General features: G+C 68.0%; 96 protein-coding genes and 1 other RNA gene. 41 read left to right on the forward strand and 56 right to left on the reverse strand.

Going from position 1 to position 90,849, the window contains the following annotated elements:
* Positions 1-260: 260 nt before the first annotated feature.
* Positions 261-3,122 (reverse strand): bifunctional diguanylate cyclase/phosphodiesterase, encoded by a 2,862-nt coding sequence (locus ACO6VK_RS14860; RefSeq protein WP_422508409.1) that lies wholly within the window; start codon positions 3,120-3,122, stop codon positions 261-263.
* 141 nt (positions 3,123-3,263) lie between these two features.
* On the opposite strand from ACO6VK_RS14860, the gene ACO6VK_RS14865 reads away from it, so the two are divergent.
* The 5 genes from ACO6VK_RS14865 to ACO6VK_RS14885 all read left to right on the forward strand — a co-directional run bounded on the left by ACO6VK_RS14865 (position 3,264) and on the right by ACO6VK_RS14885 (position 7,487).
* Positions 3,264-3,887, forward strand: coding sequence for an RNA polymerase sigma factor (locus ACO6VK_RS14865; protein ID WP_422508411.1), 624 nt, complete (start codon positions 3,264-3,266; stop codon positions 3,885-3,887).
* Positions 3,884-4,813 carry a hypothetical protein gene (locus tag ACO6VK_RS14870; protein ID WP_422508413.1) on the forward strand — a complete coding sequence of 310 codons (930 nt, stop codon included), beginning with the start codon at positions 3,884-3,886 and terminating at the stop codon, positions 4,811-4,813. Before ACO6VK_RS14865 ends, ACO6VK_RS14870 begins: the two co-directional genes overlap by 4 nt.
* Positions 4,814-4,854: 41 nt before the next feature.
* Complete coding sequence (locus ACO6VK_RS14875; RefSeq protein ID WP_422508415.1) at positions 4,855-5,463, forward strand: IMPACT family protein; 609 nt, start codon at positions 4,855-4,857, stop codon at positions 5,461-5,463.
* Entirely contained in the window at positions 5,456-7,222 is a 1,767-nt protein-coding gene (locus ACO6VK_RS14880) for an ABC transporter transmembrane domain-containing protein (protein WP_422508417.1), read from the forward strand. Before ACO6VK_RS14875 ends, ACO6VK_RS14880 begins: the two co-directional genes overlap by 8 nt.
* 70 nt (positions 7,223-7,292) lie before the next feature.
* On the forward strand, positions 7,293-7,487 hold the full coding sequence (locus tag ACO6VK_RS14885) for a hypothetical protein (RefSeq protein WP_422508419.1): 195 nt from the start codon (positions 7,293-7,295) through the stop codon (positions 7,485-7,487).
* Between the two features lie 125 nt (positions 7,488-7,612).
* On the opposite strand, the gene ACO6VK_RS14890 is transcribed toward ACO6VK_RS14885, so the two are convergent.
* The 7 genes from ACO6VK_RS14890 to hrcA form a co-directional block, all read right to left on the reverse strand.
* Positions 7,613-8,725, reverse strand: coding sequence for a prephenate dehydrogenase (locus ACO6VK_RS14890; protein WP_422508421.1), 1,113 nt, complete (start codon positions 8,723-8,725; stop codon positions 7,613-7,615).
* Complete coding sequence (pdxY, locus tag ACO6VK_RS14895) at positions 8,722-9,630, reverse strand: pyridoxal kinase (protein WP_422508423.1); 909 nt, start codon at positions 9,628-9,630, stop codon at positions 8,722-8,724. Before pdxY ends, ACO6VK_RS14890 begins: the two co-directional genes overlap by 4 nt.
* Positions 9,631-9,694: 64 nt before the next feature.
* The gene (locus ACO6VK_RS14900) at positions 9,695-10,543 is read right to left on the reverse strand and encodes a hypothetical protein (protein ID WP_422508576.1); all 849 of its coding nucleotides are present in this window, start codon (positions 10,541-10,543) and stop codon (positions 9,695-9,697) included.
* Positions 10,544-10,769: 226 nt separating this feature from the next.
* Positions 10,770-11,897, reverse strand: a complete 1,128-nt coding sequence (gene dnaJ, locus ACO6VK_RS14905; RefSeq protein WP_422508425.1) for a molecular chaperone DnaJ — start codon at positions 11,895-11,897, stop codon at positions 10,770-10,772.
* 161 nt (positions 11,898-12,058) lie between these two features.
* Positions 12,059-13,993 carry a molecular chaperone DnaK gene (dnaK, locus tag ACO6VK_RS14910; RefSeq protein WP_422508427.1) on the reverse strand — a complete coding sequence of 645 codons (1,935 nt, stop codon included), beginning with the start codon at positions 13,991-13,993 and terminating at the stop codon, positions 12,059-12,061.
* A 145-nt stretch (positions 13,994-14,138) separates the two neighbouring features.
* Positions 14,139-14,654: a nucleotide exchange factor GrpE gene (grpE, locus tag ACO6VK_RS14915; RefSeq protein WP_422508429.1), complete on the reverse strand. Its 516-nt coding sequence runs from the start codon at positions 14,652-14,654 to the stop codon at positions 14,139-14,141.
* 82 nt (positions 14,655-14,736) lie between these two features.
* Positions 14,737-15,804: a heat-inducible transcriptional repressor HrcA gene (gene hrcA, locus ACO6VK_RS14920; protein WP_422508431.1), complete on the reverse strand. Its 1,068-nt coding sequence runs from the start codon at positions 15,802-15,804 to the stop codon at positions 14,737-14,739.
* A 111-nt stretch (positions 15,805-15,915) separates the two neighbouring features.
* Here hrcA and recN point away from each other — a divergent pair, with 111 nt between their 5' ends.
* Positions 15,916-17,577, forward strand: coding sequence for a DNA repair protein RecN (gene recN / locus ACO6VK_RS14925; RefSeq protein ID WP_422508433.1), 1,662 nt, complete (start codon positions 15,916-15,918; stop codon positions 17,575-17,577).
* Between the two features lie 81 nt (positions 17,578-17,658).
* On the opposite strand, the gene fur is transcribed toward recN, so the two are convergent.
* Complete coding sequence (gene fur / locus ACO6VK_RS14930) at positions 17,659-18,066, reverse strand: ferric iron uptake transcriptional regulator (RefSeq protein ID WP_005409235.1); 408 nt, start codon at positions 18,064-18,066, stop codon at positions 17,659-17,661.
* 103 nt (positions 18,067-18,169) lie between these two features.
* Between fur and ACO6VK_RS14935 the strand changes: the two genes are divergently transcribed.
* Positions 18,170-18,565 carry an outer membrane protein assembly factor BamE gene (locus ACO6VK_RS14935; RefSeq protein WP_411850715.1) on the forward strand — a complete coding sequence of 132 codons (396 nt, stop codon included), beginning with the start codon at positions 18,170-18,172 and terminating at the stop codon, positions 18,563-18,565.
* 18 nt (positions 18,566-18,583) lie between these two features.
* Here the strand turns inward: ACO6VK_RS14935 and ACO6VK_RS14940 are convergent, their stop codons facing one another.
* On the reverse strand, positions 18,584-18,844 hold the full coding sequence (locus ACO6VK_RS14940; RefSeq protein WP_422508442.1) for an RnfH family protein: 261 nt from the start codon (positions 18,842-18,844) through the stop codon (positions 18,584-18,586).
* Between the two features lie 3 nt (positions 18,845-18,847).
* Entirely contained in the window at positions 18,848-19,276 is a 429-nt protein-coding gene (locus ACO6VK_RS14945) for a type II toxin-antitoxin system RatA family toxin (RefSeq protein ID WP_411852792.1), read from the reverse strand.
* A 61-nt stretch (positions 19,277-19,337) separates the two neighbouring features.
* On the opposite strand from ACO6VK_RS14945, the gene smpB reads away from it, so the two are divergent.
* Positions 19,338-19,841, forward strand: coding sequence for an SsrA-binding protein SmpB (gene smpB, locus ACO6VK_RS14950; RefSeq protein WP_411850713.1), 504 nt, complete (start codon positions 19,338-19,340; stop codon positions 19,839-19,841).
* Between the two features lie 56 nt (positions 19,842-19,897).
* On the opposite strand, the gene ACO6VK_RS14955 is transcribed toward smpB, so the two are convergent.
* A complete protein-coding gene (locus ACO6VK_RS14955; protein ID WP_422508445.1) occupies positions 19,898-20,236 on the reverse strand; it encodes an ArsR/SmtB family transcription factor in 339 nt (112 codons plus the stop codon).
* A 113-nt stretch (positions 20,237-20,349) separates the two neighbouring features.
* Here ACO6VK_RS14955 and ACO6VK_RS14960 point away from each other — a divergent pair, with 113 nt between their 5' ends.
* From ACO6VK_RS14960 to ACO6VK_RS14970, 3 genes are all read left to right on the forward strand, one after another.
* Positions 20,350-20,775 (forward strand): YeeE/YedE family protein, encoded by a 426-nt coding sequence (locus ACO6VK_RS14960; RefSeq protein ID WP_422508578.1) that lies wholly within the window; start codon positions 20,350-20,352, stop codon positions 20,773-20,775.
* Complete coding sequence (locus ACO6VK_RS14965; RefSeq protein WP_422508447.1) at positions 20,772-21,188, forward strand: DUF6691 family protein; 417 nt, start codon at positions 20,772-20,774, stop codon at positions 21,186-21,188. Before ACO6VK_RS14960 ends, ACO6VK_RS14965 begins: the two co-directional genes overlap by 4 nt.
* 80 nt (positions 21,189-21,268) lie before the next feature.
* Complete coding sequence (locus tag ACO6VK_RS14970; RefSeq protein ID WP_422508449.1) at positions 21,269-21,628, forward strand: hypothetical protein; 360 nt, start codon at positions 21,269-21,271, stop codon at positions 21,626-21,628.
* A gap of 71 nt (positions 21,629-21,699) precedes the next feature.
* Here ACO6VK_RS14970 and ACO6VK_RS14975 read toward each other — a convergent pair whose 3' ends face one another.
* The gene (locus tag ACO6VK_RS14975) at positions 21,700-22,380 is read right to left on the reverse strand and encodes an isochorismatase family protein (protein WP_422508451.1); all 681 of its coding nucleotides are present in this window, start codon (positions 22,378-22,380) and stop codon (positions 21,700-21,702) included.
* A 106-nt stretch (positions 22,381-22,486) separates the two neighbouring features.
* Here ACO6VK_RS14975 and ACO6VK_RS14980 point away from each other — a divergent pair, with 106 nt between their 5' ends.
* Positions 22,487-23,398: a LysR family transcriptional regulator gene (locus ACO6VK_RS14980; RefSeq protein WP_422508453.1), complete on the forward strand. Its 912-nt coding sequence runs from the start codon at positions 22,487-22,489 to the stop codon at positions 23,396-23,398.
* Between the two features lie 9 nt (positions 23,399-23,407).
* Here the strand turns inward: ACO6VK_RS14980 and ACO6VK_RS14985 are convergent, their stop codons facing one another.
* Together ACO6VK_RS14985 and ACO6VK_RS14990 are read right to left on the reverse strand one after the other, a co-directional pair.
* Positions 23,408-23,818 carry a hypothetical protein gene (locus ACO6VK_RS14985; RefSeq protein WP_422508455.1) on the reverse strand — a complete coding sequence of 137 codons (411 nt, stop codon included), beginning with the start codon at positions 23,816-23,818 and terminating at the stop codon, positions 23,408-23,410.
* Between the two features lie 98 nt (positions 23,819-23,916).
* Complete coding sequence (locus tag ACO6VK_RS14990) at positions 23,917-24,321, reverse strand: hypothetical protein (protein ID WP_422508457.1); 405 nt, start codon at positions 24,319-24,321, stop codon at positions 23,917-23,919.
* Between the two features lie 159 nt (positions 24,322-24,480).
* Between ACO6VK_RS14990 and ssrA the strand changes: the two genes are divergently transcribed.
* Positions 24,481-24,883, forward strand: a transfer-messenger RNA (tmRNA) gene (gene ssrA / locus ACO6VK_RS14995).
* 110 nt (positions 24,884-24,993) lie between these two features.
* On the opposite strand, the gene ACO6VK_RS15000 is transcribed toward ssrA, so the two are convergent.
* The gene (locus tag ACO6VK_RS15000; RefSeq protein WP_422508459.1) at positions 24,994-25,611 is read right to left on the reverse strand and encodes a hypothetical protein; all 618 of its coding nucleotides are present in this window, start codon (positions 25,609-25,611) and stop codon (positions 24,994-24,996) included.
* A 191-nt stretch (positions 25,612-25,802) separates the two neighbouring features.
* Here ACO6VK_RS15000 and ACO6VK_RS15005 point away from each other — a divergent pair, with 191 nt between their 5' ends.
* Positions 25,803-26,003: a hypothetical protein gene (locus tag ACO6VK_RS15005; protein ID WP_422508461.1), complete on the forward strand. Its 201-nt coding sequence runs from the start codon at positions 25,803-25,805 to the stop codon at positions 26,001-26,003.
* 34 nt (positions 26,004-26,037) lie between these two features.
* On the opposite strand, the gene ACO6VK_RS15010 is transcribed toward ACO6VK_RS15005, so the two are convergent.
* Positions 26,038-26,349, reverse strand: a complete 312-nt coding sequence (locus tag ACO6VK_RS15010) for a hypothetical protein (protein ID WP_422508463.1) — start codon at positions 26,347-26,349, stop codon at positions 26,038-26,040.
* Between the two features lie 225 nt (positions 26,350-26,574).
* Between ACO6VK_RS15010 and ACO6VK_RS15015 the strand changes: the two genes are divergently transcribed.
* Positions 26,575-27,117: a hypothetical protein gene (locus ACO6VK_RS15015; protein WP_422508465.1), complete on the forward strand. Its 543-nt coding sequence runs from the start codon at positions 26,575-26,577 to the stop codon at positions 27,115-27,117.
* Between the two features lie 144 nt (positions 27,118-27,261).
* Positions 27,262-28,827 carry an EAL domain-containing protein gene (locus ACO6VK_RS15020; RefSeq protein ID WP_422508467.1) on the forward strand — a complete coding sequence of 522 codons (1,566 nt, stop codon included), beginning with the start codon at positions 27,262-27,264 and terminating at the stop codon, positions 28,825-28,827.
* A gap of 42 nt (positions 28,828-28,869) precedes the next feature.
* On the opposite strand, the gene ACO6VK_RS15025 is transcribed toward ACO6VK_RS15020, so the two are convergent.
* Both ACO6VK_RS15025 and ACO6VK_RS15030 read right to left on the reverse strand, forming a co-directional pair.
* Positions 28,870-29,031: a GNAT family N-acetyltransferase gene (locus ACO6VK_RS15025; protein ID WP_422508469.1), complete on the reverse strand. Its 162-nt coding sequence runs from the start codon at positions 29,029-29,031 to the stop codon at positions 28,870-28,872.
* A 39-nt stretch (positions 29,032-29,070) separates the two neighbouring features.
* Positions 29,071-29,427: a GNAT family N-acetyltransferase gene (locus ACO6VK_RS15030; protein WP_422508471.1), complete on the reverse strand. Its 357-nt coding sequence runs from the start codon at positions 29,425-29,427 to the stop codon at positions 29,071-29,073.
* A gap of 105 nt (positions 29,428-29,532) precedes the next feature.
* Between ACO6VK_RS15030 and ACO6VK_RS15035 the strand changes: the two genes are divergently transcribed.
* From ACO6VK_RS15035 to ACO6VK_RS15045, 3 genes are all read left to right on the forward strand, one after another.
* A complete protein-coding gene (locus ACO6VK_RS15035; protein ID WP_422508473.1) occupies positions 29,533-30,255 on the forward strand; it encodes a hypothetical protein in 723 nt (240 codons plus the stop codon).
* Between the two features lie 80 nt (positions 30,256-30,335).
* A complete protein-coding gene (locus ACO6VK_RS15040; protein WP_422508475.1) occupies positions 30,336-31,199 on the forward strand; it encodes an endonuclease/exonuclease/phosphatase family protein in 864 nt (287 codons plus the stop codon).
* A 77-nt stretch (positions 31,200-31,276) separates the two neighbouring features.
* Complete coding sequence (locus ACO6VK_RS15045; RefSeq protein ID WP_422508477.1) at positions 31,277-31,660, forward strand: VOC family protein; 384 nt, start codon at positions 31,277-31,279, stop codon at positions 31,658-31,660.
* 3 nt (positions 31,661-31,663) lie between these two features.
* On the opposite strand, the gene ACO6VK_RS15050 is transcribed toward ACO6VK_RS15045, so the two are convergent.
* The 7 genes from ACO6VK_RS15050 to ACO6VK_RS15080 form a co-directional block, all read right to left on the reverse strand.
* The gene (locus tag ACO6VK_RS15050; protein ID WP_422508479.1) at positions 31,664-31,930 is read right to left on the reverse strand and encodes a hypothetical protein; all 267 of its coding nucleotides are present in this window, start codon (positions 31,928-31,930) and stop codon (positions 31,664-31,666) included.
* A gap of 169 nt (positions 31,931-32,099) precedes the next feature.
* Positions 32,100-33,530: an efflux transporter outer membrane subunit gene (locus ACO6VK_RS15055; RefSeq protein ID WP_422508481.1), complete on the reverse strand. Its 1,431-nt coding sequence runs from the start codon at positions 33,528-33,530 to the stop codon at positions 32,100-32,102.
* Positions 33,524-34,261, reverse strand: a complete 738-nt coding sequence (locus ACO6VK_RS15060; RefSeq protein ID WP_422508483.1) for an SDR family oxidoreductase — start codon at positions 34,259-34,261, stop codon at positions 33,524-33,526. Before ACO6VK_RS15060 ends, ACO6VK_RS15055 begins: the two co-directional genes overlap by 7 nt.
* Before the next feature lie 25 nt (positions 34,262-34,286).
* The gene (locus ACO6VK_RS15065; RefSeq protein ID WP_422508485.1) at positions 34,287-37,457 is read right to left on the reverse strand and encodes an efflux RND transporter permease subunit; all 3,171 of its coding nucleotides are present in this window, start codon (positions 37,455-37,457) and stop codon (positions 34,287-34,289) included.
* Positions 37,458-37,619: 162 nt separating this feature from the next.
* Positions 37,620-38,840: an efflux RND transporter periplasmic adaptor subunit gene (locus tag ACO6VK_RS15070; protein ID WP_422508487.1), complete on the reverse strand. Its 1,221-nt coding sequence runs from the start codon at positions 38,838-38,840 to the stop codon at positions 37,620-37,622.
* Between the two features lie 87 nt (positions 38,841-38,927).
* Entirely contained in the window at positions 38,928-39,698 is a 771-nt protein-coding gene (locus ACO6VK_RS15075) for an SDR family NAD(P)-dependent oxidoreductase (protein WP_422508489.1), read from the reverse strand.
* The gene (locus tag ACO6VK_RS15080; protein WP_422508491.1) at positions 39,695-39,922 is read right to left on the reverse strand and encodes a hypothetical protein; all 228 of its coding nucleotides are present in this window, start codon (positions 39,920-39,922) and stop codon (positions 39,695-39,697) included. The genes ACO6VK_RS15075 and ACO6VK_RS15080 overlap by 4 nt, the downstream gene beginning before the upstream one ends.
* A gap of 140 nt (positions 39,923-40,062) precedes the next feature.
* Here ACO6VK_RS15080 and ACO6VK_RS15085 point away from each other — a divergent pair, with 140 nt between their 5' ends.
* On the forward strand, positions 40,063-41,085 hold the full coding sequence (locus tag ACO6VK_RS15085) for a LysR family transcriptional regulator (protein WP_017356099.1): 1,023 nt from the start codon (positions 40,063-40,065) through the stop codon (positions 41,083-41,085).
* Positions 41,086-41,263: 178 nt separating this feature from the next.
* Here the strand turns inward: ACO6VK_RS15085 and ACO6VK_RS15090 are convergent, their stop codons facing one another.
* Positions 41,264-41,959 carry an OmpA family protein gene (locus ACO6VK_RS15090; RefSeq protein WP_422508493.1) on the reverse strand — a complete coding sequence of 232 codons (696 nt, stop codon included), beginning with the start codon at positions 41,957-41,959 and terminating at the stop codon, positions 41,264-41,266.
* Positions 41,960-42,085: 126 nt separating this feature from the next.
* Positions 42,086-43,495: a cryptochrome/photolyase family protein gene (locus ACO6VK_RS15095; protein WP_422508580.1), complete on the reverse strand. Its 1,410-nt coding sequence runs from the start codon at positions 43,493-43,495 to the stop codon at positions 42,086-42,088.
* A gap of 58 nt (positions 43,496-43,553) precedes the next feature.
* On the opposite strand from ACO6VK_RS15095, the gene ACO6VK_RS15100 reads away from it, so the two are divergent.
* Positions 43,554-43,685 (forward strand): hypothetical protein, encoded by a 132-nt coding sequence (locus ACO6VK_RS15100; RefSeq protein WP_422508495.1) that lies wholly within the window; start codon positions 43,554-43,556, stop codon positions 43,683-43,685.
* Positions 43,686-43,714: 29 nt separating this feature from the next.
* On the opposite strand, the gene ACO6VK_RS15105 is transcribed toward ACO6VK_RS15100, so the two are convergent.
* On the reverse strand, positions 43,715-44,041 hold the full coding sequence (locus tag ACO6VK_RS15105; protein ID WP_422508497.1) for a hypothetical protein: 327 nt from the start codon (positions 44,039-44,041) through the stop codon (positions 43,715-43,717).
* A 110-nt stretch (positions 44,042-44,151) separates the two neighbouring features.
* Here ACO6VK_RS15105 and ACO6VK_RS15110 point away from each other — a divergent pair, with 110 nt between their 5' ends.
* The 3 genes from ACO6VK_RS15110 to ACO6VK_RS15120 all read left to right on the forward strand — a co-directional run bounded on the left by ACO6VK_RS15110 (position 44,152) and on the right by ACO6VK_RS15120 (position 45,846).
* On the forward strand, positions 44,152-44,751 hold the full coding sequence (locus tag ACO6VK_RS15110) for an RNA polymerase sigma factor (RefSeq protein WP_422508499.1): 600 nt from the start codon (positions 44,152-44,154) through the stop codon (positions 44,749-44,751).
* Complete coding sequence (locus ACO6VK_RS15115; RefSeq protein WP_422508501.1) at positions 44,748-45,176, forward strand: hypothetical protein; 429 nt, start codon at positions 44,748-44,750, stop codon at positions 45,174-45,176. The genes ACO6VK_RS15110 and ACO6VK_RS15115 overlap by 4 nt, the downstream gene beginning before the upstream one ends.
* Before the next feature lie 205 nt (positions 45,177-45,381).
* Positions 45,382-45,846, forward strand: coding sequence for a GNAT family N-acetyltransferase (locus tag ACO6VK_RS15120; RefSeq protein ID WP_422508503.1), 465 nt, complete (start codon positions 45,382-45,384; stop codon positions 45,844-45,846).
* A gap of 45 nt (positions 45,847-45,891) precedes the next feature.
* Here ACO6VK_RS15120 and ACO6VK_RS15125 read toward each other — a convergent pair whose 3' ends face one another.
* Entirely contained in the window at positions 45,892-50,652 is a 4,761-nt protein-coding gene (locus tag ACO6VK_RS15125) for a DUF3320 domain-containing protein (protein ID WP_422508505.1), read from the reverse strand.
* 187 nt (positions 50,653-50,839) lie between these two features.
* Between ACO6VK_RS15125 and ACO6VK_RS15130 the strand changes: the two genes are divergently transcribed.
* From ACO6VK_RS15130 to ACO6VK_RS15140, 3 genes are read left to right on the forward strand one after another with little or no spacing between them, the layout of a single operon-like run.
* Positions 50,840-51,472: a superoxide dismutase gene (locus tag ACO6VK_RS15130; protein WP_422508507.1), complete on the forward strand. Its 633-nt coding sequence runs from the start codon at positions 50,840-50,842 to the stop codon at positions 51,470-51,472.
* On the forward strand, positions 51,472-52,026 hold the full coding sequence (locus ACO6VK_RS15135) for a flavin reductase family protein (protein WP_422508509.1): 555 nt from the start codon (positions 51,472-51,474) through the stop codon (positions 52,024-52,026). The genes ACO6VK_RS15130 and ACO6VK_RS15135 overlap by 1 nt, the downstream gene beginning before the upstream one ends.
* Entirely contained in the window at positions 52,026-52,352 is a 327-nt protein-coding gene (locus ACO6VK_RS15140; RefSeq protein WP_422508511.1) for a tetratricopeptide repeat protein, read from the forward strand. Before ACO6VK_RS15135 ends, ACO6VK_RS15140 begins: the two co-directional genes overlap by 1 nt.
* Before the next feature lie 13 nt (positions 52,353-52,365).
* Here ACO6VK_RS15140 and ACO6VK_RS15145 read toward each other — a convergent pair whose 3' ends face one another.
* The 5 genes from ACO6VK_RS15145 to ACO6VK_RS15165 all read right to left on the reverse strand — a co-directional run bounded on the left by ACO6VK_RS15145 (position 52,366) and on the right by ACO6VK_RS15165 (position 58,359).
* Positions 52,366-52,605 carry a hypothetical protein gene (locus tag ACO6VK_RS15145; RefSeq protein ID WP_422508513.1) on the reverse strand — a complete coding sequence of 80 codons (240 nt, stop codon included), beginning with the start codon at positions 52,603-52,605 and terminating at the stop codon, positions 52,366-52,368.
* A gap of 91 nt (positions 52,606-52,696) precedes the next feature.
* Entirely contained in the window at positions 52,697-53,326 is a 630-nt protein-coding gene (locus tag ACO6VK_RS15150) for an inorganic diphosphatase (RefSeq protein WP_422508515.1), read from the reverse strand.
* Positions 53,327-53,381: 55 nt separating this feature from the next.
* Positions 53,382-54,761 carry a metallophosphoesterase gene (locus ACO6VK_RS15155; protein WP_422508517.1) on the reverse strand — a complete coding sequence of 460 codons (1,380 nt, stop codon included), beginning with the start codon at positions 54,759-54,761 and terminating at the stop codon, positions 53,382-53,384.
* Positions 54,758-55,855, reverse strand: coding sequence for a phytase (locus tag ACO6VK_RS15160; RefSeq protein ID WP_422508519.1), 1,098 nt, complete (start codon positions 55,853-55,855; stop codon positions 54,758-54,760). Before ACO6VK_RS15160 ends, ACO6VK_RS15155 begins: the two co-directional genes overlap by 4 nt.
* On the reverse strand, positions 55,855-58,359 hold the full coding sequence (locus ACO6VK_RS15165; protein ID WP_422508582.1) for a TonB-dependent receptor: 2,505 nt from the start codon (positions 58,357-58,359) through the stop codon (positions 55,855-55,857). Before ACO6VK_RS15165 ends, ACO6VK_RS15160 begins: the two co-directional genes overlap by 1 nt.
* Before the next feature lie 214 nt (positions 58,360-58,573).
* On the opposite strand from ACO6VK_RS15165, the gene upp reads away from it, so the two are divergent.
* On the forward strand, positions 58,574-59,209 hold the full coding sequence (upp, locus tag ACO6VK_RS15170; RefSeq protein ID WP_422508521.1) for a uracil phosphoribosyltransferase: 636 nt from the start codon (positions 58,574-58,576) through the stop codon (positions 59,207-59,209).
* 106 nt (positions 59,210-59,315) lie between these two features.
* Complete coding sequence (locus tag ACO6VK_RS15175) at positions 59,316-59,600, forward strand: PsiF family protein (protein ID WP_422508523.1); 285 nt, start codon at positions 59,316-59,318, stop codon at positions 59,598-59,600.
* A gap of 195 nt (positions 59,601-59,795) precedes the next feature.
* Here ACO6VK_RS15175 and ACO6VK_RS15180 read toward each other — a convergent pair whose 3' ends face one another.
* The 6 genes from ACO6VK_RS15180 to rsmD all read right to left on the reverse strand — a co-directional run bounded on the left by ACO6VK_RS15180 (position 59,796) and on the right by rsmD (position 64,591).
* Positions 59,796-60,683 (reverse strand): MBL fold metallo-hydrolase, encoded by an 888-nt coding sequence (locus ACO6VK_RS15180; protein ID WP_422508525.1) that lies wholly within the window; start codon positions 60,681-60,683, stop codon positions 59,796-59,798.
* A 105-nt stretch (positions 60,684-60,788) separates the two neighbouring features.
* Positions 60,789-62,525, reverse strand: coding sequence for a gamma-glutamyltransferase (ggt, locus tag ACO6VK_RS15185; protein ID WP_422508527.1), 1,737 nt, complete (start codon positions 62,523-62,525; stop codon positions 60,789-60,791).
* Positions 62,522-62,806, reverse strand: a complete 285-nt coding sequence (locus tag ACO6VK_RS15190; RefSeq protein ID WP_411850662.1) for a YfhL family 4Fe-4S dicluster ferredoxin — start codon at positions 62,804-62,806, stop codon at positions 62,522-62,524. The genes ggt and ACO6VK_RS15190 overlap by 4 nt, the downstream gene beginning before the upstream one ends.
* A 124-nt stretch (positions 62,807-62,930) precedes the next feature.
* Positions 62,931-63,422 carry a hypothetical protein gene (locus ACO6VK_RS15195; RefSeq protein WP_136005870.1) on the reverse strand — a complete coding sequence of 164 codons (492 nt, stop codon included), beginning with the start codon at positions 63,420-63,422 and terminating at the stop codon, positions 62,931-62,933.
* A gap of 43 nt (positions 63,423-63,465) precedes the next feature.
* On the reverse strand, positions 63,466-63,978 hold the full coding sequence (gene coaD / locus ACO6VK_RS15200) for a pantetheine-phosphate adenylyltransferase (protein WP_017357527.1): 513 nt from the start codon (positions 63,976-63,978) through the stop codon (positions 63,466-63,468).
* 7 nt (positions 63,979-63,985) lie between these two features.
* Positions 63,986-64,591 carry a 16S rRNA (guanine(966)-N(2))-methyltransferase RsmD gene (gene rsmD, locus ACO6VK_RS15205; RefSeq protein WP_411850660.1) on the reverse strand — a complete coding sequence of 202 codons (606 nt, stop codon included), beginning with the start codon at positions 64,589-64,591 and terminating at the stop codon, positions 63,986-63,988.
* 269 nt (positions 64,592-64,860) lie between these two features.
* Here rsmD and htpG point away from each other — a divergent pair, with 269 nt between their 5' ends.
* Entirely contained in the window at positions 64,861-66,786 is a 1,926-nt protein-coding gene (gene htpG / locus ACO6VK_RS15210; protein WP_422508530.1) for a molecular chaperone HtpG, read from the forward strand.
* Positions 66,787-66,960: 174 nt separating this feature from the next.
* Here the strand turns inward: htpG and ACO6VK_RS15215 are convergent, their stop codons facing one another.
* The gene (locus ACO6VK_RS15215; protein WP_422508532.1) at positions 66,961-67,260 is read right to left on the reverse strand and encodes a flagellar basal body protein; all 300 of its coding nucleotides are present in this window, start codon (positions 67,258-67,260) and stop codon (positions 66,961-66,963) included.
* Between the two features lie 131 nt (positions 67,261-67,391).
* On the opposite strand from ACO6VK_RS15215, the gene ftsY reads away from it, so the two are divergent.
* From ftsY to ACO6VK_RS15230, 3 genes are read left to right on the forward strand one after another with little or no spacing between them, the layout of a single operon-like run.
* Positions 67,392-68,765: a signal recognition particle-docking protein FtsY gene (gene ftsY, locus ACO6VK_RS15220; protein ID WP_422508534.1), complete on the forward strand. Its 1,374-nt coding sequence runs from the start codon at positions 67,392-67,394 to the stop codon at positions 68,763-68,765.
* Entirely contained in the window at positions 68,765-69,886 is a 1,122-nt protein-coding gene (gene mutY / locus ACO6VK_RS15225; RefSeq protein ID WP_422508536.1) for an A/G-specific adenine glycosylase, read from the forward strand. The genes ftsY and mutY overlap by 1 nt, the downstream gene beginning before the upstream one ends.
* 3 nt (positions 69,887-69,889) lie before the next feature.
* Positions 69,890-70,162, forward strand: a complete 273-nt coding sequence (locus ACO6VK_RS15230) for an oxidative damage protection protein (protein WP_411850654.1) — start codon at positions 69,890-69,892, stop codon at positions 70,160-70,162.
* Between the two features lie 36 nt (positions 70,163-70,198).
* Here ACO6VK_RS15230 and ACO6VK_RS15235 read toward each other — a convergent pair whose 3' ends face one another.
* The 10 genes from ACO6VK_RS15235 to ACO6VK_RS15280 all read right to left on the reverse strand — a co-directional run bounded on the left by ACO6VK_RS15235 (position 70,199) and on the right by ACO6VK_RS15280 (position 77,267).
* Positions 70,199-70,636: a DUF6491 family protein gene (locus ACO6VK_RS15235; protein WP_422508539.1), complete on the reverse strand. Its 438-nt coding sequence runs from the start codon at positions 70,634-70,636 to the stop codon at positions 70,199-70,201.
* A gap of 96 nt (positions 70,637-70,732) precedes the next feature.
* Positions 70,733-71,461 (reverse strand): lipoprotein-releasing ABC transporter ATP-binding protein LolD, encoded by a 729-nt coding sequence (lolD, locus tag ACO6VK_RS15240; protein WP_422508541.1) that lies wholly within the window; start codon positions 71,459-71,461, stop codon positions 70,733-70,735.
* The gene (locus ACO6VK_RS15245) at positions 71,454-72,695 is read right to left on the reverse strand and encodes a lipoprotein-releasing ABC transporter permease subunit (RefSeq protein ID WP_422508543.1); all 1,242 of its coding nucleotides are present in this window, start codon (positions 72,693-72,695) and stop codon (positions 71,454-71,456) included. Before ACO6VK_RS15245 ends, lolD begins: the two co-directional genes overlap by 8 nt.
* Positions 72,696-72,718: 23 nt before the next feature.
* Positions 72,719-73,072, reverse strand: a complete 354-nt coding sequence (locus ACO6VK_RS15250; protein ID WP_422508545.1) for a hypothetical protein — start codon at positions 73,070-73,072, stop codon at positions 72,719-72,721.
* A gap of 46 nt (positions 73,073-73,118) precedes the next feature.
* Complete coding sequence (locus ACO6VK_RS15255; protein WP_422508547.1) at positions 73,119-73,367, reverse strand: succinate dehydrogenase assembly factor 2; 249 nt, start codon at positions 73,365-73,367, stop codon at positions 73,119-73,121.
* A gap of 123 nt (positions 73,368-73,490) precedes the next feature.
* Complete coding sequence (locus tag ACO6VK_RS15260; protein ID WP_017355967.1) at positions 73,491-74,276, reverse strand: succinate dehydrogenase iron-sulfur subunit; 786 nt, start codon at positions 74,274-74,276, stop codon at positions 73,491-73,493.
* Positions 74,277-74,439: 163 nt separating this feature from the next.
* On the reverse strand, positions 74,440-76,230 hold the full coding sequence (gene sdhA, locus ACO6VK_RS15265) for a succinate dehydrogenase flavoprotein subunit (protein ID WP_422508549.1): 1,791 nt from the start codon (positions 76,228-76,230) through the stop codon (positions 74,440-74,442).
* 31 nt (positions 76,231-76,261) lie between these two features.
* Positions 76,262-76,648: a succinate dehydrogenase, hydrophobic membrane anchor protein gene (gene sdhD / locus ACO6VK_RS15270; RefSeq protein WP_136005859.1), complete on the reverse strand. Its 387-nt coding sequence runs from the start codon at positions 76,646-76,648 to the stop codon at positions 76,262-76,264.
* Positions 76,645-77,037, reverse strand: coding sequence for a succinate dehydrogenase, cytochrome b556 subunit (gene sdhC, locus ACO6VK_RS15275; RefSeq protein ID WP_422508552.1), 393 nt, complete (start codon positions 77,035-77,037; stop codon positions 76,645-76,647). Before sdhC ends, sdhD begins: the two co-directional genes overlap by 4 nt.
* A gap of 56 nt (positions 77,038-77,093) precedes the next feature.
* Positions 77,094-77,267, reverse strand: a complete 174-nt coding sequence (locus tag ACO6VK_RS15280) for a DUF1674 domain-containing protein (protein WP_082316384.1) — start codon at positions 77,265-77,267, stop codon at positions 77,094-77,096.
* Positions 77,268-77,306: 39 nt separating this feature from the next.
* Here ACO6VK_RS15280 and ACO6VK_RS15285 point away from each other — a divergent pair, with 39 nt between their 5' ends.
* Positions 77,307-78,170 (forward strand): YgfZ/GcvT domain-containing protein, encoded by an 864-nt coding sequence (locus ACO6VK_RS15285; RefSeq protein ID WP_422508554.1) that lies wholly within the window; start codon positions 77,307-77,309, stop codon positions 78,168-78,170.
* A gap of 79 nt (positions 78,171-78,249) precedes the next feature.
* Here the strand turns inward: ACO6VK_RS15285 and ACO6VK_RS15290 are convergent, their stop codons facing one another.
* Positions 78,250-79,344 carry an ABC transporter ATP-binding protein gene (locus ACO6VK_RS15290; protein ID WP_422508556.1) on the reverse strand — a complete coding sequence of 365 codons (1,095 nt, stop codon included), beginning with the start codon at positions 79,342-79,344 and terminating at the stop codon, positions 78,250-78,252.
* A gap of 353 nt (positions 79,345-79,697) precedes the next feature.
* On the opposite strand from ACO6VK_RS15290, the gene zwf reads away from it, so the two are divergent.
* The 5 genes from zwf (at position 79,698) to ACO6VK_RS15315 (ending at position 85,806) form a co-directional block, all read left to right on the forward strand.
* Positions 79,698-81,134: a glucose-6-phosphate dehydrogenase gene (zwf, locus tag ACO6VK_RS15295; RefSeq protein WP_422508558.1), complete on the forward strand. Its 1,437-nt coding sequence runs from the start codon at positions 79,698-79,700 to the stop codon at positions 81,132-81,134.
* Positions 81,131-82,138 (forward strand): glucokinase, encoded by a 1,008-nt coding sequence (gene glk / locus ACO6VK_RS15300; RefSeq protein WP_422508560.1) that lies wholly within the window; start codon positions 81,131-81,133, stop codon positions 82,136-82,138. The genes zwf and glk overlap by 4 nt, the downstream gene beginning before the upstream one ends.
* Entirely contained in the window at positions 82,135-82,857 is a 723-nt protein-coding gene (pgl, locus tag ACO6VK_RS15305) for a 6-phosphogluconolactonase (RefSeq protein WP_422508562.1), read from the forward strand. Before glk ends, pgl begins: the two co-directional genes overlap by 4 nt.
* Before the next feature lie 46 nt (positions 82,858-82,903).
* A complete protein-coding gene (gene edd / locus ACO6VK_RS15310; protein ID WP_422508564.1) occupies positions 82,904-84,820 on the forward strand; it encodes a phosphogluconate dehydratase in 1,917 nt (638 codons plus the stop codon).
* A gap of 326 nt (positions 84,821-85,146) precedes the next feature.
* On the forward strand, positions 85,147-85,806 hold the full coding sequence (locus tag ACO6VK_RS15315) for a bifunctional 4-hydroxy-2-oxoglutarate aldolase/2-dehydro-3-deoxy-phosphogluconate aldolase (RefSeq protein ID WP_422508566.1): 660 nt from the start codon (positions 85,147-85,149) through the stop codon (positions 85,804-85,806).
* 48 nt (positions 85,807-85,854) lie between these two features.
* On the opposite strand, the gene ACO6VK_RS15320 is transcribed toward ACO6VK_RS15315, so the two are convergent.
* From ACO6VK_RS15320 to ispG, 3 genes are all read right to left on the reverse strand, one after another.
* On the reverse strand, positions 85,855-86,502 hold the full coding sequence (locus ACO6VK_RS15320; RefSeq protein WP_411850639.1) for a response regulator: 648 nt from the start codon (positions 86,500-86,502) through the stop codon (positions 85,855-85,857).
* Between the two features lie 244 nt (positions 86,503-86,746).
* A complete protein-coding gene (locus tag ACO6VK_RS15325; RefSeq protein WP_422508568.1) occupies positions 86,747-87,454 on the reverse strand; it encodes a phosphatase PAP2 family protein in 708 nt (235 codons plus the stop codon).
* Positions 87,435-88,700, reverse strand: a complete 1,266-nt coding sequence (ispG, locus tag ACO6VK_RS15330; RefSeq protein ID WP_422508570.1) for a flavodoxin-dependent (E)-4-hydroxy-3-methylbut-2-enyl-diphosphate synthase — start codon at positions 88,698-88,700, stop codon at positions 87,435-87,437. Before ispG ends, ACO6VK_RS15325 begins: the two co-directional genes overlap by 20 nt.
* A gap of 132 nt (positions 88,701-88,832) precedes the next feature.
* Here ispG and ACO6VK_RS15335 point away from each other — a divergent pair, with 132 nt between their 5' ends.
* Together ACO6VK_RS15335 and ACO6VK_RS15340 are read left to right on the forward strand one after the other, a co-directional pair.
* Positions 88,833-90,059, forward strand: a complete 1,227-nt coding sequence (locus ACO6VK_RS15335; RefSeq protein ID WP_422508572.1) for an ATP-binding protein — start codon at positions 88,833-88,835, stop codon at positions 90,057-90,059.
* The gene (locus ACO6VK_RS15340) at positions 90,056-90,646 is read left to right on the forward strand and encodes a response regulator transcription factor (protein ID WP_422508574.1); all 591 of its coding nucleotides are present in this window, start codon (positions 90,056-90,058) and stop codon (positions 90,644-90,646) included. The genes ACO6VK_RS15335 and ACO6VK_RS15340 overlap by 4 nt, the downstream gene beginning before the upstream one ends.
* Positions 90,647-90,849: the final 203 nt, after the last annotated feature.

The following is a 90,849-nucleotide window of genomic DNA, read 5'->3' on the forward strand; positions in this document are numbered from 1 at the left end:
TGATCTGTTTCCATGGATGCAGGGCGTCCCAGCAGATAGTCGCTGACACCGTAGAGCGGGGCTCTGCCCCGCTGATCAACCGTGTCGCCGGGCGAACAGTGCCGGGTACAACCCGGCACTACGCCGTTTCCATCGGCGCAGGGCGGCCCAGCAGATAGCCGCTGACACCGTAGAGCGGGGCTCTGCCCCGCTGATCAACCGTGTCGCCTGGTCAACATTGCCGGTGTCGCCTGGTCAACATTGCCGGGTAGAACCCGGCACTACGCCGTTTCCATCGGTGCGGGGCGGCCCAGCAGATAGCCTTGGCCGTAATCGCAGCCCAGTTGCAGCAGCGTGTCGCGCTGGGCGGGGTTCTCGATGCCCTCGCCCACCGTTTCGATGCCCAGCGTGCGGGCCAGCGACAGCACGCCCTGGACCAGCGCGTAGGTGCTCTGCATGTCCTGGCCGTGCAGGCCGGCGATGAAGCTCTGATCGATCTTGAGCGTGGAGATCGGGAACCGGTGCAGGTAGGACAGCGCTGAAAACCCGGTCCCGAAATCGTCCAGCTGCACCAGCACACCCCGCTCCCGCAGCGTCTGCAGGATGCGCAGCGTGCGCGGGCCGTCGTCGAGCAGCGCCACCTCGGTGATCTCCAGCCGCAACCGGTGCGGATCGGCGCCGACCGCTTCAATCAGGCCAAACAGGCGCGAGCTGAAGTCCGCCGACCGGAAATGACGCGGCGAGACGTTGACCGACAGATAGCCGCGCCCGCCGCGCGCCAGCTGGCCGATCACCTGCTCGTACAGCAGCCAGTCAACCTGTTCGATCAGGCCACTCTCTTCGCCCAGGTCCAGAAACGCGCTCGGCAGCAGCAGGCCGCGACGCTCGTGCTGCCAGCGCAGCAGGGCCTCGTGCCCCACCACCTGCCCGTCGGACAGGCGCACGATCGGCTGGTAATAGGGAAGAAAATCGCGATTGATGATGGCCCGGCGCAGGTCCGCTTCCAGGTCCAGACTGCGCAGCGCCTCTTCGCGCATCGCCTCGTCGAACACCGCGCAGCGGTCCTTGCCCTGCGCCTTGGCGCGGTACATCGCCGCATCGGCGTCGCGCACCAGTTCCTCGCCATTGCGGTAACGCGGATGCCACATGGCGATGCCGAGGCTGCCGGACGGGAACAGCTCGCGCCCCTTGACCCACATCGACTCCTCCAGCGCCACCAGCATCCGCTGCGCGAACTCCACCGCCGAGGACAACCCGTGGCGGCACTGCAGCAGGATTGCAAATTCGTCGCCGCCCAGCCGCGCCACCACGTCCTCGCTGGAGACCATCGAGACGATCCGCTTGGCCACCTCGACCAGCATCTGGTCGCCGGCGGCGTGGCCGATGCTGTCGTTGACCAGCTTGAAGCGGTCCAGATCCAGGAACAGCACCGCAAAGGCCGACCCGTCGGGCTGGCGCGCCTGGGCGATCGCATCCTCCAGCCGGTCCAGCAGGTGCAGCCGGTTGGGCAGGCCGGTCAACGCGTCGTGCATGGCCTGGTGGGTCAGCCGCTGCTCCGCGCGCAGGCGCTCGCCAATCTGGCCGAGCAGTTTTTCGTTCACATCGGCCAGTTCACGGGTGCGCTCCTCCACCCGCAGTTCCAGCTCGGCGTGCGCGTTGCGCAGGCGTTCCTGGTCGCGCTGGCGGGCCAGGCCGTTGCCGATGTTCTGCGCCACGAAGGTCAGCAGGCGCTGGTCGTGGGCGGTGAAGCTCACGTCCGGCGAGTAGCTCTGCACCACGATCACGCCAACCACGTCGTCGTCGCTCAGCAACGGCACGCCCAGCCAGCAGTGCGACCGCGCACCGAATTCGCGCACCGCGCCGGCCGCGCGCAGTGCATCGATGTTGTCGCGCGTGGCCAGCAGCGGCTGGCGGTTGCGCACGATGTACTCGGTGAGGCCTTCGCTGAACGGTCGCGGTGCGCGCGAGGCGTTGTACTCGTCCACCGAGTAGACGAATTCCAGCCCGTCGCCACCTTCGTTGACCAGCGCGATATAGAAGTTGCGCGCATCCAGCAGCGTACCCACCACGCCATGCACCTGCACGTAGAACTCGGCCAGGCTGGAGGCGCTCATCGCCATCTCGGAGATGTTGAACAGCGCCAGCTGCAGCTTCTCGGCGCGGCGCCGCTCCACCACTTCGTCCTGCAGGCTGCGGTTGGCGCGCTGCAGTTCCAGCGTGCGCCGCTCCACCTGGCGCTCGAGCTGCACCTGCGCCTGACGGCGGTCCATCGCGGTCTGGATGTGCTGGGCCACGTAGCCCAGCAGTGCGCGGTCCGCCTCGCCGTAACGCGCGCGGTGCTCGTAGCTCTGCACCACGATGGCGCCACAGACGCGGCCTTCGCGCAGCATCGGTACGCCCAGCCAGTCCAGACTTTCCGGCCCCCGATCCGGATCGGGCTCGTCGTTGCCGGCCGCCAGCAGCTCGCGCGACGGGCCGCTCAACGGCTGGCCATGACGCAGCAGCGCGAAGGTCAGGCTGCGCGGCATCTCATGCTCTTCGTAGCTGCGGTCGGGATCGGCGACGAAGCTGTCCTGCTGGTCGGCGAAATACAGGAAGCGGACCCGGCGCCGCACATCGTCGTACTCGACGATGAAGCAGTTCTGCGCGTACATCAGCGAGTTCAGCACGCTGTGCACATGGCGCAGCATCTCCGACATCTCCAGATCCGCGCCGGCGAGGTCGGCGATTTCATACAGCGCCTGCTGCAGGCGTTTGGAGATTTCCAGCGAGTGGATCTCGCGGCGCTGGCGGGTCAGCGCAATGGCGTCCTGAACCGCACGCCGCGCCAGCCCCCACCACCCTGCATCCGGGGCCACCGGTTCGCCCTCGCCAAGCACCTGCAGCGCCAGCCGCGTGTCCCCAAACTGCCAGCGCTGCAGCTGCCCTGGCACGGGAAGCGCTGCGTCGAGCAGGTGCCCGGCGGTCATCGAGGGGTCGAAAGGTTCGGACTGCAGCCCGTCGCCGAGCACCGGGTCGCGCCAGGCCAGATGCAGGCCACTGCCAACGGGCAGCACCGCGCAGAGGGTGCGCGCCAGATCGGCGGACACCTGCGCGTCACGGTCCGGGTCCACTGAAGGCGTCACTACCTGACTGGACAGCATGTTCGTCTCTACTGGCACCGGATGCCCGGCACCTCCCCTGTCCGCCGAGCATAACGCGTGAACCGGGGGGCAATGGAAGGGTGGCAACCCCGATTGTTGCAGATGGACGTTACTGGAACGTCACCTGGAACCGGGCTCCCCATGTTGTCGGCCACTCCCCTGCCATCGCCACGCTTTGCGGACGCACCCGCACCGCTTACTCTGTGCGCCGTGGATGCCGTGGCCCTGCCAACCGATGAAGCGCTGATGCTGGCCTGGGCCGGCGGGGACCTGCCTGCGTTCGAGGTTCTGTACGGGCGCCATCGTGCCCGGCTGTACAGCTTCCTGCTGCGGCAGCTGCGCGATGCCGCGCTGGCCGATGAACTGTTCCAGGACGTCTGGCAGCGGGTGATCGCCGCCCGTGCCGGCTGGCAGCCCGAGGCCGCCTTCACCACCTGGCTGTTCCGGATCGCGCACAACCGGCTGAACGATCACTGGCGCGCCGCCCGGCATCGGCCGCCGCCGCCCGGCGACGCCGACGAGCGCGTGGCGCGCATGAGCGACAGCCGCACGCCGGAAACCCAGCTGTCCGACTTCGAGCAGCGCCGTCGCCTGCAACTGGCGATGGAACAGCTGCCGGCCGACCAGCGTGAAGTCCTGCAGCTGCGGCTGGAGCAGGAACTTAGCCTGGAGGAGATCGCCGAGATCACCGGCGTGGGCCGCGAGACCGTCAAGTCGCGGCTGCGCTATGCGATGGACAAGCTGCGCGCGGGGATGAACACATGAACGACCGCACGCCGCTGACACCCGAAGAACGCGAGCTGGCCCGCCTGTTGGGCCGGTCTGCGCCGACCCCGCCGCCGGCGTCGCTCGACGACGCCGTGCTCGCCGCCGCCCGCGCGGCGGTGCAGGTGCCCCCGGTCGCCCCTGCCGCTGCGGCCGTCGCGCACGCGCCACCGCGGCGTCGGCGCTCGCGCCTGCCTGCGGTGATGGGCGTCGCCGCCTCGGTCGTGTTCGCCGTCGGGATCGCCTGGCAGCTGCGGCTGCAGGACTCGCCCGTGCCTGTCCTCGAGATGCCGGCTGCCGATGCACCGGCCGCGGCGTCGGCAGCCGCCGACGCGGCGGATGTCCCAGCCAGCCCGGCGGCAGCGCCCGCTGCGGCCGAGCCAGCGGGTGCCATCGCGCCCACGGTCGCCCCGCCGCCCCAGGCACGCGCCGCCCCCGCACCGTCACCGGTGGTGGCGGAACCGGCGCCGGTCCCCGCGCCCAAGATGGCGCCGCCGGCTCCACCGGCACCCGCTGCCGCGCCGCAGGCCTTCTCAAGGGAATCGGCCGACAGCGCCGCCGCTGACGCCGCACCAGTGATGGCACCGGCACCGGCACCGGCATCGGCACCCGCGCAGAAGGCCGCCATCCGCGCGGAGCGGGCCAACGCGCCGCTCGCGGCACCCCGCCCGGCCCCGAGCGCCGCAGGCGTCATGCAGCGCCGCTCGGCGATGGCACCGTCCAGCGACGCAGTACTGTCGGCCAGCGCCGTCGATGCCGCGGTGGCCGCCGATGCCAGCCTGCCGCGCAAGCAGTGGCTCAAGCGCATCCGCGAGCGGCGCGACGCCGGTGATCTGGATACCGCACGCGCCAGCCTGGAGCGCTACCTGCAGCAGTACCCGGAAGTGCGCATCCCGCGCGACCTGCGCCAGCTGCTGGACACCTGAGGGGCAGTGACGACCAACGGTCGTCACCTACAATGGCGCGGATGCCCGATACGCTTGCCACCGCCGTCAGTCACAGCCTGGAGATCAAGCACAGCCGCTTCATCGCCCATGCCGCCCCCATCACCGATCCCGGCGCGGCGCTGCAGTTCCTGCAGCAGGTGGCCGTGCCCGATGCGACGCACAACTGCTGGGCCTATCGGCATGGCAACGATTACCGCTCCAGCGATGACGGCGAACCGGCCGGCACTGCGGGCAGGCCGATCCTGGCGGCGATCGACGGCCAGGGTTTCGATCGCGTCATGGTGGTGGTCATTCGCTGGTACGGCGGCATCAAGCTCGGTGCCGGCGGCCTGGTGCGGGCCTATGGCGGCACCGCTGCCGAATGCCTGCGGCTGGCGCCACGGCAGCCGTTGATCGCGCTGGCCGACCTGGACGTGCACGCCCCGTTCGAGGACCTGGGCACGCTGCATGCGGCACTGGCCGCCCACCTGGCCGAGAAACAGGCCGAAACCTTCACCCCGTCGGGCGTTTCGCTGCACCTTCGTCTACCGGCCGATCAGGTTGACCCGTTGAAAAACCGGCTGCGCGACGCCACCCGTGATCGTATCCGCGTGGAAACACGCACCGAACCAGGCCAACCGAATGACTGACACCCCTCCCGCGCCCGCCCCGGCGCTGCGCCGCCTCGGCAGCCTGCGCACGCTGTGGCCATTCGTGCGCCGCCATGCGGGACTGTTCAGCGCCTGGCTGGTGGCGCTGGCGGTGTCCTCGGTGGCCACGCTGAGCCTGCCGCCGGCGGTCAAGCTGATGATCGACCACGGCTTCAGCGACAACGGCCAGATCAACCGCGCCTTCGCACTGCTGTTCCTCGTCGCGGTGGTGCTGGCGCTGGCCACCGCCGCGCGCTTCTTCTTCGTGTCCCTGCTCGGCGAAAAGGTCGTCGCCGACCTGCGCAGCCGCCTGTACGCCCACCTGATCGCGCTGGGTGCCGGCTTCCACGACCGCAGCCGCAGCGGCGAGCTGGTCTCGCGCCTCACCGCCGACAGCGAACTGCTGCGCAGCGTGATCGGCTCGACGATGTCGGTGGCATTGCGCAGCAGCGTCACCGTGGTCGGCAGCCTGGTGATGCTGTTCGTCACCAGCCCCGGGTTGGCCGCCTGGTCGCTGGTCGGCATTCCGCTGGCGGTGCTGCCGATCATCATCGGCGCGCGTCGCCTGCGCCACATCTCGCGCGCCAGCCAGGACCGCATCGCCGACGCCAACAGCCTCGCCGCCGAGACCCTCGGCGCGGTACGCACCGTGCAGGCGCATGCGCGCGAGCCGTACGAGCGCAGCCGCTTCAACGCGGCGCTGGGCGAATCGATCAAGGCCGCGCGCCGGCGCATCGGCGCCCAGTCGATCGTCACCGCCACCGCCATCGTGCTGGTGTTCGGCGCGATCGTCGGGGTGCTGTGGCTGGGCGCGCACGATGTCATCGACGGCCGCATGAGCGCCGGCACCCTTGGCCAGTTCGTGCTGTACGCCCTGATCGGCGGCGGGTCGGTCGGCGCGCTCGCCGAAGTCTGGAACGAACTGCAGCGCGCCTCCGGCGGCATGGGCCGGATCGCCGAACTGCTGCAGGAAGACATCGAGATCACCAGCCCGGCCAATCCGCAGCCGCTGCCGCAGCCACTGCGCGGCGAGATCCGCTTCGACGACGTGGTGTTCCACTATCCGCAGCGCCCGGACACCGCCGCGCTGGACCATTTCGACCTGCACGTGCGCCCGGGCGAGACCGTCGCGCTGGTCGGCCCGTCCGGTGCCGGCAAGAGCACCGTGCTGTCGATGCTGCTGCGCTTCCATGATCCTGCCGCCGGCCGCATCCAGGTCGATGGCGTCGACGTGCGCCAGGTCGATCCGGCCCAGCTGCGTGCGCAGATGGCGCTGGTGCCGCAGCAACCCACCCTGTTTGCCAGCACCGCGCTGGACAACATCCGCTACGGGCGGCTGGAGGCCAGCGACGACGAGGTGCAGCGCGCCGCGGCCGCCGCCGAGGCCGATGAATTCCTGCAGGCCCTGCCGGACGGCTACCTGAGCGAGCTGGGTGAGCGCGGCGCGCGCCTGTCCGGCGGCCAGCAGCAGCGCATCGCCATCGCCCGCGCCCTGCTCAAGGACGCGCCGATCCTGCTGCTCGACGAGGCCACCAGCGCGCTGGACGCGCAGAGCGAACGCGCCGTGCAGCAGGCACTGGAGCGGTTGATGGCCGGCCGCACCACGCTGGTCATCGCGCATCGCCTGGCGACCGTGTTGAAGGCCGACCGCATTGTGGTCATGGACCACGGCCGGATCGTCGCCCAAGGCACGCACGCGCAGCTGCTGGCCGAAGGCGGCCTGTATGCGGAGCTGGCGAAGCTGCAGTTCATCGATTGACGACGCACGCCTAACGCGTCGCGGTGCATCGTGCACGGACCTTGGTCCGTGCCGCTGCAGGAGGTGTTTCATGTCGTTCCGACAGTTCCCCGCCACCGACGCCAATGGCGAAAACTACGTCATCATCGAGTTCAAGGAAGAGGCGGCCGGCGACACCGCGCCGGATACGCCCGCCGCACGTTACGAGCTCGCCGACGGCCGCCACCTGGTCCGCGACGGGCGCCAGTTCCGTACCTCCGGTGGCGAGCTGACGCTGACCACCTGATCGACTGGTCATTTTTTGGCCACCCATCTTGACAGCGTTCTGCCCCAAGGGCTGAACGCGGTTATCCACATGGTTGTCCGCAATTCATCCACACCCCCTGTGGATGAATGCGGCAGTGCAGCAGGTCAGCGCGACAGCACCCGGCCGATCCCGGACGCATCGATTTCCGCGGCCGCCTGCTGCAGCGCGCGGGCATCGCTGCCAGCAACGAAGCCGACACGGAAATGCACCTCGCCCCCCGGCGTGCGCGAAGAGTGGATCGACGCCAGGCTGACCGCGTGGCGCTCGAAGACATGCAGCAGTTCACGCAGCGAACCGGGGCGGTCTTCCGGCAGGTGCACGCTGATCGCGTTGCGCTCGGTCAGGTCGGCCAGCAGATAGCCAACCCGCTCGAAGGTGTAGTTGCCGTCGGCCAGCACCGTCTCACCCTGGCTGTCTCGATTGTCCAGCAGCAGCTGCTGGCGGAACGCCGCGCGCGCATCGTCGTCGCCCTGCCCGACCTGGGCACGCAGCGTCTGCAGGTGCGCAAGCAGGCGATCAAGCATCGGCGCGACGTGCGGATTGCCGAACTGGATGTCTTCATAGATGGCCGGGTTCAACGACAGGATGCGCGCGATGATTGCCGTATCCAGCTCGAACGATGCCGACCGGTAGGGCATCAGCGCCGGCAGCGCGCCGAGCAGCGGCGCGTAATCGCGCAGCACGCCGGCCTGCGCCAGGTGCGTGGCGTGCACCATCGCCTGCACCAGCGCCATCACCTGGTCGTGGTGCTCGGGCGTAGCGCGTACACACTCGGCTTCCAGCGCATCGCACAGACCCTGCACCCAGGGCTGCCACTGCGACAGGCGCGCCTCGCAGACCACCATGACCCGGCCTTTCAGGGTCGGCGCCTTCGGCGGCGCGGTCATCGGATGCAGGCCCACGACCTCGGCCTGTGAGGCCAGCATCGCCGCCACCGGCGCGGACTTCACCGAGGTGATGTCCAGCCACAGCCGCCCTGCCTCGCGCCCGGCCGAGCGGCTCACGTACTCGCCGATCAACGCCGGGGTATGCCGGATCGGTGCGGAGAAGATCAGCACTTCCGCGCGCGCGACCAGAACCTCGGGCGTGTCCGACTGCGGATCGGCCGGGTCGTGTCCCAGCACCTCCAGGCCCATCCGTTGTTCGAGGAACCGCCGCAGCCAGCGCCCGTAGGCGCCGGCACTGCCGACGATCCCGACCACCGGCGTGCGGGTCACGCCAGGCGCTCGGGCACGAAGCGATGCGGCAACGACAGGGCCGCCGGTGCGGCGGCCAGCACGTCGAACTCTTCATGGCCGTTGGCCAGCGTGGTCTCCAGCGCCACGTGCACACCGGCGATCGCGCGCGAGATGGCCTGCTCGAAGGCCTCGCCGCGCAGCAGGAAGGCCACCAGCAGCGACATCAGCACGTCGCCGGTACCGGCCACGTCCACCGGCAGGTGCGGCGAGGTCCAGCGCCAGATCGCATCGCGGCTCACCGCCAGCGTCACCAGCTGCCCCGGCTCGCCGCCCACGCTGTGCGCCAGCACCCATTCGGGCCCGCGTGCCAGCAGGGCCTGCGACGCGGCGATGGCCTCGTCCTGGGCCAGGCTCGGCATCCCGGTCAACCGCCCCAGCTCGAACGCATTGGGCGTCACCAGCCACGCGTGCGGCAGCAGGCGCTCGGCGAACACGGTTTCCAGGCCCGGCTCCACGTACGGGCCGGTGTGGGTATCGCCGATCACCGGGTCCAGGCAGTAACGCAGCTGCGGCGAAGCCGGCAGCACCTCGTCCAGCCAGTCGGCGAACGCGGTGCCGTTGCCGACGCTGCCGAAATAGCCCGAGACCAGCATGCGTGCACGCTGCGGCAGCCCGCGTTCGGCAGTGCCCAGCAGCAGGTCGGCGAACCAGTCCGACGGCAGCACGCGGCCACGCGTGGTGGCGTAGAACGGCGCGTTGCTGAGCAGCGTGGTCGGGATCTCCGCCACGCGCACGCCCAGCGCACGCAGCGGCGGTACCGCCGCGCTGTTGCCGGCATGGCCGTAGACGAGCTGGGACTGCACGGAGATGACATCGACCGGCGACGGACCGTCCGGGCGCTGGCGGCGGCCGTGGACGAGGTGGCTTTCGAGGGATTCGTTCATGGGATCGGCACGGTGGGGGCTCTATTGCCATTATCCCCCAACCGCTACGCCGCATCCCGCCCGTTTACTCTGCCAGAGCTGCCTGTTCCGGGATGTGGGGGTCACGCTGCAGGAGGAACTCCCAGGTATTGTTGAAGACCAATGGGTAATGCAGCGGTTGGCGGTCGGCGAACCGTTGCGCGTGGATGGGCTCCCCTTCCATGCGGCAGCCTCCCGGCGATTCGAAGGCCACCAGCTCTGTGACGATGACATCGCGGGAGTTGTCCTCTGCCGAGAGATAGGGGCCATACGACGGATGCGCGGTGATGCTGCGCTTGAGCACTACCCGCCCCAAGGCTGGCACGTACCAGCTGATGCTGCGCTCCAGCCCCTCGACGGCCTCTTGCCCCTGCCAGCGCATGTCGGTCATATCCGTCGACGTGGGGTTGGACTTTCGCCAGCGTGCGCTCCTCTCGATGCGGTACGCATGGACGTTGCCGACACCAAGTTTGACCGTCTCGATGCCCACCACATGACTGCTGCCCTTCTCTTCGTAGTCGTAGTGGTAGACCCCAATTGCCCTCCCAACTGCACCGGGTTCGGCAAATTCATCGGTCCACGTTGCACCCACCGCAAGCGGGAATCGCAGGAGTTCCTTTCGCCCCCGGCGAAGCGGATTGACGTCCGCATAGGTATCGGTGTGTTCAACGCGCTGCACACCGTGCCCCACCGTCAGTCGCGTCAGACCCTGCGTCATCCCATCGAGGCGAAGGGACGACACAGGATGGTCGGCACCCACCGAATACGTCCATCGCGTACCAGGCGCCAACTGCAGAGGACGCTCGATCGTCCCGTCAATCGCATCCAGCTTGCATGCATCCAATGTCTTGGCGGACACCGCTCCCGCAGTGAGCGAGCCAGCCACCAGGGCCACCGACAATGCGCGGCGTACAGCGGAAGGCAATGATCGAGGGGCGGCGTGGGCGATAAGGGGGAACCTGTTCATCCAGGCATGGTAGTAATCGCTGCAGGCACAGTCACGCACACCTGTCGCGATCAACACCGGAAGCAAACGGCCTGCACCGGACCGCGACGGCAACGACAAAAAAAAGCCCCCTGTCTCCAGGGGGCCTTCGGTACATGACGGAAACCAACGTCGCTTACGACGTCATCCGGTCCCAGAACCCCTTCACGCCATCGATGAACGTGGCCGACTTCGGCGAGTGCTTGCGCGCTTCTTCGCCGGTGAAGGTGGTTTCGAACTGCTCCAGCAGCTTGCGCTGCTCGGTGGTGAGGTTGACCGGGGTCTCCACCACTACACGGCAGTACAGATCGCCTTCGCTGCGGCTGCGCACCGACCGCACACCCTTGCCGCGCAGGCGGAACAGCTTGCCGGTCTGGGTTTCAGCCGGAATGCGGATCTCGGCGTAACCGCCGAGGGTGGCCACGCGCACGGTGTCGCCGAGCGCAGCCTGCGAGATGCGGATCGGCACTTCGCAGTGCAGGTCGTCGCCATCACGCTGGAAGATCGCGTGCTCGCGCACCCGCACTTCCACATACAGATCGCCCGCCGGCGTACCGGCCGGACCGGCCTCGCCTTCGCCGGACAGGCGGATGCGGTCGCCGGTATCGACGCCCGCAGGCACCTTCACCGACAACACCTTGTCTTCCTCGACACGGCCGTTGCCGTGGCAGGTCTTGCAGGGATTGGGAATGATCTGGCCGCGGCCACCGCAGTTGTGGCAGGCCTGCTGCATGGCGAAGATGCCGCGCTGCACGCGCACCTGGCCGCGCCCGTGGCAGACGGTGCAGGTGTCCACCTTGCCGTCTTCCGAGCCGTTGCCGTGGCAGTCGTTGCATTCGGCCAGGGTCGGAATGTCGATGCGGCGTTCCACGCCCATCACCGCTTCTTCCAGGTCCAGCTCCATCACGTAGCCGATATCGGCACCGCGACGGGCCTGGCGCGGGCCACCGCCACCACCGCCGAAGATGTTGCCGAAGATGTCGCCGAAGATGTCGTTCATGTCCGGACCACCCGGACCACCGCCGCCACCCATGCCGTGCTCGAACGCGGCGTGGCCGTGGGCGTCGTACATGCGGCGCTTGTTGGCGTCGGACAGGGTTTCGTAGGCTTCCTTGCATTCCTTGAAGGACGCTTCGGCCGCCGCATCACCCGGATTGCGGTCCGGGTGGAACTTCATCGCGCATCGGCGATAGGACTTCTTCAGCTCTTCTTCGCTGGCGGTGCGGGACACGCCCAGCACTTCGTAGTAATCGCGCTTGCTCATAACTTGAATCGGGTTCCGGAAGTCGGGATTCGTCAACGCGCAAGAGCGGAACCAGGTCCGCTCTTGCGTCGGGCGCCCCGACAGGCCGGGGTACGGCTGTCAGGACCTGGGGGAAACGACAACGGGACGTTGCCTGCGCAACGTCCCGCGTCTTGTCCGGATCAGGACTTCTTGTCGTCCTTGACTTCGGTGAACTCGGCGTCGACCACGTCGTCATGCGCGCCGTTGGAGTTGCCGGCACCGGCATCGGCACCCGGAGCGGCACCGCCCTGCTCGGCGGCCGCAGCTGCGGCGAACAGCGACTGGCCGGCCTCTTCCAGCACCTTCGACTTGGCTTCGATCTGCGCCTTGTCGTCGCCCTTCATGGCCGTTTCCAGATCGGCCAGGGCCGACTCGACCTTGCCGATCACATCGCCGCCGACCTTGCTGCCGTGCTCGTTGATCGCGGTACGGGTACCGTGGATCAGCGCGTCAGCCTGGTTGCGGGCCTGGACCAGCTCGTGGAACTTCTTGTCTTCTTCGCGGTTGGCTTCCGCGTCGGCGACCATGCGCGCGATCTCGTCCTCGGACAGACCCGAACCGGCCTTGATCTCGACCTTCTGTTCCTTGTTGGTCTTCTTGTCCTTGGCCGACACGTGCAGGATGCCGTTGGCGTCGATGTCGAAGGACACTTCCACCTGCGGCATGCCGCGCGGCGACGGCTCGATCCCGGACAGGTCGAACTTGGCCAGCGACTTGTTGAAGCGGGCCTGTTCGCGCTCACCCTGCAGCACGTGCACCGTCACGGCCGACTGGTTGTCCTCGGCGGTGGAGAACACCTGCGAGGCCTTGGTCGGGATGGTGGTGTTCTTCTCGATGATCTTGGTGAACACGCCACCCATCGTCTCGATGCCCAGCGACAGCGGGGTCACGTCCAGCAGCAGCACGTCCTTGACGTCGCCGCCGAGCACGCCGCCCTGGATGGCCGCACCCAGTGCCACGGCTTCGTCCGGGTTGACGTCCTTGCGCGGTTCCTTGCCGAAGAACTCGGTCACCGCCTGCTGCACCTTCGGCATGCGGGTCTGGCCGCCGACCAGGATCACTTCGCTGATGTCGCTCGAGCGCAGGCCGGCATCGTTCAGCGCCACGCGGCACGGTTCGATCGACTTCTTGATCAGCTCTTCCACCAGCGCTTCCAGCTTGGCGCGGGTCAGCTTGATGTTCAGGTGCTTCGGACCCGAGGCGTCGGCCGTGACGTACGGCAGGTTCACTTCGGTCTGCTGCGCGCTGGACAGCTCGATCTTGGCGCGCTCGGCAGCGTCCTTCAGGCGCTGCAGGGCCAGCGGATCCTTGCGCAGGTCGATGCCCTGGTCCTTGTTGAACTCGTCGACGAGGTACTCGATGACGCGGTTGTCGAAGTCTTCGCCGCCCAGGAAGGTGTCACCGTTGGTGGCCAGCACTTCGAACTGCTTTTCACCGTCGACGTTGGCGATTTCGATCACCGAGACGTCGAAGGTGCCGCCGCCCAGGTCGTACACCACGATCTTGCGATCCTTGTTGTCGCCCTTGTCCAGGCCATAGGCCAGCGCGGCCGCGGTCGGCTCGTTGATGATGCGCTTGACGTCCAGGCCTGCAATGCGGCCGGCGTCCTTGGTGGCCTGGCGCTGGCTGTCGTTGAAGTAGGCCGGCACGGTGATCACCGCTTCGGTCACGGTCTCGCCCAGGAAGGCTTCGGCCGTCTTCTTCATCTTCTCCAGCACGCGGGCGGAGATTTCCTGCGGCGCCATCTTCTTGGCATCGCTGGTCTGCACCCAGGCATCGCCGTTGTCGTGGGCCAGGATGCCGTAGGGCACGTGCGCGATGTCCTTCTGGACTTCAGCGTCGGTGAACTTGCGGCCGATCAGGCGCTTGACGGCGTAGAAGGTGTTCTTCGGGTTGGTGACGGCCTGGCGCTTGGCCGAGGCGCCCACCAGCACTTCGCCGTCCTTGGTGTAGGCGACGATGGAAGGCGTGGTGCGGTCGCCTTCGGAATTTTCGATGACGCGGGCCTTGCCGCCGTCCATGATCGCCACACACGAGTTGGTGGTGCCGAGGTCGATACCAATGATCTTGCCCATGAGGGAGACTCCTGAAAGTTCTGGGAACATCCGGCTGCTGCCGGGTTATGAATGGGATGTGGGGGATGGCTGGATCACATTCAAGCCACCCACCAAACACTGTGTCCGGTGGACGCGCAACGCATTCAGCGTCGCGCAAGCCACCTCAGTCGCGCGCGACCACGACCAGGGCCGGGCGCAGCAGGCGATCGTTGAGCTGGTAGCCCTTCTGGAACACCTGGACCACGCTGCCGGGCGCCGCGCCGGGCGCGTCGACCTGGCTGATGGCCTGGTGGTGGTCCGGGTTGAACGGCTGGCCGGTCGGGTCCAGCAGGGTCAGGCCGTTGTCGGCGGCGACCTTGAGCAGCTGCTTGTAGGTCAGCTCCAGGCCTTCGCGCAGCGGGCTGGGGTCGGTGCCGGCGGCCGTCAGGCCGGCGTCGAGGCTGTCGAAGACCGGCAGCAGCTCGCCCAGCAGCTTTTCGTTGGCGAAGCGGCGCGCCTGTTCGACGTCGCGGGCCACGCGCTTGCGCTGGTTGTCCAGGTCGGCGCGCTCGCGCAGCGACTCGGCCTTGAGCAGCGCCAGCTCGTTGTGCAGGCTCTCGACCTGCTGCTGCAGCGCATCGGCCGGGGCCTGCTCGCCGGTCGACGTCTGGGATGCGATATCTGACTGATCTTGGTTCATTTCCGTTTCCCTGGCGGTGACTCCCCGCCTCCACCCACCCCTATGTGGGCGCGCCGACCGGTTTCAAGAGCGGAACCGGCGATCAGGCCCGCTCACTGGACAATCCGCCCGGGCCGGCCGGCTCCAGCGCCGCCCCGAGCACCTCGGCGGTGGCCTGCACCAGCGGAATCATGCGGTCGTAGGCCATCCGTTTGGGGCCGATCACCCCCAGCACGCCCAGCACCTGGCCGCCGGCCGAGTACGGCGCGGTCACCAGCGAGACGCTCTCCAGGGGCATCACCCCGGTTTCTTCGCCGATGAAAATGCGCACGCCCGGCGCCTGGATGGTGCGTTCGAGCAGCTGCAGGATCTCGCGCTTGCTGGCAAACACATCGAACAGCTCTCGCAGGCGCTCCAGGTCCGACAGGTCCTGCACCCCCATCAGCCGGGTCTGACCGGCCAGCACCATGTCATCGGCCGGCGGCACCAGCGCCTGTTCGGCCAGCTCGATGCTGTGCGCCAGCACCTGCTCCATCTCCGACTGCGCATCGCGCAGCTCCAGCAGCAGCCGCGCGCGGATCTCCGACAGCGGCCGCCCCGCGCAGTGCGCGTTGAGGTAGTTGGCCACCTGCTCCAGCTCGGCCGGCTCCCAGCTGCGGCGGGGCTCGATCACCCGGTTCTGCACCTCGTTGTCGGCAAACACCAGGATCGCCAGCACCCGGCGCGCGTCCAGCGCCACGAAATCAATGTGCCGGAAGGCGAACTGCTCCCGGCGCGGCGCACTGACCACGCCCACGAAATGGCTCATCGCCGACAGCAGCTCCGAGGCACTGCCCAGCAGCGCCTGGGTACCGGTGCCGGTGGCCAGCTCGCTGCGCAGGCGGGTCAGTTCGCCCTCGCCCGGGGGCTGCATCTTGACCAGGCTGTCCACGAACACCCGGTACCCGTGCGCGGTCGGCACCCGGCCGGCCGAGGTATGTGGCGAACTGAGCAGGCCCAGGTCCTCCAGATCGCCCAGGATGTTGCGGATGGTGGCCGGGCTGACATCCAGCCCCGCATGCCGCGCCAGCGTCTGCGAACCGACCGGCTCGCCATCCTGGATGTGGCGCGTGATCAGCGTCCGCAGCAGATGGCGGGCGCGGGGCGCAAGATGGGGAACGGAAGGGTGCATGGAATCAGCCTGTGAGACGCCCCCCTAGATAATGGCTGGACCGGGCGTTGGCAAGTTATTGGTGCAGCCCCTCGCCCATGCTAGCTTTGCGCGGCTCACGAACCTAAGACCATGCTTAGACATCTATCGATCAAGGATTTTGCAGTCGTCCGCGCTACCGAACTCGAATTCGGGCCGGGCATGACCGTGGTCAGCGGCGAGACCGGCGCGGGCAAGTCGCTGATGGTGGACGCCCTGGGCTTCCTGTCCGGGCTGCGCGCCGACAGCGGCGTGGTCCGCCACGGTGCCGCCCGCGCCGAGCTCTCGGCCGAATTCGCCCCACCGGCCGATGCGCCGGCGCGGCAGTGGCTGCGCGACAACGAGCTCGACGATGAGGACCAGTGCCAGCTGCGCCGGATCATCCGTGCCGATGGCGGCTCGCGGGCCTGGATCAACGGCCGGCCGGTCACCCTGTCCCAGCTCACCGAGCTGGCCGCCACGCTGGTGGAGATCCACGGGCAGCACGAACAGCAGGCCCTGCTGTCCCGGCCCTCGCAGCTGGCGCTGCTGGATGCCTACGCCCGCAACGACGCCGAACGCAGCCAGGTCCGCCAGGCCGCGGCGCGCTGGCAGGCGCTGGTCGACGAGGCCGAGGCCCTGTCCAGGCAGGGAGACGTCAGCGACCGCATCGGGTTCCTTGAACACCAGCTGGGCGAACTGCACCGCGAAGACCTCGACCCCGCCTCGATCGTGGCGCTGGGCAGCAGCCATCGCCGCCAGGCGCACGCCAGCGCGCTGATCAGCGCCTGCGATGTGGCCGCCGGCCGCCTCAACGGCGACGACGACGTCTCCGTCCTGCAGCTGCTGCAGCAGACCCGCCATGACCTCGCCCGGGTGGCCGAACACGACGCCCGGCTCGGCGACGTGGATGCGCTGCTGGACAGCGCATCCATCCAGCTGCACGAAGCCCTGTCGCTGCTGGACCGGGTCCATGACGACCTCGACGCCGATCCGGAGCAGTTCGAGGACATCGAACGCCGGCTGGGTCGCCTGCACGACCTGGCGCGCAAGCACCGGGTGCCGATGGAGGCCCTGGGCGAACACCGTGACGCGCTGGACGCCGAGGTCGAACAGCTGCGGGGCGCGGACGAGCGCCTGCAGGCCCTGGCGGGCGAGATCCAGCGCGCGGGCGCGCAGTGGCAGGCCGTGGCCGCCACGCTCAGCGCCAGCCGCCAGCAGGCCGCAACTGCGCTGTCGCAGACCACCACCGCGCTGATTGGCGAGCTGGGCATGGGCGGCGGTCAGTTCCTGATCGACCTCGAACCCCAGGCCGTGGCCAAGCCGGACCCCAATGGCGCCGAGCGGGTCGAGTTCCTGGTCGCGGCCAATGCCGGCCAGCCGCCCCGCGCCCTGCGCAAGGTGGCGTCCGGCGGCGAACTGTCGCGGATCTCGCTGGCCATCGAAGTGGCCGCGCTGGGCCTGGACGCGGTGCCGACGATGGTCTTCGACGAAGTGGACTCGGGGATCGGCGGTGCCGTTGCCGACATCGTCGGGCAGACGCTGCGCGCCTTGGGCGAAAAGCGCCAGGTGCTGTGCGTGACCCACCTGCCGCAGGTGGCCTCCAAGGGCCACGCCCATTACCGGGTCAGCAAGGCACCGGTGGACGGCATGACCCAGAGCGCGGTCGAGAAGCTGGACACCCGGGCGCGCGAGGAAGAGCTGGCGCGCATGCTCGGCGGCGTGGAAGTCACCAAGGAAGCCCGCGCCGCGGCGCGCAAGCTGTTGCAGGTGTGAGGGGCTGTCCACATCGGTAGGCGACGACCGTTGGTCGTCGCGGTGGTGCGTCCCAACCAACGGTTGGGACCCACTTCGCGGTTATTTACGCTTCTTGCGCACGTAGAGCACCAGCGAGTGCTCTTCCAGCTCGTAGCCGTGGTCGGCGGCGATCTTGCGCTGCAGTTCTTCGATCTCGTGGCTTTCGAACTCGATGATCTTGCCGCTGTCCACGTCGACCATATGGTCGTGGTGGCCGCCGCGGTCGAGCTCATAGACGGCCTGGCCGCCCTCGAAATTGTGCTTCAGGACCAGGCCGGCGGCCTCGAACTGGGTCAGCACCCGGTACACCGTGGCCAGGCCGATCTCGTCGCCGTGCTCGAGCAGCTGGCGGTAGATGTCTTCGGCGGTCATGTGGTGCTGGGCGTTGCGCTGCTCAAGCAGGGCAAGGATCCGCATCCGCGGATGGGTCACCTTCAGGCCGACTTTGCGCAGGTCGTGGGTTTCCATAATTCTCCGTTCATTGGCGATTTAGCGCCAGCTGCCTCGGATTGGGTCGCGGCGACACGTCGGGAGTGTATCATCGACTCGATTTCCCCAAACGCCATTCCCGATGCGCAATCTCCTGCTGGTCGCCGCCGTTGCCCTGTCCACCACGGGCTGCGGCATCATCTATAAGCAACCCATCTATCAGGGCAACCTGATCCGGGAGCAGGCCGTCGGTCAGCTGCAGGTGGGTCAGAGCAAGCAGCAGGTCAACGCCCTGCTCGGCACCCCCTCCATCCCGGACCCGTTCCACGCCCAGCGTTGGGACTACACCGCCAGCCAGCGCATCAACCGCCTGGGCAACACCGAAGTGAAGAACTTCACGGTGTTCTTCGAGAACGACCTGGTGACCCGCTGGGATGGTGACTACTTCCCGAACCAGGACGCCGAGCTCGCCCGCACCAGCATCCGCCAGTTCGGTCGCAACCTGGCCAAGGACAAGAAGAAGCAGCGCGGCCGCTGAGGCACCGCAGCACGGCAATCAGCGGCCGGCGCCCGCGCGCCGGCGGCGGTTGTCCTTGGGGTCGGCCAGCAGGGGGCGCAGCAGTTCGACCCGGTCGCCGTCGTGCAGCACCTGCGCGGCGGTCGCCAGCAGGCCATGCACGGCCACGGCCGGGCACTGCGCGCTGCCCTCGATCGCTGCGGCCTGGATCGCATCGCCGACGGTGGCCCCCTCGAACAGGGACAGCGCGCGGACCTCGGCACGGTCCGGCCAGGCCAGCACCACCTCCACCCGGATCATCGTTCAGTCCTGCTCGTCGGCGACACGGACGAAGTCATTCACCATGCGGTCGGCCAGGCCCTGGAAGCCCAGCGCAAGCGCCGGCCCGAGCAGGCGGGAGTTCGGTTCGAACTCCAGCGTGAGGGTCACCTTGCAGGCATCTTCGGCGAGCGCATGGAACTCCCAGCGCCCGTGCAGGCGCTTGAACGGGCCATCGCGCAGCTGCATATCGATGCTGCTCGGTCGCTGCAACGCGTTCTCGGTCATGAACCAGGTCGAGAACGACCCCAGGCCCAGATCCAGGCGCGCCACCAGGCGATCCGGGCCGGATTCCAGGATCTGCGAGGCCGAGCACCAGCGAAAGCGGCGCGGATAGGCGTCAATATCATTGACCAGGTCAAACATGCGGGCAGCCGAATGTTCGACCAGGGCACTACGGCGGATAGTTGGCATACGGCGGTACTGGTGTGCTGATGAATCGACCGGGGAGGCCCGAATCGGAGACAATACGGACATGAGCAAGAACAGCGGCAAGGATAAAGCAAAGAACGCGACGGCCAACAAAACCATCGCGCTCAACAAGCGTGCCCGCCACGAGTACCACATCGAAGACCGTTTCGAAGCCGGCCTGGCCCTGCAGGGCTGGGAGGTCAAGTCGATCCGTGCCGGGCGCGGCAACATCGTCGATGCATACGCCTACGTGCGTGACGGCGAAATCTACCTCATCGGTGCGCAGATCACCCCGTTGATCCAGGCCTCCACCCACGTGGTGGCCAACGACCGGCGCGAGCGCAAGCTGCTTCTGCACCGCAGCGAGATCGACAAGCTGATCGGCAAGGTCCAGCGCGACGGCTACACCATCGTGCCCACCGCGATGTACTGGAGCAAGAACAAGATCAAGCTGGAAGTCGCACTGGCCAAGGGCAAGCAGACCCATGACAAGCGCGATGCCGAAAAGGACCGCGACTGGGCCCGCGAAAAGTCGCGCACCATGCGTCGCCACAACCGCGACGCCTGATCCCCCTCCCCCGCGCCGCATCGCCGTGGTTCACGCCGGCGATGCGCATGCGGCGCTCAGGGCGCCGGGCAGTACGCCGCGTGCAACGCCCCCAGCACCCCCAGTGCGGGGCTGTCGGCCAGGCCGTAATAGATCGTCTGCGCATCGCGCCGGGTGGTCACCAGCTGCATGCCGCGCAGCACCGCCAGGTGCTGGGACAGCGCAGACAATCCCAGCCCGCTGAGCGGCTGCAGTTCGCCCACCGAGGCCTCCCCGTCCACCAGATGGCACAGCACCCGCAACCGTGCCGGGTGCGCCAGCGCCTTGAGCAGCGCGGCGGCCTGATCGGCCTGCGCCGCCATGTCGGCAGCGCGCGGGGGCAAGGGCAATGGCAGCACTGGATCGGGAGTTCGCATGCTTGACACTGTAGCGGAGCGCAGCCTAGTTTAGATTTATCTAAATTACAGGAGAGCACCATGCCGTGCCGCCTCGTTGCCACCCCCGCCCTGCTCTGCCGGGCCGCACCGTGATGGTCGACGGCTGGCCCACCGCCCTGCTGGGGGGCGTGCTGATCGGCGCCGCCGCCAGCCTGCTGCTCTGGTTGAACGGGCGCATCGCCGGCATCAGCGGGATCGTCGACGGAGCGGTAGCCGGTGAACTAGGGGACAGGGCCTGGCGCTGGGCATTCCTGATCGGCCTGGTGGCGGCGGGCGCCGCGTGGCTGGCCTGGGTACCGGGCGCCGCCGTACCGCGCAGCGATTTCCCGCGCCCGCTGCTGGTCATCGCCGGCCTGCTGGTCGGCTACGGCGCGCGCCTCGGCGCGGGCTGCACCAGCGGCCACGGCGTCTGCGGGCTGGCCCGGTTGTCACGGCGCTCGCTGGTGGCGGTGCCGGTGTTCCTGCTCACCGCGATGCTGACCACCTTCGCGGTGCGCCACCTGGGGGTCGCGGCATGAACGCCCGCACGCTGGCCGCCCTGGCCGCCGGTGCCGTGTTCGGTGTCGGCCTGGCCGTCTCGGGCATGACCGATCCGCGCCGCATCCTGGGGTTCCTCGACATTACCGGCGACGCCGACCTGCGCCTGCTGTTCGTGCTGGGCGGCGCCGTGCTGACCAGTACCGTGCTGTTCCACCGCGTGCTGCGGCGCTCCCGGCCGCTGCTGGCGCCGCGCTTCGCGCTGCCCTCGCGCAGCACCGTGGATCGGCGGCTGCTCGCCGGCGCAGCGGTGTTCGGCGTAGGCTGGGGCCTGGCCGGCTACTGCCCGGGCCCGGCCCTGGTCGGGCTGGGTATCGGCGCCCCGGAGGCACTCTGGTTCGTGCCCGCCATGCTGGCCGGCATGGCCGTGCAGCGCTGGCAGTCGCGGCGCTGATCGGGGGTGGCAGCGCATTTTTCCCTGCGCCGGCCGCACAAGTGTCAGAATCCACGCTCAATACAGCACAGGAACGGCGCGTGACCCTCGAACAAACCCAGGCCTCGGCGCACCCGGCAGACGCAGTCGCCGACCTTACGGCCGATGTGGCTGCCCTGGAGTTCGTGTTTTCCGAACTCACCCGCACGATGGACCCCGCCGCGCTGCTGAAGGTGCTGACCTACCTGCTGCGCAACGTGCGCCGCGATCTGGGCGACGCCGCCCCCAGCCGCGAACAGGCCGTCCTGATCGCGCGCCTGCAGACGCTGATGCAGCAGGCCGAGCCGGAAGTCCGCAAGCAGGCCTCGGCGCTGCGCAACGAGCACAACCGCGTGCGCAAGGAAAAGGCCCGCCACCAGGCCGACAGCCGCCGCCTGCGCGAGCACGGCCCGCGCGGCTGAGCCGGCCGGGCCTGCCGTGTTCGGCAGGCCCACCGAACGGTGGCGTTCCAACCGCCCCGTGCATGCAGCGCTTACCCGCGCTGCGAATCCAGCATTTCCTGGCGCAGCGCCACGTCCTGCGCCTTGGCATGGCTCTCGATCAGCAACTGGTAGGCCGGGAAGATCCGCGTGTAGATCTGCGCCCACTGCGCCGCGTCTTCGCGGTGCCAGGTCTTCTGCAGTTCCGAGGCCACCGCGGCAGTGTCCATCGGCACCACACCGGCCTGCACCACCCGCGCCAGGGTGATTTCCTGAGCCATCTTGGAGTACGTGCCCGACGCGTCGATCACGGCAAAGACCTGGTACCCGTCGGCCACCGCGGCGATCGACGGGAAGGCCATGCAGACGCTGGTAATGGTGCCGGCGATGATCAGCTGGCGACGCCCGGTGGCCTTCACGGCAGCCACGAATTCCGGGTTGTCCCATGCATTGATTTCGCCCCGGCGCGCGACGTACTGCGCGTGCGGCGCGGCGGCGTGGATCTCCGGAATCAGCGGCCCGTTGGGGCCCTGCGGAACCGAGGCGGTGGTGATCACCGGCATCCCGGTCAGCGTGGCCATCTGCGCCAGCGCCGTGGCATGGGCGCGCAGCGTCGGCATCGGCATGTCGTGCACGGTCTGGAACAGACCACTCTGGTGGTCAATCAGCAGCATCGCGGCATTGGCCGGGTCGATGACGGGGGCGGCGTTGTTGAAGTTGGCTGGGGTGCTCATCTGGATATCCTGTAAACGTTGGGGGCCCCAGACTATTTGTGGAACGATGGACCCAGTAGTCAGCAGGATCTATCCTCAGCGTCCCACCAGATGAACGATGCTCGACATGAGCACGATCGACCTCAACGACCTCTCCTACTACGCGCACGTGGTCGAGCACGGCGGCTTCGCCCCGGCCGGGCGCGCACTGGGCATTCCCAAGTCCAAGCTCAGCCGGCGCATCGCCCTGCTTGAAGAGCGGCTCGGTGTCCGCCTGATCCAACGCTCCACCCGCCGCTTCTCGGTCACCGAGGTGGGCCAGGAGTACTACGCGCACTGCAAGGCGATGCTGGTCGAAGCCGAAGCGGCGGAAGAGGCGATCGCCCTGTCGCGCGCCGAGCCACGCGGCACGGTACGCATCGCCGTCCCGGTGGCCATCCTGCAGGCGCGCATGGGCGTGATGCTGGCCGACTTCCTGGCCGAGCACCCGAAAGTCTCGCTGCACCTGGACGCCACCAACCGGCGGGTGGATGTGATCGGCGAAGGCCTGGACATCGCCATCCGCGTTCGACCGCCGCCGCTGGCCGACAGCGACCTGATCGTGCGCGTGCTGGCCACGCGCAACTGGTGCGTGGCCGCGAGCCCGTCGCTGTTCCTCCATCAGCCAATCCCGACCGTGCCGGCCGACCTCGCGCATTTCCCCAGCGTGGACCTCAGTGCCGCGCACCAGGTACACGCCTGGCAGTTGAGCGCCACCGACGGCGCCGTGGCGCTGGTCCACCACGTACCGCGCATGGTCAGCGACGACATGGTGGCCCTGCGCGCGGCCGCCGTCGCCGGCGTGGGCATCCTGATGCTGCCCACCATGATGATCTGCGACGAACTGGCCGACGGCCGCCTGGTGCGCCTGCTGCCCGACTGGCAACCGCACCACGGCATCGTGCATGCGGTGTTCCCCTCACGCCGGGGCCTGCTGCCGGCCGTTCGCGCCCTGATCGACTACCTGGCCATGCGCTTCGAGCAGCTGCAGGAAGACTGAGCGCGCGCGTCAGCGCCTGCGTGCGGCGTTGCGCGCGGCCGATACGTAGTCGTAGGCGCCCAGCGTCCAGCGCCCGTTCTGCCAGACGTACTGCCAGCGCTCCGTGTCCCCGGCCGGCAGGCGGCGGGTGATCGTACGCGACTCGCCGGCGACGCCCTGCGCGGGCAGGTCAGCGCCACTGGCCGATCCGGCGGCCGGATACGTGCGCGACACCGTGAACGCACCGCCGGACAGCATCGCCGGGCGATCGGGCGAGACCTGCGCCAGCCACTGCTCGATGCCCTGCGCCTGACTCGACCCGGCCGCATGGTCCGCCCGGGTGGTGACGACCGACTGCGTGCCGACCCCCTCGTGTGCAGCGGCCGCGCCAGCCAGCAGCAGCCCCAGTGCGATGCCGACGACGCCCTTCATCCCTGTCATGTGCTGCTCCTTGAATGGGCCGGTTGGCCCTGCCGGCATCCTCCCAGCATCAACGCAGCGCGTCCATCTGGATGTCCCTACCCCGCCTGGCCGCCACCTCAGCCACCAAACGCACCGGCCTCGCCATCCCAGCCCAACACCCCTCGCACCGGCACGGGAATGATCGTGATCCGCCACTGCTCCGGCGACAGCCAGGCGATTTCCGAGAAGCGGGCCGACAGCCGGCCGGTCTCCTGCCACCACGCCATCAGCCGTGCCGGCGCATCCACCGCGTGCGGCTGGAACTGGAACGGCACCCCGTCTGCGTTCAGCTTCCGCAGCGCATCGAACAAGGCCGGGTTGTCGCAGCGCGGCCCACGGTCATCGAACGGCACGGTCTGCCGCGCCAGCCCTTGGGCCAGCACAATGCCGCCCGGCGCCAGGTGGGACACACTCAACGGGGCCGGCGCACGCGGCCCGCCGATGCGTACGTCGAAGGGAGGCCGGCGTCCTGGCAGAAGCATGGAGGTCCAGTGGAGAGGGGCTGGCTGCATGGTAGAGGGGAACGGCCCAACGTGACTGTTCAGCCAAATAGGCGTAGCATTCGCGTTGTCAGGTAAACCTGCGGCGTTGTCTTCGGACAGGGTCGGAGGTTTAAAAGCCTTACCGTTCTTGAAGAAACCGGGGGTGCATTGGTTTCGACGGGGGTTGTGAAGTTACTTGGTGCATGCCGAGGGGGCAGCTTTCCTCGTTAATCCAGCAGCAAACTTTTAGTTGCCAACGACGACAACTACGGTTCGAACGACTTCGCAATCGCTGCCTAAAAACAGCTTTAGCGTTTAGTTCTACAGCCGCCTAAGGCGAACCCCCGAACCTACTTGTGCCCGTGCTCGTAGATGTAGGGTCATTATCACGGAACCGGTTGTGATGGCTGCCTGTCAGTCACGACTTAACTAAAGCAGGCTGGTCCTGGGGTGCGCTTTGCACACCGTGCTGCCACAGGATGAGATCCAACGGTGAGCTAAGCATGTAGTACCGGGGATGGAGTGCCTTCGGACGGCGGTTCAATTCCGCCCACCTCCACCAATGAAGGGTTCGCAAGAACCCGCAGAAGCCCGGGAATCCTTTTACACGAAGGGTTCCCGGGCTTTTTCATTTGCGGGATCACCCGCCAGGGCCGTCAAGCCCCTGCTCCGTCACACCTTCTCGTGCGCCTTCGCAAGCAGCTTGCCCAGCCCTGTGATGGGCAGCAGGAGCACGCCTCCCACCTCGCGGCGGAACCAAAGCATCAGCAGGATGACGCCGACGAAAAGGGCGTGCCAGAAATAGACAGTCAGCACGTAACTGCGATGCAGGTTGCTCATCATCTTCGGATACGTCGCAACAGCGCGTTCCTGCATCTGGGTAATCAGCTGCTTGAAGGCCTCTGAGTCGGTCTCCATGTCGAATGACCTCCGAAGATCGTCGCGGAAGGTCGTGTCGTACTGGCCGAAGTCGTCTGCAAGCACGTAGAGATCGTTACGGCTTGGCGCCAAGTGATGGAACAGACACTGGTCACCCTTGTAGCCGTACATCCGATCAAGCGCCCTTGCCTCGGCTTCCACGCCTCCGGGGCATTGGCGAACAAAGGTCTCAACCCGTGCGAGCAGCGGATACGTTTCGCTCCTTCCAAGAATAATGACCGCTATTCCAGTGTCATCCAGAGGCGTCGCCTGCATGCGTGTCGCACGCCATCCTCCGCTCTGCGGCGCCAGGAATAGCCATGCCAGCGCCAATGCCACCGCGATCCCCACATACCCCTTGAACTTCTCCATGCGCCACCCCTGCTCCTTTTGAGGGCGGAGAGTCTAGCACTCGAAAAAATGCGTCCAATGGCGGGTTCCGCTATACACCGCCAATCGCTTTCGGCAGCACCTGACGACTCACCGCGCCGAACGACCGCGATGCTTCGTGCGGGAGTCAGGGTCCGCGCCGATGGGCAAGCGCGACGGGCAAAACCAGGGGCGTGAGCATCCGCCATCTACTCAACATGGTGATCATCCCGCACCTTCAAATCAGCATCGGGAATATCGATGGGCGCGTTGTTCTCATTGCCAGCAGCATTTCCCGTATCCGGTCCAACAGCGCCGGAGATCGCATGACCAACCAGTTCATGCAGGAAGATGCTGGCAGGAGCCGGTCTCAATGGCAGTCCGCGATCGCCTGAGGGAGCGCCTTGTAACCGGCCTTGCCCTGCTCCATCAGGGCAAGGTGAACTTGCGCGCCATGCGGGTGGGCCAGACCGAGTTGAACTGGGCGCCGCCGACCAGGCGATAGGCCGCCGAAACACTGTGCAGCACGCCCAGGCGCTCCAGCACATCCTTGGCCCGCCGGAAGGTCGGGCGCGGTTCGGCGGTGAACATGAAGAGGTTGATTTCCTTGGCGCTGACGTCATAGCCGTCCAGCGTGGCGGCCTCGCCCAGGGCGGTGCTCAGCTGCGCCTCCAGCGTGGCCAGGAAGGCCTCGTCGTCCAGCGATTTCCGCCAGAACTTGATCACAAGCTGGTAATCCATCGGGGGCTGTCGCTCGGGAAGGGAACCGCTAAGCTTACCCTTCCTGGCGCCCCTGCGCGCCTGGATGCGGAACGGAACTGCGGATAGGGAGTGAGAACGCCGGACAACCGGTGTCCGCTTTTCTGCTGGCCGATCCAACCACCTATCATCACCCGATCGCGCAGGCCGCAAGGCTGGGGGAACAGGATGTTCAAACAGATCGCCCGCAGGCCCGCATTGGCCACGATGGGCCTGGTGTTGTGCATGACCGCAGCGTTGGCTTCGGCTTCCGAACGCAATGACCTGCGCCCACTGCCGCTGGATCTGGAGACCCTCCAGGCCTCCTGGAATGCAGGCTACCTGCAGGCGATGTCCGAACCTGAGCTGCGTGCCGGCACGGGGAGCCGAACCTATCGGCTGCTCTGGCTGCGCACCTTCCACCATCCGGTGGCCGTGCGCATCACCGCGTCGGCAGGGCAGTATCAACTGGTTGCCACCGAGCTGGATGGCGCCGGCGGGTATGCACCGGGCAAGGTGCTGAGAAGGAAAGCGCACGCGTTGACGCCCGAGCAGTTCGACCGCATCGAAGCCCTGATCCAGGACAACGGGTTCTGGACCCTACCGCAAAGCGATGACCAAGGCGGCACCGATGGCTCCAGCTGGATCATCGAAGCGGCCAGCGATCGCCACCACTTGGTCTCACGGTGGTCGCCCAAGTCCGGTCCGGTACGCAGCATTGGCGAAGCCATGCTGGCGCTGACCGGTTGGCGCTACGGCGAGATCTATTAGGCAAGGGCGGTTGCCGTCCTGATTGGACGGTATCGCCGCCAGCCCTGCCCCACCCGGGCGCCCCGCCAGCCCGGCTTCACACCAGTTTCGCGCCATTTTTGTGATATCGATCACACTTTGTCGGATTCTGGGAGGAAACGGCCTATGCAGCATCGGTACCTGGTGGTTCGCGCCGCCGCGGCGGCAGGGGTTGTCCTGCTGCTGATTGTCCTGGCCTGGGGCGGCCTGGCCTGGTGGCAGGCGCGGCGCCAGGCCACGGTGCAGCTGACCACCCTCGCCGAGGAAGTGCTGCGCCGCTCGGCGCAGACCCGGGTGCAGGTACTGGATGTGTTCCGCCACCTGGAGGAGCAGGCCGACGCGCCGTCGTGCTCGCAGGCGCACCTGGACCAGCTGCGTACGCTCGCCGCCAACGCCAGCTATGTGCAGGGTATCGGGGTGCTGGACGGTGATGTACTGCGCTGCGCCAGCCTCACCGAACTGCATCGCCCACTGCCGCTGGGCCGCCCGTCGCGGCTGCTGCTGGGCGGCAAGGTGCGGTCGTGGAGCGGCGTGCGCCTGGACGAGATTCCCGGCGGCCGCTTCAACGTCAACGCCGCAGGCAACTATGCCGCCTTTATCGCCCCCGACCAGGTCACCGATGTACTGCCGCCGGATTCGCCCCTGGCGATTGCCCACATCGGCCGCGGTGCCAATGGCTGGAACCTGATCCGCCATCGCGGCTCGCTGGACCCGGCCTGGCTGCGCGGCTATGCCGGCGGCAACCAGGCGCGCACCGTCGAGGGCAGCCGGCTGGTCATGCGCGATGCCGAGGATGGCGAAACCGCCGTGCTGGCGGCGATGCCGCGTGCGCAGTTGCAGCTGCTGTGGCGGCAGGCGCTGCAGCGCACGCTGCCGTTTGCCGCCGCCGCCGAGCTGCTGGCGTTGCTGGCCCTGGCCGGACTGCTGCGCCGGCAGATGTCGCTGCGCGCCGAGCTGACGCGCGCACTGGACAATCGCGAGTTCTACCTGCGCTACCAGCCGGTGGTGGCGCTGGACAGCGGACGCTGCGTCGGCGCCGAGGCGCTGATCCGCTGGCAGCGCAGCAGCGGGCCGCCGATCGGCCCGGCCGAGTTCATTCCCGTCGCCGAGGAGCACGCGTTGATCTGCCGGATCACCGATGAGGTGATGGCCCTGGTCACCGCCGACGCGCAGGCGCTGGTGGCACAGGACCCGGCCGCGCATATCGCCATCAACCTGTCGGCGGCCGACATCAATGTGCCGCGCATCCAGTCACGCCTGCAGCGGATGATCGACAAGGCCGGGATTGGTGCGCACAACGTCCTGGTCGAGGTGACCGAACGCGGCCTGATCCAGCCGGAAACCGCGCGTGACATCCTGATTGCGATCCGCTCCAGTGGCTACCGCGTGGCGATCGACGATTTCGGCACGGGTCATTCCAGCCTGTCCTATCTGGCCACCTACGACCTGGACTTCCTCAAGATCGACAAGTCCTTCGTCGATGCGATCGACAGCAACGACCCCACCAGCACCCTGGCCTTCCATATCATCGGCATCGCCAAGTCATTGGGCCTGCAGATGATCGCCGAGGGCGTGGAAACCGAGCGCCAGCGCGACATCCTGCGCGACGCCGGGGTGCAGTACGCCCAGGGTTGGCTGTTTGGCAAACCGATGTCGATGCCGGAGCTGCTGGACTACGCGCGCGCGAATTGACTCGTCCCCACCCGCTGCCACCCTTGGCAGCGGCCCGCGTCGTCAGCCCTGCGCCGGATCAGCCGTACCGTCGGGTGCCAGGCGCGCGTACACGTCGAAATCACGCGATTGCCCGGCCACGCGGCGCAAGCGGCGCAGTCGGCCTTCATGCTCGAAACCGCAGCGACGCAGCACAGCGGCAGAGGCGGCATTGGTATCCAGCACGCAGGCCTGGATGCGCTGCCAGCCGAAGCGGGCAAACCCTCAGGCACAGATCTGGCGGCAGGCGGCGCTGGCAATCCCGCGGCCCTGGAATTCGGGCACCAGCTCATAGGCGATTTCGGCGCTGCACTGGGCCGGGTTGATGCTGTGGAAGCCGATGCTCCCCACCAGGGTGCCGGCGGTATCGACAATGGCGAGGCGGATCTGGGTGACCGGCTCCGGCGCCTCCAGCGCATCGAACAGCGGCGCCAGCTCGGCAACCGAGGACACCTGCCAGCTGGTGTGCCGAAGCAGGCCAGGACGGGACAGGCAGGCGAACCACGCCGTGGCGTCGCTGCGCAGCAACGGGCGCAGGGTGACGTCGGGATGGCCGGACGCCGGTGTGTGCAGGATGGTCATGCCGGACGGCCCGGTGTGCGCAGGAACAGACATTGATGCCCGGGCTGGCCGCGCCGCGCAAGGGCCGGCCGCGTCATCCACGCCGTGTATACGCCCGGCGGGACGATGCTGCACCGATGGACCGGCAATGCCGCCGGCCGCGGTGAAGGACGCCTGCGCATGGATTTTCTCAAGCTGCTCCGCTCGCTGGAAGAGTTCCTCTACGAGCTGTGCACCTGGTTCCTGTTCTTCCCGCGCACGCTGTACCGGGTGGTCGTGCATCCGCGCCGGATGGCGCAGTACGTCAATACCGAGCTGACGCAGAAGCTGGACAAGCAGTTCGACGATGCGATCAGCCCGCCGATGTTCCTGATGCTGGCGGTGCTGGTAGCGCACGGGGTGGAGTTGATGATGCACCAGACCGTGGTGGGCACCAGCGAACTGTCGCGCACGGTGATGGGCAACGAGGAAAGCCTGCTGCTGTATCGCTCGATCACGTTCGCGGTGTGGCCGCTGGTCGCCACCGTGCACCTGCTGCGGCGCAAGAAAGTGCCCATGACCCGTGAGTCGCTGCGCCGCCCGTTCTTCATGCAGTGCTACCTCGCCGCACCGTTCGCGGTGGCGGTGTCCACCAGCATGGTGTTCGTGCGGCTGCCCGGCGAGCTGTCCACGCGCATCGGGCTGGTGGTGGCGGTGCTGTCCTTTGTCTGGTTCGCGGTGGTGCAGGCGGGCTGGTTGAAGGTGGCGCTGCAGCGCTCGTGGCTCAATACGATCCTCTCCACGGTCTGGGTGCTGCTGTTGGGCGTGGTGATCAACAGCGTGATCGGCTGGGCGCTGCTGATGAACTGAATCGCCAACGCCGGCAATTCCCCCCTGCGGCATTCCATGCGACCCTTCCGGAAACGTTTTCATGGGATGGAGGGATTCCAATGTTGTCTCGTTTTCGCCGTACCGCGCTGCTCGCGCTGATCGCCCTGTCACTGCCGGCCGCTGCCTGGGCTGAAGCCCCTGCCCCGCTGCGGGTGATGTCCTTCAATGTGCGCACGCCGGTGGATACCGAACCGGGCCGCCGCTGGGACGACCGCCGCGATGCGATGGTGACCCTGCTGCGCGAACAGAAGCCGGCCGTGGTGGGCACCCAGGAGCTGGTGGAGAAACAGGCCGTGTACCTGGTCGGCCACCTGCCCGGCTACCGCTGGTTCGGCGAAGGGCGTCGCGGTGGCAGCGGCGACGAGCACATGGGCGTGTTCTATGACAGCGCGCAGCTGACGGTGGTCGAGTCGGGCAACTTCTGGCTGTCCGATACGCCGGACGTGCCGGGCAGCATCACCTGGGGCAACCTGTTCCCGCGCATGGTCACCTGGGCGCTGTTCCAGCGCCAGGCCGATGGCCAGCGCTTCTACCTGCTCAACACCCACCTGCCCTACCGTGACGAGGACGAGCCGCGCCGCGTGCGGGGCGCCACGCTCATCACCGAGCGGTTGGCCACGCTGAAACCCGGCGTGCCGGTGGTGGTCACCGGCGATTTCAACAGCGAGCCGGGCAGCGACACCTACAAGGCGTTCACCGCTTCGCTGGGCGATGCACGAAAGCTCGCCGGCACGGTCGACGGCCCGCGCCTGACCTTCCACGACTTCACCGGCAAGCCGACGGTTGAACTGGACTGGATTCTGGTGCGCGGGTTCACGGTGGACCGCTTCAGCACGCTGGACCAGACACCCGGTGGCGTGCTGCCGTCGGACCACTATCCGGTGCAGGTCGACCTGCGCTTCCCTGCTGCCACCCCGCGCTGACCGGCCGCCCACACCGGCGTCACGCAGTGCCAATGGCGGGGCGACGATAACAACGGTTTTCCGCTCGGAGCACCGTCATGGCCCATCGCAGCCGTCTGGCCGGATTCATCATTGATTGCCAGGACACGCCCAGTACCGACGCTGCCGCCTTCTGGGCGGCAGCGCTGGGCTACCGGGCCGCGCCCGCCCGTGCCGAGGACGGCGCGGAGTATGCCGACCTGGAGGGGGCACCGGCCGGGCTGAATGTGGAGGTACAGCGGGTGACGCACGCCTCGCGGGTGCATCTGGACATCGAAAGCGACGACATCGATGCCGAAGCCGAGCGCCTGGAGAAACTGGGCGCGCGCCGCATCGGCTTCGTCAAACGCTGGTGGGTGATGGAAGCGCCGACCGGGCATCGGTTCTGCATCGTGCGAATGCGCGGCGATGACGGGCGGGCGCCGGCCACGGTGTGGCCCTGAGGCTCAGCGCCGCTGCAGGCTGCGTTCGATCAGGCGATGCAGGGCCTGGTGCTGGTTGCGCGCCTGGCAGATGCGCGCGCCGATGGCCAGGAACACGCCCGTGCCGAGCAGGCCCATGTCCAGCAGCGCATCGCTCATGCGCACGAACGCTACGGCCACTACCAGGGCACCCACCACCAGCAGTACCACCACACCGAGGGACAGGCCGGCGTCTGCCGGGCCGGGGTCGCCATAGGCGAGTCGGGAAAAAGAGGATTTCGGCTGCGACATGTCGGCGACTCCTGAAGGGTTACCGGCTTGTAGCACCGGCTCCACCACGGCGGGCAGAGGCAATGCCGTCATCTGTCGCCATCGACACGCGGGCTACGCGCGATCACGGCATATTCCTACGCACAACAACGGCCGGGCGCCCATTGGACGCCCGGCCTTCAAGTCCCTCTCAGCGGCCGGACGGCACCACGGCCACCGCCGCGCTGGCCTGCTGCTGGCCCCACCCACCCAACGCCTTGTACACACCGACCACGCTGACGTTGACCGTCGACTCGGCCTCGGCCAGCGCGTCGTCGGCCGCCAGCTGGGTGCGCTGTGCGTCGAGCAGGGTCAGGAAGTCTTCCGACCCTTCGCGGTAGCGGATCTGCGCCAACTGCTCGGCACGCCGCGCGGCCTGTGCCTGCTCGGCGACGATCGACAACCGCGCCTGCTGCTTGGCGTAGCGGGTCAACGCGTTCTCGGTGTCTTCCAGCGCCAGCAGGACCGCCTTCTCGTACTCGGCCGCAGCGCCGTCGGCCTGGGCCTTGCTGGCGCGCAGGCGGGCCTTGACCGTGCCGAAATCGAACGCGGCCCAGCTGATCGACGGCGTCACCGACCATGCCTTGTTGCTGCCGTTGACCAGGCCGCTGGCATCGCCGGACAGGAAGCCGACGAAACCGCTCAGGCTGATCCGCGGGAACAGGTCAGCGGTGGCCACGCCGACGCGCGCCGTCGCGGCGGCCAGCCGACGCTCGGCCACACGCACATCGGCACGCTGACGCAGCAGGTCGGTGGTGTCACCAAGCGGCAATGCCCTGGCATACGCCGGCACCTCGCGCGGCTGCAGCACGCTGTCCAGGGCATCCGGACGCTGGCCCAGCAGCACCGCCAGGCGATGGCGCGACTGCACCTCGGCCACTTCCAGCAGCGGGATGTCGGCTTCGATCGCCTTCAACCGCGCGCGGCTGCTCTGCACGTCCAGTTCGCTGCCCGCGCCGAGTTCCCAGCGGGTTTCGGTCAGCTTCTGGGTATCGCGCAGATTGACCAGGGTGCGCTTGGCCACGGCGATGCGCTTCTGGGTGCCACGCAGCTCGAAGTAGTTGCGCGCCACTTCGGCGGCCACGGTGACCTGGGCATCGGCGAGGTTGTCCTGCTCGGCACCGAGGTCGGCACGTGCCGCCTCGGCGGCGCGGCGCTGGCGGCCGAACAGGTCGAGCTCCCAGCCGGCGTCGAAGCCGAGCTGGTAGGTCTCGCTGAACACCCGGTCGCCACCCACGGTGGCGTCGGGCTGCTTGCGGCGGTCGTAGCTGCCGCCGCTGGTCACATGCGGCAACTGGTCCAGGCGTTGTTCGACGAACACCGCGCGGGCCTCGCGGACCCGCGACATCGCGATGCGCAGGTCCAGGTTGGCGCCCAGTGCGTCGTGCACCAGCTGCTCCAGCACCGGATCGTCGAACTGCGCCCACCAGCTGGCAACCGGCGAGGTGGTGCTGAACACCGGCGCGGCGGCCCCCTGCAGGCTCACCGGCTCGGCCGGTGGCGCCTGGTAGTTGGGGCCGACGCTGACGCAGCCGGCCAGCAGCGCGCTGGTCACGGCCACGGTCAACAGGCGGATCACCACGGCAGCACCTCGCCCAGGTAGGTGAAGCTGCCGTTGGGGCCGTCTGCACCGATCAGCGCCATGCCCACGCTGGAGCGCGCGCCTTCGCTGATTTCGATCTCGCCCTCGCCACCGTTCATGTCGGTTTTGACGTACCCCGGATGCACGGTGTTGACCTTGGTGGTGCTGTCGCGCAGCTCGTAGGCCAGCTGCACGGTCCAGGCGTTCACCGCGCTCTTGGAGGCGTTGTAGGCCGGCACCGCGAAGCCGTAGATCGGCGAGCCCGGCTGGCTGTGCAGGGTCAGCGAGCCGAGGATGCTCGACACATTGACGATGCGGCCGGCCGACGAGGCGTTGATCAGCGGGAGGAACGCCTGGGTGACGGCGATGACCGCGAAGACGTTGGTGTCGAAGGTATCGCGCCAGGTCTGCAGGGTCTGCGCCGACGGCGCGAGCTTGATGTCATCGAGCAGGATGCCGGCGTTGTTGACCAGGATGTCCAGGCGGCCGTGACGCTCGGTCACGGTCTGCACCGCCGCGGCGATGCTGGCGGCATCGCCGACGTCGAGCTGGATCGCTTCCACCGGCAGGCCTTCGGCCTGCAGCTTCAGCGCTTCGGCCACGGCGACGTCGCGCTTGCGCCCGGCCAGCAGCGTGTGCACGCCGGCCTGGGCCAGTTGACGGACGGTTTCCAGGCCGATGCCGCGGGTGGCACCGGTGACCAGGGCGATCTGTTGGGTAGCGGTATTCATGTGAAAAACCTCGCGGGGGATGGAATCAATGGTGGAGAGTGGGCTCGCCGTGGGTCACCAGCTTGCCGCCGCCGTTACGGCTGACGAACTTGCGCAGGGCCACGTAGAACACCGGGGTCAGGAACAGGCCGAACAGGGTCACACCGAGCATGCCGGCGAACACGGTGATGCCGGTCACCGAGCGTACCTCCGCACCGGCGCCGTGCGAGAGCACCAGCGGGATGGTGCCGGCGATGAACGCGATGGAGGTCATCACGATCGGACGCAGACGCAGGCGGCACGCTTCCAGCGCGGCTTCCACGATGCCCTTGCCCCCCATCTCCAGCTCACGGGCGAACTCGACGATCAGGATCGCGTTTTTGCACGCCAGGCCCATCAGCACCACCAGGCCCACCTGTACGAACACGTTGTTGTCGCCGCCGGTCAGCCACACGCCGAACAGCGCGGACAGCAGGGTCATCGGCACGATCAGGATCACCGCCAGCGGCAGCGACCAGCTTTCATACAGCGCGGCCAGCACCAGGAACGCCAGCAGGATCGCCACCGGGAACACGATGAAGGCGGCCTTGCCCTGGGTGGCCTGCTGGTAGCTCAGGTCGGTCCACTCGGTGGTCATGCCCACCGGCAGGACCTGCCCGGCGATCTCGGTCAGCTTGTTCATCGCCTCGGCCGAGGACAGCATCCGCGGGTCGGCTTCGCCGGCCAGGTCGGCAGCCGGGTAGCCGTTGAAGCGCAGCACCGGGTCCGGGCCGAAGGTCTGCTTGACCGTCACCATCGAGCCGATCGGCACCATCTCGCCGCGGTCGTTGCGGGTACGCAGCTTGCCGATGTCTTCCACGCTGTCACGGAACTGACCGTCGGCCTGGGCGATCACCTGCCAGGTACGACCGAACTGGTTGAAGTCGTTGACGTAGGACGAACCGAGGTAGGTCTGCAGCGTGTCGAACAGCTGGGTCAGCTGCACGCCCTGGGCCTTGGCCTTGACGCGGTCCACCTCGGCATCCAGCTGCGGCACGTTGGCCTGGTAGCTGGTGATCGGGAAGGCCATGCCCGGGGTCTGCGCCACCGCACCCTGCATCGCCTGCACGGCGTTCTGCAGCGCGCCATAGCCCAGATTGCCACGGTCCTCGATGAACATCTGGTAGCCATTGCCGTTGCCGAGCCCGAGGATCGGCGGCGGCATCATCGCGAAGGCAAAGCCTTCCTGCAGCCCGGCGATCTTCTGGTTGATCTCGGCGTTGATCTCCGCGGCAGTGCGTCCGTGGCGCTCGTTGAACGGCTTGAGCGGAATGAACGCCACACCGGTGTTGGGCGTGTTGGTGAACTGCAGTGCGTTCAGGCCCGGGAACGAAATGGTGTGGGCCACGCCGTCGGTTTCCTGGGCGATCTTGGCGACCTTGCGCAGCATTTCATCGGTACGCGCGATCGAAGACCCTTCCGGCAGCTTCACACCGGCAATCAGGTACAGCTTGTCCTGGGTCGGGATGAAGCCCGGCGGCACCAGCTTGAAGATGAAGCCGGTACCCACCAGCAGCACCGCGTACACCACGAATACCGCGCCACGACGGCCAAGGATCTTCGACACGCCCCGCTCGTACTTCTCCGAGCTGGACTTGAAGAAGCGGTTGAACGGGCGGAACACCCAGCCGAACAGGCGGTCGATCAGACGGCTCGGGCCATCCTTGGGTGCGCCGTGCGGCTTGAGCAGGCGCGCGGCCAGGGCCGGCGACAGGGTCAGCGAGTTGATCGCCGAGATCACCGTGGAGATGGCGATGGTGACGGCGAACTGCTTGTAGAACTGACCGGTGACACCGGACAGGAACGCCATCGGCACGAACACCGCACACAGCACCAGCGCGATCGCGATGATCGGGCCGGACACTTCCTTCATCGCCTGGTGCGCCGCCGCCGTGGGCGACAGGCCTTCCTCGATGTTGCGCTCGACGTTTTCCACCACCACGATCGCGTCATCGACCACGATGCCGATCGCCAGCACCAGGCCGAACAGGCTCAGCGTGTTGATCGAGAAGCCCAGCACGTACAGCGCCGCGAACGTACCCACGATCGACACCGGGACCGCGATCAACGGAATGATCGAGGCACGCCAGGTCTGCAGGAACAGGATCACCACCAGCACCACCAGGGCGATGGCTTCAAGCAGGGTCGAGACCACGGCCTTGATCGAGTCGCGCACGAAGATGGTGGTGTCGTACACCGCTTCGTACTTCACGTCGGCCGGGAAGGCCTTCTGCATCTCGTCCATCGTGCCGATCACCGCATCGCGGATCTCCAGCGCGTTGGCACCCGGGGCCTGGAAGATACCGATGCCGACGGCGTTCTTGCCGTCCAGCTGCGAACGCAGGGTGTAGTCGCCGGCGCCCAGCTCGACGCGGGCCACGTCCGACAGACGCACCACTTCACCGTCGGCGCCGCTCTTGAGCACGATGTCGCCGAACTCCTTCTCACTGCGCAGGCGGCCCTGAGCGTTGATCAGGGTCAGGAACTGGCTGTTGGGCATCGGCTCGGCGCCGAGCTGGCCGGCCGAGACCTGCACGTTCTGCTCGCGCATGGCGCCCACCACGTCGCTGGCGGTCAGGCCGCGCGCGGCAACCTTGTCCGGGTCCAGCCAGGCACGCATGGCGTAGTCGCCACCACCGAAGATCTGCGCGTCGCCCACGCCGGGAATACGGGCCAGCGCGTCCTTGACGTGCAGGCGGGCGTAGTTGCGCAGGTACAGGGTGTCGTACTTGCCATTGGGCGAGGTCAGGTGCACGACCATCAGGAAGGTCGGCGACTGCTTCTGGGTGGTGACACCCTGCCGGCGCACGTCCTCGGGCAGGCGCGCCTGCGCCTGGGCGACACGGTTCTGCACCTTCACCGCCGCCTCGTCCGGGTCGGTGCCCGGGCGGAAGGTGACGGTCATCTGCAGCACGCCGTCCGAGCCGGCCACCGACTTGAGGTACATCATGCCCTCGACGCCGTTGATGGCTTCTTCGAGCGGCGTGGCGACGGTTTCAGCGATCACCTTCGGGTTGGCGCCCGGATAGACCGTGCGTACCACCACCGACGGCGGCACCACTTCGGGGTACTCGCCGATCGGCAGCATCGGTATGGAGATCAGGCCGGCGGCGAAGATCACAATCGACAATACGGCCGCGAAAATAGGCCTGTCGATGAAGAAACGGGAAAAGTCCATTGGTGGATTCCTGGGTGTTCACCAACGCCGGCGTGCAGGACCCCGGCCGCTGTCGCAGGCGACAGCGGTGGCAGGGCGCCCCTGCACGGGGCGATGGCAGAAACGGTAGAGCCGACGGGGAAGCCGGCTGCTATGTAGAGCCGACGGTCAGTCGGCTGCTCTTCACTTCAGCGCGGTGACCTGTGCAACAGCCGGAGGCACAGCTGCAGCCCCGGCCGGCTGCATCGCAACCGCCTTGGCCTGCACCGGCATGCCCGGCATGAACACCTTCTGCACACCGTCGACGATCACGCGGTCGCCGGCCTTGAGGCCCTGCTCGACGATGCGCAGCCCATCGGCGGTGCGGCCGAGCTGGATGTCATGGCGCTGCGCCTTGCCGTCCTTGTCGACCACGTACACGTACTTGCGATCCTGGTCGGTCAGCACGGCCTTCTCGTCGATCAGCATGGCCTGGAACTGGCCGCTGCCGAGCAGCTGCACGCGGGCGAACAGGCCCGGGGTGAAGGCGCGGTCGGCGTTGTCCAGCACCGCGCGCACACGGATGGTGCCGGTGCTGCGGGTGACCTGGTTGTCGAGGAAGTCGACCTTGCCGCTGTGCGGATAGCCTTCTTCGCCCGACAGGCCGACCTTGACCGGCAGTTCGCTGTCGCGCTCGCTCGGGCGTTCGCCGTTGCGGGCCATCTGCGCGTAACGCAGGAAGGTGCCTTCATCGGCGTCGAAGTAGACGAACACCTTGTCCAGCGAGACCAGCGTGGTCAGCACGCTGGCGCTGTCGCCGGCGGTGACCAGGTTGCCGGCGGTGACCATCGCGCGGCCGGCACGGCCGTTGATCGGCGCACGCACCTGGGTGAACTCGACATTGAGGCGTGCCGCATCCACGGCCGCCTGCGCGGCCAGCACCTGCGCCTGGGCCTGTTCGGCGGTGGCGCGACGCTGTTCCCAGGTTTCGGTGGAGATGGCCTGCTGGTCGGACAGGCGGCGGGCGCGCTCGGCTTCGCTGCGGCTGACCTGCGCCTGGGTGCGCGCACGCGCCAGTTCGGCGTCGGCGCGGGCCAGTTCGGCGCGGTAGCTGCGCGCGTCGATGGTGAAGAGCACGTCGCCCTTCTTTACTTCCTGGCCTTCGACATAGTTGACCTTGTCGATGTAGCCGGAAACGCGTGGGCGCAGCTCGACGCTTTCGACCGCTTCGACGCGGCCACTGAAGTCGTCCCACTGGCTGACCTGCTTGACCAGCACCGGTGCAGCGCTCACCGACGGCGGCGGCGGACCGGCGGTTTCAGCGTGGCCGCCGCTGCAGCCGACAAGCACCGCCAGGGCCAAAGCGGTCACGGTCCCGAGCGCGATGCGCCGGGCAAGGTTCTTCGAGGAGGGGGAGTGCGTCATGACGATGTCCTGGGGGTGGTGACGATGGAAAAACGGGAATGTTCAAGTACGGGGCGCGGCATCTTGCAACCTCAACCAATATTGAGGTCAAGCCATGTCCAGCGAATTTCGCCAGGGCACGGGCGCGTCCATGCGCAGCAGCCCCTTGGGCAGCGCGGCATCGGTGCTGTCACAACGCAGGAACGGGCGCATGTCGCGGCAACCGTCCAGCACCGACACCACGCGGCGGCCAACGGCCAACGCGCTGGGCCATTCGACGCAGGCGTTGGCGGCATTGCCCGGCGTGCACACCGGATGGGTGACTTCCAGCATCTGCGCGCGCACGCCCACGCCCTGCGCTTCTTCGTGCAGGACCTGCACGAACATGCGGATGGCCGCCGACGACACCGAGGCGTCGCCGTGGCCGGACCACGGGCGCAGCCCGCACGGGCTGCCGATGACCACGTAACGCGCACCCGGCGCCCGCTGCGCGAGCAGCGGCACCAGGTGGTGGGCGGCGTTGACGTGCGGGACCAGATCACGCTCGATGCGTTCCATCAGCCACGACGAGGGCTGGTCGATCAGGCGGCCCAGCCGCAGCGGCGCGCCGAGGCTGGCCACGACCGCGGCGAGCGGACGCGGGCGCGCGGCGATGCGCTCGGCCAGCGTGCGCGCCGAACCGTCGTCGGCCACCGAACCCAGCAGCGTCTCCAGCGCCGGCTCATCGGCGAACTGGTCACGCAGGGCAGCCAGCCGGCCCGGGTCACGGCCGACCACCAGCACCGGGCTGCCCGCTTCGAGCAGGGCCGCCACGATGCCCTGGCCGACGTTGCCGGTACCACCCAGCACGAGGACCTCGGGGGCCAATATCCCATTCATGGGACTTTCACTCCCGTCGCCGGGATAATCCCAATTCGGCCCAGTCGGTCGCCCGCACGGGGGGCCAGGCGGAACGCACCGCCGCGCTGCAGGTTGGCAGGCGGGGTGAACTCGCGGAAGGCCTTGTGGGAGAAGGCGCTCGGGCGCTTCTCAACGGTCATCGCCAGGTCCAGCGGGGCTTTGCGGCCGCTGAGCACGCGGCCAAGAATGTTCCGCAACCACATGGTTGTCGTCCTGCATAACGGGAATGGCGCCACGATAGACCCCAAACTCCCACTTGATTAGTCCGGATTAAAGGGAATAATCGTCCCGTCCCCGGCACAATCCCGCCGGACGTCCCCTCCCCCGACTATGGACCCCCGTCATGGCCCACGATCTCAACGACACGCTGATCTTCGTCAAAGTGGTCGAGCAAGGCAGCTTCATTGCCGCCGCGACCGCGCTGGGCCTGCCCAAGACGACGGTCAGCCGCAAGGTGCAGGAACTGGAAACGCGCCTGGGCGCGCGCCTGCTGCACCGGACCACCCGCCGCCTCGGCCTGACCGAGGCCGGCTCGGTGTATCACGAGCATTGCCAGCGCATCGCGCGCGAGCTGGAAGAAGCCGAAGGCGCGGTCAGCCAGCTGCAGTCCGGCCCGCGTGGCTGGTTGCGCTTCACCGTGCCGTATTCGATCGGCATCACCTGGATCGCGCCCCTGCTGGGGCAGTTCCATGCGCAGTACCCGGAAATCCAGCTGGACATGCACCTGGGCAACGAGAAGCTCGACCTGATTGCCGGTGAAGCCGATCTCGCGCTGCGTGTGGGCACCCTGCCCGACTCCAATCTGGTGGCGCGCAAGCTGGGCAGCCTGCGCACGCAGGTGTTTGCCAGCCCGGCCTACATCGAACGCTACGGCGAGCCGCTGCACCCCGATGAACTGCAGTTCCACCGCATCCTGGCGATGCGCAAGGCGCGCAACCTCAACAACAACCGATTCTTCTGGCAGCTCGGCGAGAACGGTGGCGAGCTGCGCGATTTTCCGGTCAATCCGCTGCTGGTGGCCAACGACCCGTCGGCCCTGAACGGTGCGCTGGTATGCGGCGAAGGCCTGCTGCTGACCGGCGATGTGATGGCCAAGCCGTTCGTGGAATCGGGAATGGTGCGCCGTGTGCTGGCCGGTTGGACCGGTCCGGAAGTGGACTTCAACGCGGTGTTCGCCGGTGGCCGCCTGGTCTCGCCGAAGGTGCGCGCATTCGTGGACTTCTTGGTCGAGAAGCTCAACTTCGACGCCAACTACATGCTGGCGCAGTGCCCGGCCGCCAAGCTGGCCAAGCAGCAGCAGACGCAGGCCGAAGCCGAGCTGCAGGAAACCGGGAAGCGGATTCTGGAGACCGTAACGGCGAATTGATCCCGTCGCTGGACTGCACACTGTGATTGCACGCGCTCCGTAGCGCCGGGCTCTGCCCGGCTGCTGTTGGATACGTGCGAAGCGCCAGCCGGGCAGAGCCCGGCTCTACAAAAAAAGCCGCCTTTCCAGGCGGCTTTTTTGCGATGCGTGCGCATCGCAGCAATAACGGCGTGCGCTGTTACTGCGTCAGCGGGATCACGCGGATTTCCACGCGACGGTTCTTGGCGCGGCCGGCATCGGTGCTGTTGTCGGCAATCGGATAGGCCTTGCCTGCACCCAGCGTCTCCATGCGCACGCTCTGCACGCCCTGTGCGGTCAGGTAGGAGGCCACCGAGTCGGCGCGTTCCTTGGACAGGCGGTTGTTGACCGCATCACTGCCAATGCTGTCGGTATGGCCGACCACTTCGATCATGGTCTGGTCGTATTCCTTCAGCGTGCTGGCCACGCCGTTGAGCGCGCTGTAGAACTGCGGCTTCAAGGCGGACTTGCCGAAATCGAAGGTGATGCCGTCCGGCAGGTTCAGCACGATGTTGTCGCCCTGACGCTGCACGTCGATGCCCGTGTTGGCGGTGCGCTGGCGCAGCGCGGCTTCCTGGCGGTTCTGGTACGCGCCGACGCCGGCGCCGGCCAGTGCGCCGATACCGGCACCGACCATCGCATGCTGGCGGCGCTCGGTGGCGCTGTCGCCGGTCAGCAGGCCAGCGGCGACACCGATGGCAGTACCGATCAGCGCATTGCGGCCGGTGCGGCTCTGCTGCTCGGTCGGGTTGCCGTACTGGTCGCTCTGCACGTACGAACCACCGGTGGCGCAGGCCGAGAGGGCTGCGGCAGTCATCAGGGCCAGGGCCACGTTACGGGTTGCAGGTCGGATCATGGTGTCATCTCCTTGGGTGCCGGGCTGGCGGCGTGCGGACGGCCTGAAGAATAAACACGCCCGCGCGATGCCGGCATGATGAACGGCATCGCCAGCAACCCCTTGTTCAGCTAGCTGACTCGCCGCTCAGCCTGTATGCCGGTACGCCGCCAGCGCCGCGTCGCGCCCCGTGGCCAGATCGACCATCGGCACGGCCGGATAGCCCGGGGCGAGCGCAGCCAACTCGGTCGGGAACTGCCACGGCGCAAAGCGCGCCTTCACCGGCAGTGCGGCCAGCTCCGGTACCCACCGCGTGATGTAGCGCGCCTGCGGATCGAACTTCTGTGCCTGCGTCACCGGATTGAAGATGCGGAAATACGGCGCGGCATCGGCACCGGTGCCGGCTACCCATTGCCAGCCCATCGTGTTGTTGGCCAGGTCGGCATCCACCAGCGTGTCCCAGAACCAGCGCGCCCCGTGCAACCAGTGGGCGCGCAGATGCTTGCAGAGGTAGCTGGCCACGATCATGCGCACGCGGTTGTGCATGTAGCCGGTCTGCCACAGCTCACGCAGGCCGGCATCGACGATCGGCACGCCGGTGTGGCCGCGTTGCCAGTCATGCAGCTGTGCGGCGCTGGGCGTGGCCCAGGAGAAGCGGTCGAAACGCGGGTTGAGGTTGTCGGTGGGCGTCTTCGGGAAGTAGTGCAGCAGGTGATAGGCAAAGTCACGCCAGCCGAGCTGGCGCAGATAGCCGTCGATGTCGGCGTCGGTCGCGGCGCTGCGCAGGCCTTCCAGCGCATGCGCGATCCGCCAGGGCGCGATTTCACCAAAGTGCAGGTGCGGCGACAGCCGCGATGTACCGACCCGGTCCGGCAGGTCGCGCTGCTCGCGGTAGCCGCGCAGTGCCCCCTCCACGAACACCGACAGCGCCTCGTCGGCACCAGCCTCGCCGGGCTGCCAGTGCGTCCAGAAGCCGGCATCCCAGTCCAGCGTGGGCGCCAGCTGCAGCGCATCCAACGCCAGGCTGTCCACCGAATGCCCCACCAGCGCGCGCGGCGCCGGCTGCGGTGCGGGCAGCCTCCAGTGGCTGAGCACGTTGCGCCAGTAAGGGGTGAATACCTTGTACGGCTGCCCCTGCTGGGTAGCGATGTCCCAAGGTTCGAACAACAGGCTGCCATTGCAGCTCTGCGCGTCGATACCCTGCTCGCGCAGCGTGCGTTTGATGGCGGCATCGCGGGGCTGGGTGGCCGGTTCGTACTTGCGGTTCCAGTACACCGCTTCGGCGCCGGTCTGTTCGATCAGGGCCTGCAGGGTCGGCAGGCTGTCGCCGGCCCGCAGCACGAGCGATGTGCCCCGTGCGCGAAGATCGGCGTCCAGGGCCGCCAACGAGCGGTGGCGCCAGGCATCGGACGCCGCGCCCGGCGTCCAGTCGCCCTCCTCATGGGGGGCATGGATGTAAACCGGCACTACATCGTGGCCGGCGTCGAGCGCGGCCTGCAATGCGGGGTTGTCCTGCAATCGCAGGTCTCGACGGAACCACACCACCGCTACCGACACGCGCATCGCCTCACTTCTGGACAGCCGCCATGATAGCCAGCCGCGGTGAAGGCAGCGCGTGTCCACCGCCATGCCAGGCTGTGCGCCCCTTCGCCCACGTTGCCCCGTCATGGAAGATCTGCAGGCGGTCGCCGCGGTACTCGGCAGCGTGAGCGAGGCCGAGCTGCTGCTGGAGACGCTGCAGGGCTGAGGCCTGCAGCGTGGCGTCGGGTGGCCCGGTCAGCGGATCCGCCGCTGCAGCACGAAATAGACCAGGTTGCCGACACCGGTCGCGCCCAGCAGCAGGCCGATCGCACCCGGGGTGACCTCGGTGATGCCCAGCAGGTCGATCAGGCCCAGGGCGAGCGCGAGCAGCAGCAGCACGCAGCCCCAGTGCAGCGACGCCAGCCGGCGTTTGTGCGCATCGCCGTCGAGCAGCGAGCGCACCAGCTCCTCTGAGCCGCGCGCGTCGATGATGCGACGACGGGTGGTGGCATCGACGATGGTCTTGATGGTGTACACGATGCACACGATGAGCAGCATCGGCAGGATGAGGTTGAAATCCATGAGGCGGCGACTCCGTTCTGGTTGGTGTGTGGAAGGAGATACGGCCGGCGGGCCGTCGGTTGCATCCGATCCATTGCAACCGATCGCCCTGCCGACGTATCTCTAGGTTCATGCCCACTCCCCTGACCACCGACGAGACGATCCTGCAGGCCGACCGCGCCCTGGTCGAGGCCGTGCTGGCCGGTCGGCGCGGTGCGTTCGAACAGCTGGTGACTGCCTACCAGGGCCTGTGCTGGCATATCGTCGAGCGCATGGTGCGTCACCCCGACGATACCCGTGAGCTGTGCCAGGAGGTGTTCCTGCGTGTGCACCGGTCGCTTCACCAGTACCGCGGGGACAGCGCGTTGAAGTCGTGGGTGGCGCAGGTCGCCTATTCGGTCGCCCGCCGCCATCTGGAGCGTCGCCGCATCCCCATTGCCGAGGTTCCCGACGGGGAGGATGGCGCGTGGCTGGTCGAGCAGGTGAGCGACGGCGTGGACGTGGAGGCGCTGGCCTCGCAGGAAGAGGCGCATGCGCTGCTGCACGCCGCGATCGACACGTTGCCGCCCCTGCAGCGCACCGTACTGACCCTTTATCATCTGGACGAGCTGTCCATCGGCGAGATCGCACACCTGACCGATCTGGCCGAAGGCACCATCAAAAGTCACCTGTTCCGCAGCCGCGCGCGCCTGCGCACCCTGCTTCACTCGCACCTGGGGGAACCCGCATGAGCACCGATCCGCGCACCCGCGCCGATGACGCGCACTGGCAGGCACAGGAACGCGGCCGGCTGGCGGCAATGGCGCCTCCCGCCGCACCGCTGGATGCGGACAGCCGCGACTACCTGCAGATCGCCCAGGCGCTGCGGACTCTGCCGCGCAGCGCACCACCTGCGGATTTCGCCGCCACGGTCGCCCGCCAGATCGCCCCACGCGCGCCCGTCGCGCTGGACCGCTGGTTGCTGCCGCCGCTGCTCGCCGCACTGGCCGTCACCATCACGGTGGCCGCCGCCGGGCATGCCCGGCCCTGGTGGCAGGCGCTCGAGAATGCCGTGACGCGCGACGGTGGCCACTGGCTGCTGGCCAGCGCGCTGTGCGCGCTGACCACCTGGGCCATTCGGCCCCTGCTGCGGTATGCCCTGCGGCAGGCCGGGTAGCGTGCGGCGGCGCGGCAGGCGCTAGAATCGCCGGGGTCCACCAGGAGAAAGGCCTTTGTCCACCGTCCGCATCCTCTGCATCGCGCCTGCGCGACGGGCGGATATCGACGGCTCCCGCGCCGGCTGACGCCGGCGGGCACCGGCCGGTGTACGTCCCTCTCGCGCGGCACCCTGCCCGTCGGGCATGCCTACATCCGAGAGACCCATGATCCTTCCCATTACCGCCGGTGCGCTGCGCGCACTGCACGATGACGCCTGTCAGCACCCGTTCGATCCGGACAGCGCCCTGGCGCCACTGGAGGTGCTGCATCTGCTGGCCGAGCTGGCCGCCTGCATCGAACCGGCCTTCGTGCCGGCCGCCTGGTTGATCCTCGATGACGGCCAGCCGGTTGGCCTGTGCTCGGCCACGCGTATCCCTGTCGATGGCGAACTGAACATCGGCTATGGCATTGCGCCGAATCGCCAGGGGCGCGGCATCACCACCCGGGCCATCGGCGACCTGGTGCGCTGGTGCGCACACGACGGCCGCCTGCGCAGACTCACCGCCGAAACCGCACCGGACAACATCGCCTCGCAGCGGGTGCTGGCGCGCAACGGCTTCCTGCAGGTCGGCCACGGCATGGATGCCGATGCCGGGCCCGTCCTGTGCTGGGCACTGGAGCTGCCGTAACCGTCGCGTCGCGGCTGCCGGGCCACCCGGCAGCCGCATCATCTGTCAGGGCGCGGGTGCGGTCACACACAGCGCGCCGTTGCGTGCTTCCAACCGACCGTGGTCGAGCAGTACCTGCACCTGCGCGGCGATCCGTTCGCGCAGCGGCTGGCTGAGGGCCTGGAAGCCCAGCCGGCGCGCCACCGGCACGGCCACTTCATCGGCGCCCGCGCCGTGCGCGCTCTCGATCACCTCCAACAGGGCCTGGCGGATCTCCTGGGGCGGCAGCATTTCCGGCCGGCGCAGCGAACGCGACGTGGCGGTCATGCGGTTGCGCACCACCACCGCACGGCCATCGCGCAGATAGCAGCCGTCCTCCACGGCAAGCGCGCCGTCGCGACCGGCATGCGCCAGTGCTGCCTGGACCGCCGCCTGGATGCGCGAGCCGGCGCGCTGCAGGTTCCACAGATCCCGCACGCGCGCGATGATTTCGTCTTCGTGAATCGGGCCTTCGATGTCCACGATGTGCTCGACGGTGGCGGCCATGCTGCTCAACGGCACATCGTGCGGGGCCAGCGCGGCGTGCGCCGGCGCGAAGTCCGCCTGCACGTAGGCGAGCGTGCCGACGTCGTCGGTGGCGGCGTGCAACGCCGTCTCCTCGATCCGGCGCTGCACGGCTGGCACCGGCACCGATGCTGCCGCCTCGATCGCGACAGCCGCGCTGGCAGCAGCATCACCTGCCTGCCGTTGGCGTGCGGCCGCCAGCGCGGCGAGCAGGCGCTCCAGCTCCGCCTCGGGTCGCTGGAACCAGTCGGTACTCCAGATCCTGTGGATGCTCCAACCGTGGTTTTCCAGAATTTCCTGGCGCAGGCGGTCGCGATCGCGGGCCGACGGTGCAGCATGGTAGGCCGCGCCGTCGCATTCGATGCCGAGCAGATAGCGGCCAGCCGCATCGGGGTCGACCACCGCCAGATCGATGAAGAACCCGGCAACGCCGACCTGGCTGTCCACCTGGAAGCCCTGCGCGGCCAGCGCCTCCTGCACAGCCGCCTCGAAGGGCGAGTCCACGCCGCGCCCGGTCGGCTGGGGCACGCCCAGGTCGCCCTTCTCGGCGTACTGCAGGAATGCTTTCAGCGCGACGACACCGAGGCGGGTGCGCTCATCCACGCGGATGTCGTCGGCGGTGATGCTGCTGAACACTTCGCAGCGCTGGCGTGCGCGGGTAATCAGCACGTTGAGGCGGCGATGGCCGCCATCGGCATTCAGCGGGCCAAAGCCCTGGTAGAGCTTGCCATCGCCCTTGGCGCGGCCGTAGCCGATCGAGATCAGGATGACATCGCGCTCGTCGCCCTGGATGTTCTCCAGGTTCTTGACGAAGAACGGCTCATGCGGATGGCGGGCGATGAACGCTTCCAGTTCGGGGTGCTGGCGACGCGCCAGTTCGAGCGCGTCGCTGATCGCCTGGCGCTGGCGGACCGACATCGCGCCCACGCCCAGCGTCAGCTGCGGGCTGTGGCGCGCGTGTTCGACCACGGCCTGGGCGATGGCAACCGCTTCGACATCGTTCTTGTAGGTGTTGCCCCGGTCGAAGCGCCCGTCCGGCAGGTAGCGCAGGCGCAGGCCGGACTGGCTGCGCTCGCGGTCCGGGCTGGGCACGATGAACAGCTTGCCCTCGTAGAAGGTCTTGTTGGACACCGCGATCAGCGATTCGTGGCGGCTGCGGTAGTGCCATTGCAGCATGCGCTGGGGCAGCCCCTTGGCCGCGCACAGCGACAGCACGCTTTCCAGGTCTCTGGCCTGTGCGCCCTCTTCGTCGACCGGGTCGTCTTCGGCGCCGCCCAACCGGGCGAAGAACGAGGTGGGCGGCAGCTGTTTGTCGTCGCCCACGACCACGATCTGGCGGCAGCGCGCGATGGCACCGAGCGCATCCACCGGCTCGACCTGGCTGGCTTCGTCGATCACCAGCAGATCGAAGTCGATGGCGCCGGGCTCCAGGAACTGCGCGACCGACAGCGGGCTCATCATGAACACCGGTTTGATCGTCTGGATCGGCGAGGCGCACAGGCGGAACAGGCGCCGCAGCGCCATGTGGTTGCGCTTGCGCGCAATCTCGCTGCGCAGCGTACCGAGGGCGCCGATGCCCTCCACGCCGCCACGCGGCAGCCCCGCGTGATGGGCCTGCGCGGCCTCGACCTGGGCCAGGCTCAGACGCATGCGGTCCCACTGCCGGAACTGGGCCACCAGCGTTTCGTGCTGGCGTCCATCGAACACGGCCAGTGCCGGATCGGTGGTGGTCGCCAGGGTCAGCATCGCCAGGTGGAACGCGCAGCGATACAGGGCCTCGGCCTGGTCCGGCGTATGCCCCTGCGCAACCGCCAGTGCCAACGGCGCCTGCAGTCCCAGTGCATCCGCCCGGCGTGCCGCTTCGGCGTAGGCCAGCCAGGCCAGCAATCCGTCCACGTCAACGGTCCAGGCCGCCGACTTGCGCTGCAGCAGGGTCAGCGTCGCCAGCGCCACGCGGGGCGCCGCCACTGCCTGCTCCGTATCGATCTGCAGCTGCGTGGCGAACGCGTCCCAGTGCGCGGGGACGCTCGACACTGCCGCCCGCGCCGGAGCGGTGGCCGAGACCAGCACCTGCCGATCATGAAGCACCGCCGCCAGCGCGCGCGCGTCCAGCCCACCCACCGGCGGTGAGTGCTGCACCCAGCCGAGAATGGACTCGGCCAGGGTCCAGTCCGTGGCGGTGCCCTGCCAGACCGAGCCGAACGCCGCCGTGGCGGTGGGCGCGATCGCGGTCAGTGCGGCCTGCGCGGTGCGCGCGGCGATCAGATCGTCCAGCAGGGCCAGGCGCGCGGCCGTGCCCTTGGGCAGCGGCCCTTTCATCACGCTGCGCAGCTGCGCGATGGCCTGGCGGTAGCTGCCGTTGAAGATCCGCAGCAGGCGGTCGCCGTGCGCGGCAATCGCCAACCGCTGCGGCACCCAGTCCGCCGACCACGCCATGTCGATGACCTGATCGACACGCGCGGCGCGCACCCGCGTGAGCACCTGCCCCTGCTGCAGCGCGTCGCGCAACGACTCCAGCCCCGCCGTCCACACGCCCGACGCGATGGTGCTGCGGTCGAAGGCCGGCGCCGCCGCCAGCATGTCGGCCACCTGGCAATGCTGCTCGAGTGTGTGCAGGTCCACCGCAGCCGGCACACCCAGCGCAGCGCCCAACCCGTCGGCAGCGTCCACCGCCGCCTGGATGGCCGCCGCCAGCGGCGCGCTGGCGGCCACCAGATCCTCCGCCTGGGTGCGCAGCACCGGGCCGTGCGTGACGCCCCGCCAGACATGCGCCTGCGGATCACCGACCCGTGGCAGCACTGCGCAGACCTCGCGCAGCACCGCGATGCGCTGGTCCAGATCGGCCCGCGACCACGCGCCGGCATCGTCGATCCGGTACGGCGGCCGGCCCGCACGCGGCAGGCCACGGATCAGCTCGCCCAGAATCCGGAAGGGGGTCATCCCGGCGTTTCCGACCGGGGCATGCATGCGCTGGGCATGGTCGTTGAGCTGGCCGCGCAACGCGTCCAGCCGTGCGACACCGCCTGCCACGTCCGCCGCTTCCGGCCGGCCGATCTGCAGGGTCCGGCCCAGTTCTTCCAGCACGCTGCGCTTGTTGGCCTTGTTGCTGTGCAGCTCCAGGCACAGCGGCCCCAGCCCGACGTTCTCGAGGCGGCGCTTGACCACCTCCAGCGCCGCCATCTTCTCCGAGACGAACAACACCTTGCGCCCGTCACCGACCGCGGTGGCGATCAGGTTGGCGATGGTCTGCGACTTGCCGGTGCCCGGCGGCCCCTGGATCACCAGGTCCTGGCCGCGGCGCACGGCTTCGATGGCCAGCGCCTGCGAGCTGTCGCAATCCATCACATGCTTGAGGTCTGCGGCGGGAATCAGCGCATCCAGGAACCCGGGACCTTCGGCCGGCAGGCCGCTGTCGCGGCTGTCAAAGCCCTCGCCGAGCAGGCCCTGGACCAGCCGGTTCTGGTCGATCTGGTTGCCTTCCGGCCACTTCTCCGGGTCCAGGTCGAGGAACATCAGCAGTTTGGAAAACGAGAAGAAACCGAGCTGGAGCGCGTTGTCCAGCACGCTCCAGCCGGGCTGGGCGGCGACGCAGGCGCGCACGGCGTCGAGATACGCCGCCAGGTCGAAGGCATCGGCCTCGGGGAACGGCGGCAGCACGATGCCGAAATCCACCCGCAGCTTCTCGCGCAGCGACAGATTCTCCTGCGGGTCTTCCTCGGCCCAGCGCAGCGCGAAGCGGTCGCGCGCACTCTTGCGCTCCAGCACCACCGGCAGCAGCACCAGCGGCGCATGCCGGACCTCGTCGGCGGGTGCGGATGGCTCACGGAACGCCAGTTGCCCCAGGGCCAGGTACAGCACGTTGACACCCTGCTCTTCGAGCATGGTGCGGTACTCGTAGTACATGTCCAGCAGCCGCTTCTGCAGGTGCTCGGACTTGAGCCGGGTCTGCAGACGCGAGTCGGTGTGGTGCGCGGCCAGCGTGGCGGGGTCGGCCGGCTCGTCACCGGGCTGCGGCAGTGTGGGCAGGTCCGCCTCCACGGCGGCCTCTGTTTCGGGCATGCCCTCCACGTCGGCATCACCGCTCACCGCCGCGAAGGTCATGGCCTTGCGGTCGAGCAGCGTCTGCAGCGTCGGCACAGCGCGCTCGTCATGAAACACCAGCGAACGGCTGGAGGGCTTTTTCGGCAGGTTCAGCAGCCGGTTGCGATAGGTAAGATCGAGCAGCACGCGGCGTTGCGCCTGCAGCGTTTCCCTGATGCTCATCGCCGATGGTCCTCTGGTGATCCGGCCGGGCAGCGCCACACCGGGGGGATCTGGGGCTGCACGGCGTACTGGTCCGGTGGTCCACGCGGGACCCTGACCGGGAATGATGCCATGTGCCGGACGCGGGCGCTTGACCTCAACTTACATTGAGGTTCTATGGTGACGCCTCCCTTCTGGAGCCGTACCGATGACCTACACCCTCCCCACCCTTCCCTACGCCTACGACGCGCTGGAACCGCACTTCGACGCGCGCACGACGGAGATCCACCACGCGCGCCACCACCAGACCTACATCAACAACCTCAACGCGGCACTCGCCGATGCCGGCATCGACCAGGCGCCGGTGGAAACACTGATCGCCGATCTGGAGGCGCTGCCGGACGCGCTGCGTACTGCCGTGCGCAACAATGGCGGCGGCCATGCCAACCACAGCCTGTTCTGGACCGTGCTCAGCCCCACGGGCGGCGGCGAACCGCAGGGTCCGGTGGCCGATGCGATCACCCGCGACCTGGGCGGCTACGCGGCCTTCAAGGACGCGTTCACCAAGGCCGCGCAGACCCGCTTCGGCAGTGGCTGGGCGTGGCTCACCCTGATGCCCGATGGCACGCTGCGGGTGGAAAGCAGTGCCAACCAGGACAACCCGCTGATGGGCGAGTCCGTCGGCCTGTCGGGCGGCACGCCGATCCTGGGGCTGGATGTCTGGGAACATGCGTACTACCTGAACTACCAGAACCGTCGCCCCGACTACATCGCCGCGTTCTTCGCACTGATCGACTGGGCCGACGTGACGCGTCGTTTCCACGCCGCGGGCGGGCGCTGATGGACGCAGGTCCAGCGCTGGATCACGGCCAGGCGCCTGCGGACGCGCCCGCGCTGGACCTGACCGGCGGCCCCACCCTGGCGGCTGCCGCACTGCGCCATGCCTTTGGCCAGTACCCCACCGGCGTGGCCGTCGTCACCACCCACACCGCAGACGGCGCACTGCGGGCGATGACCATCAACTCGTTCGCCTCGCTGTCGCTGGACCCGCCGCTGATCGTGTGGAGCCTGTGCGGACACTCGCTGGACCTGCCGCTGTACCGGGCGGATCAGCCGTTCGGGATCAGCATCCTCGCGGCCGGCCAGACCGCGGTCGCCCGCCACTTTGCCGATGGACGGCTTCGCCACACCGCCCTGCCGGAGACGATCACGCGGCATGCCAGCGGCATCGCGGTGGTCCGCGATGCGGTGGGGCATCTGCTGTGCACGGTGGAGCGGACGCTGCCGGCCGGCGATCACGTCATGATCGTGGGCCGGGTAACCCACGTGGATACGGCCCCCGGAGACACCCTCGCCTTCCACCGCGGGCGCTATGCCCGCCTCGCGGCACCCTGATGGACCTCCGGGCGCTGCAACAGATGCTGGACCGCGGCCGCGATGGCGCGCTGCTGCGCTTCAGCCTCGGCAAGGGCCTGCTCGATGCGGGTGATCCGGCCCTGGCCACGACGCACCTGGCGCAGTGCGTCGCCCAGAACCCGGACTACTCGGCCGGCTGGAAGCTGCTGGGCAAGGCCTGCCTGGCGGCCGGTGACACGGCGGCCGCCGCGCAGGCGTGGCAGCGCGGCATCACCGTAGCCGCGCGCAACGGCGACAAGCAGGCAGAGAAGGAGATGACCGTGTTCCTGCGACGCGCGTTGAAGGCCGGTGCACCGCGGACGTGAAGCTGCGCCCGCGTCAGCCGGACAGGCCCCTGTTGTACAGCACGATCATGCCGAACGCCGCAGCGAGGGTGCCCAGCCCGGTCAGCGACACCAGGTTGTCCTGGGTGTCGCCCCACGATGCGCGGGGCCAGCGACCGGCCGTACACACATACAGCGTTGCCCAGCCCAGCCCGTACAGCAGCAGCTCCCAGATCACCGTCACCAGGACCCAGCGGACCAGCCAGCCCAGGCCCTCCTTGATGACATCGTCCATGCGTGTCCCGCTCCCTCGCGTCCCGCCATGCGTCCAGTGCAGAGCGTAGCCGAGCGCCTTGCCGCACGACAACGCTCTGCAAGACGCCGGCTCAGTCGCCCTTGCGGCGCTGCTGCTGCAGATCGAAACGCTGCATCGACGCGCGGATCAGGGCCTTGGCCTCCGCCGCGGTGCCCCAGCCATTGAGCTGCACCGGGTTGCGCCCTGCGGGCAGATCTTTGTAGACGCGGAAGAACGCCTCGATGCGCTGGCGTTCGATCAGCGGCAGGTCGTCGAGGTCGCGGATGCCGGCGTAGGTCGGGTCGAGTTTGTCGGTGGGAACGCCGATCACCTTCTCGTCCTGCTCGCCGTTGTCCACCATCTTCAGATAGCCGATCGGGCGGAAGCGCACGATCACCCCCGGATGCAACGGCTCACGGGTCAGCACCAGCGCGTCGAGGGGGTCGTTGTCGCCGGCCAGGGTGCGCGGCATCGAGCCGTAATTGGCCGGGTACGCCACAGGCATCGACTGGAAGCGGTCCACGTGTACCAGCCCGTCCTCCTTGATTTCATACTTGGTGAAACTGCCGGCCGGGATCTCCACGGCCAGGTTGGCTTCCTCGGGCGCGTCCTTCGGCTGCGCGGCCAGGAACGGATGCAGCACCGCGTTGGTGGCGGTGCTGGCGCCGGCCAGCAGCAACAGGAACGTGGCGATCGCCATCCGGGCCGTCGTGCGGTGCATGTCCATCCTTCTCTCCAGCGATGGCCGGGCAGCCAACAGCCGCCCGGCATTCAGGTCATTCCCAGCAACGGTCCGCGCGGCCCTTCAAGGTCTGCGTGCGGGTGCAGTCGCGGGGTGCGATACGGCCGTCGGTCAGTTCAACCTTCTGTTTGACGCCATCGGCGCGTCGCGTCAACTCGAACCCGTCGTACAGCCGCCCGGTCGCCGTGCGCGCCTCGTAGCGCAGGTGCTGCGGATCGATCTTCAGCACCTGGAACAACTGGGTGTCCTCGCCCACCGGTGCCATCGTGGCGCGGGCCTGTGCCGACAACCGGTACTGCTTGGGGCCTGCCACGGTGACCACGAACTGCGGCGTGGCCGCGTCGCCTTCGCCGCGACGCCCGTAGGTGTGGTCGTGGCCCTGCAGCACCAGATCGACGTGGTGGCGGCGCACCACCGGCAGCAGCACATCGCGCAGCGCGGCGTTCTCGCGCCCTTCGCGCGGCGAGTAGAACGGCTGGTGCAGCAGCACGATGCTCCACGGGTGCGGGTTGTCGGCCAGCACCTTGTCCAGCCACGCCGCCTGCGCGTCGGCGCTGCCCAGGTCCAGGGCCGAGGTGCCGTCGAGCACCGCGATGCGCACGCCCTGGTAGTCGAACCAGTACGTGCTGGTATCGGCAGCGGCCACGCCATTGCGCGGCAGCGCGAACGTGACCGGCCAATGCCGCCCGAGCACGCGGCGCTCCTGCGGCGTGTCCTCGAACTCCTCGAAATACTCGTGGTTGCCGATCGCCGGCGCCACTGCGGTTTCCTGCGGCAGCCAGCCCGCAGCGGCGAACCACTCGCCCCATTCGCTGTCGTCCTGGCCGTCGCCACCGCTGACCAGGTCACCGGCGAACAGGCTCAGGCGCGCGTCCGGGGCGGCTTTCAGGCCGGCGCGCAGCACCCGCGAAACGTGGCTGAGATTCTTGTTCTGGGTGTCGCCGAAGTACAGCAGCGTCAGCGGTTGCTGTGCGGTGCCGGCGGTGCGCAGCTGGTTCCAGGCGCTCCACGTCCCCTGCCCCTGCACCCGCCACAGGTACAGCGTGTCCGGTGCCAGACCGGTCACGTCGGCGCGGTGGTAGTGGGCGGCGCCGTTCTCGGTATCCAGCGCGCGGGTGGTGGCCACCACACGGGTGGGCGTGCCCACGTCCGGCGAATCGCCGGCCAGCACCCACTCCAGCACCGGCGCGTCGACCGTCGTATCGGTACGCCAGGACACGCCAACGCCGCGCGCGGCGTCCTGCGCGGGCGAGGCCACGATACGGTCCGGGAAGCCGGTAGCCGCGTAGTGGCGGTTGCCGGCCGGCACCTGGGTGTTCGGTTCGGCGGTGCTGTCGGCCTGCTTCGCGCTGAGCGGGCCGGTCAGCAGCAGGGTCAGTGCCAGCATTGCAGCGGTCAGGCTGGCACGGGTCATGGCGCGCACTCCAGGGGCAGCGACAACTGCCGGGCCACGCTGGCCCAGTCGAAGGCCACCACGCCCTGGTCGTCATGCACGGCATACAGCACGCCGTTGGGGAAGCGCGACGACGCGCGCTGGTCCAGCCAGATCCCGTCGGTGTTGGCCACGGTGTTGCCCTGGAAGGCGCCCACATGTTTGAACGTGTGGCGGTCGAACAGGTGGAACACGCTGCGCTGCTTGCCCTGTTCGGTGGTGATCCACCAGCCATCCTTGCCGCAGGTGCGCAGCATCACGCCCTCGGCCTGCGCCTGGAACGCGTCGCGGCCGATGGTGGTGCCAGTGAACTTGCCCGCCAGCGTGTACACCTTGATCTCGCTGGCATAGGTTTCATCCTCCTCGGCGATCAGCAGGCGATCATTCGCCGGGTCGCCCCAGATCGACTCGACCACGCGCAGCGCGCCGGCCTCGCTGGTGTCGCCGATGCTCGACACGAGGGTGCCCTGCACCGTGTCGCCCTGCACCGTCATGGCATAGCGGCGCACGCGCTTGTCCAGTTCGGCCAGCGGCGGCAGCACGTCGTTGCCCTGGGCATCCTCACCGGCGTCGTAGGAATCGGTGACATACACGTCGTAGCCACCGTCATGCCTGTTCACCCACAGGCCGTACGGCTTGCGCAGATCGTCGGCGGCGAACACGCCCAGCGGCGTGAAGTCCGGCAGTTTCAGCACCTGCACGCGATGGTTGTCGCGCTCCACGATCAGCACCAGGTCGTCGACCACTGCGATGCCATTGGGCCGCATGAACTGACCCGGGGCGGTACCGGTGCTGCCGACATCGCGCAGATGCGCGCCGGTCTGGCCGTCGTAGACCACCAGCTTGTCGGTGGCCTTGGCAGTGGCGATCAGCCAGCGCTGGCCGTCCGGGGTGGTCCAGCTGGCCGGCGAATCGATGTTGTCGGCCGGGGTCATGGGGGTGACGAAGGCTTCGGCAACCGTGGCGACGTTGCGTGCGGCATCGGCGACTGCCGCCGGCGCGGCGGGTGCGGGCTGCTGGCCGCAGGCGGTCAGCAATGCCAGGCCGAGCAGGCCAAGCGTGTGGGACGTACGCATCACAGGGCCACCTTCAGGCCGAGCGCGTAGGTGCGCCCGTATTCTTCATTCTGCAGCGTCCGCGAGCGCACGCCCTGGTAGAGCTCCAGCGGCTTGTCCAGCAGGTTCTGTGCTTCCAGGTACACGCTCACGTTCGCGGTGATCTTGTAGTCCAGGCTGAAGTCGAGCTGGGTGTTGGGCGCCACATAGATGTCGTAGGCGCGGCTGTCGCCCAAGGTGTCCAGGTACTCGCTGCGGTACACCGCCGCCAGGCGGGTGCTGAAGCCTGATTTTTCGTAGCCGATATGCGCGCTGTAGACGTGTTTCGAGGCGCGCGGCAGCATGAAGTCGTCGCGCTCGCGCCCTTCCAGGCCCGGGTCGAAGTCGGTGTCCAGCCAGGTGCCGCTGGCCCCCACCAGCAGGCCGTCCCAGCCGGCGGGCAGGAAGGCGAGTTGCTGCTGCCAGTTGAACTCGGCACCGCGGACGGTGGCCTTCTCGCCGTTGATCACCCGGGTCACTTCATATCCCGGGTAGGCCGGGTCGCTGTTGCTGAGCGTGTTGACGATGTAGCCATCGATCGACTTGTGGAACAGGCCCAGCGACACGATGCCGGTGCTGCCGATGTACTTCTCCACCGACAGGTCCAGGTTCTTCGATTCGTACGGGTCCAGCTGCGGGTTGCCCAGGCGCACTTCCTCATCGCCCCGGTTCAGGCCCACGCGCGGGGCGATGTCGCCGAACGACGGACGCGACACGGTCTTGTTGGCGGCCGCGCGCAGCACCCAGTCGCTGCCGGCGTCGTAGCGCAGGTGCAGGCCGGGCAGCACGTTGGTGTAGCTGCGGCTGATGCTCAACGGGGTAACGGTGTAGCTGCGGCCGTTGCTGGCCACATCCACGCTGTTGCCGGTGGCGGTGAACCGGGTGTTCTCCACGCGCACGCCGCCGATGATGCGCAGCGCGCCGATGTCCCAGGTGCCCATCGCATAGCTGGCGAAGATGTCTTCGCTGGCGGTGTAGTCCTCTTCCAGCGAGGCCATCGCGTTGCCGCCTGCGTCCTGCGGACGTGCGCTGTACTGGCCGCCGAACTGCGCCCAGTAGCGGCGCATCGCATCCGAGCTCATGCCCTGGCCGAGGTCGCCGCCACGGTGATCGGGGGTGCCGGCAGTCCAGTCCGACAGCGCGATCTTCGGGCCGACGCGCAGCTCGCGCTCGTCCACATTCACGTCACGGTCGCGCCAGCGGCCAAGCAGACCGAACTTGTAGCTGGACCCATCGCCGTCGAAGCGCACATTGATCTGCGCGCTGCGCTCCTGGTCGTTGACCTGCTTGGGCGACAGCACTACGCGGTCGAAGTCGTAGTGGGCGTTGTCGATCCAGCCCGCGTCGCTGAGCGTGTAGCGCGGAATGCCACTGTTCTGGTCCACGGTAGCGGCCAGGTCGTCGCCGTTGTACTTGAAGCGCGCTTCCATCTCGTCGTTGACGCGCTCTTCGGTGCGCGTGTAGCCAACCTTGTAGTCCACCACCGCGCCGGTCAGCCGGTTCTCGCCGCCGAGGCTGGCGGCGAAGGTGTTTTCCTTCTTGGTGCGATAGCGCATGCGCTTCTGGATCGCATCGCCCGGGAGTTCGTCGATGTCGTACTGGTTGTTGCCGCGCGCGGTCACCTCGCCGTCACCGAAATTGAAGATCGTGCGCTGGCGGGTTTCCGCGTCGTCGAACTGGCTGTACAGCGTGCGCAGGTAATAGCGGTTGTCGTCGTCGGGGCGCCAGTCGAGGTTGAGGTTGGCGCCGATGCGCTTGCGCTCGATCTCGTACTTGCGCTGCTGCAGGCTGTTGGCAAACAGATCATCGTCTGCGCCGCCGTCGAACGTGCCGTACTCGACTTCGGTGTTGTCCGACTCGAACTTGCGGTTCTGGTAGTTCACACCCAGCGCCACGCCCAGGGTGTCGCCGAACACTTCGCTGTAGTTGATGGCCGCCTTGGGGCTGGTGTTGCCGGACAGCTGCTGGTGGCTGGCTTCGATCTTGCCGCGCAGGCTGCGCCCCTCACGGTCGAAGGCCGACGCGGATTCAACCAGGATCGCGCCGCCGATGGCATCGCCGGGCATGTCCGGGGTGGGCGACTTGACCACGCGCAGGCGCTCGGTGGAGTCGGAGGGAATCACGTCCAGCGGCGCGGCGCGGCTGGAATCTTCCGGGGTGCCGATGGCGATGCCATCGACGCTGACGCTGTTGAGGGCGGCATCCAGGCCACGGATGACCACGAAACGCCCTTCACCCTGGTCGCGGGTGACGCTCACGCCCGGCAGGCGCTGCAGCGACTCGGCCACGTTCTTGTCCGGGTACACGCCCATCGCGTCAGAGGAGACGGCATCTTCGATGGCGTCGCTGCTGCGCTTGAGGTCGACTGCGCGGGTCTGCGACTCCAGCTGAGGCCGGACCTCGACCCGGTCCAGATCGATCGCTTCGGCGCCGACGGCCGCGGTGGCGACCGCCGTTTCGGCGGCGAAAGCGGACGGACTGGCCATGACCAGCAACGACAGGCTGATGGCCAGCCCCAACGGCGATTTCTTCTGCACAGCTATCCCCAACGGTGTAAAGATTGGGTCAGCACGGTATGTCCGGCAGGTTGCATGGGCATGACACCGGGGGAAGGCGGGCGTCTGGGCGTCGGCCTTGGACGTTGGGCTTTGGGTGGGGTTGCGGCACACTAGGCGCCTCCCCTCTTTCCTGCCCCTTCCCATGAAAATCGTCGAAGTGCGCCATCCGCTGGTGCAGCACAAAATCGGCCTGATGCGCGATGCGTCCCTGAGCACCAAGGACTTCCGCGAGCTGGCCAACGAGCTCGGCGGCCTGCTCGCCTACGAGGCCACCGCCGATCTGGACACCGAACCCCACACGATGGCCGGCTGGGCCGGCCCGGTGACCGTGCAGCGCATCGCCGGCGCCAAGATCACCGTGGTGCCGATCCTGCGTGCCGGGCTGGGCATGCTCAGCGGCGTGCTGTCGTTGATCCCGGCGGCGCGGGTCAGCGTGGTCGGCCTGCAGCGCGACGAGGAAACCCTGCAGCCGGTGCCCTACTTCGAACGCCTGACCGGCCGCCTGGAAGAGCGCGACGCGCTGATCCTGGACCCGATGCTGGCCACCGGCGGCACCCTGATCGCCACCATCGACATGCTCAAGCGTGCCGGCGCCCGCCGCATCAAGGGCATCTTCCTGGTCGCCGCGCCGGAAGGCATCGCCGCCGTGCAGGCGGTGCATCCGGACGTGGAGATCTTCACCGCCGCCATCGATGCCCAGCTCAACGACAAGGGCTACATCCTGCCGGGCCTGGGCGATGCGGGCGACCGCATCTTCGGTACCCGCGTCGCCGGCTGATCCGACGCACCGCGCCGGCCGTGGTTCCCACGTGCCGGCACTTCACACCGCCTATGCCGCTCGAGGCGGAAGCTGCGCGCACCTCAACCCGTGCGTGGAGCCTGCGATGAAGACCCTGCCCCTGCTCGCCTGCCTGCTGCTGATCGGCAGCCCCGTGATCGCCACCGCCGCCACGCCGCAGCAGCAACGCATGGCCGACTGTTCAGCCAAGAACAAGGGCAAGACCGGCGAGGACTACAAAAGCGCGCAGAAGGCCTGCCTGAGCGGCCCCAGCGCCCCGGCCACCACGCCGCAGGAACGCATGAAAACCTGCAACGCCGACGCCGCCGCCAGGAAGCTGGCGGGCGACGCGCGCAAAACCTACATGAGCAGTTGCCTGAAGGCGCATTGATCGCGAGGCACCGGTAGAGCCGACCGTTGGTCGGCTGCGCTCCGCGCCGACCAACACCCGCGCAGACCGGTAGAGCCGACCGTTGGTCGGCTGCTCTCCGCGCCGACCATCAACACCCCGCGCTGCGCGCGATAGCCGACCAACGGTCGGCTCTACCAGACCGGCGCAGACCGGTAGAGCCGACCGTTGTTCGGCTCAGGCCAACGCGCGTGCCTTCAGCTCGCCCTGCTCATGCGCGGTGCCGAAACGGCCTTTGTCGTCACGCGTGACCTGGGCCAGCGCGCACTGCGGGTCGTGGGTGAAGAACAGGTGCACGTTGCGCGCCAGTTTGTCCTCCAGGAAGCTGCGCTTCTCGTCGATCAGCAGCTCGGCATTGCGGTCGTAGCCCATCGTGATCGGCACATGCACCCAGGACCGGCCGGGAATCAGGTCCGCGCAGAACACCACGCCGCCCCTCGCCTGCCCGTCCACCTGTTCGGGCCCCACGATCTCGGCCAGCATCAGCCCGGGCGTGTGGCCATCGCTGAACGTGAAGCGCACGCTCTCGCCAAGCGCCTGCGAGTACGGGCCATCCACGATCTCCAGGCGGCCGCTGGCCTGCAGCAGCCCCGGCAGCTCCGGAATGAAACTGGCGCGATCGCGCGGGTGCGGGTGCAGTGCCCGCTCCCAATGCGCGGCCCCCACCAGGAACGTGGCGTTGGGGAACAGCAGTTCCGGCGCACGCCCTTCGCTCCACGGCGCCAGCAACCCGCCGGCATGGTCGAAGTGCAGGTGGCTGAGCACAACCACGTCCACGTCTTCATGTTCGAAGCCGGCTTCGCGCAGCGATTCGATCAGGACGTGGCTGGATTCCTGCACGCCGTAGCGGTCGCGCAGCCGGGGTTCGAAGAACGCGCCGATGCCGGTTTCGAACAGCACCGTCTTGCCCGCCAGCGGACTGGCCAGTAGCGCGCGGCAGGCCAGCTCGATGCGGTTGAGCTTGTCCGGTGCCGCCCATTTTTCCCATACGGCGCGCGGCGCGTTGCCGAACATCGCGCCGCCGTCGAGCTTCTGTGAATTGCCGCGAATGGACCAGAGTTTCATGCGGAAAGTATCGTGTCGTCGCCGTTAAATATTCGCTAGTCAACCCGATCCGGCACAAACGAAAAACCCCGTCCACAGGACGGGGCTTTTCATCGGTGGTGTGGATCAGCGTGCCGGTGAAACGGCGGCGCTGCCGACCGGGTTGCGCGGATCGCTGCCGCCGCTGAGCACATTGCTGCGACGGTTCCATTCCACCGTCTGCAGGTTGCCCCACACGTGGCTGGAACCGCGGCCGCCGGCGGCGCTGTCGCCGGGCAGGTCCACCTTGTGGCCCATCGCCTGGAGCTGGCGAAGCGTGGCGTCATCGAAGGCACCGCTCTCGGCCTCGATCACGTCCGGCAGCCACTGGTGGTGGTAACGCGGCAGCGCGGCGACCTGCTGCGCGTCCAGACCGGCGTCGTAGCCGAGAATGCCCAGCAGCACCATCGTGATGATGCGGCTGCCGCCCGGCGTGCCCAGCACCACCACCTTGTCCGCCGATTCCATGAAGGTCGGGGTCATCGAGCTGAGCATGCGCTTGCCCGGCTTGGGCGCATTGGCCGCATACCCCATCACGCCGAAGGCGTTGGGCGTGCCCGGCTTCAGCGCGAAGTCGTCCATTTCGTTGTTCAGCAGCACGCCGGTGCCCGAGGGAATCAGGCCAGAGCCGTACAGCAGGTTCACCGTCTGGGTCGCACCGACCCGGTTGCCGTCGCGGTCGATGATCGAGAAGTGCGTGGTCTCGTCGTCTTCCAGCGGGGTCGGATTGCCAGACAGAAGATCGCTAGGGGTCGCCTTCTCCGGGTGGATGGTGGCGCGCAGGCCCTGGGCGTAATCCTTGCTGGTCAGCACCTTCTGCGGGATCTGCACGAAGTCCGGATCGCCCAGGAAGAACGTGCGGTCGCGGTAGGCGCGGCGCATGGCCTCGACCACCAGGTGGGTGCGATGGGCCTCGTCCAGCGTCTTCAGGTCCCAGCCTTCCAGGATCTGCAGCATCGATGCCAGCGCGATGCCGCCGGACGACGGCGGCGCGGCGGTGGTGACGGTCCAGTCGCGGTACTTGAACACGATCGGCTCGCGCTGCTTGACCCGGTAGCCGGCCAGTTCCTCGGCCGTCCAGCGGCCACCGGCCTGCTTCACACCGGCCAGCAGCAGCGCGCCGGTCTGCCCGCGGTAGAAACCGTCAAAGCCCTTGTCGGCCAACCGCTCCAGCGTGGCGGCCAGTTCCGGCTGACGGAACACATCGCCTTCGGCGATCGGCCTGCCGTTGCGCAGGTACACCTCGCGCGTGCCGGGGTAGCGCTCCATCACCGCACGGCGCGAGGCGTAGCCCTTGGCCATGCGCGCGTACACCGGGAATCCGTCGCGGGCGATGCGGATCGCCGGCTCCAGCGAGGCGCGCAGCGGCAGCTTGCCGTGCTTGGTTGACAGCTCCACCAGCGCCGCCGGCAGGCCGGGAATGCCGGCCGACCACGGGCCGTTGACCGAGCGGTCGCGGTCCAGCTCACCCTTCCCGTCCAGGAACGCCTCGGGCGTGGCCGCCTGCGGCGCGGTCTCGCGCGCGTCCAGCATCACGTCCTTGCCAGTGGCCGCGTCATGCAGCAGGAAGAAGCCGCCACCGCCGAGACCGGAGCTGATCGGCTCGACCACCGACAGCACCGAGGACACCGCCACGGCAGCGTCGAACGCATTGCCGCCCTTGGCCAGGATCTCCATGCCGGCCTCGGTGGCCAGATGGTGGCCGCTGGCAATCGCCGCGCCCTCCGGGTGCTTGGCCAACGACGCCGGGGTGGATTCGGCGGACCAGGCCACTGGTGCCCACAGCAGCACCAGCAGCAACCAACGACGCGACAGCCTGTTCATTCGGACGGGGACTCCGTGACATACAGTTCGGGATGATCGCGCTGCAGCCCAAACAGCTTGGCCAACAGCGCTTCCTGGGTTTCCGGGATGTCCGGATCGGGATCGATGCACTCCACCGGGCAGACGACCACGCACTGGGGTTCGTCGAAATGTCCCACGCACTCGGTGCAGCGGGCCGGGTCGATCACGTAGATGGTTTCACCCATCGAGATGGCCTGATTGGGGCAGGCCGGCTCACATACGTCGCAGTTGACGCAGAGCTCATTGATTTTCAGCGACATGGCGTTACTCCACGCCCGCGCCGGCGGAAGAAAACCGGCCAGCGCAGGGCGCCGGCCGATGATCGGCGGCGCCCCGGAGGACGCCGCCCGGGCCGCGCGCGGGGCGCGGCCGCCACTGCACGGGTTACTTGGCTTCGACGAAGATGTACTCGGCGCCGGTCGGCTGCACGATGGACTGCACGCGGGCGTTGTCGGCGGCCTGGCCGATGAACACGACGCGCACGCCCTTCATGGAGTCCGGCGACACGTCCTTGAACACGGTCTGGATCATGTCGGCCATCTTGCCCGAGGCAGACGAACCGAAGGCCAGCATGTTGCCCGGCTGCACGCCACGGGCGACGGCCTGGGTGGCGCTTTCAACCTGGCGCTCGTACTTGTCCTGGAACTGCGGGTCCGATTCCGGCCCGAGGTAGTACAGGAACGGGCTGTTGGTGATGTTGCCCATGTTCTGCACGGCCACGGCCTGCAGGTACTTCTTCCAGCCGGCATCGTCGTCCTTGCCCGGGGCGACCAGCGCCTGCTGGGCTTCGGCGACCGGTGCGGCCTCTTCCTTCTTGCAGGCGGTGAAGGCCAGCGCGAACGACGCGATCAACATGGCACGCATGGTGTTGTTCATGGAATTCCTCCCTTGGTGGTTCTTGGTATGTATGGTCTGGCGGTTATTGCGTCGGGCCCGACTTCGCTTCCCGGACCCTGCGCAGCGCTTCCAGCACCGACGCGGGAACGAAGCCGGACACGTCGCCGCCCAGACGGGCGATCTCGCGGACCAGCGAAGACGAAATGAAGCTGTGCTGCTCGGCCGGGGTCAGGAACAACGTCTCGACTTCCGGGATCAGATGGCGGTTCATGCTCGCCATCTGGAATTCGTATTCGAAATCGGACACCGCACGCAGGCCGCGCAGCAGTACGCCGCCCTGCATGGAACGCACGAAATGCGCCAGCAGCGTATCGAAACCGCGCACTTCAACGTTGCGGTGGTGGGCCAGCGCCTCACGCGCCAGCGACACCCGCAGCTCCAGCGGCAGCGTCGGCCCCTTGGACGGGCTCTGCGCCACACCCACCACCACCTTTTCGAACAGCGGCGCGGCCCGGTTCACCAGGTCGATGTGACCGTTGGTGATCGGATCGAAGGTGCCCGGGTACACGGCAATGCGGCGGTTGGCCACGGTCATACGGCAGCTACACGTTGTGATCTGGTGAAAGTGTAGCAGCGGCGCGGCGGTACAGGGCAAAACGGACCTCCCGGGTGCCCCCCTCGCGGTGCAGCAGCCACGGCGCCGGCAACCGCGGCGCCTGACCGGCCGGCGACTCCACGTACAGCCAGGCATCGGCCGCCAGATGCGCCGGCAGTCCGGCGATCACCGCGTCCCACAGCCCGGCAGCGAACGGCGGGTCGACGAAGGCGATATCCGCCAGCGCCCCGGCCGGCTGCCGCAGCCATTGCAGCGCGTCGGCCTGGACCACCTCCACCAGCCCCTGCGCGCCCAGCCGGGTCACCGACTCGCGCAGCTGCCGGGACAACCCGCCATCCTTCTCCACCAGCGTGGCATGGGCGGCCCCACGCGACACCGCCTCCAGCCCCAGCGCGCCGCTGCCGGCGAACAAGTCCAGCACCCGCGCCCCGCCCAGCCGCGGGGTCAGCCAGTTGAACAGCGTCTCGCGGACCCGGTCACTGCTCGGGCGCAGCCCCGGCGACAGCGGCACCGGCAGCTTCGTCCCGCGCCACTTGCCGCCGATGATGCGCACCTGACCCATCGCCGGTGCTGCGGGCTGACGCGGCGTCATGCGCGGGTCCAGGACAGAGCGATGGTGTCGAACGCAATCAGGGCAATGCAGGTCATGGGCAACAACGGCAGCAATACAGGCCATCATTCTAGGACGTGACCCTCTCCGCCGCACACGCGGCTCACCGGACAGGGCCTTGCGGCGGCCGGCAGCTTCCCCGGCGTTGAGCGTTGTCCGACGAGCATCTCTTGAATTCGGGACAATCCGCCCCTACCCCTTGAGCCAGCCGCCGCGCCGGGCGCGGCATCGTCCAAGGAGCATCGCCACTCATGACCGTGCAGACCCAAAAAGAAACCCTGGGCTTCCAGACTGAAGTCAAGCAGCTGCTGCAGCTGATGATCCACTCGCTGTATTCCAACAAGGAAATCTTCCTTCGCGAGCTGATCTCCAATGCCGCCGACGCCTCGGACAAGCTGCGCTTCGAAGCGCTGACCCAGCCGGCGCTGCTTGAGTCGGCCGGGCAGAGCGCGGCCCAACCGGGGAGCAGCGACCTGCGCATCCGCGTCAGCTTCGATGCCGATGCCCACACCCTGACCATCGACGACAACGGCATCGGCATGAGCCGTGACGAGGCCATTGCCCACCTTGGCACCATCGCCAAGTCCGGCACCGGCGACTTCCTGCGCCAGCTCTCCGGCGACCAGAAGAAGGACTCCCAGCTGATCGGCCAGTTCGGCGTCGGCTTCTACAGCGCCTTCATCGTCGCCGACCAGGTCGACGTCTACTCGCGCCGCGCCGGCCTGCCCGCCAGCGAAGGCGTGCACTGGTCCTCGCGCGGTGAGGGCGAATTCGACGTCGAGAGCATCGACAAGCCCGAGCGCGGCACCCGCATCGTGCTGCACCTCAAGGACGACCAGCTCGACTTCGCCGACGGCTGGCGCCTGCGCGGCATCATCAAGAAGTACTCCGACCACATCGGCCTGCCGATCCAGATGGTCAAGGAGCACCACGGCGACGATGCACCGGCCGAGCCCGAGTGGGAAACCATCAACCGCGCCAGCGCGCTGTGGACCCGCCCGCGCAACGAAATCACCGACGCCGAGTACCAGGAGTTCTACAAGCACGCCGCGCATGACCACCAGGACCCGCTGGCGTGGAGCCACAACAAGGTCGAAGGCAAGCTCGAGTACACCTCGCTGCTGTACGTGCCCGGCCACGCCCCGTTCGACCTCTATCACCGCGACGCCCCCAAGGGCCTGAAGCTGTACGTGCAGCGCGTGTTCGTGATGGACCAGGCCGAGCAGTTCCTGCCGCTCTACCTGCGCTTCATCAAGGGCGTGGTGGATTCCAACGACCTGTCGCTGAACGTTTCGCGCGAGATCCTGCAGTCCGGCCCGGTCATCGACTCGATGAAGGCCGCGCTCACCAAGCGCTCGCTGGACATGCTCGACAAGCTGGCCAACGACAAGCCCGAGGTGTATGCCGGCTTCTGGAAGCAGTTCGGCCAGGTGCTCAAGGAAGGCCCCGCCGAGGACTACGGCAACCGCGAAAAGGTGGCCGGCCTGCTGCGCTTCGCCTCCACCCATGACGCCAGCGGCGAGCAGAGCGTGTCGCTGGCCGACTACATCGGCCGCATGGTCGAGGGCCAGGACAAGATCTACTTCCTGACCGGCGACAGCCATACCCAGGTCAAGGACAGCCCGCACCTGGAAGTGTTCCGCAAGAAGGGCATCGAAGTGCTGCTGCTCACCGACCGCATCGACGAGTGGCTGATGGGCTACCTGACCGACTTCGACGGCAAGTCCTTCGTGGACGTGGCACGTGGCGACCTCGACCTGGGCGCGCTGGAATCGGCCGAAGACAAGCAGGCGCAGGAAGAGGCGGCCAAGGACAAGCAGGCACTGGTCGAGCGGATCAAGACCGCGCTCGGCGACGACGTGGCCGACGTGCGCGTCTCGCACCGCCTCACCGACTCCCCGGCGATCCTGGCCATCGGCGAACAGGACCTGGGCCTGCAGATGCGCCAGATCCTGGAAGCCAGCGGCCAGAAGGTGCCGGACAGCAAGCCGGTGTTCGAGTTCAACCCCGGCCACCCGCTGATCGGCAAGCTCGACCAGGAAGCCGACGCGGCACGCTTCGACGACCTCAGCCGCGTGCTGTTCGATCAGGCCGCCCTGGCGGCCGGCGACACGCTGAAGGACCCGGCCGCCTACGTGCGCCGGCTCAACAAGCTGCTGCTGGAACTGTCGGCGTAAGACGAGCCGTACCGGTAGTGCCGGCCGCTGGCCGGCTCGGGCGACACCCGCCCAGACGGATTGCCGGCCAGCGGCCTCTTCTCTCTCCCCTTTCCTCCCCCCCCCCCACCCCCCCCCCCCCTCCCCCCCCCCCCCCCCCCCCCCCCCCACTACCGTCAACGAGGCGTCCCGGGGTCAGGCGGTTGCGTCGAGCAGTACGCCTACCATGTCATCGGCCCGCCGGATCAGCGCGGCATTGGCGGTGAACGCCAGCACCTCGGTGCGGGCGGCCAGCAGGTCGGTCAACGGAGCCGCTGGGTCCTGGGCGGTGGCGCCGACGGTGGTCTGCACGCCGCCTGCAGGCGCAGCGCCACGCTGCACCTGCAGGCGCGTCGCGTCGGGCGTGGACAGATTGGCCACATTGTGCGCGGCCACCTGCACCCCTTGCTGGGCCGCACGCATGCCGCTACCCGCGATTGCCAGGATATTGCCCATCCGGATGCACCCCGGACCGCCCAGCGCGGCCCTCCACCGTCGATAGCGGCCGCCGGGCCGCCCACTTGAGTGCACTCGGGCGTGACAGGCCCGAGTGGTAGCATATCCCCCTGATTTCAGCGCCGAATCCAATGCTCAGTTTCTTCCGTCGCAAAAAGCCCCAGGACGTCCCGCAGGACGCGCCCAAGACCCAGCACTACTCGGCTGAAGAGCTGGCCGCCGCGTTCCCGCAGGCGGCCGACGCTGCCGCGCCCCCGGCCCAACCGGTCGAGCCGGTCGTCCCGGCTGCCGCCCCCACGGAACCGACCGCACCGGTCCCGCCGGCCGCTGACCGGCCCGCCCTCGCACCGGTCGCCACGCCCACCGCGCCTGCGCAACCGATCGCACCGTTCGCGCCGGTCGCCGCGCCCACCGCGCCCGCGGAACCGACCGCACCGGTTGTCGCGCTCACCCCGCCGGTCCTGGTCGCCACCGATATCGTCCAGGTCGCTGCCCAGCCGACGGAACAGGCCGCACCGGTGGTGCCGGCCGCCGCCGCGCCTGCCGACATCCTCGAACCCACCGACGACGCCGCTCCGGCCGCCCCCGGCAAGCTGGGCTGGCGCGACCGCCTGCGCAACAGCGTCATCGCCCGCAGCTTCGGCGGCCTGTTCTCGCGCAATCCCAAGCTCGACGACGATCTGCTCGACGAGCTGGAAACGGCACTGATCACCGCCGATGTCGGCGTTGGCGCCACCACCGCGCTGGTCGAAGGCCTGCGCAAGCGCATGAAGGCGCGTGAATTCGCCGACGCCAAGGCATTGCTGACCGCCCTGCGCAGCGAGCTGATCGCGATCCTGCAGCCGGTCGCCAGACCGCTGGTCATCGACCGCACCGCCAAGCCCTTCGTGGTGCTCACCGTCGGCGTCAACGGCGTTGGCAAGACCACCACCATCGGCAAGCTGGCCAAGCGCTTCAAGGACGACGGCCACAGCCTGATGCTGGCCGCCGGCGACACCTTCCGTGCCGCCGCCGTGGCCCAGCTGCAGGCCTGGGGCGAGCGCAATGGCGTGGCCGTGGTGGCGCAGGGCCAGAACGCCGATGCGGCGTCGGTCGCCTTCGATGCGCTGCAGGCCGGCAAGGCGCGCGGCACCGAGGTGCTGATTGCCGACACTGCCGGCCGCCTGCACACCCAGTCTGGCCTGATGAACGAGCTGGGCAAGATCCGCCGCGTGCTGGGCAAGATCGATCCGGCCGCGCCGCACGAGGTGCTGATGGTGATCGACGGCACCACCGGCCAGAACGCGCTCTCCCAGCTGCGCCAGTTCCACGCGGCGGTCAACGTCACCGGCCTGGTCGTGACCAAGCTGGATGGCACCGCCAAGGGCGGCGTGGTGTTCGCGCTGGCCCGCGAGTTCGGCATTCCGATCCGCTTCGCCGGCATCGGCGAGCGTCCGGAAGATCTGCGGGTGTTCGATCCGGAAGCCTTCGTCGACGCGCTGCTGCCCGAGGCTCTGGGCGGCTGATGCACGGTGTGGCCGGGCGCGGCGACGCCTTCGTCGGCCGCCTGCTGCCGTGGTTCGACGGCCACGGCCGGCATGACCTGCCGTGGCAGCACCCGCGCTCGCCGTACCGGGTGTGGCTGTCGGAGATCATGCTGCAGCAGACCCAGGTCAATACGGTCATTCCGTACTTCCTGACGTTCCTGCAGGTCTTCCCCACCCTGCCGGCGTTGGCCGCAGCCAGCAACGACGCCGTGATGGCACGGTGGGCCGGGCTCGGCTACTACGCCCGTGCACGCAACCTCCATGCCGCCGCGCAACGCTGTGTGGCGGACCACGATGGCGAGCTGCCGCGCGATCCCGATGCGCTGCACGCCCTGCCCGGCATCGGCCGCAGTACCGCCGCCGCGATCCTCAGCCAGGCCTGGAACGATCGCCATGCGATCCTCGACGGCAACGTCAAACGCGTGCTCACCCGCTATCACGGCATCGACGGCTTTCCCGGTCTGCCCGCCGTGGAGAAGGTGCTGTGGGCGCTGGCCGAGGCGCACGTACAGCACGTTCCCGACGGGCGCATGGCCGACTACACGCAGGCGCAGATGGACCTGGGCGCCACCGTGTGCACCCGCAGCCGCCCCGCCTGTGTGATCTGCCCGTTGCAGGACGATTGCGTAGCGCGCCGCGAAGGCCGCACCGACCAGTTGCCCACGCCCAAACCGAGCAAGGCGCTGCCCGAGCGCGAGGCCGTGGCCCTGCTGCTGCGCGACGGCCGCGGCCGTGTGCTGCTGCAGAAACGGCCGGACACCGGCATCTGGGCGCAGCTGTGGACGCTGCCCCAGGCCGAGCGCGGCAGCGATCTGCAGGACTGGTTCGATGCACATCTCGACGGGTCGCTGGAAGACGCCGAGGCGCTGCCGGTGCTGGAGCACACCTTCAGCCACTATCGTCTGCACCTGCAGGTCATGTCCTGTCGCGTCGCCGGTCTGCGTGCCGATGTTCCCGGCCTGCGCTGGGTCGCCACCGAAGAGCTGCCCACGCTCGGCCTGCCCGCGCCGATCCGCAAGCTGCTGGAGACCGGCGCACCGCCCGCCTCGCCCAAGCGCCGTACAATGCGACGCGCCCCCTCCTCACCCGTTTCCGAGTAAGCCATGCCCCGCACCGTTTTCTGCCAGTACGAACAACGCGACACCGACGGCCTGGACTTTGTGCCCTACCCCGGCGACCTCGGCCAGCGCATCTTCAACCATATCGGCAAGGGCGCATGGAGCGCATGGCTGGCGCACCAGACCATGCTGATCAACGAGAACCGGCTGTCGCCGCGCGATCCGAAGCATCGCGCGTTCCTGGAAGAAGAGCTGGTCAAGTACCTGTTCTCCGGCGGTGCCGAGAAGCCGGCCGGTTACGTCGCGCCCGAGGCGTGATCCTTCCGTGCCGGCCAGCGGCCGGCACCTACCGCCCTACTCCCGCTCCTGCAGCTTTGCCTGGCGCATTTCCTGCTCGGATGCGCGCAACGCCTTGATATCCAGTTTCTGGATGCTGCGGATGAAGCACGGCATGTTCAGCGGGCCGGACGTCGGATCGCGGACCAGCACCTTGTCGAAGCGCGACGACACCCGCCCGGTGCGGCTGGTCAGCGCGATCTCCAGTGCGTAGTCCAGGCCCTGGCACGGGCCGGTCAGCTCCAGCAGATAGGCCTCGCTCGGGCGCGTCCATACCGCCAGCGCACTGTCGCCCAGTTCGGTCCAGCCGTTGATGCCGCCATACAACGGCATGTCCTGCTGCGGGGGTGCCGCATGGGCGCGGTACAGCGACAGCTTCTGCTCGGACGTCAGGCGACCACTGGTCGCGCACGCGGACAGGGCCAGGCACAGGGCGACGGCAACATAGGCTTTCATGGAACCTCCGGCGGGTGGGCTGCAGGGATCATGCGCCGCCCGGGATGATGCCGGCGCATGCAGCCCGCCGGCAGTTCAGCGCCCGGACGGGCGTGCTCAGACCTGCTCGTGCGACAGCGCGTGCAGGCGGCCTTCGCGCAGTTCCAGCACGCGGTCCAGCTTGCGTGCCAGGCTGCGGTCGTGGGTCACCAGCACCAGGCTGGTGTGGTGGGCGCGGTTGAGCTCCAGCATCAGGTCGAACACGGTCGCGGCGGTCTTGTCGTCGAGGTTGCCGGTCGGCTCGTCGCCCAGCACGCAGGCCGGCCGGTTGACCAGCGCGCGGGCCACGGCAGCGCGCTGGCGCTCGCCACCGGACAGCTCGCTGGGCTTGTGCTCCAGGCGGTGGCCCAGGCCGACCGACTCCAGCAGCGAACGGGCGCGCGCCTGTGCATCGGCCACCTCGGCACCGCCCAGCAGCACCGGCATCATCACGTTTTCCAACGCGGTGAATTCGGGCAGCAGGTGATGGAACTGGTACACGAAGCCCAGCGTGCGGTTGCGCAGGTTGCCGCGCGCGGCATCGGAGAGCTGCGACATGCGCACGCCCGCCACCAGCACCTCACCCGCCGTGGGCAGGTCCAGTCCGCCGAGCAGGTGCAGCAGGGTGCTCTTGCCGGCACCGGAGGCGCCGATGATCGCCACCGTCTCACCGGTATTGACGCTCAGGTCCAGGCCGTCGAAGACCGGGGTCTGCATGCGCCCTTCCGAATAGGTCTTGCCCAGGCGCTCGGCGCGGAGCACCTCCTGGCCGCGGACGCTCACGTCGTGCCCGATCACATCATTCATAACGCAGGGCCTCCGCCGGCTGGGTGCGGGCAGCGCGCCACGCGGGATACAACGTCGCCAGGAAGCTCATGACCAGTGCGACCACAGTGATGATGATGATGTCCGGTGCCTGCATGTCGGTGGGCAGGCCGGTGATGTAGTAGACGTCCTCGGGCAGCAGCTTGACGTTGAACACCGTCTCGATCGCACCGAGGATGCGCTCGAGATTCAAGGTCAGGGTGATGCCGCCGATCACGCCCATCACGGTACCGAAGATGCCGATCAGCGAGCCCTGCACCATGAAGACCTGCATCACCCCGCCCGGGGTCAGGCCGAGCGTGCGCAGGATGGCGATGTCGGCCTGCTTGTCGGTGACCAGCATCACCTGCGAAGACACCAGGTTGAAGGCACCCATCGCGATGATCAGCGACAGCAGGATGCCCATGACCACTTTCTCCATGCGCAGCGAGTGGTACAGGTTGGCGTTCTGCTGGGTCCAGTCGCTGACGCGGTAGGCCCCGTGCAGCGCGTGCGCCAGATCCAGGCCGACATCCAGCGCCTTGTCCATGTCATGCAGCTTCAGGCGCACGCCGGTCGCGCCATCGATGCGCAGCACACGCTCCAGGTCGCTCATGTTGGCGTAGGCCACGCCGCGGTCGATCTCGTTGTAGCCGGCCTCGAAGATGCCGCTGACGGTGAAGCGCTTCAGCCGCGGCATCGCGCCCATCGGCGTGCCCTGCACTTCTGCCAGCGTCACCACCACGGTGTCGCCCACGTCCACGCCCAGCCAGATCGCCAGCTCACTGCCCAGCAGCATGTTGTAGCTGCCCGGGGTCAGGCTGTCGTAACTGCCGCGCTTGAGCTTCTGGTTGATGACCGAGACGGTCGGCTCCAGCGCCGGGTCGATGCCCTGCACGATCGCGCCCTGCACGCGCGGACCGCTCAGCATGGCCTGGATCTCGATGTACGGCGCGGCACCGGCCACGCGCGGGTCCTTTCTGGCCAGGTCCACCGTCCGCTGCCAGTCGGCCATCGGCGCGCCGTCGCTGGTGATGGTGGTATGTGCGGACATCTGCAGCAGGCGGTCGCGGATCTCCTTCTGGAAGCCGCTCATCACCGCCAGGGTGGTGATCAGTACGGTCACGCCCAGCGCGATGCCAAGGATGGAGGCCATCGAGATGAAGGAGATGAAGCCGTTGCGGCGTTTGGCGCGCAGGTAACGCAGGCCGATTGCGACAGGTATGGGTTTGAACATGCAGGTGTGCCGGACAATTCAGGCTATGGTGCCATTGCGCGGCGTGAACGGGAAATGCAGCGCCCGCTGACGGCCAGTCGCAGTTCACGTCGCTGCGCCGCCGACAGGGTATCGGGCCAGAACAGCAGCGCATGCCGGTGCCGGCCCTGTCGCCAGCGCAGCTGGACCAGCGGCCCGCGGAACCGTGCTGCGAAGGCCTCGACCGGCCTGCCGTCGACCATGACGGCCGCCTCGCCGGGTGGAATCAGCAGGTGCCGGGGGCACCGGCGGACCTGCCATGCGGCTTCGACCAGGGACGCCAGCACCACCGTCCCGGCCGCCCATTGCCAGCGCGGGGCCGGCAGGTTGCTCAACGACAGCGCCCAGGGCACCAGCACCGCGAGCAGGACCTGCGCGCGGAACTGCCAGCGCGAAGGCCGCCATTCAAGCCGGCAGGGCGCGGATCCTGGCGATGAGAGCGGCCGGCTCGGCATGGGGGCACTCCTCGTAGCCCATGAACCACCGCCACAGCCTATCGTCCTCGCATTCCAGCAGGAACAGGAAAACCTCGCGTTCGTCGGTCGGTGCGCCGGCCCATTCGCGGTCCAGGTAACGCTCGAACAGCTGGTCCAGCTCACGCATGCCACGGCGGCAGCGCCAGCGCAGCTTTTTCAGCAGGGTTGCTTCATCCATCAGTGTGGCTCCTTGAACGGCAAAGCCTTGAAACGGCAAAGCCGAGCATGGCTCGGCTTTGCCTTTTTCGTTTGGCCGGGCAGAGCCCGGCGCTACGGATCTGCGGGCAGAGCCCGCCACGCGTCAGGCGCGGCGCGCCATCATCAGCTTCTTGATCTCGGCAATCGCCAACGCCGGGTTCAGGCCCTTCGGGCAGGTCCGGGCGCAGTTCATGATGGTGTGGCAGCGGTACAGCTTGAACGGATCTTCCAGATCGTCCAGGCGCGCACCGGTGTCCTCATCGCGCGAGTCGACGATCCAGCGGTAGGCCTGCAGCAGGATCGCCGGGCCCAGGTAACGCTCGCCGTTCCACCAGTAGCTCGGGCAGCTGGTCGAGCAGCAGGCGCACAGGATGCACTCGTACAGGCCGTCGAGCTTCTTGCGGTCTTCCGGCGACTGCAGACGCTCGCGATCCGGCGGCGGCGGGGTCTGGGTGCGGATCCACGGCTTGATCGACGCGTACTGCGCGTAGAAGTGGGTCAGGTCCGGCACCAGATCCTTGACCACGCTCATGTGCGGCAGCGGGTAGATCGGCACTTCGGCCTTGCCGCAGTCGGCAATGGCGCGGGTGCAGGCCAGCGTGTTGGTGCCGTCGATGTTCATCGCGCACGAACCGCAGATGCCCTCGCGGCACGAACGACGGAAGGTCAGGGTCGGATCGATCTCGTTCTTGATCTTGATCAGCGCGTCCAGAACCATCGGGCCGCACGCGTCCAGATCGATCTCGTAGGTATCGGTACGCGGGTTGCTGTCGTCGTCGGGATTCCAGCGGTAGATCTTGAACGTACGGGTGTTCTTCGCGCCGCTCTTGGCGGGGAAGTGCTTGCCCTTTCCGATCTTGGAATTCTTGGGGAGGGAAAACTCGGCCATGGCTGTTCTCGTTGGCTCAGGCGGCTCGCGCTGCGATGCAGGCGCGGCTAGCACGGAAGATGAGGAAGTCGACACCGCCGGCCCGCAGCGCGCGCACCACCCCGCCCGTGCGGGCGGAGGAGGTGGCAGACACTGCGTGGCCGGAGGTCATGCCGAAGGTCTCTTAGTAGACGCGCGGCTTGGGCGGGACCACGTCCACGTCCTTGCTCAGCGTGTACATGTGGACCGGGCGGTAGTCGAACTCGCACTTGCCGTTCTCGTCGACGTTGACCAGCGTGTGCTTCTGCCAGTTGACGTCGTCGCGGTCCGGATAGTCTTCATGCGCGTGTGCGCCGCGGCTTTCCTTGCGCTGTTCGGCCGAGTTGATCGTCGCCACCGCGTTGAGCAGCAGGTTGTTCAGCTCGTAGGTTTCGATCAGGTCGGAGTTCCACACCAGCGAACGGTCGGAGACCTTGACGTCCTGGAAGGAGTCGAAGATCTCGGCCATCTTGCTGCAGCCTTCCTGCAGGGTCTTGCTGGTACGGAACACCGCCGCGTCGTTCTGCATGGTGCGCTGCATGCGATCGCGGATGACCGAGGTTGGGGTGTCGCCGTTGGCGTAACGCAGCTTGTCCAGCAGGCCCAGCGCCTTGTCGCAGGCGTCCGAGGCCAGGGTCTTGTGCGGCTGGCCCGGCTTGATGGTGTCGGCGCAGCGGTTGGCCACCGCACGCCCGAACACCACCAGATCCAGCAGCGAGTTGGAGCCCAGGCGGTTGGCGCCGTGCACCGACACGCAGGCCGCTTCGCCGATGGCGTACAGGCCCGGCACGACCGCATCGGGGTTGTTGCCGACCTTGCGCACGACTTCGCCGTGGTAGTTGGTCGGGATGCCACCCATGTTGTAGTGCACGGTCGGGATGACCGGAATCGGCTGCTTGTGCACGTCGACGCCAGCAAAGATGCGTGCGCTTTCGGCGATGCCCGGCAGCTTGTCGTCGATCACGCCCGGGCCGAGGTGGGTCAGGTCGAGCAGGATATGGTCCTTGTGCTCGCCGACGCCGCGGCCTTCGCGGATTTCGATGGTCATCGAACGCGACACCACGTCGCGCGAAGCCAGGTCCTTGTAGTGCGGTGCGTAGCGCTCCATGAAGCGCTCGCCGTTGCTGTTGCGCAGGATGCCGCCTTCGCCACGCACGCCTTCGGTGATCAGGCAGCCGGCGCCGTAGATGCCGGTCGGATGGAACTGCACGAACTCCATGTCCTGCATCGGCAGGCCGGCGCGCATGACCAGACCGCCGCCGTCGCCGGTGCAGGTGTGGGCCGAGGTGGCGCTGAAGTACGCACGGCCGTAGCCGCCGGTGGCCAGCACCACGCCGTGGGCGCGGAACAGGTGCAGCGAGCCGTCGGCCATGTCCAGCGCGAGCACGCCGCGGCAGACGCCTTCCTCATCGAAGATCAGGTCGAGCGCGAAGTACTCGATCATGAAGCGTGCGTTGTGCGCCAGCGACTGCTGGTACAGCGTGTGCAGCATGGCGTGGCCGGTACGGTCGGCGGCGGCGCAGGTGCGCTGCGCGGACGGGCCTTCGCCGTACTTGGTGGTCATGCCACCGAACGGGCGCTGGTAGATCTTGCCCTCTTCGGTACGGCTGAACGGCACACCGTAGTGTTCCAGCTCGATGATGGCCGGAATCGCTTCGCGGCACATGTACTCGATGGCGTCCTGGTCGCCCAGCCAGTCCGAGCCCTTGATGGTGTCGAAGAAGTGGTAGCGCCAGTCGTCCTCGCCCATGTTGCCCAGCGCGGCGGAAATACCGCCCTGTGCGGCCACGGTGTGCGAGCGGGTCGGGAAGACCTTGGTCAGGCAGACGGTCTGCAGGCCCTTGGCGGCAAGACCGAACGTGGCGCGCAGACCGGCACCGCCGGCGCCGACCACGACCATGTCGTACTTGTGTTCCGTAATCTTGTAAGCGGACATCTAATCTGGATTCCTGTCTTGGTGCCTGGACTCAGGCAACGCCGAGCGCAATGCGGGCGACCGCAAAAACACTGACGATCGCGCCGAGCACGGCGATGAACTTCACCGTGGTCTGCAGCGCCAGGGCCAGCAGCGAGTTGTGGATGTAGTCTTCCAGCACGACCTGCAGGCCGAGCTGGGCGTGCCAGAACATCGCGACCAGGAAGCCGACCAGCAGCACCGCGTTCCACGGCTTGGACACCGCCTCGGTGGCGGTCACGTAGTCGGCGCCGATCAGGCTCAGCACGAACACCAGGAACCAGATGGTCAGGCCGACCAGCGCGGTGGCGGTCAGGCGCTGCATCACGAAATGCTCGGTGCCGGTCTTGGCAGCGCCAAGGCCACGCACGTTCTTCAGCGGGGTACGGAACTTGTTCATGCGGCGGCTCCGGCGAACACATAGGCCCAGACCAGCGCGGTGATCACCAGGCTGGCGAAAACCGAGATCCAGCTGCTGCGCACGAAGGCGGGAATGGAGAAGCCGATCGCGAAGTCCTGCACGATGTGGCGGATGCCATTGCACAGGTGGTAGGCAAAGGACCACGTCCATGCGAACAGGAACAGCTTGCCGTACCAGCTGCCGGCATGGCCGGTGAAGCAGTTCCAGGATTCAGGACCCATCATCAGGGCGAGCAGGCCGCCAGCGATGATCAGGGCTCCAACAGACAGAAAGATGCCGGTGGCTCGATGCAGGATCGAGGTGGCCATCTGAATCTGCCAGCGATACACCTGAAGGTGCGGGGAAAGGGGACGTTCTCTGGCGGCCATTCGCTGGGCTCGTTGTCTCGGCTGGGCGGCACAATGCCGCGTTGGCTCAATGCTGATCAGAAATCGATGCAGCGTCCGTTTTTCTCCCAGTCTCCATACCGCACCGGATCAAGTCCGCCGCGGCCGCCAATCTCCACGGGCACCGCGGGGGTCTCGGGAAGCGGCTGCTTCTGCTCGACCTGCGGGGCTGGGGAGTCGGATTCTGGAGTGGGGGTTGTTTGGCCTATCATGGGTGGTCTCGCAACGCACAAATTTTAGACCCCGTTCACGTGCCTGACAACCTGCCCCCTGCTTTCGTCGGATATCCAGCCCTCTCCGGTCACCAGCTGCTCAGCCTGGAAGGCCCGGATGCGGCCGCATTCGCACACGCCCAGTTCGCCAGCGACGTCACCGCCCTGCCCCTGCGGCATTGGCAGTGGAGCGCCTGGCTGAGCGCCAAAGGCCGCACCATTGCTGTGTTTCAGCTGATCCGCCTGGATGAGACCCAGGTGCTGCTGGTGCTCGCTGACGGCGATGCCGATGCGATTGCGTCGCAGTTGCAGCGCTTCGTATTCCGCCGCAAGGTGAAATTGGCCGTGCGCACCGATCTGGGCGTGGCCGGGAGCTTCACTGCGCCGGAAAGCGCGTCCGGCGCCGCCATCGCCGTGCTCGGCGAGACGCTGGAACTGGATGTGGGCAGCGACGCCCTGCCCCGCACGCTGCGGATCGCCGCCCTGAACGACAGGGTGCTGACCGATGACCCGGCCTTCGCACTTGCCTGGCGCCAGGCCGACCTGCGCTACGGCGTGCCGCGCCTGGACGCCGATCAGCGCGAACAGTGGACACCGCAGCAGCTGGGCCTGGATCGACTGAACGGCTACAGCGTCAAGAAGGGCTGCTACCCCGGCCAGGAAATCGTGGCGCGTACGCACTTCCTCGGCAAGGCCAAGCGCGCCCTGCAGTTGCTGCGGGTCGGTGCCGGCATCGCCAGCGGCGCGCAGGTTCAGCAGAACGGCGCTGCGATCGGCACCGTGACCAGCGTGGCCGGCGACCTGGCACTGGCGGTGTTGCCGCTGGAGATCGCCAGCGATCCGCTGTCGATCGACGGCGTTGACGCCGCCCCCCTGCCGCTGCTGGACGGCCTGGCGCGCTGAGTGTGTAGCGCCGGCCAGCAGCCGGCGTCACCCGCCAAGGTGGGGTGGGTGCGGACCGTTGGTCCGCACACCCGGTACCTCAGGCGTCGTGGTTCAACCGCTCGCCGGTCTCCGCATCGAAGAAATGCAGCCCCTTCGGCTGGATCGCCACGCGGATCGACTCGCCGACCTGCGGCAGGGCCTGCGGCGCCACGCGCATCACCAGCGGCTGGCCGCCACTGGTCATGTTCACGAAGATCTCGTTGCCCACCGGCTCGATGCCGTCGATGGTCGCCTCGAAGCCCGTCGCATCCTCGGCCGCAGCCGGCTGCAGGTGCTCCGGTCGTACGCCCACCGCGATGGTCCGGCCGATCCAGCCCGGATCGACCGCCGCCTGGCCCAGCGGTGCGGTCAGCGCAGCTTCCTGCACCACCACGCCGCGGTCACTGCCCTGCAGGGTGCCGCGCAGCACGTTCATCGCCGGGCTGCCCAGGAAGCCGGCCACGAACAGGTTGGCCGGGCGGTCGTAGAGCGCCATCGGCGTATCGATCTGCTGGATGATGCCGTCCTTGAGCACCACGATGCGCTGTCCCAGCGTCATCGCTTCCACCTGGTCGTGGGTAACGTAGATCATCGTCGTGCCCAGCTTGCGATGCAGCTGCGCGATCTCGGTACGCACGCTGTGGCGCAGCTTGGCATCCAGGTTGGACAGCGGCTCGTCGAGCAGGAACACCGCCGGCTCGCGCACCAGCGCCCGGCCCAGCGCAACGCGCTGACGCTGGCCGCCGGACATCGCCTTGGGCAGCTTGTCGAGCATCTCGGTCAGGCCCAGCGTCTGCGCCGCCTCGTTGACCCGCTTGCTGATCGTGGCCTTGTCGTGGCCGCGCAGCTTCAGCCCAAAGGCCAGGTTCTCGGCCACGGTCATGTGCGGATAGAGCGCATAACTCTGGAACACCATCGCGATATCGCGGTCTTTCGGCGCCACATCGTTGACCACGCGGTCGCCGATGGTCAGCGTACCGCCGCTGATCTCTTCCAGCCCGGCGACCATGCGCAGCAAGGTCGACTTGCCGCAGCCGGACGGCCCGACCAGCACCATCAGTTCGCCATCGGCCACCTCGAAGGTCGCGCCCTGCACGGCCACCTGACCGTTGTCATAGACCTTGCGAACCCCCTGCAACTGCACTTTTGCCATATCACCATTCCAGTCCGCCCGGACTCCGGGCTGTTATGCGGAACTGCCCTCGGCCCTCCCGATGGCAGGTCGATGGCGTGGTGCCGCATGACGGCGACCACTGCAATCGAATACAGTCTGCGCATTCTGCCATGTAAACGTTTTCACGTGGCACTATCCGATGGTCGGCAACGACGTCGGCGCCAGCGGGGCGGTTTCCTCCCCTGCGCGCCGGGTCGTCAGGCCGTCACGCCAGGCCCGTCGGGTGGACGATGCCGCGATCGCAGCATGCGGTCAACGTACCCACCCGTACCCCCGAGAACATAGACGAGAAGCGATTGACAACGATGTCACCCGGATCTGAAACTCGAGCGATGCACGACACCCTCTTCCTGTTTGGCGCCACAGGCGACCTGGCCCAGCGTTATCTGTTCCCCTCGCTGCTGCGACTGCTCGGCGACGGCCTGCTCCCCGAGGACTTCAAGGTCCGTGCGCTGGCCTTGTCGCCGCACGACACCGACGCCTTCCGCGAGATCCTGCGTCCGCGCCTGCAGCAGGCCATGCCGATGGCCAGCCAGGAGGACATCCAGTCGCTGCTGCAGCGCATCGACTACCGCTCGGTGGACCTGCGCGACCCGCAGTCCGTCGCCGAATCGGTGCGCGACCTGGTCGATCGCCGCTGCGTGAGCTACCTGGCCATCCCGCCGGGCCTGTACATCTCCACCTGCGAAGGCCTGGCCCTGGGCGGCGCGCTGGCGGCCCCGCACCGGTTGATGCTGGAGAAGCCGATCGGCAGCGACAGCGCCAGCGCCGAGGAGATCATCTCCACCATCGGCCAGTGGATCGACGAAGACCGCGTGTTCCGCCTGGACCACTACCTGGGCAAGGCGGCGGTGCAGAACCTGATCGCGCTGCGCTTCGGCAACACGCTGCTGGAAGCGGTGTGGAACCGCAACTACATCGAGTCGGTGCACATCCTGGTGGCCGAGAGCGAAGGCGTGGACGGCCGCGATGCGTATTACGCCCGCTCCGGTGCGCTGCGCGACATGGTCCAGAGCCACATCCTGCAGCTGCTGTGCCTGGTGGCGATGGAGCCGCCGGCGTCGCTGGAAGCCGACCGCATCCGCGACGAGAAGGTCAAGGTGCTGCGCTCCCTGCGTCCGCTGGATGCGAAGCACGCCGCGCGCGACAGCGTCCGCGGCCGTTACACCGCCGGCACCATCAACGGCCAGCCCGCGCAGGCCTACCAGCCGCCGGAAGGCAGCGACGTGGAAACCTTTGCCGGGGTCACCGCGCACATCGACAACTGGCGCTGGTCCGGGGTGCCGTTCCACCTGGTCACCGGCAAGCGCCTGGCCGAGCGCACCACCCGCGTGGTGGTCACGCTCAAGCCGGTCACGCACTGGCTGTTCGAGCGCCCGGACCGCGGCAATGCCACGCCCAACCGCATCACCTTCCAGCTGCAGCCGCAGGAAAACATCGAGCTCGGCCTGATGAGCAGCCTGGCCGGCCCGGAATGGGGCGCGCTGGAACTGCACCCGCTGGAACTGGAGCTGTCGGTACCCACCGGCCTGCACCGCCGTATCGCCTACGAGCGCCTGTTCCTGGACGCCTTCAACGGCAACCACGCGCTGTTCGTGCGCGACGATGAAGTGCGCGCTGCCTGGGCCTGGATCGATAGTGTGAGCGATGCCTGGAAAGCCGCGTCGCTGCCGCTGCAGCCCTACCCCGCCGGCCAGTGGGGTCCGGAGGAAGCGACCGGCTTCCTGCCCGCCGACGTGGACGCCGATGCCGGCAAGGATCGCGCATGACCGGGGCGTCGCAACCGGTGCTGGTCGCCGATATCGGTGGCACCAATGCACGCTTCGCGCTGGCTGACACCACACAGGCCGCGCCGCTGCAGCAGGACAGCATCCGCGAGTTCGTGGTCGCCGATTTCCCGTCGCTCGGCGATGCGGCGCGCCACTATCTGGATCAGATCGGCGCCGAGGCGCGCCGCGGCGTGTTCGCCGTGGCCGGCCGTGTGGATGGCGATGAGGCCCGCATCACCAACCATCCGTGGGTGATCTCGCGGGCGCGTACCGCCCACATGCTCGGCTTCGACGAGCTGCACCTGATCAACGACTTCGCCGCCCAGGCGATGGCGATCTCACTGCTGCAGCCGCAGGACGTGGTCCAGGTCGGTGGTGCGGCGTGGGTGCCGGGCAAGCCCGGCCAGCCGCGCAACTATGCGGTGATCGGCCCGGGCACCGGGCTGGGCGTGGGCGGGTTGATCCTGCGCCACGGCCGCTGCTATCCGCTGGAAACCGAAGGCGGCCATGTCAGCTTCCCGCCGGGCACGCCGGAAGAGATCCGCATCCTGGAAATCCTCTCCGAACAGTTCGGCCGCGTCTCCAACGAGCGCCTGATCTGCGGGCCGGGACTGGTCAACATCCATCGCGCCGTGTGCGAGATGGCCGACATCGACCCCGGTCAGCTGCAGCCGGTGGACGTCACCGCGCGCGCGTTGCATGGCGACCCGCAGGCAATGCGCACGGTGGATGTGTTCTGCGCGGTGTTCGGCGCCATCGCCGGCGACCTGGTGCTGATCCAGGGCGCATGGGATGGCGTGTTCCTGACCGGCGGGCTGGTGCCGAAGATGCTGGACTCGCTGCAGCACTCCGGTTTCCGCCAGCGTTTCGAACACAAGGGGCGCTTCTCCTCGATCATGGCCCGGGTGCCGTCGCTGGCGGTGATGCACCCCCACGCCGGCCTGCTCGGTGCCGCCGCCTATGCCGCAGACGCCGAGCGCGATCTGCAGGGAGCTGCCGCATGACCACGCTCGACACGCAGGACCGTTTCACCCTGATCCGCCACAGCGACGCCGAGGCCTGGATCGAGGCCGTGGCCGCGGAAATGGCCCAGGTGCTCAACGAGGAAATCACCGCGTTCGGCCGTGCGCGCATGCTGCTGTCCGGCGGCACCACGCCGGCGCCGGTGTACCAGGCGCTGGCCGAGCTGGACGTGCACTGGGATCGCGTCGAGGTCAGCCTGGTCGATGAGCGCTGGTTGTCCCCGCAGGACCGCGACAGCAATGCCTGGCTGGTCCGCGAGAGCTTCCTCACGCGTGCCGACGGCGCCCATTTCGATCCGCTGGTGCGGGTCGGCAAGCCGCTGGCCGAATGCGTGTACACCGCCAATCTGCAGGCCCAGCACAGCCAGCGGCCGTGCCTGAGCGTGCTGGGGATGGGCAACGACGGCCATACCGCCTCGCTGTTCCCCGGTTCCCGCGACCTGGCCCGCGCCGTGGAAAGCACCCTGCCCTATGCGGCGCTGGATGCCACCGGCTGCCCGGGCGCCAACCAGTGGCCGCTGCGCATCACCCTGACCCCGCACGGGCTCGGCCAGAGCCAGCAGCGCCTGCTGCTGCTGCGTGGCAAGCAGAAGCTTGACGTGCTGCGTCAGGCGCTGGACAGCAACAACCCGCACCTCTATCCCATTCTCAACGCGATCGACCTCGGCGGCACCAAGCTGCGCGTGCACTGGTGCGACTGACCTCGCCCCGGTGGTATTCCGTTCGCCTTCTCATAGCCGGTAGCCAATGAGCCTGCATCCCAAACTCCATGCCATCACCGAGCGCATCGTCCAGCGCAGCGCCGCCTCGCGCGCCGCCTACCTGGCCGGCGTCGACGCCGCGCTGCGCGACGGTCCGTTCCGCTCGCGCCTGAGCTGCGGCAACCTCGCCCACGGTTTCGCGGCCTGCGGCCCCACCGACAAGAGCCGCCTGCGCGGCGGGGTGACGCCGAACCTGGGCATCATCACTGCGTACAACGACATGCTGTCGGCGCACCAGCCGTTCGAGCACTATCCCGAGATCCTGCGCGAGACCGCCCGCGAGCTCGGCGCCACCGCGCAGGTCGCCGGCGGCGTGCCGGCGATGTGCGATGGCGTCACCCAGGGCCGCGGCGGGATGGAACTGTCGCTGTTCTCGCGCGATGTGATCGCGCAGTCGACCGCGATCGGGCTGAGCCACGATATGTTCGATGCCACGGTGTACCTCGGTGTCTGCGACAAGATCGTGCCGGGCCTGCTGATCGGCGCGCTGGCCTTCGGCCATCTGCCGGCGATCTTCCTGCCGGCCGGGCCGATGACGCCGGGCATTCCGAACAAGCAGAAGGCCGAAGTCCGCGAGCGCTACGCTGCCGGCCAGGCAACCCGCGAGGAGCTGCTGGAAGTGGAAGCGGCGTCCTATCACGGCGCAGGCACCTGTACGTTCTACGGCACGGCCAATTCGAACCAGACGCTGCTGGAAGCAATGGGCGTGCAGTTGCCCGGTGCGTCGTTCGTCAATCCGGATACGCCGCTGCGCGATGCGCTGACCCGCCATGCGGGCGCGCGTGCGCTGGAGATCAGTGCGCTGGGTGACGATTTCCGTCCACTGGGCCGCCTGATCGATGAGCGCGCGATCGTCAATGCGGTGGTGACGCTGATGGCCACCGGCGGCTCGACCAACCACACGATCCACTGGATCGCGGTGGCACGTGCCGCCGGCATCGTGCTGACCTGGGACGACATGGACCAGCTGTCGCAGCTGATTCCGCTGCTGGCGCGGGTGTACCCGAACGGCGAGGCGGACGTGAACCGCTTCGCGGCGGCCGGCGGTACGGCATTCGTGTTCCGCGAGCTGATGGATGCGGGACTGATGCATGCGGACCTGGACACGGTAGCGGTCGGCGGGATGCGCCAGTACGGGCAGGAGCCGGCGCTGCGCGACGGCGCGCTGACCTGGATCGACGGCATCACCGAGAGCGCCGACACCGAGGTGGTGCGTGGGGTGGCCGACCCGTTCGAGGCACAGGGCGGCCTGCGCCTGCTGCGCGGCAACCTGGGGCGCTCGCTGATCAAGCTGTCTGCGGTGAAGCCGCAGTACCGCACGATCGAGGCGCCGGCGGTGGTGGTGGATGCACCGCAGGTGCTGAACAAGCTGCACGCGGCCGGGATGCTGCCGCACGATTTCGTGGCGGTGGTGCGCTACCAGGGGCCGCGTGCGAACGGGATGCCGGAACTGCATTCGCTGGCACCGCTGCTGGGCCTGCTGCAGAACCAGGGCCGGCGCGTGGCGCTGGTCACCGACGGTCGCCTGTCCGGTGCATCGGGCAAGTTCCCGGCGGCGATCCATATGACGCCGGAAGCCTCGCGCGGCGGTCCGCTGGCGCGGGTGCGCGAGGGCGACATCATCCGGATGGATGGCGAGGCGGGCACGCTGGAAGTGCTGGTCGATCCGGCCGAGTGGGCGGCGCGCACGCTGGCGCCGAACACGGCCCCGGCGGCGCACGATCTGGGCCGCAATCTGTTCGCGATGAACCGCCGTCTGGTCGGCCCGGCGGACCAGGGTGCGATCTCGATCTCGTGCGGCCCGGCTGCCGCCGACGGCGACATCTGGAACTACGACGCGGAGTACGAGTTGGGGCACGACGCCGATGCAGCGCTTGCGCCGCATGAGGCCAAGGACGCCTGACGGTTTATCGCGTAGAGCGGCGGTGGGCTTCACTGCGGTGAGGCAACGGCGGGAGTCTCCTACGGGACACGCCGTGAACCCATCCCTGGGGGCTCGTAGAAAACATCCATGTTTTCTACGGTCCCTACGGAGACCCCCGCCGCTGCCTCACGACACAGTGCGGCGCCTTGTTGGCTGATTCGCGACCATTACGCGATTCACCAACCGCCTCACTACGCAGTGCGGCGCTTTGTTGGCGTCGGCCAATTCGGTAGCGCCGGCCTCTGGCCGGACTTTTGGGTCTCCGGCCAACACCTGGTCGACCCGATCAACAGGAAGACATTTTCATGAGTATTGCCGAACACCAGAAACGCGCTGAATCCCTGCTGCACGCGGCCGGCATCCTGCCGGTGGTGACTGTGCATACCCTCGATCAGGCCCGTGCGGTGAGTGCCGCGCTGCTGGAAGGCGGCCTGCCGGCGATCGAGCTGACGCTGCGCACGCCGGTGGCGATGGAAGCGCTGGCGATGCTGAAGCGCGAGCTGCCGGACGTGGTGGTGGGTGCGGGCACGGTGCTGACCGTGGAGCAGATGCAGCAGTCGATCGATGCCGGCGCGGATTTCCTGGTCACGCCGGGAACGCCGGCGCACATGGCCGATGCGCTGGCAGCGGCGCCGTTGCCGGTGGTGCCGGGTGCGGCCTCGCCGACCGAGATGCTGGCGCTGTACGCGCGCGGCTTCCGGGTCTGCAAGCTGTTCCCGGCCTCGGCGGTGGGCGGTCTGGCGATGATCAAGGGCCTGGCCGGTCCGATTCCGGACCTGAAGCTGTGCCCGACCGGCGGCATCACCGAGACCACGGCGGCCGAGTATCTGGAGCAGAAGAACGTGGTCTGCATCGGCGGTTCGTGGATGGTGCCGGGCAGCTGGATCGACAACGGCGAGTGGGACAAGGTGCGCGAGAGCGCGGCCCAGGCGGCGAAGATCGTGGCGCGCGTCCGCGCCCAGTGACGCAACGGTGGCTGGGCATCGCCCGGCTGCCGACGACGCCGGCGCGGACTACATCGGTCGCGCCGGGTCCACCAGGCCGTACTGGCTCGCCATGCGTGCCAGGGCGATGTTGTCGCTGATGCCCATCTTTTCGAACAGGCGCGCCTTGTGCGTGTTGACGGTCTTGGCGCTGAGGCTGAGGCGCTTGGCGATGTCTTCCTGGCGCAGGCCCTGGGTGAGCAGCAGGGCCACTTCCAGTTCGCGCGGCGACAGCGCATCAAACGGTGAGTGGCTGCCTTCCACGTTCGACAGCGCCAGGTTCTGGGCGATGCTGCTGCCCAGGTAACGGCGGCCCAGCGCGGCGTCGCGCACGGCCCGCAGCAGTTCCTGCGCATCGCACGCCTTGCCGATATAGCCGGAGGCGCCGGCTTCGAGCAGGCGCTTGGGCATCGGGCCGTCTTCCAGGACCGACACGATCACCACGCGGGTGCCGTGGTCGCCGCGGACCACGCGCTCGGTGACTTCCATGCCGCTGACGCCAGGCAGGTGCAGATCACACAGCACCACGTCCGGTCGCAATTGACGGATTTCCGGCAGCGCGTCCTCGCCGGACTCGGCCTCGCCGACCACGTCGATGTCGGTCTCGTTGGAGAGGATCATCTTCATGCCGGTACGCACCAGCGCATGATCGTCCACCAGATACACTCGAATCGTCATGCACGTACCTCTTCAAACGCTGCTAACGGGGGCCAGCCTAACGGCGGGACAAGACGATCACAAGAATGAACACGCATTGCATCGTCCATTCTGGTGTTGACATCACATCCGCTTCTGGAAGCCCCTTCCCCTTGCCTTTCAATGAAGGCAACCCTGGTTTACTGCGCCTATTGGCGCCCTGTCGGCATCGACGCCTCCCCGCGTCACCGCACCTCTCCCCGGTGCGATACGTGCCGTATCTGGGTCAGTTGCGATGCCGCCACGGGCGGCGGCGCCGGAACATCACCAGGAAACACCCTACCACCCAAACCACGGCGGCACACCACCCGGCCAGGATGTCGGACGGGTAATGCACGCCCAGATAGACCCGCGACACGCTCACCAGCAGGGCGAACGCACCGGCCAGGATCAGTACCGGCCAGCGCCAGCGGGTGTTCCAGGCCAGCAGCATCAGCGTGATCGCCAGCGTCATCGAGCCCATCGCGTGGCCACTGGGGAAGCTGAACGTGCTTTCCGGGGCAATCGATTCCCACAGGCTGGGGCGGTCGCGCTGGAAGAACTGCTTGCTGCCCAGGTTCAACAACGCCGAGCCCACGAAGCAGATCGCCACGAAACTGGCTTCCCGCCAGCGGCGGCGCCACAGCAGCGCGGCCACGATGAGCACGTCGGCGGGGATCAGGAACCATTCGTAACCCAGCTTGGACAGCAGCACGAAGAACCGGTCCAGGCCGGGCGACTGCAGGCCATGCATCTTCCACAGCAGCGGCGCGTCGAAATAGATCGATTCCAGCTCGTGCACTTCGTCGGCCAGGGCGACAAAGCCGGCCAGCGGCAGCAGGACCCCCACGAACAGCAGGACGAAGCGCCACGCGTTGTGGCCCATCCAGTGGCGGAACCCGGCGGCCGGCTCCGGTGCGGCCAGCACCGTGGGCTTATCCGACACGTCGGACATAGGTCCGTTCGACGTAGTCGTCGATCAGCGCCACGAAGTCCTGGGCGATGTTGTCGCCGCGCAGGGTCACGGTTTTTTCGCCGTCGACGAACACCGGCGCGGCCGGCGTTTCACCAGTGCCCGGCAGCGAGATGCCGATGTTGGCGTGGCGCGATTCGCCCGGCCCGTTGACGATGCAGCCCATCACCGCCAGGGTCATGTTCTCCGCGCCCGGGTGGCTCACCTTCCATTCCGGCATCTTGCCGCGCACGTGGTTCTGCACCACCTTGGCCAGTTCCTGGAAGAACTCGGAGGTGGTGCGTCCGCAGCCCGGGCAGGCCGTGACCAGCGGCGTGAACGCGCGCTGGCCGGTGGTCTGCAGCAGTTCCTGGGCCACGATGACCTCGGCGGTGCGCGACTGCCCCGGTTCCGGGGTGAGCGAAATGCGGATGGTGTCGCCGATGCCTTCCTGCAGCAGCACGGCCAGCGCCGCCGAGGAGGCGACGATGCCCTTGCTGCCGATGCCGGCCTCGGTCAGGCCAAGGTGCAGGGCGAAGTCCGAGCGCTGGGCCAGGTCGCGATAGACCGCGATCAGTTCCTGTACGCCGCTGACCTTGGCCGAGAGCACGATGCGATCGCGCGGCAGGCCCAGTTCGACGGCGGTATGGGCCGAATCCAGCGCCGAACGGATCAGCGCCTCGCGCAGCACCCGGCCGGCATCCCACGGCTGCGCGCGCTGGCTGTTCTCGTCCATCAGGCGCGCGGCCAGCGACTGGTCCAGCGAGCCCCAGTTGGCACCGATGCGCACCGGCTTGTCGTAGCGGATCGCGAACTCGATCAACTGCGCGAACTGGGTGTCCTTCTTCTTGCCGAAGCCGACGTTGCCCGGATTGATGCGGTACTTGGCCAGGGCCTCGGCGCAGGCCGGTTCCTGGGTCAACAGCTGGTGGCCGTTGTAGTGGAAGTCGCCGATCAGGGGGACGTCGATCCCCATCATCCGCAGCTTCTCGACGATACGCGGGATCGCCGCGGCCGATTCGGGGTTGTTGACCGTGAGCCGCACCATTTCAGACCCGGCCCGCCACAGCTCGGCCACCTGCTTGACGCTGGCGGCGACATCGGCGGTGTCGGTGTTGGTCATCGACTGGACCACCACGGGCTGGCCACCACCGACCACCACGCCGCCAATGCGGACGGGCTGGGTCTGGCGGCGGGCCCACACGGTGGTGTCGGCGGGTTGGGTCGGTCGGGTAACGGCGTCGTGCATCCCGGCATTTTAGCGCGCCCGGCGTGCGCGTAGGTGCCGGACGTTGGTCGGCGCTCATTTTCGGCCCCGCCCGTCCGATGCGGCCGATTGTCGCAGGCAGCCGGCCCGCTGAACGCATACGATGGGCGGGCAATGACCGGTCCCGACGCCCCCTTTCTCCGAACGCTGTGCAGTCTGCGCTGGCTGGCCGTGGCCGGCCAGGCGGCCACGATCCTCGTCGCCACCTGGGTGCTGGGCCTGGAGCTGTCGCAGCGCCCGCTTTGGGCCGGCGTGGCCGCACTGGCCCTGTTCAACCTGTACGCCCAATGGCGGGTGCATGACGCCGATACCGCGCCGCTGACCGCGTTCTGCCACATCCTGGTCGACGTCACCGTCCTGACCTGGATGGTCGGCTGGAGCGGCGGCATCGCCAATCCATTCGGGTCGCTGTTCCTGATTTTGATCGCGCTGGCCGCGCTCGCCCTGCCGCTGCGCTGGACCCTGGCGGTGGCCGCGGCCTGTCTGATCGGCTATGCGGTCAGCGGCCTGTTCGGCGTCCCGCTGCCGGCCGGCTACTTCACTGCGATGCAGATGCACCAGTGGGGCGTGGTCTGCAACTTCCTGCTGTCGGCCACGGTGGTGCTGGTGTTCGCCACCCGGCTGGCCATCGCGCTGCGTCATCGCGAGCACGAACTGGCGCTGCTGCGCGAGCGCTTCGTGCGCAACGAAGGCATCGTCGCGCTGGCCACGCATGCCGCCTCGGTGGCGCATGAACTCAACACGCCGCTGGCGACGATGACCCTGCTCGCCGACGACATCGCCGACCAGACCGACAGCAGCGAGGTCCGCGACGACGTGGAGACCCTGCGCGAGCTGCTGGTGCAATGCCGCGAACGCGTGCTGGCGCTGGCCCGCCCGGCCGCGGGCGAAAGCTCCGGTCGCGATCGGGTGACCCTCCCCCAAGTCCTCGAGCAGTGGCGGCTGGTGCGCCCCACCATCGCCCTCAAGCGCAACGACGATGCCCCGCTGGACCTGCCACTGGATCCCGGCATCGGCCACCTGCTGATGGTGCTGCTCAACAATGCCGCCGATGCCGGCGAGAAGGCCGAGCGCCCGCAGGTCGATCTCACCCTGCGCATCCAGGGCGAGGACCTGATCGGCGAAGTCCGCGATTACGGCCACGGTTTCGATGCGCGCCAGGCGGTACTGCCCGGCACGCTGTTCAACAGCGGCAAGACCGAGGGCATGGGCGTGGGCCTGGCCCTGTCGCATGCCACCATCGAACGGCTGGAAGGCGAACTGTGGATGCGTCCGGCCCACGGTGCCGGCACCCGCGTCGGCTTCCGCCTGCCCCTGTCCCCCCGGGAGACTTCCGCATGACCCCCTACACTCCGGTACCCGGCACCGCGCCGGCCATCCACGGCCTGCTGGTCGACGACGACGAACTGTACCTGCGCACCCTGCAGCGCAGCCTGGCGCGCAAGGGCCTGGAAACCGTCACCGCCAGCGACATCGCCTCGGCGCTGATGCTGGCCCGCCAGCAGCCGCCGGCGTTTGCCCTGATCGATCTCAAGCTGGGCGCCGAATCCGGCCTGGCGCTGATCCAGCCGTTGCGCGCGTTGCGCGAGGACATGCGCATTCTGCTGGTTACCGGTTACGCCAGCATCGCCACTGCCGTGGAAGCGATCAAGCTGGGCGCCGACGACTACCTGCCCAAGCCGGCCACGGTGCCGATGATCCTGCGCGCACTCGGCGAGGAAGACGACGGCCCGGCCGACGACGGCGATCTTGAGCCGCCGGATGCGATGACCCCGATCAGTCGTCTGCAGTGGGAGCACATCCAGCAGGCCATGCACGAAACCGGCGGCAACGTCTCCGCCGCCGCCCGCCTGCTGGGCATGCACCGGCGCTCGCTGCAGCGCAAACTGGCCAAGCGGCCCAGCCCCGAGCGCGATCCCAGCAGGTAGCGCCAGGCAACCGCCGCGCAGCCCGGTAGAGCCGACCGTTGGTCGGCTGCCCTTCGCGCTGAAGATCAACACCCCGCGCTGCGCGCGATAGCCGATCAACCTCCCGCGCACGTCTGTAGAGCCGACCGTTGGTCGGCTGCCTTGCGCGCTGAAAATCACCACCCCGCGCTGCGCGCGATAGCCGACCAACGGTCGGCTCTACC

Source organism: Stenotrophomonas sp. GZD-301 (assembly GCF_049310345.1).
GTDB lineage: Bacteria > Pseudomonadota > Gammaproteobacteria > Xanthomonadales > Xanthomonadaceae > Stenotrophomonas.

What these genes read in the sequence shown, in the direction of transcription:
- ACO6VK_RS14860 (WP_422508409.1), bottom strand. Translation starts at nt 3,122, where the DNA reads ATGCTGTCCAGTCAGGTAGTGACGCCTTCAGTGGACCCGGACCGTGAC.
- ACO6VK_RS14865 (WP_422508411.1), top strand. Translation starts at nt 3,264, where the DNA reads ATGTTGTCGGCCACTCCCCTGCCATCGCCACGCTTTGCGGACGCACCC.
- ACO6VK_RS14870 (WP_422508413.1), top strand. Translation starts at nt 3,884, where the DNA reads ATGAACGACCGCACGCCGCTGACACCCGAAGAACGCGAGCTGGCCCGC.
- ACO6VK_RS14875 (WP_422508415.1), top strand. Translation starts at nt 4,855, where the DNA reads ATGCCCGATACGCTTGCCACCGCCGTCAGTCACAGCCTGGAGATCAAG.
- ACO6VK_RS14880 (WP_422508417.1), top strand. Translation starts at nt 5,456, where the DNA reads ATGACTGACACCCCTCCCGCGCCCGCCCCGGCGCTGCGCCGCCTCGGC.
- ACO6VK_RS14885 (WP_422508419.1), top strand. Translation starts at nt 7,293, where the DNA reads ATGTCGTTCCGACAGTTCCCCGCCACCGACGCCAATGGCGAAAACTAC.
- pdxY (WP_422508423.1), bottom strand. Translation starts at nt 9,630, where the DNA reads ATGAACGAATCCCTCGAAAGCCACCTCGTCCACGGCCGCCGCCAGCGC.
- dnaJ (WP_422508425.1), bottom strand. Translation starts at nt 11,897, where the DNA reads ATGAGCAAGCGCGATTACTACGAAGTGCTGGGCGTGTCCCGCACCGCC.
- dnaK (WP_422508427.1), bottom strand. Translation starts at nt 13,993, where the DNA reads ATGGGCAAGATCATTGGTATCGACCTCGGCACCACCAACTCGTGTGTG.
- grpE (WP_422508429.1), bottom strand. Translation starts at nt 14,654, where the DNA reads ATGAACCAAGATCAGTCAGATATCGCATCCCAGACGTCGACCGGCGAG.
- hrcA (WP_422508431.1), bottom strand. Translation starts at nt 15,804, where the DNA reads ATGCACCCTTCCGTTCCCCATCTTGCGCCCCGCGCCCGCCATCTGCTG.
- recN (WP_422508433.1), top strand. Translation starts at nt 15,916, where the DNA reads ATGCTTAGACATCTATCGATCAAGGATTTTGCAGTCGTCCGCGCTACC.
- fur (WP_005409235.1), bottom strand. Translation starts at nt 18,066, where the DNA reads ATGGAAACCCACGACCTGCGCAAAGTCGGCCTGAAGGTGACCCATCCG.
- ACO6VK_RS14935 (WP_411850715.1), top strand. Translation starts at nt 18,170, where the DNA reads ATGCGCAATCTCCTGCTGGTCGCCGCCGTTGCCCTGTCCACCACGGGC.
- ACO6VK_RS14940 (WP_422508442.1), bottom strand. Translation starts at nt 18,844, where the DNA reads ATGATCCGGGTGGAGGTGGTGCTGGCCTGGCCGGACCGTGCCGAGGTC.
- ACO6VK_RS14945 (WP_411852792.1), bottom strand. Translation starts at nt 19,276, where the DNA reads ATGCCAACTATCCGCCGTAGTGCCCTGGTCGAACATTCGGCTGCCCGC.
- smpB (WP_411850713.1), top strand. Translation starts at nt 19,338, where the DNA reads ATGAGCAAGAACAGCGGCAAGGATAAAGCAAAGAACGCGACGGCCAAC.
- ACO6VK_RS14955 (WP_422508445.1), bottom strand. Translation starts at nt 20,236, where the DNA reads ATGCGAACTCCCGATCCAGTGCTGCCATTGCCCTTGCCCCCGCGCGCT.
- ACO6VK_RS14960 (WP_422508578.1), top strand. Translation starts at nt 20,350, where the DNA reads ATGGTCGACGGCTGGCCCACCGCCCTGCTGGGGGGCGTGCTGATCGGC.
- ACO6VK_RS14965 (WP_422508447.1), top strand. Translation starts at nt 20,772, where the DNA reads ATGAACGCCCGCACGCTGGCCGCCCTGGCCGCCGGTGCCGTGTTCGGT.
- ACO6VK_RS14975 (WP_422508451.1), bottom strand. Translation starts at nt 22,380, where the DNA reads ATGAGCACCCCAGCCAACTTCAACAACGCCGCCCCCGTCATCGACCCG.
- ACO6VK_RS14980 (WP_422508453.1), top strand. Translation starts at nt 22,487, where the DNA reads ATGAGCACGATCGACCTCAACGACCTCTCCTACTACGCGCACGTGGTC.
- ACO6VK_RS14985 (WP_422508455.1), bottom strand. Translation starts at nt 23,818, where the DNA reads ATGACAGGGATGAAGGGCGTCGTCGGCATCGCACTGGGGCTGCTGCTG.
- ACO6VK_RS14990 (WP_422508457.1), bottom strand. Translation starts at nt 24,321, where the DNA reads ATGCTTCTGCCAGGACGCCGGCCTCCCTTCGACGTACGCATCGGCGGG.
- ACO6VK_RS15000 (WP_422508459.1), bottom strand. Translation starts at nt 25,611, where the DNA reads ATGGAGAAGTTCAAGGGGTATGTGGGGATCGCGGTGGCATTGGCGCTG.
- ACO6VK_RS15010 (WP_422508463.1), bottom strand. Translation starts at nt 26,349, where the DNA reads ATGGATTACCAGCTTGTGATCAAGTTCTGGCGGAAATCGCTGGACGAC.
- ACO6VK_RS15015 (WP_422508465.1), top strand. Translation starts at nt 26,575, where the DNA reads ATGGGCCTGGTGTTGTGCATGACCGCAGCGTTGGCTTCGGCTTCCGAA.
- ACO6VK_RS15020 (WP_422508467.1), top strand. Translation starts at nt 27,262, where the DNA reads ATGCAGCATCGGTACCTGGTGGTTCGCGCCGCCGCGGCGGCAGGGGTT.
- ACO6VK_RS15030 (WP_422508471.1), bottom strand. Translation starts at nt 29,427, where the DNA reads ATGACCATCCTGCACACACCGGCGTCCGGCCATCCCGACGTCACCCTG.
- ACO6VK_RS15035 (WP_422508473.1), top strand. Translation starts at nt 29,533, where the DNA reads ATGCTGCACCGATGGACCGGCAATGCCGCCGGCCGCGGTGAAGGACGC.
- ACO6VK_RS15040 (WP_422508475.1), top strand. Translation starts at nt 30,336, where the DNA reads ATGTTGTCTCGTTTTCGCCGTACCGCGCTGCTCGCGCTGATCGCCCTG.
- ACO6VK_RS15045 (WP_422508477.1), top strand. Translation starts at nt 31,277, where the DNA reads ATGGCCCATCGCAGCCGTCTGGCCGGATTCATCATTGATTGCCAGGAC.
- ACO6VK_RS15050 (WP_422508479.1), bottom strand. Translation starts at nt 31,930, where the DNA reads ATGTCGCAGCCGAAATCCTCTTTTTCCCGACTCGCCTATGGCGACCCC.
- ACO6VK_RS15060 (WP_422508483.1), bottom strand. Translation starts at nt 34,261, where the DNA reads ATGAATACCGCTACCCAACAGATCGCCCTGGTCACCGGTGCCACCCGC.
- ACO6VK_RS15065 (WP_422508485.1), bottom strand. Translation starts at nt 37,457, where the DNA reads ATGGACTTTTCCCGTTTCTTCATCGACAGGCCTATTTTCGCGGCCGTA.
- ACO6VK_RS15070 (WP_422508487.1), bottom strand. Translation starts at nt 38,840, where the DNA reads ATGACGCACTCCCCCTCCTCGAAGAACCTTGCCCGGCGCATCGCGCTC.
- ACO6VK_RS15075 (WP_422508489.1), bottom strand. Translation starts at nt 39,698, where the DNA reads ATGAATGGGATATTGGCCCCCGAGGTCCTCGTGCTGGGTGGTACCGGC.
- ACO6VK_RS15080 (WP_422508491.1), bottom strand. Translation starts at nt 39,922, where the DNA reads ATGTGGTTGCGGAACATTCTTGGCCGCGTGCTCAGCGGCCGCAAAGCC.
- ACO6VK_RS15085 (WP_017356099.1), top strand. Translation starts at nt 40,063, where the DNA reads ATGGCCCACGATCTCAACGACACGCTGATCTTCGTCAAAGTGGTCGAG.
- ACO6VK_RS15090 (WP_422508493.1), bottom strand. Translation starts at nt 41,959, where the DNA reads ATGATCCGACCTGCAACCCGTAACGTGGCCCTGGCCCTGATGACTGCC.
- ACO6VK_RS15105 (WP_422508497.1), bottom strand. Translation starts at nt 44,041, where the DNA reads ATGGATTTCAACCTCATCCTGCCGATGCTGCTCATCGTGTGCATCGTG.
- ACO6VK_RS15110 (WP_422508499.1), top strand. Translation starts at nt 44,152, where the DNA reads ATGCCCACTCCCCTGACCACCGACGAGACGATCCTGCAGGCCGACCGC.
- ACO6VK_RS15115 (WP_422508501.1), top strand. Translation starts at nt 44,748, where the DNA reads ATGAGCACCGATCCGCGCACCCGCGCCGATGACGCGCACTGGCAGGCA.
- ACO6VK_RS15120 (WP_422508503.1), top strand. Translation starts at nt 45,382, where the DNA reads ATGATCCTTCCCATTACCGCCGGTGCGCTGCGCGCACTGCACGATGAC.
- ACO6VK_RS15125 (WP_422508505.1), bottom strand. Translation starts at nt 50,652, where the DNA reads ATGAGCATCAGGGAAACGCTGCAGGCGCAACGCCGCGTGCTGCTCGAT.
- ACO6VK_RS15130 (WP_422508507.1), top strand. Translation starts at nt 50,840, where the DNA reads ATGACCTACACCCTCCCCACCCTTCCCTACGCCTACGACGCGCTGGAA.
- ACO6VK_RS15135 (WP_422508509.1), top strand. Translation starts at nt 51,472, where the DNA reads ATGGACGCAGGTCCAGCGCTGGATCACGGCCAGGCGCCTGCGGACGCG.
- ACO6VK_RS15140 (WP_422508511.1), top strand. Translation starts at nt 52,026, where the DNA reads ATGGACCTCCGGGCGCTGCAACAGATGCTGGACCGCGGCCGCGATGGC.
- ACO6VK_RS15145 (WP_422508513.1), bottom strand. Translation starts at nt 52,605, where the DNA reads ATGGACGATGTCATCAAGGAGGGCCTGGGCTGGCTGGTCCGCTGGGTC.
- ACO6VK_RS15150 (WP_422508515.1), bottom strand. Translation starts at nt 53,326, where the DNA reads ATGCACCGCACGACGGCCCGGATGGCGATCGCCACGTTCCTGTTGCTG.
- ACO6VK_RS15155 (WP_422508517.1), bottom strand. Translation starts at nt 54,761, where the DNA reads ATGACCCGTGCCAGCCTGACCGCTGCAATGCTGGCACTGACCCTGCTG.
- ACO6VK_RS15160 (WP_422508519.1), bottom strand. Translation starts at nt 55,855, where the DNA reads ATGCGTACGTCCCACACGCTTGGCCTGCTCGGCCTGGCATTGCTGACC.
- ACO6VK_RS15165 (WP_422508582.1), bottom strand. Translation starts at nt 58,359, where the DNA reads ATGGCCAGTCCGTCCGCTTTCGCCGCCGAAACGGCGGTCGCCACCGCG.
- upp (WP_422508521.1), top strand. Translation starts at nt 58,574, where the DNA reads ATGAAAATCGTCGAAGTGCGCCATCCGCTGGTGCAGCACAAAATCGGC.
- ACO6VK_RS15175 (WP_422508523.1), top strand. Translation starts at nt 59,316, where the DNA reads ATGAAGACCCTGCCCCTGCTCGCCTGCCTGCTGCTGATCGGCAGCCCC.
- ACO6VK_RS15180 (WP_422508525.1), bottom strand. Translation starts at nt 60,683, where the DNA reads ATGAAACTCTGGTCCATTCGCGGCAATTCACAGAAGCTCGACGGCGGC.
- ggt (WP_422508527.1), bottom strand. Translation starts at nt 62,525, where the DNA reads ATGAACAGGCTGTCGCGTCGTTGGTTGCTGCTGGTGCTGCTGTGGGCA.
- ACO6VK_RS15190 (WP_411850662.1), bottom strand. Translation starts at nt 62,806, where the DNA reads ATGTCGCTGAAAATCAATGAGCTCTGCGTCAACTGCGACGTATGTGAG.
- ACO6VK_RS15195 (WP_136005870.1), bottom strand. Translation starts at nt 63,422, where the DNA reads ATGAACAACACCATGCGTGCCATGTTGATCGCGTCGTTCGCGCTGGCC.
- coaD (WP_017357527.1), bottom strand. Translation starts at nt 63,978, where the DNA reads ATGACCGTGGCCAACCGCCGCATTGCCGTGTACCCGGGCACCTTCGAT.
- rsmD (WP_411850660.1), bottom strand. Translation starts at nt 64,591, where the DNA reads ATGACGCCGCGTCAGCCCGCAGCACCGGCGATGGGTCAGGTGCGCATC.
- htpG (WP_422508530.1), top strand. Translation starts at nt 64,861, where the DNA reads ATGACCGTGCAGACCCAAAAAGAAACCCTGGGCTTCCAGACTGAAGTC.
- ACO6VK_RS15215 (WP_422508532.1), bottom strand. Translation starts at nt 67,260, where the DNA reads ATGGGCAATATCCTGGCAATCGCGGGTAGCGGCATGCGTGCGGCCCAG.
- ftsY (WP_422508534.1), top strand. Translation starts at nt 67,392, where the DNA reads ATGCTCAGTTTCTTCCGTCGCAAAAAGCCCCAGGACGTCCCGCAGGAC.
- mutY (WP_422508536.1), top strand. Translation starts at nt 68,765, where the DNA reads ATGCACGGTGTGGCCGGGCGCGGCGACGCCTTCGTCGGCCGCCTGCTG.
- ACO6VK_RS15230 (WP_411850654.1), top strand. Translation starts at nt 69,890, where the DNA reads ATGCCCCGCACCGTTTTCTGCCAGTACGAACAACGCGACACCGACGGC.
- ACO6VK_RS15235 (WP_422508539.1), bottom strand. Translation starts at nt 70,636, where the DNA reads ATGAAAGCCTATGTTGCCGTCGCCCTGTGCCTGGCCCTGTCCGCGTGC.
- lolD (WP_422508541.1), bottom strand. Translation starts at nt 71,461, where the DNA reads ATGAATGATGTGATCGGGCACGACGTGAGCGTCCGCGGCCAGGAGGTG.
- ACO6VK_RS15245 (WP_422508543.1), bottom strand. Translation starts at nt 72,695, where the DNA reads ATGTTCAAACCCATACCTGTCGCAATCGGCCTGCGTTACCTGCGCGCC.
- ACO6VK_RS15255 (WP_422508547.1), bottom strand. Translation starts at nt 73,367, where the DNA reads ATGGATGAAGCAACCCTGCTGAAAAAGCTGCGCTGGCGCTGCCGCCGT.
- ACO6VK_RS15260 (WP_017355967.1), bottom strand. Translation starts at nt 74,276, where the DNA reads ATGGCCGAGTTTTCCCTCCCCAAGAATTCCAAGATCGGAAAGGGCAAG.
- sdhA (WP_422508549.1), bottom strand. Translation starts at nt 76,230, where the DNA reads ATGTCCGCTTACAAGATTACGGAACACAAGTACGACATGGTCGTGGTC.
- sdhD (WP_136005859.1), bottom strand. Translation starts at nt 76,648, where the DNA reads ATGAACAAGTTCCGTACCCCGCTGAAGAACGTGCGTGGCCTTGGCGCT.
- sdhC (WP_422508552.1), bottom strand. Translation starts at nt 77,037, where the DNA reads ATGGCCGCCAGAGAACGTCCCCTTTCCCCGCACCTTCAGGTGTATCGC.
- ACO6VK_RS15280 (WP_082316384.1), bottom strand. Translation starts at nt 77,267, where the DNA reads ATGATAGGCCAAACAACCCCCACTCCAGAATCCGACTCCCCAGCCCCG.
- ACO6VK_RS15290 (WP_422508556.1), bottom strand. Translation starts at nt 79,344, where the DNA reads ATGGCAAAAGTGCAGTTGCAGGGGGTTCGCAAGGTCTATGACAACGGT.
- zwf (WP_422508558.1), top strand. Translation starts at nt 79,698, where the DNA reads ATGCACGACACCCTCTTCCTGTTTGGCGCCACAGGCGACCTGGCCCAG.
- glk (WP_422508560.1), top strand. Translation starts at nt 81,131, where the DNA reads ATGACCGGGGCGTCGCAACCGGTGCTGGTCGCCGATATCGGTGGCACC.
- pgl (WP_422508562.1), top strand. Translation starts at nt 82,135, where the DNA reads ATGACCACGCTCGACACGCAGGACCGTTTCACCCTGATCCGCCACAGC.
- edd (WP_422508564.1), top strand. Translation starts at nt 82,904, where the DNA reads ATGAGCCTGCATCCCAAACTCCATGCCATCACCGAGCGCATCGTCCAG.
- ACO6VK_RS15315 (WP_422508566.1), top strand. Translation starts at nt 85,147, where the DNA reads ATGAGTATTGCCGAACACCAGAAACGCGCTGAATCCCTGCTGCACGCG.
- ACO6VK_RS15320 (WP_411850639.1), bottom strand. Translation starts at nt 86,502, where the DNA reads ATGACGATTCGAGTGTATCTGGTGGACGATCATGCGCTGGTGCGTACC.
- ACO6VK_RS15325 (WP_422508568.1), bottom strand. Translation starts at nt 87,454, where the DNA reads ATGTCCGACGTGTCGGATAAGCCCACGGTGCTGGCCGCACCGGAGCCG.
- ispG (WP_422508570.1), bottom strand. Translation starts at nt 88,700, where the DNA reads ATGCACGACGCCGTTACCCGACCGACCCAACCCGCCGACACCACCGTG.
- ACO6VK_RS15335 (WP_422508572.1), top strand. Translation starts at nt 88,833, where the DNA reads ATGACCGGTCCCGACGCCCCCTTTCTCCGAACGCTGTGCAGTCTGCGC.
- ACO6VK_RS15340 (WP_422508574.1), top strand. Translation starts at nt 90,056, where the DNA reads ATGACCCCCTACACTCCGGTACCCGGCACCGCGCCGGCCATCCACGGC.